Origin of the sequence: Aeromonas sp. QDB25 (genome assembly GCF_027707725.1) — a bacterium.
Taxonomy (GTDB): domain Bacteria; phylum Pseudomonadota; class Gammaproteobacteria; order Enterobacterales; family Aeromonadaceae; genus Aeromonas; species Aeromonas caviae.
In genome coordinates, this window is sequence record NZ_JAPCIZ010000013.1 from 1 (window position 1) to 81,828 (window position 81,828).

The 81,828-nt window shown below is 62.4% G+C and carries 80 protein-coding genes and 6 pseudogenes; 36 read left to right on the top strand and 50 right to left on the bottom strand.

The window, feature by feature from the left end; translation table 11 throughout:
• Positions 1–188: 188 nt before the first annotated feature.
• The 4 genes from hemN to PG883_RS06560 all read right to left on the bottom strand — a co-directional run bounded on the left by hemN (position 189) and on the right by PG883_RS06560 (position 4,042).
• On the bottom strand, positions 189–1,562 hold the full coding sequence (gene hemN / locus PG883_RS06545; RefSeq protein ID WP_104453196.1) for an oxygen-independent coproporphyrinogen III oxidase: 1,374 nt from the start codon (positions 1,560–1,562) through the stop codon (positions 189–191).
• Positions 1,563–1,590: 28 nt separating this feature from the next.
• Complete coding sequence (locus PG883_RS06550) at positions 1,591–2,031, bottom strand: DUF2489 domain-containing protein (protein ID WP_039039514.1); 441 nt, start codon at positions 2,029–2,031, stop codon at positions 1,591–1,593.
• Positions 2,032–2,042: 11 nt separating this feature from the next.
• On the bottom strand, positions 2,043–2,624 hold the full coding sequence (gene yihI, locus PG883_RS06555) for a Der GTPase-activating protein YihI (protein ID WP_039039515.1): 582 nt from the start codon (positions 2,622–2,624) through the stop codon (positions 2,043–2,045).
• A gap of 800 nt (positions 2,625–3,424) precedes the next feature.
• Positions 3,425–4,042: a c-type cytochrome gene (locus PG883_RS06560; RefSeq protein WP_042882257.1), complete on the bottom strand. Its 618-nt coding sequence runs from the start codon at positions 4,040–4,042 to the stop codon at positions 3,425–3,427.
• Positions 4,043–4,185: 143 nt separating this feature from the next.
• On the opposite strand from PG883_RS06560, the gene yihA reads away from it, so the two are divergent.
• On the top strand, positions 4,186–4,839 hold the full coding sequence (gene yihA, locus PG883_RS06565; RefSeq protein WP_042882255.1) for a ribosome biogenesis GTP-binding protein YihA/YsxC: 654 nt from the start codon (positions 4,186–4,188) through the stop codon (positions 4,837–4,839).
• A 980-nt stretch (positions 4,840–5,819) separates the two neighbouring features.
• Here the strand turns inward: yihA and aroE are convergent.
• The 7 genes from aroE to PG883_RS06600 all read right to left on the bottom strand — a co-directional run bounded on the left by aroE (position 5,820) and on the right by PG883_RS06600 (position 11,877).
• Complete coding sequence (gene aroE, locus PG883_RS06570; RefSeq protein WP_041214090.1) at positions 5,820–6,641, bottom strand: shikimate dehydrogenase; 822 nt, start codon at positions 6,639–6,641, stop codon at positions 5,820–5,822.
• Between the two features lie 103 nt (positions 6,642–6,744).
• Positions 6,745–7,653, bottom strand: coding sequence for an oxygen-dependent coproporphyrinogen oxidase (gene hemF / locus PG883_RS06575; protein WP_103244068.1), 909 nt, complete (start codon positions 7,651–7,653; stop codon positions 6,745–6,747).
• A 100-nt stretch (positions 7,654–7,753) separates the two neighbouring features.
• Positions 7,754–8,314 carry a Sua5/YciO/YrdC/YwlC family protein gene (locus PG883_RS06580; protein ID WP_039039520.1) on the bottom strand — a complete coding sequence of 187 codons (561 nt, stop codon included), beginning with the start codon at positions 8,312–8,314 and terminating at the stop codon, positions 7,754–7,756.
• A 278-nt stretch (positions 8,315–8,592) separates the two neighbouring features.
• A complete protein-coding gene (locus PG883_RS06585) occupies positions 8,593–9,150 on the bottom strand; it encodes a DNA topoisomerase family protein (protein ID WP_042015238.1) in 558 nt (185 codons plus the stop codon).
• A 55-nt stretch (positions 9,151–9,205) separates the two neighbouring features.
• A complete protein-coding gene (locus PG883_RS06590; RefSeq protein WP_010672510.1) occupies positions 9,206–9,679 on the bottom strand; it encodes a DUF494 family protein in 474 nt (157 codons plus the stop codon).
• A complete protein-coding gene (dprA, locus tag PG883_RS06595) occupies positions 9,672–10,787 on the bottom strand; it encodes a DNA-processing protein DprA (RefSeq protein WP_270807046.1) in 1,116 nt (371 codons plus the stop codon). Before dprA ends, PG883_RS06590 begins: the two co-directional genes overlap by 8 nt.
• A gap of 1 nt (position 10,788) precedes the next feature.
• Entirely contained in the window at positions 10,789–11,877 is a 1,089-nt protein-coding gene (locus tag PG883_RS06600; protein ID WP_227263118.1) for a LysM peptidoglycan-binding domain-containing protein, read from the bottom strand.
• Between the two features lie 108 nt (positions 11,878–11,985).
• Here PG883_RS06600 and def point away from each other — a divergent pair, with 108 nt between their 5' ends.
• From def to PG883_RS06625, 5 genes are all read left to right on the top strand, one after another.
• Positions 11,986–12,498: a peptide deformylase gene (def, locus tag PG883_RS06605; RefSeq protein WP_010672507.1), complete on the top strand. Its 513-nt coding sequence runs from the start codon at positions 11,986–11,988 to the stop codon at positions 12,496–12,498.
• 12 nt (positions 12,499–12,510) lie between these two features.
• Complete coding sequence (fmt, locus tag PG883_RS06610; RefSeq protein ID WP_042015233.1) at positions 12,511–13,455, top strand: methionyl-tRNA formyltransferase; 945 nt, start codon at positions 12,511–12,513, stop codon at positions 13,453–13,455.
• 60 nt (positions 13,456–13,515) lie between these two features.
• On the top strand, positions 13,516–14,808 hold the full coding sequence (rsmB, locus tag PG883_RS06615; RefSeq protein ID WP_270807047.1) for a 16S rRNA (cytosine(967)-C(5))-methyltransferase RsmB: 1,293 nt from the start codon (positions 13,516–13,518) through the stop codon (positions 14,806–14,808).
• A gap of 74 nt (positions 14,809–14,882) precedes the next feature.
• On the top strand, positions 14,883–16,259 hold the full coding sequence (gene trkA, locus PG883_RS06620) for a Trk system potassium transporter TrkA (protein WP_010672504.1): 1,377 nt from the start codon (positions 14,883–14,885) through the stop codon (positions 16,257–16,259).
• Between the two features lie 93 nt (positions 16,260–16,352).
• Complete coding sequence (locus PG883_RS06625) at positions 16,353–17,795, top strand: TrkH family potassium uptake protein (protein ID WP_103259325.1); 1,443 nt, start codon at positions 16,353–16,355, stop codon at positions 17,793–17,795.
• 82 nt (positions 17,796–17,877) lie between these two features.
• Here the strand turns inward: PG883_RS06625 and rmuC are convergent, their stop codons facing one another.
• Both rmuC and PG883_RS06635 read right to left on the bottom strand, forming a co-directional pair.
• The gene (gene rmuC, locus PG883_RS06630) at positions 17,878–19,209 is read right to left on the bottom strand and encodes a DNA recombination protein RmuC (RefSeq protein ID WP_200163858.1); all 1,332 of its coding nucleotides are present in this window, start codon (positions 19,207–19,209) and stop codon (positions 17,878–17,880) included.
• The gene (locus tag PG883_RS06635; RefSeq protein WP_010672501.1) at positions 19,206–19,421 is read right to left on the bottom strand and encodes a hypothetical protein; all 216 of its coding nucleotides are present in this window, start codon (positions 19,419–19,421) and stop codon (positions 19,206–19,208) included. The genes rmuC and PG883_RS06635 overlap by 4 nt, the downstream gene beginning before the upstream one ends.
• 137 nt (positions 19,422–19,558) lie before the next feature.
• On the opposite strand from PG883_RS06635, the gene PG883_RS06640 reads away from it, so the two are divergent.
• On the top strand, positions 19,559–20,071 hold the full coding sequence (locus PG883_RS06640; protein WP_010672500.1) for a ferredoxin-type protein NapF: 513 nt from the start codon (positions 19,559–19,561) through the stop codon (positions 20,069–20,071).
• A gap of 52 nt (positions 20,072–20,123) precedes the next feature.
• Here the strand turns inward: PG883_RS06640 and PG883_RS06645 are convergent, their stop codons facing one another.
• The 6 genes from PG883_RS06645 to PG883_RS06670 all read right to left on the bottom strand — a co-directional run bounded on the left by PG883_RS06645 (position 20,124) and on the right by PG883_RS06670 (position 26,612).
• Positions 20,124–20,576 carry an Rrf2 family transcriptional regulator gene (locus PG883_RS06645; RefSeq protein ID WP_010672499.1) on the bottom strand — a complete coding sequence of 151 codons (453 nt, stop codon included), beginning with the start codon at positions 20,574–20,576 and terminating at the stop codon, positions 20,124–20,126.
• 275 nt (positions 20,577–20,851) lie between these two features.
• A complete protein-coding gene (locus PG883_RS06650) occupies positions 20,852–21,691 on the bottom strand; it encodes a PfkB family carbohydrate kinase (RefSeq protein ID WP_200163857.1) in 840 nt (279 codons plus the stop codon).
• 60 nt (positions 21,692–21,751) lie between these two features.
• A complete protein-coding gene (locus PG883_RS06655) occupies positions 21,752–22,723 on the bottom strand; it encodes a LysR substrate-binding domain-containing protein (RefSeq protein ID WP_029313477.1) in 972 nt (323 codons plus the stop codon).
• Positions 22,724–22,876: 153 nt separating this feature from the next.
• The gene (locus PG883_RS06660; protein ID WP_042882239.1) at positions 22,877–23,605 is read right to left on the bottom strand and encodes a glutamine amidotransferase-related protein; all 729 of its coding nucleotides are present in this window, start codon (positions 23,603–23,605) and stop codon (positions 22,877–22,879) included.
• An 83-nt stretch (positions 23,606–23,688) separates the two neighbouring features.
• Entirely contained in the window at positions 23,689–25,185 is a 1,497-nt protein-coding gene (locus tag PG883_RS06665; RefSeq protein ID WP_039039524.1) for a CoA-acylating methylmalonate-semialdehyde dehydrogenase, read from the bottom strand.
• 98 nt (positions 25,186–25,283) lie between these two features.
• Positions 25,284–26,612, bottom strand: a complete 1,329-nt coding sequence (locus tag PG883_RS06670) for an aspartate aminotransferase family protein (RefSeq protein ID WP_043153563.1) — start codon at positions 26,610–26,612, stop codon at positions 25,284–25,286.
• Between the two features lie 171 nt (positions 26,613–26,783).
• Here PG883_RS06670 and PG883_RS06675 point away from each other — a divergent pair, with 171 nt between their 5' ends.
• From PG883_RS06675 to PG883_RS06700, 6 genes are all read left to right on the top strand, one after another.
• Positions 26,784–27,326 carry a cupin domain-containing protein gene (locus PG883_RS06675; RefSeq protein WP_010672493.1) on the top strand — a complete coding sequence of 181 codons (543 nt, stop codon included), beginning with the start codon at positions 26,784–26,786 and terminating at the stop codon, positions 27,324–27,326.
• 250 nt (positions 27,327–27,576) lie between these two features.
• Complete coding sequence (locus tag PG883_RS06680) at positions 27,577–29,073, top strand: aldehyde dehydrogenase (RefSeq protein WP_182935651.1); 1,497 nt, start codon at positions 27,577–27,579, stop codon at positions 29,071–29,073.
• 125 nt (positions 29,074–29,198) lie between these two features.
• Entirely contained in the window at positions 29,199–29,372 is a 174-nt protein-coding gene (locus tag PG883_RS06685; RefSeq protein WP_010672491.1) for a hypothetical protein, read from the top strand.
• A 122-nt stretch (positions 29,373–29,494) separates the two neighbouring features.
• Complete coding sequence (gene rarD, locus PG883_RS06690; protein ID WP_041214098.1) at positions 29,495–30,391, top strand: EamA family transporter RarD; 897 nt, start codon at positions 29,495–29,497, stop codon at positions 30,389–30,391.
• A 56-nt stretch (positions 30,392–30,447) separates the two neighbouring features.
• Entirely contained in the window at positions 30,448–31,251 is an 804-nt protein-coding gene (locus tag PG883_RS06695; RefSeq protein WP_010672489.1) for an AraC family transcriptional regulator, read from the top strand.
• A gap of 85 nt (positions 31,252–31,336) precedes the next feature.
• Entirely contained in the window at positions 31,337–31,975 is a 639-nt protein-coding gene (locus tag PG883_RS06700; RefSeq protein ID WP_010672488.1) for a LysE family translocator, read from the top strand.
• A gap of 53 nt (positions 31,976–32,028) precedes the next feature.
• Here PG883_RS06700 and PG883_RS06705 read toward each other — a convergent pair whose 3' ends face one another.
• Positions 32,029–32,694 (bottom strand): chromophore lyase CpcT/CpeT, encoded by a 666-nt coding sequence (locus PG883_RS06705; RefSeq protein ID WP_041212148.1) that lies wholly within the window; start codon positions 32,692–32,694, stop codon positions 32,029–32,031.
• Between the two features lie 143 nt (positions 32,695–32,837).
• Positions 32,838–33,425, bottom strand: coding sequence for a cysteine/O-acetylserine transporter (eamB, locus tag PG883_RS06710; protein WP_200163855.1), 588 nt, complete (start codon positions 33,423–33,425; stop codon positions 32,838–32,840).
• Positions 33,426–33,529: 104 nt separating this feature from the next.
• On the opposite strand from eamB, the gene PG883_RS06715 reads away from it, so the two are divergent.
• The 3 genes from PG883_RS06715 to PG883_RS06725 all read left to right on the top strand — a co-directional run bounded on the left by PG883_RS06715 (position 33,530) and on the right by PG883_RS06725 (position 35,803).
• Positions 33,530–34,477, top strand: a complete 948-nt coding sequence (locus PG883_RS06715) for a LysR family transcriptional regulator (protein ID WP_103255123.1) — start codon at positions 33,530–33,532, stop codon at positions 34,475–34,477.
• Between the two features lie 92 nt (positions 34,478–34,569).
• Complete coding sequence (locus PG883_RS06720) at positions 34,570–35,019, top strand: SRPBCC family protein (RefSeq protein WP_200163854.1); 450 nt, start codon at positions 34,570–34,572, stop codon at positions 35,017–35,019.
• Positions 35,020–35,146: 127 nt separating this feature from the next.
• On the top strand, positions 35,147–35,803 hold the full coding sequence (locus PG883_RS06725; RefSeq protein ID WP_200163853.1) for a DUF3313 domain-containing protein: 657 nt from the start codon (positions 35,147–35,149) through the stop codon (positions 35,801–35,803).
• Positions 35,804–35,863: 60 nt separating this feature from the next.
• On the opposite strand, the gene PG883_RS06730 is transcribed toward PG883_RS06725, so the two are convergent.
• Positions 35,864–36,364: a DUF1993 domain-containing protein gene (locus PG883_RS06730; RefSeq protein ID WP_270807048.1), complete on the bottom strand. Its 501-nt coding sequence runs from the start codon at positions 36,362–36,364 to the stop codon at positions 35,864–35,866.
• Positions 36,365–36,654: 290 nt separating this feature from the next.
• On the opposite strand from PG883_RS06730, the gene ydfZ reads away from it, so the two are divergent.
• Positions 36,655–36,852, top strand: coding sequence for a putative selenium delivery protein YdfZ (gene ydfZ, locus PG883_RS06735; RefSeq protein ID WP_010672483.1), 198 nt, complete (start codon positions 36,655–36,657; stop codon positions 36,850–36,852).
• A gap of 104 nt (positions 36,853–36,956) precedes the next feature.
• Here the strand turns inward: ydfZ and PG883_RS06740 are convergent, their stop codons facing one another.
• Positions 36,957–37,298 carry a ligand-binding protein SH3 gene (locus tag PG883_RS06740; RefSeq protein ID WP_200163852.1) on the bottom strand — a complete coding sequence of 114 codons (342 nt, stop codon included), beginning with the start codon at positions 37,296–37,298 and terminating at the stop codon, positions 36,957–36,959.
• A gap of 237 nt (positions 37,299–37,535) precedes the next feature.
• On the opposite strand from PG883_RS06740, the gene PG883_RS06745 reads away from it, so the two are divergent.
• Both PG883_RS06745 and PG883_RS06750 read left to right on the top strand, forming a co-directional pair.
• Positions 37,536–38,321, top strand: a complete 786-nt coding sequence (locus tag PG883_RS06745; RefSeq protein WP_200163851.1) for a hypothetical protein — start codon at positions 37,536–37,538, stop codon at positions 38,319–38,321.
• Positions 38,322–38,589: 268 nt separating this feature from the next.
• Entirely contained in the window at positions 38,590–39,483 is an 894-nt protein-coding gene (locus tag PG883_RS06750) for a LysR family transcriptional regulator (RefSeq protein ID WP_200163850.1), read from the top strand.
• Between the two features lie 105 nt (positions 39,484–39,588).
• Here the strand turns inward: PG883_RS06750 and PG883_RS06755 are convergent, their stop codons facing one another.
• Positions 39,589–40,101 carry a hypothetical protein gene (locus PG883_RS06755; RefSeq protein ID WP_200163849.1) on the bottom strand — a complete coding sequence of 171 codons (513 nt, stop codon included), beginning with the start codon at positions 40,099–40,101 and terminating at the stop codon, positions 39,589–39,591.
• Positions 40,102–40,274: 173 nt separating this feature from the next.
• Between PG883_RS06755 and PG883_RS06760 the strand changes: the two are divergent.
• Positions 40,275–40,472, top strand: a pseudogene (locus PG883_RS06760) (DUF2846 domain-containing protein); the annotation flags it as partial.
• Between the two features lie 132 nt (positions 40,473–40,604).
• On the top strand, positions 40,605–41,645 hold the full coding sequence (locus PG883_RS06765) for an IS481-like element ISAs19 family transposase (protein WP_270807049.1): 1,041 nt from the start codon (positions 40,605–40,607) through the stop codon (positions 41,643–41,645).
• Positions 41,646–41,690: 45 nt separating this feature from the next.
• Here the strand turns inward: PG883_RS06765 and PG883_RS06770 are convergent.
• The 8 genes and pseudogenes from PG883_RS06770 to PG883_RS06815 form a co-directional block, all read right to left on the bottom strand.
• Positions 41,691–42,191 (bottom strand): annotated as a pseudogene (locus PG883_RS06770) (DUF4910 domain-containing protein); the annotation flags it as partial.
• Between the two features lie 16 nt (positions 42,192–42,207).
• Positions 42,208–43,358: pseudogene (locus PG883_RS06775) on the bottom strand (IS3 family transposase).
• Positions 43,359–43,554: 196 nt separating this feature from the next.
• Positions 43,555–43,956, bottom strand: a complete 402-nt coding sequence (locus PG883_RS06780) for a VOC family protein (protein ID WP_200163860.1) — start codon at positions 43,954–43,956, stop codon at positions 43,555–43,557.
• Positions 43,946–44,710, bottom strand: coding sequence for an AAC(3) family N-acetyltransferase (locus PG883_RS06785; RefSeq protein ID WP_200163861.1), 765 nt, complete (start codon positions 44,708–44,710; stop codon positions 43,946–43,948). The genes PG883_RS06780 and PG883_RS06785 overlap by 11 nt, the downstream gene beginning before the upstream one ends.
• Positions 44,707–44,931 carry an acyl carrier protein gene (locus PG883_RS06790; RefSeq protein ID WP_270807050.1) on the bottom strand — a complete coding sequence of 75 codons (225 nt, stop codon included), beginning with the start codon at positions 44,929–44,931 and terminating at the stop codon, positions 44,707–44,709. Before PG883_RS06790 ends, PG883_RS06785 begins: the two co-directional genes overlap by 4 nt.
• Positions 44,927–46,520: pseudogene (locus PG883_RS23850) on the bottom strand (HAD-IIIC family phosphatase); the annotation flags it as partial. The pseudogene PG883_RS23850 and the gene PG883_RS06790, both read right to left, overlap by 5 nt.
• Before the next feature lie 100 nt (positions 46,521–46,620).
• On the bottom strand, positions 46,621–47,154 hold the full coding sequence (locus tag PG883_RS06810) for an ATP--cob(I)alamin adenosyltransferase (RefSeq protein ID WP_039039671.1): 534 nt from the start codon (positions 47,152–47,154) through the stop codon (positions 46,621–46,623).
• 94 nt (positions 47,155–47,248) lie between these two features.
• Complete coding sequence (locus PG883_RS06815; protein ID WP_200164945.1) at positions 47,249–48,370, bottom strand: DUF5610 domain-containing protein; 1,122 nt, start codon at positions 48,368–48,370, stop codon at positions 47,249–47,251.
• A 169-nt stretch (positions 48,371–48,539) separates the two neighbouring features.
• Between PG883_RS06815 and trmA the strand changes: the two genes are divergently transcribed.
• The 5 genes and pseudogenes from trmA (at position 48,540) to PG883_RS06845 (ending at position 52,549) form a co-directional block, all read left to right on the top strand.
• The gene (gene trmA, locus PG883_RS06820) at positions 48,540–49,673 is read left to right on the top strand and encodes a tRNA (uridine(54)-C5)-methyltransferase TrmA (RefSeq protein ID WP_200163862.1); all 1,134 of its coding nucleotides are present in this window, start codon (positions 48,540–48,542) and stop codon (positions 49,671–49,673) included.
• A 262-nt stretch (positions 49,674–49,935) separates the two neighbouring features.
• Positions 49,936–50,643 (top strand): two-component system response regulator RstA, encoded by a 708-nt coding sequence (gene rstA / locus PG883_RS06825; RefSeq protein WP_200163863.1) that lies wholly within the window; start codon positions 49,936–49,938, stop codon positions 50,641–50,643.
• Between the two features lie 25 nt (positions 50,644–50,668).
• Positions 50,669–50,758, top strand: a pseudogene (locus PG883_RS06830) (two-component system response regulator RstA); the annotation flags it as partial.
• Between the two features lie 228 nt (positions 50,759–50,986).
• Positions 50,987–52,312 carry a two-component system sensor histidine kinase RstB gene (gene rstB / locus PG883_RS06840; protein ID WP_200163864.1) on the top strand — a complete coding sequence of 442 codons (1,326 nt, stop codon included), beginning with the start codon at positions 50,987–50,989 and terminating at the stop codon, positions 52,310–52,312.
• A gap of 54 nt (positions 52,313–52,366) precedes the next feature.
• On the top strand, positions 52,367–52,549 hold the full coding sequence (locus PG883_RS06845; RefSeq protein ID WP_010676075.1) for a hypothetical protein: 183 nt from the start codon (positions 52,367–52,369) through the stop codon (positions 52,547–52,549).
• Positions 52,550–52,621: 72 nt separating this feature from the next.
• Here the strand turns inward: PG883_RS06845 and PG883_RS06850 are convergent, their stop codons facing one another.
• From PG883_RS06850 to rpmE, 3 genes are all read right to left on the bottom strand, one after another.
• Complete coding sequence (locus PG883_RS06850; RefSeq protein ID WP_270807051.1) at positions 52,622–53,878, bottom strand: malic enzyme-like NAD(P)-binding protein; 1,257 nt, start codon at positions 53,876–53,878, stop codon at positions 52,622–52,624.
• Positions 53,879–54,057: 179 nt separating this feature from the next.
• On the bottom strand, positions 54,058–55,491 hold the full coding sequence (locus PG883_RS06855; protein WP_270807052.1) for a DUF2867 domain-containing protein: 1,434 nt from the start codon (positions 55,489–55,491) through the stop codon (positions 54,058–54,060).
• A 116-nt stretch (positions 55,492–55,607) separates the two neighbouring features.
• On the bottom strand, positions 55,608–55,823 hold the full coding sequence (rpmE, locus tag PG883_RS06860) for a 50S ribosomal protein L31 (RefSeq protein ID WP_010676078.1): 216 nt from the start codon (positions 55,821–55,823) through the stop codon (positions 55,608–55,610).
• A gap of 147 nt (positions 55,824–55,970) precedes the next feature.
• Here rpmE and priA point away from each other — a divergent pair, with 147 nt between their 5' ends.
• On the top strand, positions 55,971–58,178 hold the full coding sequence (priA, locus tag PG883_RS06865) for a primosomal protein N' (protein WP_270807053.1): 2,208 nt from the start codon (positions 55,971–55,973) through the stop codon (positions 58,176–58,178).
• On the opposite strand, the gene PG883_RS06870 is transcribed toward priA, so the two are convergent.
• Positions 58,175–58,714, bottom strand: coding sequence for a TetR/AcrR family transcriptional regulator (locus PG883_RS06870; RefSeq protein ID WP_223924357.1), 540 nt, complete (start codon positions 58,712–58,714; stop codon positions 58,175–58,177). The genes priA and PG883_RS06870 overlap by 4 nt on opposite strands.
• 87 nt (positions 58,715–58,801) lie before the next feature.
• Between PG883_RS06870 and PG883_RS06875 the strand changes: the two genes are divergently transcribed.
• Positions 58,802–59,260 carry an HPP family protein gene (locus PG883_RS06875; RefSeq protein WP_010676081.1) on the top strand — a complete coding sequence of 153 codons (459 nt, stop codon included), beginning with the start codon at positions 58,802–58,804 and terminating at the stop codon, positions 59,258–59,260.
• Between the two features lie 52 nt (positions 59,261–59,312).
• On the opposite strand, the gene ompA is transcribed toward PG883_RS06875, so the two are convergent.
• The 6 genes from ompA to ilvG form a co-directional block, all read right to left on the bottom strand.
• A complete protein-coding gene (ompA, locus tag PG883_RS06880; protein ID WP_041211986.1) occupies positions 59,313–60,443 on the bottom strand; it encodes a porin OmpA in 1,131 nt (376 codons plus the stop codon).
• A gap of 246 nt (positions 60,444–60,689) precedes the next feature.
• Positions 60,690–62,222: a threonine ammonia-lyase, biosynthetic gene (ilvA, locus tag PG883_RS06885; RefSeq protein WP_270807054.1), complete on the bottom strand. Its 1,533-nt coding sequence runs from the start codon at positions 62,220–62,222 to the stop codon at positions 60,690–60,692.
• Between the two features lie 64 nt (positions 62,223–62,286).
• Entirely contained in the window at positions 62,287–64,128 is a 1,842-nt protein-coding gene (gene ilvD / locus PG883_RS06890; protein ID WP_043153414.1) for a dihydroxy-acid dehydratase, read from the bottom strand.
• A gap of 145 nt (positions 64,129–64,273) precedes the next feature.
• Positions 64,274–65,218, bottom strand: coding sequence for a branched-chain amino acid transaminase (locus tag PG883_RS06895; RefSeq protein ID WP_039039680.1), 945 nt, complete (start codon positions 65,216–65,218; stop codon positions 64,274–64,276).
• A gap of 12 nt (positions 65,219–65,230) precedes the next feature.
• On the bottom strand, positions 65,231–65,488 hold the full coding sequence (gene ilvM, locus PG883_RS06900) for an acetolactate synthase 2 small subunit (RefSeq protein WP_010676086.1): 258 nt from the start codon (positions 65,486–65,488) through the stop codon (positions 65,231–65,233).
• The gene (gene ilvG / locus PG883_RS06905; RefSeq protein WP_223924358.1) at positions 65,485–67,131 is read right to left on the bottom strand and encodes an acetolactate synthase 2 catalytic subunit; all 1,647 of its coding nucleotides are present in this window, start codon (positions 67,129–67,131) and stop codon (positions 65,485–65,487) included. Before ilvG ends, ilvM begins: the two co-directional genes overlap by 4 nt.
• Positions 67,132–67,515: 384 nt before the next feature.
• Between ilvG and PG883_RS06910 the strand changes: the two genes are divergently transcribed.
• The 3 genes from PG883_RS06910 (at position 67,516) to PG883_RS06920 (ending at position 71,029) form a co-directional block, all read left to right on the top strand.
• Complete coding sequence (locus tag PG883_RS06910; RefSeq protein ID WP_270807055.1) at positions 67,516–69,033, top strand: YifB family Mg chelatase-like AAA ATPase; 1,518 nt, start codon at positions 67,516–67,518, stop codon at positions 69,031–69,033.
• 132 nt (positions 69,034–69,165) lie between these two features.
• The gene (locus PG883_RS06915; protein ID WP_270807056.1) at positions 69,166–70,065 is read left to right on the top strand and encodes an acyltransferase; all 900 of its coding nucleotides are present in this window, start codon (positions 69,166–69,168) and stop codon (positions 70,063–70,065) included.
• 7 nt (positions 70,066–70,072) lie between these two features.
• Positions 70,073–71,029 carry an acyltransferase gene (locus tag PG883_RS06920; RefSeq protein WP_045522722.1) on the top strand — a complete coding sequence of 319 codons (957 nt, stop codon included), beginning with the start codon at positions 70,073–70,075 and terminating at the stop codon, positions 71,027–71,029.
• Here PG883_RS06920 and PG883_RS06925 read toward each other — a convergent pair.
• Genes PG883_RS06925 through PG883_RS06935 form a run of 3 tightly spaced genes read right to left on the bottom strand, consistent with a single transcriptional unit; the run spans position 70,975 to position 72,417 of the window.
• The gene (locus tag PG883_RS06925; protein WP_143236903.1) at positions 70,975–71,448 is read right to left on the bottom strand and encodes a DUF523 domain-containing protein; all 474 of its coding nucleotides are present in this window, start codon (positions 71,446–71,448) and stop codon (positions 70,975–70,977) included. The genes PG883_RS06920 and PG883_RS06925 overlap by 55 nt on opposite strands.
• Positions 71,445–71,750, bottom strand: coding sequence for a hypothetical protein (locus PG883_RS06930; protein ID WP_143236902.1), 306 nt, complete (start codon positions 71,748–71,750; stop codon positions 71,445–71,447). The genes PG883_RS06925 and PG883_RS06930 overlap by 4 nt, the downstream gene beginning before the upstream one ends.
• Positions 71,751–71,766: 16 nt before the next feature.
• Positions 71,767–72,417 (bottom strand): NUDIX hydrolase, encoded by a 651-nt coding sequence (locus tag PG883_RS06935; protein WP_104454977.1) that lies wholly within the window; start codon positions 72,415–72,417, stop codon positions 71,767–71,769.
• Positions 72,418–72,491: 74 nt separating this feature from the next.
• On the opposite strand from PG883_RS06935, the gene PG883_RS06940 reads away from it, so the two are divergent.
• From PG883_RS06940 to phnE, 5 genes are all read left to right on the top strand, one after another.
• Positions 72,492–73,127, top strand: a complete 636-nt coding sequence (locus PG883_RS06940) for a nicotinamidase (RefSeq protein ID WP_043153394.1) — start codon at positions 72,492–72,494, stop codon at positions 73,125–73,127.
• A 1-nt stretch (position 73,128) separates the two neighbouring features.
• Positions 73,129–74,307, top strand: a complete 1,179-nt coding sequence (pncB, locus tag PG883_RS06945) for a nicotinate phosphoribosyltransferase (RefSeq protein ID WP_104452104.1) — start codon at positions 73,129–73,131, stop codon at positions 74,305–74,307.
• A gap of 124 nt (positions 74,308–74,431) precedes the next feature.
• On the top strand, positions 74,432–75,277 hold the full coding sequence (locus PG883_RS06950) for a putative selenate ABC transporter substrate-binding protein (RefSeq protein ID WP_043153390.1): 846 nt from the start codon (positions 74,432–74,434) through the stop codon (positions 75,275–75,277).
• Complete coding sequence (locus tag PG883_RS06955) at positions 75,274–76,035, top strand: phosphonate ABC transporter ATP-binding protein (protein WP_043153387.1); 762 nt, start codon at positions 75,274–75,276, stop codon at positions 76,033–76,035. The genes PG883_RS06950 and PG883_RS06955 overlap by 4 nt, the downstream gene beginning before the upstream one ends.
• Positions 76,023–77,570: a phosphonate ABC transporter, permease protein PhnE gene (gene phnE, locus PG883_RS06960; protein WP_109112443.1), complete on the top strand. Its 1,548-nt coding sequence runs from the start codon at positions 76,023–76,025 to the stop codon at positions 77,568–77,570. The genes PG883_RS06955 and phnE overlap by 13 nt, the downstream gene beginning before the upstream one ends.
• Before the next feature lie 80 nt (positions 77,571–77,650).
• On the opposite strand, the gene PG883_RS06965 is transcribed toward phnE, so the two are convergent.
• The 5 genes and pseudogenes from PG883_RS06965 to PG883_RS06985 form a co-directional block, all read right to left on the bottom strand.
• Positions 77,651–78,259, bottom strand: coding sequence for a thiol:disulfide interchange protein DsbA/DsbL (locus PG883_RS06965; RefSeq protein WP_043153379.1), 609 nt, complete (start codon positions 78,257–78,259; stop codon positions 77,651–77,653).
• A gap of 209 nt (positions 78,260–78,468) precedes the next feature.
• Positions 78,469–79,458 carry a serine/threonine protein kinase gene (locus PG883_RS06970; protein ID WP_039039688.1) on the bottom strand — a complete coding sequence of 330 codons (990 nt, stop codon included), beginning with the start codon at positions 79,456–79,458 and terminating at the stop codon, positions 78,469–78,471.
• 73 nt (positions 79,459–79,531) lie between these two features.
• Positions 79,532–80,980: a cytochrome c oxidase accessory protein CcoG gene (ccoG, locus tag PG883_RS06975; protein ID WP_010676097.1), complete on the bottom strand. Its 1,449-nt coding sequence runs from the start codon at positions 80,978–80,980 to the stop codon at positions 79,532–79,534.
• A 197-nt stretch (positions 80,981–81,177) separates the two neighbouring features.
• Positions 81,178–81,441: a YihD family protein gene (locus tag PG883_RS06980; RefSeq protein WP_010676098.1), complete on the bottom strand. Its 264-nt coding sequence runs from the start codon at positions 81,439–81,441 to the stop codon at positions 81,178–81,180.
• 30 nt (positions 81,442–81,471) lie between these two features.
• A pseudogene (locus PG883_RS06985) lies at positions 81,472–81,732 on the bottom strand (diguanylate cyclase domain-containing protein); the annotation flags it as partial.
• Positions 81,733–81,828 lie beyond the last annotated feature (96 nt).

The following is an 81,828-nucleotide window of genomic DNA, read 5'->3' on the forward strand; positions in this document are numbered from 1 at the left end:
CCAAACAGGGCGGCCGTCTTTTTGGCACCGTCATGACCACTGAGATAGTGAAGAACGACCTGACGTTTGAAGTCGGTCGAGTATTTTTGCTTTCCCATAGAAACGAAGAACACCTACTCGTTGGGTGTCCAACTTTCGGGGTTCACTTCAAAAGGCGGTTTTTTTATTGTCCCACGACATTGCCCGGCCTAGATCACCCGGGAGAACTGCTGCTGGCGCGCCTTGCTGCGCAGGTAGACATCGAAGCACATGCAGATGTTGCGGATCAACAGCTGACCGGTGGAGACCACCTCCAGCCCCTCTTCGGTCATGCGCACCAGACCGTCGTCGATGAAGGTCTGCAACAGCTTGAGATCCTCGGCAAAATACTCCTTGAACACCAGGCCGTGGGCCTGCTCCACAGCGGCGAAGTTCAGGGAAAAATCGCAGATGAGGCGCTTGATCACCTCACGACGGATCAGATCGTCCCGATTGAGGGAGCACCCCTTCCACTGGGCATGGCCCAGTGACTCGACCTGGGCGTAGTAGGTTTTGAGATCCTTCTGGTTCTGGGAATAGGCATCCCCCATCATGCTGATGGAAGAGACCCCCAGCCCCAGCAGATCGCAATCCCCCTGGGTGGTATAGCCCTGGAAGTTGCGATGCAGCTTGCCCTCGCGCTGGGCGACGGCCAGCTCGTCATCGGGCTTGGCAAAGTGGTCCATGCCGATGAACTGATAACCCTGGCCGGTCAGGAAGGCAATGGTGTCCTGCAGCATGGCCAGCTTCTCCTGCGGCGCCGGCATGTCCGCTTCTTTCAGCTTGTGCTGGGCGGCAAAACGGCTCGGCAGGTGGGCATAGTTGAAGATGGAGAGGCGGGCCGGGTCGGTCTTGAGCACCTCTTCCAGGGTGTGATGGAAGCTCTCCCGGTTCTGGTGCGGCAGACCGTAGATGAGATCCAGATTGGTGGAGCGGAACCCCAGCTCGCGGGCACGGACCAGCATGGCGCGGATGAAGTCGTTGTCCTGCTCCCGATTGACCGCGACCTGGACCGTCTTGTTGAAGTCCTGAACGCCGAGGCTGATGCGGTTGAAACCGAGCTCCCGCAGCACATCCAGCATGGACAATTCGATCTCGCGGGGATCCACCTCGATGCTGATCTCCCCCTCCTCGGCGAAGTGGAAGTGCTCCCGCAACATGGCCATCAGGCGACGAGTCTGGGGGTCGCTCAGATAGGTGGGTGTACCGCCACCCCAGTGCAGCTGGGTGACCAGTCTCTCCTTGAACAGGGGGGCCTGGGCCTTGATCTCCTGTTCGAGGTAGTCGAGGTATTGATCTGCCTTGTGCTGGTGCCGGGTAATGACCTTGTTGCAGCCGCAGTAGTAGCAGAGCTTGTGACAGAAGGGGATGTGCACGTAGAGCGACAGATTGCGTGCAGGATACTGGCCCGCTGCCTGGACAAAGTCCGGATAGCCGAACCCCTCGTTGAACTCCAGCGCAGTGGGATAGGAGGTATAACGCGGACCACTGTAGTTGTATTTTTCGATCAGGGCCTGATCCCACACAATCTGTTCTGCTTGCACGCTTGCTTCCTCTGTCTTTGTCATGGGCTCACCGGCTTAACTGAAAATCCTTCAGTCTGGCGACATCCTCAAGGATCTGCGCCTCCAGCTCGGCCTCGTAGCCGCTGCGTTCGAGATCCATCTTCATCACTTCATTGCGCTTGAGTGCCCGCCTCGCCTCATGGGTCGGCATCTCCTTCACCTTCTCATAGAGGCCGTAGAGCCCCGGGAACTCGGTGGCAAAGGCGCGGCCCCCCTTTATTTGCAAGGCATCCAGCAGATTGGTCAGCCGGATGGCGCCTTCTGAGTAGTCGCACTGACCATCTCGTACCGCGTGGGCGATCACCCTGACACTCTCCAGAATCCGCTCGTTGCGGGCCGCAATGGCGTGCTGCTGCATCTCTTGCTGGCGTTTGAGACGAGCCATCAGGGTGCCGGCATAGACGGCAAGCCCCAGCAAAATCAGGCCACCCAACAGGGCGGCCAGCATCCATCCACTCATCACTTTTTCTTCGGCTCGGGTTTGGCTTCAGGCTGGTAGTCCGCCTGAGAGAAACGCTCCCACAGCTCCTCTTCGGAGGCAGGCTGACTCGGCTCATCAAAATCGGCATCATCAAAATCCATGTCGCCATCTTCGTCATCGTCGTTGTCGATGATGCCGAGCTCGTCCATCAGCTCCTGATAACGGTCAACCCGCTGATCGACCCATGCCTGCTCTGCGGCCTCCAGGGTTTCACCGGCATCCAGACGATCCAGCAAGGCATTGAGGCGATCATCATTCTCGATGGACGCCAGCTCCTGCTCGGGGGTCATCACCACCCGCTTCTCTTTCGCAGGCTTGGTCGCCACCGGCTTGCTGCCCTTCTCGTCGGCAATCAGCGCGATGGGCTTGCGAGAGCCGATGCGTGGATCCTTGGCCTGCTTGGAGCCGCTCTTTTTGCCCGCCTGCTCGACCTGTTGGCGGGAGCCCGCCTTCAGGCCCTTGCGCTTGGCGGCGCGCTTGCGCTCACGACCTTCCTGAGCACTGGCATCTGATTCTTTGCGCTTGCCGGTAGGCTTGCGGTTGGGTTGTTTGGCCGACATGAATGACTCCGACAAATAACTGAATGGAAACCCCCGGAGCGTGTCGTCCGGGGAGGATGCTGAAGCGGGGAACAGTAAATATGGAACAAGAGTGGGATCCCGCACCAATTCGACCACTCTGGGTCGCTAAACACCGCAGGATCGGCATCCTCTGGGCATGTTGCTGGTATTTTGACACAGAATGTCTTGGCGGGTTAATGACCCAATAGAAAAAAGGCAGCCGAAGCTGCCTTTTTCCATCATGCGAGTTCCATTCCCTGGAAGCCAATCGCCTTATCCCTGGGCGAACCACGGCGCATCATTTCGTTGGATCATCCTGATCCTTATTGACCAGTCCTGAGTGTGCGTGTGTTTGTTTGTCTAACCCAAACCGGCGACATCCTGCCTCCCATCGGGGTGGTTGCCTCCCGCAGCCCCGCTCATCCCTGGCGGTCACCATCCTGGCTTTTTGCATCTATTGCTCATCGCATGCTCCGAGCCGACATCCTGTCAAACCGAAGACGGGTCTTGCACCCTCTCTCCGGCCAATCCTGATTGCCTACTGTAACTTCTTCGCCGGATGACTCAATCAACCAAAGCACATTTCGAACTGGTACAAAGTGATTTTTTATTTCTTAATTCATTGAAAAATAAAATATAAAAAAATATACGTGAGCAATCTTTCAGACACGACCAGCCCCGTATATAGAAGATCTCTTACAGCAACGCAGGCTGTTTACGGGCGATTGCTACAACCTCAAAAAAGAACAGGGAACACAATGGTTCCCTGTTCTTTTCAACAAGATAACTAACAGGCTATATCAGTGAAGCCCCGCCACATACTTGGAGAGCGCCTCGATGTCCTGATCCGTCAGCTTCTTGGCCACATCCCGCATCATGCCATTGGGATCGTTGTCGCGGGTCGCCGAACGAAAAGCGGTGAGCTGGGCCTTGATATAGGCGGGATGCTGTCCTGACAGGCTGGGGTACTTCGCTTGCTCGACGCCGGAACCCCGTGGGCCATGACAGGCGGTACAGGCGGCCAGGCCTCGCTCCATGTCTCCCCCCATATAAAGCGCCTTGCCTGCGGCAACTACATCATCGGGCACGGCAACCGGCGTCACCTTCTGGCTGGAGAAATAGGCGGCAAGATCGTCCATATCCTGCTCGGACAACGGCAACGCCATGGGTCCCATGACGGGCGCAACCCGACCAGTTTGGCCAGAAGCTGCAGCCTTCAGTTCAACTAATTGTTTTTTGATATATGATGCGTGCTGACCAGCAATCTTGGGATACATGTCGACTGGGCTGTTGCCGTCCGGTCCATGACAGGCCGCACAGACGGCAGCCTTGGTTTGTCCCGCAGCGGCATCGCCCTTGGCTTGTGCCATCCCAGTTACGCCAACCATCAGAGCAAGTGTAATGACTAGGTTCTTCATGGCGTTCCAACTTTCTCGTTATTAGGCTTCCAGATCCCATGCCGCTGAAGGCATGTTAAAATAAACGCGTTCAAGCGACGCCATTTTACACTATTTCACAAAAAAGTAACTCTATAACCCTCTATCTCTATGGGGAATTTACGTTGGAAACACAAACTCTGAATTTCAATAAGGTGCATTTTGTGACCAGCGCACCCGACATCCGCCACCTGCCAAATGATGGGGGTGTCGAGATTGCGTTTGCCGGTCGTTCCAACGCTGGCAAATCGTCTGCATTGAATACCTTGACCAAGCACAAGAACCTGGCACGTACCAGTAAGACCCCTGGCCGTACTCAGCTGATCAACCTGTTTGAGCTGGAACCGGGCAAACGCCTGGTCGACTTGCCCGGCTATGGATATGCCCAGGTTCCGCTGGAAATGAAGCTCAAGTGGCAAAAGTCACTGGCTGAATACCTGCAACGACGGGAGTCCCTGAAAGGGCTGGTGATCCTGATGGACATCCGCCATCCGCTCAAGGAAACCGACATGAACATGCTGGAATGGAGTTCACACCGTGAACTGCCGGTGATGCTGTTGCTGACCAAGGCGGACAAGTTAAGCCCGGGGCCCCGCAACAACCAGGTGATCAAGGTTCGTCAGGCGGTGGCAGAACTGGGCCCGCAGATCCAGGTTGAAGCATTCTCTTCTCTGACCAATATCGGCGTCGAGAAGCTGGCCCAGACCCTGAGCGGCTGGTACCTGTCCGAAGCAGACAACGCCCAGGTAGACGACGAAGATAATCAGAACGAGGAGTAAACGACTCCTCTCCCTGGCTGCAATTGGCGGAGTTGGACCTCCGCTGATTGAAAGGCTTTCATGATCCCCCCATCTCCGAGCCCTCCCTCCCCGCCTTCGCCACCTCTGAAGAAAAACCTCAAAAAATATATTTAAATCATACTGATAGCATGTTTAGACGCGAAAAGAATTAACTAATCATCAGCCTGATACCGTTTTCATGGATATCGAGTAAAAAATCAGAATTGAAGGCTGTAACAAACGAAACTGAAATTTAATTACACGGTGAGGCAATATAGGGATAAAAATGAGGCCGGTCTTGCCATTGCAAACCGGCCTGAAGAAATGAGTTCAAAAATTTGGGAAAAAGCGAGTTCTCGAGAACAAAGACGATTGGTTTTCCTCAAGAAACGCCTTCATTCTAACAAGGAACGGCAACAATTAAAGCATTTACTCTAAACGTTACTCATAAAAAAACGCCCCGACGATGACTCATCGGGGCTGCTATTCAGCCACATTCAATTACGTGAAATAAAAGGTCTGAAAGATAGAACATCTTACCTCTGTACCCTACGCCGACAACTGTACAGCAAAGCAGCAGAAAGTGAAAGTAATTTATGTAATTTAGTTTCAAGGGTAGGAAAAAGAAAAAATATTCATAATTTTCATGCAGATAAAAAAATCCCCAGTACGAATACCGGGGAGTTATAAAGGTGACTAGCTAGCACTTCCTCAACTATCCAGTTAGTCAGCAGTCCGTTACAGAAGTTCCGCTGCTTTGAGAAAAAACTCAAAAAAATTCTGCGAGTGATGGCAAAGTAAAAGTAACTTATTGTTACGCAATGGTTTTATAAAAATGGCACCTGTTCTGCCACACACCCACCGCAGAACGACCGTTTCACATCACACGTGCCGTGCCGCATCACGAGGGAGCCCTTATCCAGCGATGCAAAATCTCTACATCAGATCTGCCGACCGCCCAATAGAGCGCACTAGCTGGTTCACACGACGCCCAGATTGCGCTGCAACTCTCTCAATACCTGCTTGGTACCGGGCCGGATCCCTCGCCATACGGTAAAAGCCTCCGCAGCCTGTTCGACCAACATGCCCAATCCATCCATGGTATGGCGCGCGCCATGTTGCTTGGCCCAGCCGATGAAGGCTGTGTCCGTTGCGCCATACATCATGTCGTAGATCGCGATGTCCGGGTGGATGAGGGTTGGAGCCAAAGGTGGCAACTCACCTTGCAGACTGGCTGAGGTGGAATTGATGATGAGATCGAACGGCCCCACCAGCTGTTCATAGGATTGAGCCGTGATGCTGCCCAGATCCCTGAATTCCACAGCCAACTGTTCCGCCTTGGCATGGGTACGGTTGACCACAACGATCTCGCCCGGTGCTTCCGCCAGCAGGGGGGCCAGGGCGCCACGAGCTGCGCCACCAGCTCCCAGAAGCAGGATCCTGCTACCGGCAAGGTTCACTCCGTGAGCCTTGAGATCGGCGACCAGCCCGGCGCCGTCGGTATTGTCACCCAGCAGCACGCCATCATCAGTCAGTTTGATGGTGTTGACCGCTCCCGCCCGCTTGGCCCTGGGGCTCAGCCGCTCCACCAGCACGAAGGCTTGCTCCTTGAAAGGTACGGTCACGTTGCACCCCTTCCCTCCTTCGGCGAAGAAGTGGTTCAGAGCGCTGGCAAACTCATCGACGGCCGGTTCTGCCAGACCATACTCCAGCTCTTGCTGGGTCTGCCTGGCAAACAGGGTATGAATGAAGGGAGATTTGCTGTGGCGCACGGGGTGGCCAAAAACCAGATAACGATCCATCAAGGCGTTCCTTTTGAGAGCAATATCCCGATTTAACGGGTTTTCTCATGAAGGAACAAGCCGAATATCGGCCAATAAGAAGGGGCCATCATGGCCCCTCTGGTCACAACCACTCGCGCGGTTTGAGGTAGTCGCTATAGAGCAATGCCTCCGGGCTGCCAGCCTCCGGCTGCCAGTCGTACTCCCAGCGCGCCAGCGGCGGCATCGACATCAGGATGGATTCAGTGCGCCCCCCCGTCTGCAGTCCGAACAGGGTCCCGCGGTCGTAGACCAGATTGAACTCCACGTAGCGGCCACGGCGATAAAGCTGGAACGCCCGTTCCCGCTCCCCATAAGCAAGCTCCTTGCGTCGCTCGACAATCGGCAAGTAGGCCGCCAGGTAACCCTCACCCACTGCACGCATGAAGGCAAAGCAGTCGGCAAAGGGCCAGCGGTTCAGGTCATCGAAGAAAAGCCCACCCACCCCGCGCGTCTCGCCCCGATGCTTGAGGAAGAAGTAACGATCGCACCAGGATTTGAACTCGGGATAAATGTCGGTGCCGAACGGCTGACAGAGCTCATGGGAGACCTGATGCCAATGCCTCACGTCCTCTTCGAACGGATAGAAGGGCGTCAGGTCGAAGCCGCCACCAAACCACCAGATCGGCTCCTCCCCCTCTTTCTCGGCGATGAAGAACCGCACATTCGCATGGCTGGTCGGTACATAGGGATTATGCGGGTGGATCACCAGCGACACCCCCATGGCCTCAAACCTGCGGCCAGCCAGTTCGGGACGATGTGCGGTCGCGGATGCCGGCATGGCATCGCCATAGACATGGGAGAAGTTGACCCCACCTTGCTCGATCACCGCCCCCTGACGCAGCACCCGTGTTCTACCGCCACCACCACCTTCGCGACTCCAGGCATCTTCCACAAAGCGCCCGCATCCATCGGCCTGCTCCAGGCCACGGCAGATATCATCCTGCAATTGCAGCAGGAAGGCTTTTACCTGGGCCACATCCGGTTTGCTCATTTTATCTCCTGTCAGACAGGCATCATGCATGCACTGCCTGCACTTCTCGTATTGTCATGACCTCATCGCACAACCTGCATGAAACAGGGCCGTGCCCAACTCAGGATGGGCGAATGATGGCCCCGGTGCGGGCGTCCTTGATTTCGGACGGGTTGGCTTGCCCCCCGACTTCGCCGGGCAGAATGTAAGCCAGCTGGCTTGCCAGCAGATCGCCAATATCAGCCACCCGGCGAGCGGGCTCCTCACCGGTGAGATTGGCACTGGTGGACACCAGCGGTTTGCCAAATGCCCGGCAAAGCCCTTGCACCTGGGGATGGCCTGTGACCCGCACCGCCAGGGTCTCGAACTGACCGGTCAACCAGGACGGCGTCGTCGCGCGAGCGGGCATGATCCAGGTGAAGGGACCAGGCCAGCTCGCCTGCACGCGAGCAAGCTGCTCATCGCTGAGCTGGCTCAGGTCGATGTAGTCCTGCAATTGCGCCAGATCTGCCGCGATCAGGATCAATCCCTTCTCCACCGGCCGCTGCTTGATGGCCAGCAGCCGCTGCACGGCGGCTTCGGAATCAGGATCACACCCCAGACCAAACACGGCTTCGGTGGCATAGGCGATAACCCCTTCTCCTTGAAGGGCGGCAACCGCTTGTTCAAATTCATTTGGCATAGGCACATGCGACAGCCACGCTGCCGCCTCTCATCACTGGATTGTATGTTGAACCGACATGACGGCATCGGGGCCATCACTGCTGCGATATGGGCTATATCCCTGCTCCTCTTCAGTCATACATTTCGGCTCAGACGCTTGAGTGCATCAGTGAACCGAGCAACCGCAGGGAGCTTGAGATGGCGATCAGGTCAGGATCAGGGCAAGTTGGGCGATGTGCATCGGCTCACAACCTCACGCTGACCAGCAATCCGCCTGCCTGATCATGGGCGGCGAGATTATACCCGCTCAATCTGGTGGGAGCATTTCTTTTGCGGGCAGACCCAGCGCAGGTTTCCCCGCACCTTCTTCTCGATCATGATGCCCCAGCCACACTCGGGACAGGGCATGGGAACCGGCTTGTCATTCACCACATACTTGCAGTGAGGATAGGCGTCACACGAGTAGAACTGTTTGCCATACCGGGACGTGCGGCTCACCAGATGACCTTTACCACACTCCGGGCAGAGGATTTGGGTATCGTCACTCTCCTGAAGGGACTCGATATGCTGACAGGCCGGGTACTGGGTACATCCCACAAACAGACCGTAACGACCCTTCTTGATGGCAAGTGGATGGCCACAATCCGGACAGGACGACCCCTCGAGCACTTTCTCTATGTCGCGGCCAGAGGGGGTGAGGGAGCGAATGTAATCGCAAGCGGGATAGGCTGAACAACCAAGGAAGGGACCGTGCTTGCCCTGGCGGATCACCAGTTCAGCACCACACTGCGGGCACGGCTCGCGCTCGAAGGCATGTTCGTGGGCAGAGAAGAGGTGGTGATCGATCTTTGACATGGGCCGCGCCTTGAAATCCAGATGGCCTGAATTCTACCAGCGCGGCACCGGGCTGTCAGTGGATGACGCCGTCCGACTCGTCAAACACCAGCTCTTCCATCTGCTGGTAGGCGTTTTCGCTGCCTGGTACATTGAACAGCACCATCATGACGACCCACTTCAGATCGTCCAGCTCGATGTCCGGCTTGTCCAGCTCGAGCAACCGTTCGATGCAGATTTCACGGGTTTCGGCATTCAGCACTTGCGCCTGCTCCAGGAACAGTAGGAAACCGCGACATTCAGTACTGAGGCGAACAAGCTCCTGCGGCGCATAGATCCGCATAGAGCCCTGCTGGCTTGCGGTGACATAGACTTCCCGCTCGCTGTCGTGCAGGTTGGCCAGTCGCTCCAGCCAGTTGAGCGCTTTCTCGATCTCGTCCTTGTCGAAACCGGCCCGGCTCAGTTCGTCGGTGAGTTCATCCTGCTCGACCATCACATCTGCATCGCTGTGGATGTAGGTCTCGAAAAGGTACATCAATACATCAAACATGATTCGCCCTCCTCGCTCTGACGTATCCACCGGCTACCGCCATCACTGCACCAACCAGCTCCAGCTCTACCAACCTGCCCAGTACGATATCGACAGGAAGCCGGGCCCGTTCGGCAACGGTATCCACGCTCGTGGTCTCATAATCTACGTTATCCAACAAATCGGCATAAGGCAATTCGCTATTATGCTGCGCCTCGGAAGAACCGTTGGCGGGTCCAGGGGGCAAGACCAGCCTTGGAAACTCTTCCAGGATATCGGCGGCATTCAAGACCAGCTTGGCACCCTGTTGAAGCAGACGGTTGCACCCTGCTGCCTGTGCATTTTGCGGAGCGCCGGGAACGGCAAAGACCTCGCGGCCCTGCTCCAGCGCATAACGGGCCGTGATGAGCGAACCACTCTGTTCTGCCGCTTCCACCACCAGTGTCCCCAGCGACAGGCCACTGATGATACGGTTGCGGCGAGGGAAGTGTTCAGCCAGGGGGCCTTGCTGGGGCGCCAACTCGGAAACAAGCAGACCTTCCTGCTCGAGGATCTGCATCGCCAACCCCTGATGACGCTTGGGGTAGAGACAATCCAGACCGGACCCGAGCACCGCCAGGGTGATTCCGCCCGATGCCAGCGCCTGCTGATGGCAAACGCCATCGATGCCCAACGCGAGGCCGGAGGTGATCGCCAGACCACAGCCCACCAACTCGGCACACAAACGTGTCGCATTGTCTTTGCCGGCATAGGTGGGGTGGCGGGTACCCACCATCGCCAACTGTGGAAGGGAGAGGGATGAGACGTTCCCGCGGCAGTAGAGCAAGAGCGGGGCGCCGGGGATCTCTTTGAGCAGGGCAGGATATGCGGGGTCATCGGGACAGAGGAGGTGATTGCCGGGCTCGGCGGCCCAGCTCAATCCCTGCTCCACGACAGGAAGAGGCCATCTCATCTGCTGAATCTGGGCACTCTGCAGACCAAGAGCTCGCAGGGCGCCATCGTCTGAGTCAAACAGGGTTGTGATGTCACCACCCACATGCGCCAACAGGCGAGCGGCGGTGACCGGGCCTATGCCTGTAACGGCATCCAGCGTCAGCCATAGCGACAACCGCCCCAGTGGCAAGGACACGTCAGAAATTACTGACCTGATAACCAGAGCCGACCAGATCCTGGCTCTGCAGGATAAGACCGTAACTCAATTTGTCGTAGACCTTGAACAGCATGACTCTGGCAACGGCCTCGGCAGGCAGCGATGACTTGCCGGCAGAATAGAACGCCTTGTCATAGACGGATGAATATTCCCGGTATGACACCTTGCCATTCTTGTCCACCATCTCGGCTCCCGGGCGCAGGATCTCGAGCACATCGCCCGGGGCCACCTGATCACGCTCCCCCTTGTTGATGAGTACCACATCAAATTTGCCCCCACCATGTACCTTGCTCGGCAGCTCGATCACATAGCCGGGGGAAATGGAGGGTGCCGCCTTTGGCATGAACACGGCAGAGATGCTCTCCTGCGACGGCAGCGGCATCACCTTGTCGCCCTGATACACCTCACGCCGGTTATGGGTCAGCGTCACTTTGGTGGTGTCGTGGGCAAGGTACTCCTCTGCCCGCACCGTGCCGACAAAAATTGCCTCCTGACCGAGCGACTCGCCGGTATGCTTGTCCTTGTATGCCACCCCCGGGCGATAGAGGCCATAACTCTGGCCCGGGTTCAGGGCTCCTTTCACATAGAGAATGTCGCCCTCCAGCATCCCGACATGCTTGTCATTGTTGCCGAGCACATAGGGCAGGTCCTTGCTCTGCTGATTGTTGGCCAGAATGTGGTCGGTCTGCAGGAAGGGCGCTATCTCACTCAGAGGCAGGGTCGGTATGGGATTGGCCTTGTTTTCATAGCGGTTCTTGGGCGAGAGACGGATGACCTGCTTGCCCCCCTGACTGGCTTTGCCGAGCCGAGGCTCACCATTGACCCAGCTCAGGTGCAGCACGTCACCGGGATAGATCCAGTGGGGATTGGCGATCTGCGGATTGATGTTCCAGAGGCGTGGCCAGAGCCAGGGTTCGGCCAGATACTGGCCCGAGATGTCCCAGAGGGTGTCCCCTTTTTGCACCACATAAGTCTCGGGGTAACCGGATTTGAGCGTCAACTGCTGTGCCATGGCGCCACCGGCCAGGGCTGTCGCCAGGCAGGCGACGACGATTTGCTTCAGATACATAACACTCCCTGTTACTTCTGCACGCAAAGTGTTGCTGTTTTTTGTCGGCGTAAATGACTAGAATTACGTCAATATTGACTGCGTTTATATGAAACTAAAGAAAAAATTATGGCCATTCTAGATGTATTGCGTTTCCCCGATGAGCGTCTGCGCACAGTCGCGGCCCCTGTCGAAGCCTTTACACCCGAGTTACAACACATTGTAGATGATATGTTCGAAACCATGTACGCGGAGGAAGGCATCGGCCTGGCTGCGACCCAGGTCGACATTCATCAGCGCATCATCGTCATCGATGTCTCCGAGAACCGCGAAGAACAGCTGGTGTTGATCAACCCGGAGATCTTGGAGCAGTCCGGCAGCACCGGCATCGAAGAGGGCTGCCTCTCCGTGCCCGGCAACCGTGCTCTGGTTCCGCGCGCCGAGTGGGTCAAGGTCAGGGCGCAAGATCGCCACGGCAACACCTTCGAGCTGGAAGCGGACGATCTGCTCGCCATCTGCATACAACATGAGATGGATCATCTGGTCGGCAAGCTGTTTGTGGATTACTTGTCCCCGCTCAAGCGCCAGCGCATTCGTCAGAAGCTGGAAAAGATGGCCCGTGAAGATCGCAAAGTCCTCTGAGGATCCGCTCCATTGAACAAGCTGAAACTGATTTTTGCCGGTACCCCCGACTTCGCCGCCCGTCATCTGGCGGCGTTGTTGTCTTCCGGCCACGAGGTCGTCGCCGTTTATACCCAGCCGGACAAGCCCGCCGGTCGCGGCCAGAAGCTCACTGCCAGCCCGGTCAAGGAGCTGGCGCTGGCCCACGATCTGCCGGTCTACCAGCCTGCCTCCCTGCGCAATGAAGCGGCGCAGGCCGAACTGGCCGCTCTGGGTGCCGATCTGATGGTCGTCGTGGCTTATGGCCTCATCCTCCCCAAGGCGGTGCTTGATACGCCGCGTCTGGGCTGCATCAACGTGCACGGCTCCCTGCTGCCACGCTGGCGTGGTGCCGCCCCGATTCAACGCTCCATCTGGGCGGGGGATGCCGAAACCGGCGTCACCATCATGCAGATGGACGTGGGGCTGGATACCGGCGCCATGATCCGCAAGGTAACCTGCCCCATCGCCAGTGATGAGACCTCTGCCAGCCTCTATGACAAGCTGGCCGGTCTGGGCCCGCAGGCACTGGTCGATACCCTGGACGCCATGGCTGCCGGCGACACCGCTGCCGAGCCCCAGGACGATGCGCTGGCCAACTACGCCGAGAAGCTCTCCAAGGAAGAGGCCCGCATCGACTGGTCGATGGACGCCGTTGCCATCGAGCGCTGCATCCGAGCCTTCAACCCCTGGCCCATCAGCTGGTTCGACGTCGCCGGACAGACCGTCAAGGTGTGGCAGGCCGAGGTCGTCGCACAGGATCACGGCCAAGCAGCCGGTACCCTGCTCAAGGCCGACAAGCAGGGGATCGAGGTTGCCACCGGTCAGGGGGTGCTGCGCCTGCTGACCCTGCAACCTCCCGGCAAGAAGGCCATGTCCGTTTCGGATCTGCTCAACTCTCGCCGCGATTGGTTTGAACCTGGCACGCAACTGATTTGATCTGGATTGAATTGACACAAGCGGGGCCCTGGCCCCGACTTGTGCATCTAAGGTAACGCTATGAAAACACGCGCACAGGCTGCTCTCGTCATTCAACAGGTGCTGGATCAGGGTCAATCTCTCTCCGCCGTTCTGCCTGCTGCCCAGGAGAAGGTCGCCCCTCGCGATCGCGCCCTCCTGCAAGAACTCTGCTACGGCACCCTGCGCTGGCTGCCCCGCCTCGATGCGGCGGTCAGCGAGATGATGGACAAGCCGCTCAAGAACAAGAGCCGCATCTTCCACTACCTCATTCTGGTCGGCCTTTACCAGCTCATCTATACCCGCATTCCGGCTCACGCCGCCGTGGCCGAGACCGTCAACGCCGTCAAGCTGCTCAAGGGTTCTTCCCTGCGCGGCCTCATCAACGGCGTACTGCGCAACTTCCAGCGCAGCGCCGAAGTGATCCTGCTGCGCATCGACCGCGTCCCCAGCGTCCGCCTCGGCCACCCCGAATGGCTCACCAAGCGCCTGCGTCAGGCCTATCCCGATGACTGGGAGTTCATCATGGAGGCCAACAACCAGCGCCCGCCCATGTGGATCCGCAACAACAGCCAGCGCCAGAGCCGCGAGGCCATGCTGGCCCGCATGAGCGAGGCGGGCATCCCGGCCATGGCCGGTGTGGAAGGGGAAGATTGCATCCTGCTGGAGCACCCCTGCGACGTGACCAAGCTGCCCGGCTTCGAGCAGGGTGACTGCTCGGTGCAGGACGGTGCCGCCCAGCAGGCCGCCGCCCTGCTCGATCCCCAGCCGGGCGAGTGGGTGCTGGACGCCTGCGCCGCCCCCGGCGGCAAAACCGCCCACCTGCTGGAACGCCAGCCGGCCCTTGCCGGCGTGGTTGCCGTCGACGCCGATGACAACCGCCTCAAGCGGGTGCAGGAGAACCTGGATCGCATCGGCCTTCAGGCCCAAGTGATCCACGGTGATGCCAGCACGCCGGAGCTGTGGTGGCCACAGGGGCAGTTCGACCGCATCCTGCTGGATGCCCCCTGCTCCGCCACCGGCGTTATCCGTCGTCACCCCGACATCAAGTGGTTGCGCCGGGATCAGGACATCCGCGAGCTGGCCGAGCTGCAACGCCGCATTCTCGATGCCCTCTGGGGCAAGCTGAAGCAGGGCGGCACCCTACTCTACGCCACCTGCTCCGTGTTGCCGGAAGAGAACCGGGAGCAGATCCGCGCCTTCCTGGCCGATACCCCGGATGCCCGCCTGGTGCCGTTGCATGCAGAAGACACCCCGGCCTGTCCGGGTCGCCAGTTCCTGCCCGGCGAGGCGGAGATGGACGGCTTCTACTATGCCAAGCTCATCAAGCTGTAGGCCAAACCGGCGGATGGCAGGCCCGGTGACGGGCCGCCTCATTACGAAGCAACAACCTTGAGTAAGATGGCCTTATGAAAATCATCATTCTGGGCGCAGGTCAGGTGGGTGGCACCCTGGCCGAGAATCTCGCCGGCGAGAACAACGACATCACCATCGTCGACACCGATAGCGAGCGCCTGCGCGAACTGCAGGACAAATTCGACCTGCGGGTGGTGAACGGCCACGGCGCCCATCCCAGGGTGCTGCGCGAAGCCGGCGCCCAGGATGCCGACATGCTGGTCGCCGTCACCAACAGTGACGAGACCAACATGGTCGCCTGCCAGGTCGCCTACTCCCTGTTCAACACCCCGAACAAGGTGGCGCGCATTCGGTCTCCCGCCTATCTGGTGGAGCGGGATCGCCTGTTCCTGCCCGAATCCGTCCCCGTGGATCACCTGATCGCCCCCGAGCAGTTGGTGACTGACTACGTGCGTCGCCTGATCGAGTATCCGGGGGCGTTGCAGGTGGTGGATTTTGCCGACGGCAAGGTGGGCCTGGTGGCGGTCAAGGCCTATTACGGCGGCCCCCTGGTGGGCAATGCGCTCTCCACTCTGCGAGAACACATGCCCAACATCGAAACCCGGGTCGCCGCCATCTTCCGCCAGGGGCGCTCCATCCGCCCCCAGGGCACCACCATCATCGAAGCCGATGACGAGGTGTTCTTCGTGGCCGCGGCGGGCCATATCCGCGCCGTGATGTCGGAGCTGCAACGCCTCGAGAGCCCCTACCGGCGCATCATGATCGTCGGCGGCGGCAATATCGGCGCCGGCCTCGCCCGCCAGCTAGAGAAGCGCTACAGCGTCAAGCTCATCGAGCGCAACCAGAAGCGGGCGGAGCAGCTCTCCGAGCATCTGGAACACACCATCGTCTTCTGCGGCGATGCGGCGGATCAGGAGCTGCTGGCGGAGGAGCACATCGACCAGATCGACGTCTTCATCGCGGTGACCAACGAGGATGAGGCCAACATCATGTCGGCCCTGCTCGCCAAGAAGATGGGGGCCAAGAAGACCATGGTGCTGATCCAGCGCGGCGCCTACGTGGACCTGGTACAGGGCGGCTCCATCGACATCGCCATTTCCCCCCAGCAGGCCACCATCTCTGCCCTGCTGACCCATGTGCGCCGCGCCGACATCGCCAACGTCTACAGCCTGCGCCGCGGGGCGGCCGAAGCCATCGAGGCGATCGCCCACGGGGACGAGAACACCTCCAAGGTGGTGGGCAAGACGGTGGGCGAGCTGAAGCTGCCCCCGGGCACCACCATAGGCGCAGTGGTGCGCGGTGATGAGGTGCTGATCGCCCACGATCGCACCCAGATACAGCAGGATGACCACGTGGTGATGTTCCTGGTGGACAAGAAGTACATCCCGGAAGTGGAGCGTCTGTTCCAGCCCAGTCCCTTCTTCCTGTAAGCCGGCCATGTCTCTGGCAACGGTATCCGGACCCGGCCCCTTTTCTCAGGAAAGGTCCGGGTCTTTTTTCAATCAACGACCAGGTTATCTTGCATGATCAAGCTGCATCCCATCGTCTTCACGCTCGGGCTGGTGCTCTCCAAGCTGGCGCTCTTCATGTGGCTGCCCACCCTGCTGGCCCTGCTGACCGGTTCAGAAGGTTTCGTCGAATTTCTCAAGTCGGTCTTGATCACCCATGGTGCCGCCCTGCTCTGCCTCCATTACGGTCGCAAGGCAGAGTTTCACCTCGGCGTGCGGGAGATGTTCCTGCTCACCACCTCGGTCTGGGTGGTCGCCTGCGTCTTCGGGGCCCTGCCCTTCGTCTTCATCACCCATATCGACTTTGCCGACGCCTACTTCGAGACCATGTCGGGGGTCACCACCACGGGATCCACCGTGCTGTCGGGGCTGGACGGCATGGCCCACAGCATCCTGCTGTGGCGATCCATCCTGCAGTGGCTGGGCGGGGTCGGCTTCATCGTGATGGCGGTGGCGGTGCTGCCCTACCTCAACGTCGGTGGCATGAAGCTGTTCCAGACCGAGAGCTCCGATTGGTCCGACAAGAGCGCCCCCCGCGCCAAAACGGTGGCCAACAACATAGTGCTGGTCTATCTGGTACTCTCCATGCTCTGCTTCCTCGCCTACTGGGTGAGTGGCATGAACCTGTTCGAAGCGGTCAACCACGCCATGACGACCCTCAGCACCGGCGGCTACTCCACCTCCGATCAATCCATGTCCCACTTCTCCCACGCGGCGCACTGGATAGGCACCCTCTTCATGTTCCTCGGTGGCCTGCCCTTCCTGCTCTATGTGCAGGCTCTCTCCCGCCGTGACAACAGCCTGTTCAAGGATGCCCAGGTGCAGGGCTTCTTCTGGCTGATCGTCTGGGTGACCCTGGTCGTCACCTTCTATCTCTGGGTGAGAGACATCTACGGCTTCATGGATGCCTTGCGCATCAGCAGCTTCAATATCGTCTCCGTGCTTACCACCACGGGTTTCGGACTCGGCGACTTCGGCACCTGGGGCCCGCTCACCACCATTATCTTCATCATCCTGCTGGCACTCGGCGCCTGCTCCGGCTCCACCTCGGGCGGGCTCAAGATCTTTCGGGTCCAGGTGGCCTTCGCCCTGTTCAAGAAACAGATGCGCCAGCTGATGCACCCCTCCGCCGTGTTTCCCCAGAAGTACAACGGCCGTCCGGTCAACGACGCCATCATCCGCTCCCTGATCTCCTTCGTGCTGGTCTACTTCGCCATCATCCTGCTCATCGCCGCCCTGCTCGCCGCCATCGGGCTGGACCCCCTGACCGCCATCTCGGGCTCCATCACCGCCGTGGCCAACGTGGGCCCGGGCATGGGGCCTGTCATCGGTCCCAGCACCAACTTCGCCAGCCTGCCGGATACGGCCAAGTGGATACTGTCGTTCGGCATGCTGCTGGGACGCCTCGAGATCCTGACGGTGGCGGTGCTCTTCTTCCCCTCCTTCTGGAAGCAGTAAGCAGCCGTCCAGGCTGTTGCATGAAACGAAAAGGGCAGCCAATGGCTGCCCTTTTCGTTGTCCCGGCGAATGACGACTCCCCTCAGTCCGCCGACTCCTCCCGCTCCAACGCCCTGTCCACCAGCGCGTCCGGCAAGGGCTTGGTCACCTCGACCCCCAGCTCGCGAAAGCGCTCGGCCTGGGCGATCAGGTTGCCACGACCGTTGACCAGCCGGCCCATCGCCTTGTCGTAGCTCTCCTGCGCCTTGTGCAGGCTGCCACCCAGCTGCTGCATCTCCTCCACGAACAGCCGCAGCTTCTCGTAGAGGCGGCCGGCCCGCTCCGCTATCTGGCGCGAGTTCTGGTTCTGCCGCTCGTAGCGCCACAGGTTCTCTATGGTGCGCAGCGCCACCATCAGGTTGGTGGGGCTCACCAGCAGGATGTTGTGTTCCAGCCCGTAGCGCACCAGGGAAGGGTCCGCTTCCAGGGCAGCGAGGAAGGCAGGCTCCACCGCCACGAACATCAGCACATAGTCCAGGGTGCGCACCCCGGGCAACTGCTGGTAATCCTTGCGGCCCAGCTCGCGGATATGGTTGCGCACCGAGGCGACGTGCTCCTTGAGCGCCACCGCCTTCTCCAGATCATCAGCGGCGTTGTACCAGCGCTCATAGGCTGTCAGCGACACCTTGGCGTCGATGATGATGTCTTTGTCCTGGGGCAAGTGGACGATGACGTCGGGCTGGTAGCGCTTGCCCTTGTCCACCTCGATGTTGACCTGGGTGTGGTACTCGTGGCCTTCGCGCAGGCCGCACTCGGAGAGGATCCGCGCCAGCACCACCTCCCCCCAGTTGCCCTGCTGCTTGCTGTCGCCCTTGAGGGCCCGGGTCAGTGCCGCCGCCTCTTCGGTCATGCGGGCGTTGAGCTCGGCAAGGCGCTCCAGCTCGAACTTGAGGTTGTGGCGCTGGGCCGTCTCCTGGGCGTGGGTCTCTCCCACCTGGCGGCGAAAGCCCTCGAGCTGCTCCTTGAGTGGAGTCAGCAGGAGATCCATGCTGTTCTGATTCAGTTCGCGGAAGTTGCCGGCATTTTGTTCAAAGATACGATTGGCGAGGTTCTCGAACTGCTGACTGAGGCGCTGCTCAGCCTCTTGTTGCAGTTGCAGCTTCTCGGCGCTGGCGATGCGTTCGCTGCGCAGGGTCGCCTCGGCTTCCTTGAGACGGGCGGTGAGCTTGAGCAGCAGGGTCTGCTGCTGATCCAGCTTCTGCTGAGCCAGCATCTTCTCGTCCTGCAGCGCGTCCCAGCGATCCTGCAACCCCTGATAACGCTCCTCCAGCAGCAGCGCCTCTTCACGGCCGCTGCGTCGCCCCCACCACCAGCCGAACAGCAGCGCCAGCCCGCCAGCCAGCATGGCAGGCCACCAGGTCAGCAGAGGGGTCATCGGCGCCCCCGCTGGCGCAGGAAGAGTTCGAGATAGCGGTTGAGCAGCAACCAGATCAGCACATAGAGCAGATAGGCCGCCAGCACCACCCACTTGTGGCTGTTGACCCCGGTATCCAGTTCACTGAACTCGATACCCTTGAGATGGCAGTAGGCCCACATCAGCAGGGGGAAGACATAGAGCAGAGAAGCACGCCACAGAAATAGCCACATGAGTTCATTCAATCCCGCAAAAAGACCCGCCTAGCTTACACAAGGGCAACCCGGCTTGCGATCCTGCCCGCCGCTATTCTCTGGCTTGCCGGCCTAAAACTGGATAAAATTAACCCCTAATAGGTATAGGGGTGGGCATGACGCATTTTTTCTGTCGCTGGCTGGCACACGCATGGGGGAGCCCCCGCAGACCCGAGGTGGTCTGCCATGAGGCACGCCCGCCCTGGGCCATCGACGAGTCCCAGTTCCTCACCCTCTGCACCCGTTGTGGCGACTGCTTCAAGGCGTGTCCCAACGGCCTCATCAAGCCCGCCGATCGCCCCGAATATGACGGCAGCCCCATCGCCGGTACCCCAGTGCTGGATCTCGCCTGTGGCCAGTGCAGCTATTGCGGCAGCTGCGCCAGAGCCTGCCCCACGGGCGCACTGGATCTCTGCCTCGGCCGCCAGGTGCAGACCCGGGTCAGGATAGAGGCGAGCTGCCAGGCCCGTCAGGGCTACTACTGTCTGCTGTGCGAAGATGCCTGCCCCCAGCAGGCGATCAAGGTCGGCAGCGAGGGAGTAACCGTCAACATGGCCGCCTGCGATGGCTGCGGCGCCTGCGGCCTTGCCTGTCTGCACGGAGCCATCACCCTTGTGCCCCAGCTCTGACCGCCAGCAATGACAGAGGGGCCCGCAGGCCCCTCTGTCATTCACCGTGGCATCATGCCATGGTCAGGATATTATCCTGCTCTATGCCGAGAAGGTGGCACAGACGAGTGGGATCCCGCACCGCATCCGCCAAAGTGTACTCCCCCAGTACCTCGAGGAAGGCGTGCATGGCGCGGCGTAGAATGCCCTGGATGCGGCAGCCCCCGGAGAGACGGCAGTTTTCGCGCTTGCAGTCCACCGGGCAGAGCACGTGCTCCATGTCCATCACCACATCGCGCAGGTTGATGGAGACGGCGGCACGGCCGAGGCGGATGCCCCCATGCTTGCCACGCACCGTCTCGATGTAACCCTTGATGCCGAGCTGATGCACTATCTTGACCACGTGATTGCGGGAGATGGCGAAGGTGTCGGCCACTTCCGTGATGGTCGACAGGCGATCACCGGGCTGGATGGCCAGGAAGGTCAGGGTACGCAGGGCGTAGTCGGTAAATCGTGTCAGTTGCATGGTCGCACTTGCCTCTTACTACAAGCCAGAAATCAGGACGACAGCCGGTGGCCAAAGAGGGGGTCTGCACATGCGTGTGCACGGGATGGGCTTCTTCGACCGAGTCGTGAAGTCACAAGGGTAAGAGCAGCCCGGGCGGGTGTCGACGAAGATGTACATAAATCGACACTTTCTTTGATTGATCGCAAACTTGCCGCCTCAGCGAGGGGTTTTGGCGGTTTCCGTCGACAAAACCCCACCTCCTCTGCCATCGCCGGAGCCGTTGTCCGGCGAGTTCAGTGGGGCTGTTTCAGCCAGTTGCGCAGCGCCTGGGAGGGGATGGAGCTCTCGGAGGCCACCGCGAAGGCGCCCCAGTCCACGGCGCACTGCAACGCATCGGCCATGGCCATGCCCCGCGCAAGACCGTGGATGAGGCCGCCCGCGAAGGCATCCCCCGCCCCCGTGGTATCCACCACGGAGACCGGTCGCGCCGCCACCCTGACCTGCTCCTCCCCGTGAATGGCCACGGCGCCCACCTTGCCCTCGGTCAGCACCAGCCATTCAAGCTGCTCCCCCGCGAGCTGGCGGGCATGCTGCCAGGGGTCGCTCACCTCGCCGAGATCGGAGCGGGAGGCCACCAGCACGTGGCAGGGGCGGCGGGCCTGCCCCCCCTTGGGATACTGGGCCACCACGAAACTCTTGGCGAGCATCTGGCGCATGTAGCCCACGATGGCGGTGCCCGGATAGTTCACATAGAGGCAGTCCACCCCTTCGGTCGGCAGATCCCCCGGCAGATCCGGACGACGTGGGCGCCTGAGAATGGTGCGCTCACCGGTGGCGTCCACCAGCACCAGCAGCTCGCCGGTCTCGCCGCCAAAGCGTTCCACATGGCTGCAATCCAGGCCGTATGAGGCCGCCTGCTCCAGCAGCCAGTCACCGGTGTCGTCCAGCCCGACCCGGGAGGCGATGATCACCTCGTGCCCCGCCCACACCAGTCCGATGCCGGTATTGGCGGCGCCGCCGCCGAGCCTGCGCCCCTGATCCACGTATTGCAGCCGCGCCCCCGCCACCAGGGGTTCGGCCAGGGAGAGCACATGATCACAGTTGAGATTGGCGAGCAGCAGGATGCGGGACATGGAAACCTCGGCGGGAGGAGGCCGGCCCCCCGGGGTGCCGGCACAGAAACGGAAGCGGGATCAGTAGACGGGCAGCTCCACCCCTGACAACAGCTCGTCGATGCGCGCCTGGGTCGGCTGCTGCATCACGTTCTGGATCATCTCCTTGGTGAGATGGGGGGAGAAGGAGCTGATGAAGTCATACATGTAGTTCTGCAAGAGGATGCTCTTGCTGAAGCAGATCTGGGCCGGGCAGGGCTCGAACAGGTGCTCCAGATTGATGGCCACGAGGCCGGGGGCATCGCTATCGTTGGCCACCAGGGAGGAGATGATGCCGATGCCAAAGCCCAGCTCCACGTAGCGCTTGATGACGCCGGCATCCATCACCGTCATGTAGTAGTTGGGAGTGAGGCCAGCCGCCTGGAACACCTTGTCCTGCACCTGACGCCCGGTGGCGCCGCTCTCGTAGCTCAGGATGGGATACTGGCAGAGCTGCTCCAGGGTCGGCTTCTTCACCTTGGCCAGGGGGTGCTCCTGGGGCACCACCAGGGAGAGGGTCCAGAGGTAGGCGGGCAGCGCGATCAGCTCCTTGTCGAAGCCTATCTCGTGGGCCACGATGGAAAAATCCGAGTATCCCTTGCTGATCTGCTCCTTGGTGGCGGACATCACAGGATGCAGGTGGAATGAGATCTTGGGGTACTTTTTGGTGAAGTAGGTGACGCTTTTCGGCAGCAGGTAGCGGGCGATGGTGTGGGTGGTGTGGATGTTGAGGGTGCCCACGGTCGGATCCAGGTATTCCCGGGAGATGGCCTTGATCTTGCTCTCGATATTGAGCATGGCCTCGGCACACTTGATGATCTCCTCCCCCACCGGGGTGATCCGGTGCAGGTGCTTGCCGCGGCGCTCGAAGATGCGCACCCCCAGCTCGCTCTCCAGCAAGCCGATCTGCTTGCTCACCCCAGGCTGGCTGGTATAGAGCGCATCGGAGGCAACGGAGACGTTGAGATTGTGGTCCCGCACCGCGATCAGATACTTCAACTGCTGTAGTTTCAAGGTTGCCCCCTCACAGACTGACGCGGCGCTCGTCGATGGACTAGGCCGCCAAAAATGGCGGCCAGTGTATCATCCGGACTGGGCATATCGCCGCTTGATCCTTCATTTTGCTACAAAATCTAGCATCAGCGCGGTGGATATGACAAACGGGGTTCAGCGCACGTCGGCCCCGATCGGCAGGATGCCGAGGAACTGCAGCAGCCACTGCATCATGGTGGCGGAATCCACCTCCCCTTCCAGGGAAGAGAGACTGCTCTGGTAATGCGCATCGGGCAGCCTGTCCCGTCGCCGCTCGATCAGGGCCCGGTTGTACGCCACCGAGAATTCAGGGTGCCCCTGGATGGCGACGATGTGATCCCCCTGCAGGAACATGAAGTTGGGGCAGAAGTCGTTGCCCGCGAGCAGGGTCGCCCCCGGCGGAAGCTGCTCCACCTGATCCTGGTGGCTTGCCAGGATGCGGATGGTGTCCAGACCCGGCGCCATCCAGGGTTTTGTCGTCTGCATGGCATGGACCGACACCCCCAGCCCCCACCCCTTGGTGGACTTCATTACCTCCCCTCCCAGCGCCTGGGCGATCACCTGATGGCCGAAGCAGACCCCGGCCAGCTTGACGTTGGCATCGTGGGCCCGGCGGATCCAGTCGCGCAGCGCCAGGATCCAGGGGATGTCGCTGTAGGCATCGTGGCGCGAGCCGGTGATGAGCCAGGCATCGCATTCGGTCAGATCCGGGGGCAGATCGCCGTCGAGGGCGGACCAGACCCGAAATTCCAGCTCGGGGGCCAACGCCCGGAAACCCTTGATAAACATCTCGGAGTAAACGGGACCAAAATCCCCCACCAAATCGGGGTCCAGCCGGTCACAATCGAGAATACCCAGTCGCATCTGTTACTCCTTGACAGAAGCGCCCCCGCAGACCGGCGGCCTGCGGGGGCAAGAGATTAAAGCCATGGCAGCAAGCCGGTGGCTCACTTCATGGTCGGCATGGAGAACTCGGCGCCGGCGCGCAGGCTCTGGGGCCAGCGGGCGGTCACCGTCTTCATCCGGGTGTAGAAGCGCACCCCATCCGGCCCGTGCATGTTGAGCGGCCCGAAGATGGACCGTTTCCAGCCACCGAAGCTGTGAAACGCCATGGGCACCGGAATGGGAACGTTCACCCCTACCATACCGACCTGAACCCGCGTGGTGAAGTCCCTTGCGGTATCTCCGTCACCGGTGAAGATGGCGGTGCCGTTGCCGTACTCGTGTTCGTTGATGAGGCGCAGGGCCGTCTCGTAGTCCGGGGCCCGCACGATGGCGAGCACGGGGCCGAAGATCTCCTCCCGGTAGATGCGCATCTCGGGGCCGACCCGATCGAACAGGCTGCCCCCGATGAAGTAGCCCTCGCCATGGCTCAGGCCCCGGCCATCCACCACCAGCTCGGCCCCCTCGGCCACTCCCTGATCCACGTAGCCGCGCACCTTGGCCAGGTGTTCCCGGCTGATGAGGGGCCCCATCTCGTTCTCCGGACTCTGACCGAGGCCGGGGCCGACCCGCAGGGCCGCCACCAGGGGCGAGAGCTTCGCCACCAGGGCATCGGCGGTCTCGTCACCCACCACCACGGCCACCGAGATCGCCATGCAACGCTCGCCCGCCGCGCCATAGGCGGCCCCCATCAGGGCGGAAACTGCCTGATCCAGATTGGCATCCGGCATGACCACCATGTGGTTCTTGGCGCCGCCCAGGGCCTGCACCCGCTTGCCGTGGGCCGAAGCGGTGGCATAGATGTACTGGGCGATGGGGGTGGAGCCGACAAACGACACGGCACCGACCCTCGGGTCGGTCAGCAGCACGTCCACCACCTCCTTGTCGCCGTTGACCACGTTGAGCACCCCGTCCGGCAGGCCCGCCTGCTTGAGCAGTTCGGCCATGCGCAGAGAGAGGGACGGATCCTTCTCCGAGGGCTTGAGGATAAAGGTGTTGCCGCAGGCCAGGGCCACCGGGAACATCCAGAGCGGCACCATGGCAGGGAAGTTGAACGGGGTGATGCCGGCGCAGACCCCCACCGGCTGCATCATGGAGTGACTGTCCACCCCGCGGCCCACGTTGAGGGAGTGCTCCCCCTTGAGCAGGTGGGGAATGCCGCAGGCAAACTCCACCACCTCCAGCCCCCGAGTCAGCTCCCCCTGGGCGTCGGAGAAGACCTTGCCGTGCTCGCGGCTGATGAGCTGGGCCAGCTCGTCCCTGTGCTGCTCCATCAGCTCCTTGAAGCGAAACAGCACCCGGGCCCGCACCAGCGGCGGGGTCTGGGACCACTCCCCAAAGGCGCGCTCGGCGCAGGCAATCGCCTCGGCACACTCGTCGGCCGTGCTGAGAACGACGGAGCCCTGCTGCTGGCCGGTGGCCGGATTGAAGATGGCACCGAAACGCTCGCTGCGACTCTCGGTCGTCTCGCCGTCGATGAAGTTGTCGATCCTGTAACTCATAAATCCTCCGTGATGGGTCATCCGTCCTCCCCTCGCCGCGCCGGGGCAGCACAGGGGGATGACGCCCGGGACGAGCGCCATCCTGTGTGATGTGGGGGTCAGTCCTGGGCCTGCAGGGCGTCCTGCAGCAGGGTGAAGAGATCGTCGATCTGGCTGCGCTCGATGATGAGGGGAGGCGACAGGGCGATGATGTCGCCGGTCACCCGGATAAGCGCCCCCTTCTCGAAACAGCGCACGAACACCTCGTAGGCCCGCTTGCCCGGTGCATCCGGCATGGATTCGAGTTCGATGCCCGCCACCAGGCCGTAGTTGCGCACGTCCTTCACGTGCTTGCAGCCCTTGAGGGAATGGGCCGCCTCCTCCCAGTAGCCCGCCAGCTCGGCAGCCCGGGTCAGCAGATTTTCGCTCCGGTAGATCTCGAGGGTCGCCAGACCCGCCGCCGCGGCCACCGGGTGGCCGGAGTAGGTGTAGCCGTGAAACAGCTCGATGGCCCCCTTGCCCGCCGCCATCATGTCGTCATAGATATGGTTTTGCACCAGCACGGCCCCCATGGGGATGGCGCCGTTGGTGAGCCCCTTGGCGCAGGTGATCATGTCGGGGATGACGTCGAACTCCTGGGCGGCGAAGGGGGAGCCGAGGCGGCCGAAACCGGTGATCACCTCGTCAAAAATCAGCAGGATGCCGTGTTTGGTACAGATCTCCCGCAGCCGCTTGAGATAGCCCTTGGGGGGCATGATGACCCCGGTGCTGCCGGCGATGGGCTCGACGATGACCGCCGCGATGTTGCTGGCGTCGTGCAGGAAGACAATCTTCTCCAGTTCATCGGCCAGGGTGAGGTCTTCTGCTGGCAATCCCTTGGTGAACGCATTTTTCCCTATGTTGAGGGTGTGGGGCAGATGATCCACCCCGGTCAGCAGGGAGCCGAACCACTTGCGGTTGCCGGGAATGCCCCCCACCGAGATGCCGCCAAAACCCACCCCGTGGTAGCCGCGCTCGCGGCCGATGAGCCGGGTACGGGTCCCCTGACCGCGGGCCCGCTGCCAGGCCAGCGCAATCTTGAGCGCGGTGTCCACGGACTCCGATCCGGAGTTGGTATAGAAGACGTGACCGAATCCCTTGGGGGCGATCTCCACCAGCTGGTTGGCCAGCTCGAACGGCAGGGGGTGGCCCATCTGGAAGGTGGGGGCAAAATCGAGGTGGGAGATCTGCTGGGAGACCGCCTCGGCGATCTCGCGCCGACCATGGCCTGCGTTGCAACACCAGAGTCCGGCAGTGCCATCCAGTATCTTGCGGCCATCCTCTGAGTGATAATACATCCCCTCTGCCGACTTCAGGATGCGCGGCGCCGCCTTGAACTGCTGGTTGGCGGTGAACGGCATCCAGAATGCGGACATGTCGGGGGTATTGATGTCGCTGACAGGTTTCATGGTCACCTCATCCTTAAGGCGTTTAGTAACACCCGGCTCATGCCTATTAAATTAAACACCTGAATCCATAAAAAAGGGCTTTTATCGCCCGGCTTGGTGTCACCCCTCAGGGGTGGTATAAGATATTTAACACAATTTTAATAATAGTAAACAGTCAAGGAGTGTCTATCGATGGATATCGGTCACCGCCTCAAGGCGGTTCGCACCAAGGCGGCCCTCTCCCAGCGCGAGCTGGCAAAACGCTCCGGTGTGACCAACGGCTTTATCTCCCAGATCGAGAAAAATCAGGTGAGCCCCTCGGTGGCCTCCCTGCGCAAGGTGCTGGAAGGCATCCCCATGTCATTGGCCAGCTTCTTCACCGACGAGACGGAGATGGATTCCGAGGTGATCTTCCGTGCGGACGACATGCCGGATCTCGGCACCCACCCCATCAGCTACCGTCTGGTGGGTCACAGCCGCGCCAACCGCGCCATCGGCATGATGCAGGAGATACTGCCCCCGGGCGCCGACACCGGTGACGACATGCTGAGTCACGAAGGGGAAGAGTGCGGCATCGTCATCCGAGGTCAGGTGGAAGTCACCGTGGGCGAGCAGGTTCACCTGCTGGCACCGGGGGATGGCTACTACTTCGACAGCCGCACTCCCCACCGTTTTCGCAACGTGGGGGATCAGGAGTGCGTGCTGATCTCGGCCAACACGCCCGCCAGCTTCTGACGGGCCTTCTCCCGTAACAGCCCGCCGGGATCCCCCCTGCCCAGCCCAGGGGTCAGGCCAGCGACACGGGCTCCCGCCCCGCCGCGCGACCCCAGACACCACAGGCCAGGGCGCCCGGTTTGCCCCGCCGTTGGCCCGGGTTGTTCGGGGTCAGTGTTTAATGAATTGTTACAAGATGGATTTACAAGCGGTGGGATGTTTAGCATATTGATACGCGGAGACTGACTTTCTGCCGGTTCAAGGAGTGAACATGAGTGACCTGACCCTGGCCCAGTGGCAACACAAGGCCGCCCATCTGACCCTGCCCTCGCAAGCCTTTATCGACGGCACCTACCGGGATGCCGTCAACGGCGCCACCTTCGATTGCATCAACCCGGCCAACGGCCAACTGTTGACCAGGGTCGCCTCCTGCGACGCCGCCGATGCCGAGCTGGCGGTCAAGGCGGCCCGTGCTGCCTTCGACGACAAGCGCTGGTGCGGCCTCTCTCCCAAGCAGCGCAAGCTCATCATGCAGCGCTTCGCCGAGCTGATGCGCCTGAACCTGGTGGAGCTGGCACTGCTGGAGTCGCTGGATATGGGCAAGCCCATCGGCGACGCCATGGGGTATGACGCCCCCGCCGCCGCGAACTGCATCGCCTGGAACGCCGAGGCGATAGACAAGATCTACGATCAGGTCGCCCCGGTGGAAGAGTCCGCCCTGGCCCTGGTGACCCGCGAGCCCCTCGGTGTCGTGGCCGCCATCGTGCCCTGGAACTTCCCCCTGGTGATGGCCTGCTGGAAGCTGGGCCCGGCGCTCGCCACCGGCAACTCGGTGATCCTCAAACCCTCCGAGAAATCCCCCCTCACCGCCCTGCGCATCGCGGGTCTGGCGAAGGAGGCGGGCATCCCCGACGGCGTGTTCAACGTGCTGCCGGGCTTTGGTCACACCGTGGGCGAGGCGCTGGCCATGCACATGGACGTCGACTGCATCACCTTCACCGGCTCCACCAAGATCGGCAAGCACCTGGTGCAGTGCTCCGGCAAGTCCAACCTCAAGCGCGCCTTCATGGAGTGCGGCGGCAAGAGCCCCAACATTGTGCTGGCGGATGCACCGGATCTGGATGCCGCCGCCAGAAGCGCCGTCGGCGCCATCTTCTACAACCAGGGGGAAGTGTGCACCGCCGCCTCCCGCCTGCTGGTGCAAAACAGCATCAAGCCCCAGTTCATGGAGCGGCTGCTGGCCCACGCCCGCGAATGGATCTCGGCCAACCCGCTCGACCCCACCACCCGCATCGGCGCCATGGTGGACCACATCCAGATGGAGCAGGTCCTCAACTACATCGCCATCGGCCAGCAGGAGGGCGCCAAGCTGCTGCTGGGAGGCAAGCGCACCCAGCCCGAGGAGGGCGGCTACTACATCGAACCCACCATCTTTGACAACGTGACCCCGACGATGCGCATCTTCCGCGAGGAGATCTTCGGCCCCGTGCTGGCGGTGACCGGCTTCGACACCCTGGAAGAGGCCATCGCCCTTGGCAACGACACCGACTACGGCCTGGCGGCCGCTATCTGGACGGCGGATCTCAACCAGGCGGTGAAGGGGTCACGCGCCCTGCGCGCCGGCACCGTCTTCGTCAACAACTGGGATGGCGGCGACATGACCATGCCGTTTGGCGGCTTCAAGCAGTCCGGCAACGGGCGCGACAAGTCCCTGCACGCCCTGGAGAAGTACACCGAGCTGAAAAGCACCTGGATCCAGCTCGAATAACGTCATAAATGACGCTTATCAACAAAACAGGGGGGAGAAATCCCCCTTTCTCATTTTTACTCTTTTATCCCCTCGCTCAATCGATATAATCGTCAAATAGCAAGCCATTAAATTTAAAGATAAAAATGCTGTTTTTTCTGGGAAGTGTACTGTTTCTGGTGGTGGGACTGCCGCTGTTGTTCTTCGTGCTGGGTCAGGGGGAAGCCTATGTCACCTGGGGCCCCTGGATCTCCGCCATCGCCCTCATGCTGTGGCTGCTGATGGACGTGGAGAAGATCCGCCGCGGGGGCGGTCGCTGAAGTCGCTCCTGCTGTTAAAATCCCGTCAGACCCATTTATTGTCTTCTTTCCCTGCAAAAGGATCGCTACACTGACTTTTTGCGATGTTTCCCGACATCCGCACTCCAGTGAAGGTTATCCGCATGCAACAACAGATCCAGCGCCAGGGCGTCCTCTATGCCCTCGGCGCCTACACCCTTTGGGGCCTGGCACCCATCTACTTCAAGTCCCTCTCCGCCGTGCCGGCCGCCGAGATCCTGACCCACCGCATGATCTGGTCCTGTGCCCTGCTGATGGTGCTGGTGCTGCTCGGACGCCAGTGGCACAAGGTGCAGACGGTGCTGCGCCAGCCCAAGGTGCTGCTCACCCTGGCCTTCACCTCCGTCACCGTCGGCGGCAACTGGCTGCTGTTCATCTGGGCCATCAACAACGGCCACATGCTGGATGCGAGCCTGGGCTACTACATCAACCCCCTGTTCAACGTGCTGCTCGGCATGGTGTTTCTGAGCGAGAAGCTGCGCCGCCTGCAGTGGTGGGCGGTGGGGCTCGCCTTTGTCGGTGTCGCCGTACAGCTCATCGCCTTCGGCTCCCTGCCCTGGATAGCCCTGGTGCTGGCCTCGAGCTTCGCCATCTACGGCCTCATTCGCAAGAAGCTGGCCCTGGACGCCCTCACCGGCCTGCTCATCGAGACCCTGATCATGCTGCCGCCTGCCGCCTTCTATCTGTGGGGCATCGCCGACAGCCCCACCAGCCACCTCACCCAGAATGACTGGCACCTGAACCTGCTGCTCATCGCCGCGGGCGCCGTCACCACGGCCCCCCTCCTCTGCTTCACCGCAGCGGCCACCCGGCTCAAGCTCTCCACCCTGGGCTTCTTCCAGTACATAGGCCCCAGCCTGATGTTCATCCTGGCGGTGACCCTGTATGGCGAGGCGCTGGCGCTGGACAAGATGATCACCTTCGGCTGCATCTGGAGCGCCCTGGTGCTGTTCAGCCTGGATGGCCTGCGCAGCGGCAAGCGGCGCCAGGAGGCCGGCTGAGGCGCCGGCGCAATAATCTACAAGCCACAGGGCCGCTTTCGGGGTATCAATAGGGGATGAACGCACCCCAATCCCGCATCCACTACTGGCAATCCCGGCTGCTGCCGGGGGTTGAACTCTCCCACTCCCACCACAGGGAGTTCAGCTATGGCCGCCACGTGCATCTGGACTACCACATCGGTCTGGTGCAGCGGGGCGGCCAGAAGTTCATCCACAAGGGGAACAGCCACAACCTGGTGCGCGGCGAACTCTCCACCGTCAACCCGGACGAGATGCACGACGGCCTCAGCCTGCTGCCGGAAGGGTACGAGGTGCGGGTCTTCTCCATCGCCCCCGAGCAGCTGGCCCGCTGGCTGCCGGAACACCCCGAGCCCTTTTTCCACCAGGGATTGCAGAGCCGCCCCGACCTCTATCAGGGCTTTGCCCGCCTGCACATGCACCTGGACGGCCCCGCCCCCGACGGCCTGCTGGCGGAGAGCCAGTTGCTGGCCCTGCTGGGCGAACTGTTCCGGCTCGCCCCCGAGCGCCACGCCCTGGCGGATCCCCAGCTCAGGTTCCTGCGCGACCATCTGCTGGCCCGGCTGGACGAGCGCCACACCCTGGAGGATCTGGCCGCCCTGTTCGGGCTGGATCGCTTCGCCTTCCTCCGTCAGTTCAAGAAGAAGACCGGCATGACCCCCTATGCCTGGCTCAAGCGGCTGCGCCTCGAACAGGGCAAGCGCCTGCTCGGCAGCGGTCTGCCGGTGAGCGAAGTGGCACTGGCGGTGGGCTTCTTCGATCAGAGCCACTTCCACCACGGTTTTCGTCAGGCCTTCGGGCTCACCCCGGCGGAGTATCGCCAGCAGATGCTGCCCGCCTGAATCACCGCCGCTGCAATCTTTTACAATCTCCCGTCCCCCGTCCTGCCCCATGCTGTCACCTCCATACCGCTGTCAGAGGTCTTTTATGTTCACCAGCCTGTTTCTGACCCTGGGTCTCGTCCACCTCGTCGCCCTGGCGAGCCCGGGCCCGGATTTCGCACTCATCCTGCGCACCAGCCTGCACAGGCCCACCGCCCTCGGAGCGGCCCTTGGCATCGCCCTCGCCATCCTGCTCCACGCCACCCTGAGCCTGACCGGCATCAGCCTGCTGATCGCAAGCCAGCCCTGGCTCTTTCTCGCCGTGAAACTGGTGGGTGCCCTCTATCTGGGCTGGCTGGGCTGGGGGGCGCTGAAAGCGGCCTGGCAGGGAAGCGGGGATCTGGCGCTGCGCGCCGGAGGCGAGCGGCCGGGCTGGCGCAAGGGGGTGAAGAGCGGGCTGGCCACCAATCTGCTCAACCCCAAGGCGATGCTGTTCTTCATGGGACTGCTGGCCGCCATGGTGACGCCCCAGGTGGATGGCCTGACCCGGGGATTGCTGATCCTGGAGCTGTTCCTGCTCTCCCTCGTCTGGTTCAGCGCCCTGGCCTGGAGCCTCTCCACTCCCCGCGCCCAGCACCTGCTCGGCCGCATCCAGCGCCCGCTCAACCTGATGACGGGCCTGCTGTTTGGCGCGGTCAGCCTCTCCATCCTGGTGGATCTGCAGGGGCACTGGCCAGCGGCCTGACCGGCACATCCTTGTTGGCGGCAAGCAGGGAGGGGCCTTGACGGACGGCGCGACTACTCCCCGCGCCGCATCCCCTTGCGCAGGTAGACGTAACCCTCCCCCGGGCTGCCCCAGCGCTGATGGGCGCCGTTGTCATAGGCCCTGTCCAGCAACCGGACGCTGTCCGGGCCGATCCAGAGGTACTGCACCAGGGTGGTGGCACCGCCAAAATCGGTGGCGCAATGCCCGACCCGAGTCTGTCCTTTGTACTCCCCGCCCGGCTGGCGGGTCAGCCAGATCTCGCACCCTTCGCGCAGGGAGAGTTGCTGCGGGGTGAGGGAGTCGAGCAGCTCGGGCCGACGCCAGGCGCCGGCAAAATCCGTGGCCCTCGGCATGGTCAGTTCGGCCATCAGGATGCGGCCATCGGGCAGGGAGGAGAAGCGGTAGATGCGCTGGCGAAACGGTCGCTGCGCCCGTTCGGTCAGAAACTGCTCCGCATAGACCCAGCGGAAGGGGCCCTCCCCGGGCCAGATCTCCACCAGCCGCAGCTCGGCGCTGGTGAAGCGGGCATCGAAAGTGGCCTGCTCCTGGCTGGAAAACTCCCCCGAGAACCAGGAGAGCAGGGGCTCCAGCCTCCCCTGCGTGGCATGGGGGCCGGGGGCCGTCACGAAGGGGACGGGCGCCGCCCAGATCAGGCTGGCGTAAAACAGCCCCAGCAGGGCCGCCATCAGCTGTGTCATCGAATCCTTCCGAGTCGCTTGCATGGCGGCGATTATATGAGCGAACGGTGACAATAACCTCTATCTTGATCAACTCCTTGAAGAGAAAACGAAAAATCCTCTCTGCAGGCGAAAGGTGGCGACGCCCCCCGGCCTGCGTTCCGTCAGATCAGCATCCGAAGCGCACAGTAAACCAACAAGCCCGCCAGCGTCAGGTTCAGAATGCGGCCGTGGCGCTGGAACAGGGGCTGCAGCAGATGACCCGCCAGGGCCCAGCAGAGGTTCCCCAGCGTGCCGATCAGCGCCAGCAGCAGGCTGACGCCCAGCACCCAGACGAATTCTGTGGTGTGGGGCAACACGAAGGTGGAGAGCGCCGTGATGCCGTATAGGATGATCTTCACGTTCACGAACTGCAGCCAGAAGCTGGTCCAGAAGCCGGGCAAGGCTCCATCTGTGCTCGACAGGTTGTAGCCGCTGGCCGCAATGCGCCAGGCCAGCCAGAGCACATAAGCCGCCCCGGCCCAGCTGAGCCAGCCAACCAGCGCGGGGGAGAGGCTGATGAGGGTGAAGGTGAACAGGGCACACAGCAGCATGATCAGCAGGAAGCCCGCACTCATGCCCGCCAGCACCCGGCTACTGCGGCGCAGACCATGCTGATTGGCGGCGCTCAGAGCCAGTATGTTGTTCGGTCCCGGCGTCATGGCCGTGATCAGGGTGTAAGTCAAAAATGCGCTGACAAGGGTCGTGGTCATGGTGTTTCTCCAAATGGGAGTGATACCTTAACGCGGCCATTGGCATCAAAAAATCGAATGTTTTAGCATTCTAAATTCAACCATTTCGATGAATTGGAGTCCCCATGGATCTGCGACGTCTCATTACCCTCAAGACGGTGATCGAGGAGGGCTCCTTCGTGAAGGCATCCCGCAAGCTCTGCTGCACCCAGTCGACGGTAACCTTCCATATCCAGCAGTTGGAGCAGGAACTTTCGCTACAACTGTTCGAAAAAATAGGGCGTCGCATGTGCCTGACCAAGGCCGGACAGAACATCATGCCGCATGTGCACGAGATGATCCGGGTGATGTCGGGTCTGCGCCAGGCGGCGCAGCAGGACGCCGAGCCGAGCGGCGAGCTCAGGGTCGCCATCGGCGAAACTCTGCTGGCCTACAAGATGCCGGCGGTGCTCGAGCGCTTCAAGCGGCTGGCTCCCGGGGTCCGACTGTCGCTCCGGTCCCTGAACTGCTACGTCATTCGCGATGCGCTGCTGGCGGACGAGGCCGATCTCGGTATCTTCTATCGGGTCGGCAACGATGCCGCCCTGCTGATGGAGAGCTTTGGCGAGCAACCCCTGGTGCTGGTAGCTTCCCCCGCCCTCAGCGGTGATATCGACTTCACCCGCCCGGATCAGCACCTGCCGGTCAGCTTCATCATCAACGAACCCCAGTGCATCTTCCGTCAGATTTTCGAGAGCACATTACGCCAGCGAGCCATCACTCTGGACGGCACCATAGAGCTGTGGAGCATAGAGAGCATCAAGCGCTGCGTGGCCAGCAACCTCGGCGTCTCCTTCCTGCCCCGCTTCGCCGTCGAGCGGGAGCTGAGTTCGGGGGAGCTGCAGGAGCTGCCCTTCTCCCCCACGCCCCTCGTCATCACGGCCCTGTGCGCCCACCACGCCAGCAAGTTTGTCAGCCCCGCCATGCGGGTGTTTATGGAGTGCGTGCAGACGTGCCTGACAAAGGAGGAGCCGCCAGCGGCAAATGCGGCCGCTCATGGCGACCAGGACGCGCGCCGCCTGATGACAACCTAGCCCTTCAATGGGAGCGCCACGACTCCTGACCCTCGGTTGTCCTTCCCCCGAGCGACTATCCTTGCTCGGATACAACCGAGAAGGAACCCAAGATGAGCACAGGAACAGTCACCCTGCATCGCGTACTCAAGGCCCCGCCACAGCGGGTATACCAGGCCTTTATCGAGCCGGACGCCCTGGCCAAATGGCTGCCCCCCCATGGCTTCACCTGCAAGGTGGCGGCGCTGGATGCCAAGGTCGGCGGCCAGTTCAGGATGTCGTTCACCCACTTCGCCAGCGGCCACACCCACGCCTTCGGCGGCGAGTATCTCGCGCTGGAGCCGGGCAAGCGCATCCGCTACACCGACCGCTTCGACGACCCCAACCTGCCGGGGGAGATGCAGGTCACCATCACCCTCACCCAGGTGCTGTGCGGCACCGATCTCGCCATCGAACAGGCGGGTATTCCGGCGGTCATCCCGGTGGAGATGTGCTACCTCGGCTGGCAGGAGTCCCTGATGCAGCTCGCCACCCTGGTGGAGCCCGAGATCCCCGCCGAGTGACCCGACACGGGGGCTCCCCCGGTGGCCCCCACATAGATACCCCTTGTGAGAGAGGGGCCTGATCAGGTATCTCTGTGGGCAGGGCGGGCTGCGTTCTTGCAGCGACCATCCACCGCCAGGAGCCCCCATGAAACGAGTCTTGATGATGACCATGGCCGCCGCCCTGCTGGGCGGGTGCGCCGTGAAGAACCAGGTCACCCACAGCCTGCAGGCGATCCCGCTCACCGCCTTCCAGCAAAGCGAGAGCAACCCCAACCAGCGCATCTACAAGGAGCCCGGCGTGGATCTGCGCCAGTACCATCAGGTGCTGCTCGACCCCTTGCAGTTCATCCGCCAGGAGAACGGCCAGTGGTATCTGCTGACCGCCAACGAGCAGAACGAGATCGGCCGCTACTACCACGCCACCTTCCAGCGCGAACTGATGAGCCAGGGCGTCAAGATGGCTACCGAACCCGGTCCCGGCGTGATGCGGGTGCAGGCGGCCATCACCAACTTCGACCTGACCCGGCCCGACCCCAAGCTGCGGGATCTGCTGCCCGCCAAGATCGCCATCAACGTCACCCGCGAGGTAATAGGCAAGGAGCCCTATCTGCTCAAGGTGGGCAGCATGGCCCAGTTGCTCGACGCCCAGAGCGGCAAGCTGCTGGTGCGGGTGATGGACGCTCGCGAGAGCCCGGACACCACCCACAAGGATTCCCCCATCACCGCCGAGGAGATGGAGAAGATGATCGATCAGTGGGCCGCAAGTCGCGCCAAGCAACTGGCCGACAACCTGGGGCGCTGAGCCGGGCCGAAAACGACAAAGCCTGCCAGGGGGCAGGCTTTGTCGTCGCTGAAGCACGGCTTATTGCAGGTTCAGACCGCCCAGGTAATCCCGCTTGCCCAGATCCACCCCGGCCTGGCGCAGCAGGGCATAGGTCATGGTGAGGTGGAAGTAGAAGTTCGGGATGCCGTACTCGTGAACGCAGCTGTGGCCGTCCATCCCCTTGCCACCGGCCCAGTAGGGATAGTAGTGACCGCTCGCATACTGGCTGAAATCGGCGTCCAGCTTGCCTTGCAGATAGGCGATGGTCTTGGCCACGTGGGTGCGCAGATCCGCCATGGTCTTGGGATCATCCCCCAGCACCGGCGGCTCGCTCAGGCTGGCGGTGGCCACCACGGCGCGGGCGCTGTCACAGCAGATCAGCACCTGCTTGCTCAGGGGCAGCATATCGACGATGAGGCGCTCATTGAAGAAGTTGTCCACGTTGAATTTCTTTGCCTCGGCGTGGGCCTCGGCCTTGGCCAGACACTGGTCCAGGTTGGTCAGCATCTTGATGAACTGGGCGGCGATTTCACGATTCATAATGCACTCTCGGTTGGTTGAAGGCAGTAAAACGAGCGGCTCCACTATAGCGCATCCCCCTTGCAGTTCGAGCCCGAGGGGATGAAAAGCGAGGGCGTCCTCCCTGCCCTGCGACAGGCGGTGGCGATCACCGGCGGGCTGCGAGGCCAGCGCGCCATACCCCGTCGCCGCACCGAGTCCCTCTTTCCCCTTTTTTTGATCTGTGACAGGCATCTCGTTTTTCGAGGGGCGTAGTCTGGAGCCCGTTGCCCCGGCACGGGCCGGGGCACCCATCCCACAAGGAGAATGCCATGAAGATCTACGATCGAAACCGCAATGTGCTGACCCTGGGCCAACGGGTGATGATTGCCGCCACCGGCGCGGTCGACACCCTCAAGGAGGCGCACACCGACAACCTGACCCCCTATGAGGCGGAACATGAGAAGTGCGTGCTGCTGACGAACAGCCAGGAACGCTACGCCCCCATCGAGTTGATTAGACTAGGCTGATCCCGTTTTCCGTCACCCTACTCTTTACAATTCACCCGGCCGCACGCCCCGTCGCTGGCCGGGTTTCTCTCTCCGCTCTACTCCTTCTCCGAGCCGCTGCCACCTTATGAGGGCGAGGCGATGCAGCTGGCCGGGATCCAGCCTGATTGCCCCGCTTCGTTGTGAACCCAGAGCCAGCTTGCCAGCTCCCGATCCACCCGTACCCGCTCCCCTACCGCCACGTCCAGCTCCCGGGCGGTATAGTCCTGGCGCGCCTGCGCCTCCCCGGCGCCGATCGGGGTCAGCAGGGACAGGGGCGCCCACCCCTCGTTGCCGTCTGCGGTAAAGGTGCGCACCCAGCCCGGAAACTCGTCGTCCTCGTGGCCGATGCGCACCCGCTCTCCGGCCCGAAAAGCGATGGGATTGGGGTAGCAGGTGTGGTGCGCCGTGGTGATCAACGCCAGCATTGTCTCTTCCTCCGACAGGTTCTGTTTGGTGACGCCCCGAGTCATACCACAAGCCGGGCCCCGTTGCGTCAACCGGGCTCACACCCTCTGGCAGAGGGCACGCTCCCCCGGGGCGGGCCGACGACCCTGATCCCCGCGATTCATTACTGTCAGTGAATTTTCATATCATCCGAGTGTCATTTCAGTGAACACATCGCCGCCCTAGACTGCTTCTCGAACCTTAACGAGGAGTCTTGTATGAAACTCACCCCTATCCCGTTGCTGGCCGGCACCCTCGCCTCGGCCTTCTCTTTCAACACCTTCGCCGGTGACATCGTCTCGGTGCAGTTCAGCGATGGCCGCCCGGCCGTGACCGGGGTCGAGGCGGTCAACAACGCACTCAACCCCATCGGCGTCAACGTGGTCACCGTCGACATCCCCGAGGCAGCCAGGCCGCTGCTTGAAGCCTCCCACCGCCGCGCGTTGACCAAAGCGGAGCACGGCGCCCTGATTGCGGCCTTTAACCTGAGTCAAGGGGAGCTGCTGGAGCAGGCCAGGCTCGCAGGGCGTGCGCCCGCGGTGCAAGGGGGCGGCGTCACCACCGAGGAGACCGGCGTCGGCCCCTACCCCAAGGTCTATGACCTGATGGCGCTGGACGAGCGCACCCGCAGCGCCGTGCTCGGCAAATATGGCCGCATGCACGTCAACTCCGCCGAGGACGGCACCGACATCGACGAGGTGATGACGGTGGTCAGCGGCGGGCCGTTCCGCTGGGGCTTTACCCTCAAAGACGGCAGCATCGCCCGCTTCCAGATAGACAAGGTGGGCCTTGAGGACAAGGCCGTGCGGATCAGCTATCACGGGCTCGGCATGCACGCCGGGTTGATGGACGCAAAACAGGGGCTGCTGGTGGCCTTCGCCCACGGCCCCAGAGCGTTCACCATGCGCTACCAGGCGGACGTGCCCCACGCCCAGTTGCTTGGCACCAACCCCTGGGCCGATGTCGGCATCACCCTGCCCCCCACCCCCGGCAAGGTGCAGTAAGCCGGTGCGTGTCATCTGGCGGCGAGGCCCGGGCCCTGCCGCCTGCTTTTATGCCTGCCATCACGGGCCGGGGTGCCCTGGGCCCATCGCCTCTCTTTCGTCTGCGTCTCTGCCACGCCCGGAGGGCCATGATCCGGGCCGGTCTGCCACGGGCAACTCTCTGTCTGGCGGGGGATGGGGGGTGGACACCCCGGGGAACCGCACTATTGTGATAAAAGTGCGCAATGATGGCGCCATCATTTACCAGTAGTGAATTAACGGGGGCAGGATGAACAAGATCACGGCGCTGAACGTCTTTCGCCGGGTGGTGGAAATGGGCACCTTCAGGGCGGCGGCGGACGACCTGCGCCTCTCCCAGGCGGCGGTCAGCAAGAACATCAACGAGCTGGAGGCCTATCTCGGCATTGCGCTGATCAACCGCACCACCCGGCGGCTGAGCGTCACCGAATCGGGCATGGCCTATTACGGCCAGATATGCGCCGTGCTGGACAGCCTGGAGGCCGCCGACCAGTCCATCATGGCCGCCTCCTTCACCCCCAGGGGCAGGCTGAGGATCGGCATGCCCATGTCCTACGGGCTGATCCGCCTCAACCCCCTTGTCTGCGAATTCCAGCGCCGCTATCCGGAGATCGGCATCGAGGTGATCCTGAGCGACGCCTACATGGATCTGGTGGATCAGGGGCTGGACGTGGTGATCCGGGGGGCTGGCACCCTGGAGGACTCCACCCTGCGCGCCAAACCCCTGTGCGAGGTGCAGCGGGTGCTCTGCGCCGCCCCCGATTACCTGAAGGAGGCGGGCCAACCCGCCCACCCGGCGGATCTCAAGGGCCACAACTGCCTGCGCTACAGCCTCTCCTCCTCCCCCAACAAGTGGTTCTTCACCCGGGACGCGGAAAGTGTGGCGGTGGAGCTGCCCCCCGCCAGCTTCTGTGCCAACAACGGCATCGCCCTGAAACAGGCGGCGGTGCAGGGGCTCGGGGTAATCCTGGTACCGGATGAATTCGTGTCGAACGACCTGTCGGACGGCACCCTGGTCAGATTGCTCCCCGACTGGCAACCCGACCCCCACGCCCTGTTCGCCGTCTACCCCTTCCACAAGGAGCAGTCGCGCAACGTACGGCTCTTTATCGAATTTCTCGTCAAGGCGTTTCAGTTGCGGTGAGCCTGACGGGCGAGCCTGGAGTTTGTACCTGCTGGAACCCGCCTGCATGTAGGTTCGATTAGCGAAGCGTCATCGGACTTTCGCGGAATCAATCGCTCCCTCTGGCTACCGTCCGTCGTCCAGGATGACGCCCCCTGCCTGTGTTGCCGATGTATCAGCAAATAGCCGCCTGCCAAGCTGGCGGATCAGCAGCAGCGGCGCCAGCAGGGTGAGCAGCAGCCAGTGGGAGTGAGGCAGAACAAAGGTTCGGATTATCTCGTGAGGCAGCCAGGTCGATGCGGTTGCCGTCATAAAGGCGAGGTCATAGGTCTGCCACAACCAGAGCCCGGCAAAGAGCGGCAGCAACAGCGGGCGGGGCGTCAGCAAAAACAGGGGCCAGAAGGCGCAGGTGAGTACGGCGCTGAATTCCAGCATGGTCGGGATCAGCTCAGCCAAGGTATGCCTTGGGGAGAAGCCGCCCCATTGAAGGAAAGTATCCTCGGCCAGTGCAGGCCACCAGGATGCGTATTGGAACAGGGTAAACGAGATCATAAACAGCAAGCTGGTCAGCAGTGCCAACGCCGCTTTTCGCAACAACCACAACCCCAGCCGTCGCAGTGTCGGCATCCACTTAGACATCAATGACTCCCATCTGGTGACGGGGCAGTATGCCTTGGCTGGTTTCAGCGTCAAAGCGGTACGCCATGCCCGTTAATTGTTGAAATATTGAATCCCGTCACATCACCATCAACCTGAGCGGTTGCGTACCCGCAAGGCCCCATGCGAACCTTTATTTTCCTTTCTTCCAACCAAAACAGAGGGCGCCGGGCAGCCGCATCTCTTACATGTTGGAGAACGATACCACCCTGACCCTCAGCGCCGAGGCGGGTAAAAACTACTACGTCTGGCAGGAGGTCAAGATGGGCCTGCTGATGGCCCGCTCCAAGCTGAGTCAGGTCAGTGAAGAGGAAGGCAAGCAAGGGGTGATGGAGAGCAAGTTGGTTAAGTGATCGACAGAAAAGCAAGACGCAGTTTGTATGGAGATGGTATTCACCTGACAGTTGCCCACAAAAGGGAGTGGTCATACGGCTTCAAACCGGATAACAAAACGGTACCCCTACCGTGTTATCCGGAGTCACCGTATGACCACCAACGAGAAAGTAGCACGTCGTAAACTCAGCCTGCTAGAGCTCGCCAAAGAGCTCAATAACGTCAGCAAAGCCTGTAAGCTCATCGGCTACAGCCGCCAGCAGTTCTACGAGATCCGCCGTAACTACCAGACCTATGGGGCTGAGGGCTTGCTCGACAAACTCCCCGGCTGTAAAGGGGCGCATCCCAACCGGGTCGCTCCCGAGATTGAACAGGCCATCCTCGCTTACTCTCTCACCAGACCAACCCATGGCCCGCTGCGGGTCGCGCAAGAACTGGTTCTGCAAGGCATCAACGTCAGTGCGGGCGGTGTGCGTGGCGTGTGGCAACGTCACGATTTGCTCTCCAAACATGACCGCTTGTTGCGCCTCGAGAAAACCCATAGGGAGCAGACGATTGAGCTCAATGACGAGCAAATTCGCCTGCTCGAGCGCTTCAGCCCCGAGTTCCGCGAACGCCAGATAGAGGTCCACTACACCGGGGAACTGGTGGCGGTCGACACCTTCTTCGTCTGTGCACTCAAGGGGGTAGGCAAGGTGTATCTGCAAACCGTGCTCGATTGCTACAGCCGCCACGCCTGGGGACGGCTCTACACCAGTAAGCTGCCGGTGACGTCGGTCCATGTACTCAACGAAACGGTGCTGCCGTTCTTCGAAGCCCATGAGGCACGGGTCTATACCATCTTGTCGGACAACGGGCGCGAGTTCTGTGGGCGCCCTGACCATCATCCCTACGAGCTGTTCCTGCAACTGGAGGGGATTGAACACCGGACCACCAAGGTACGCAGGCCGCAGAGCAACGGCTTTATCGAGCGGCTGCATCGTACCCTGCTGGATGAACACTTCCGTATCAAGGGGAGGGCAACCTGGTATGAGTCGGTAGAGCAGATGCAGACAGACCTGGATAGCTACCTGGAGCACTACAACACCCAGCGGCCACATCAGGGCAGGATGATGGAGGGTCAAACCCCCTACAGCATGTTCAAGAAGGGTCTGAAATTGATACCGAAGGAAGTGCGCACTAAAGTAGCGTAAACAAGACACCGGTTTGAGGCCGGTGTCAGGTGATAACTAGATCTGTACAAATGAGTAACACCTTTCATCCCCCATACATGTCAGATTAAAACCAGCCAACGTATGAGACTTGAGGTGCTCCAGATGGCGAGAGAGATAAACGATAGCCCCGATTGTCTCAGGAACAAGCATCAATCGATAGCTGTAGCGTCGCTTAGGCAAGGAGGCCAGCCAGGCCATCAAAAACACTCCGACACCTGGGCCGGACAACTCGTTGTTGGCCATGGAGGGGTGGCAAACATAGCTGGATAACAAGATTTCCTGCTCACTCTCCCCCGGTAGCACCCACTCGGCATAAGTCAGTGAGCCCGGTTGCAAGCTGGTATCGATCACAACCTCATAATTTCCTTCGGGTAACGCTTCCCGCACATTGTGGGGTAAACAAAAGCCCCAACGGCGCTGATAATAAGACGTGACATAGGGGATGGCTTCCGGTAACTCAGGCAAGGAGTGCAAGTGAGGTTGTAATTCTGCTAAAGGGAGAGTACAGCGTACCGGTTCTGAGTGAAGCGCCCCTGGTTTTCTAGACACTTTGTTGCTGAAAAATAAACTGCCTTTCAAACTCTACCGGCGACAGCCCATCATTGGAACCATGACGCCTGATTGGGTTTTAAAACATCTCGATATAATCAAACACATCGCTGCGGGCTTCGTCTCTTGTCGCGTAAATCCTGCGCTTGATCCGCTCCCGTTTGAGCAACTGAAAGAAGCTCTCGGCGACCGCGTTGTCGTGACAGTTACCCCGTCGGCTCATGCTGCAACTCAGGTTGTGGGCCTTCAGAAAGTCTTGCCATTCACCACCGGTAAACTGGCTGCCCTGATCCGAATGCACCAGTACCGGCTGCTTGGGTTTGCGCCGCCAGACGGCCATCAATAACGCATCAACCGCCAAGTCTGCCGTCATGCGTGACTTCATCGCCCAGCCGACGATCTGGCGAGAGAACAGGTCGAGCACCACCGCCAGGTACAGCCACCCTTCTTGAGTGCGAATGTAGGTAATGTCAGTCACCCAGGTGATGTTGGGGGCTGGCACCTTAAACTGACGTGCCAGCGTGTTTGGGGCAGCTTGCGTGCTCTTGCCTCCATAATGCCCCTTGCGGCGTTGATAGCCCGTTTGCGAACGCAGTCCCTCCCGCTTCATTAATTTGGCCACACGGTGCTTGCCGCAGGCTTCCCCTGCGTCACGAAGGTCGCGATGGATCTTGCGATAACCGTAGACAGCACCACTTTCCAGCCAGGATTGCTTGACCAATCCGGTCAGTCGTTCGTCCTCCTGCTGTCGTGGCGATGTGGGCTGTTTCAACCACGCGTAGAAGCCACTTCGGTGAACCCCCAGGGTCTGGCACAGGGTAACGACACTGTACCGGTCGAGTCGGGAGGTTATGAACGCGCACCTTTCCTTGACTCGCTGGCAAAGTACGCGGCGGCCTCCTTTAGAATATTGCGCTCCTCGGTGACCTGGCGCAGTTCAGTTTTCAGGCGGCGGATCTCGGCTTGCAAGGCAGACTCTTCTATCTGCTGGTCAGCAGGCTTACCGTACTGCTTGAGCCATGCATACAGGCTGTGGCTGGATACCCCGATGGCACGTGCAACGTCAGCCACCGGCCGCCCGCGCTCGGTGATTTGTTTAACGGCTTCGATTTTGAATGTTTCTGGATAACGCTGACGGGTCATAACACCTCCAATAGTTACCTCATTTTAAGGCTGTGAGGTGTCTAGGGAACTGGGGGCGATTCAGTTTTTCTTACACCATCACCTGTCAAGCTGCGATTGAGCGGAAACAGCAAGGAAAGCAAACGATGCAGCTGTTCGCCAAGCTGATCCTGGTCAGCCCAGTCTGTAGGCAAATAACAACTGTCATGATTCGGCATCATTCAACCCCCTCAATTAGCTCAACAATATGTCCCAAAGGACTGAGAAAAAACTGGACATGAGAACCCCCAAAAGCGATCGCTGGCAGGCTGGGCCCAAGGGGCAGGTGACGCTGTTCGCGCAGCCGTTCGGCGCTCTCCTGCAGGTTGCTCACCCGATAGGCAAGGTGGTTGATGACGTTGCGCCGGGTCTTGAGCACCTGGGCGACCGGGCTCTCCTCGCCGGCCGGGGCAACCAGCTCGTAGCAGAGGCCATGGTCGTCATGCACGAACTGCACCCAGACCCGTTGCAGCGGATCTTCCACCGCCGCCGAGAAGCGGCTCAGCCCCAGCACGTCGCGGCAATAGGCCACACCGCTCGCCAGGTCCGGCACCACCAGTCCGATGTGATCAAACTGCATGGGGTTCTCCTCCCGCCCGGATCAGGGCGTATGGGGCCGTTGCCAGCAACTCGCTGGCAGCCAGGATGAAGTCACGGCAGGACACCGCCCAGACCGGCACCCGCTGGCACAGCGTCTGGCGCCAGGTACCCCGCTCCTGCAGCAGGGCCACCAGCCGGGAGAGGTCGATTTCGCTGGCCAGCGACAGGTCGCGCACGTAGTAATCTGCCTGCCACTCCCGCACGCAGCCGTCTACACACACCCGGCCAGCAAACATCTTGTGATAGCGGTAGGAGACGGCCAGCCGCTGCTCCACGTAGTGGGTGAAGGTGATGCGGTCGGGGTGGCAACCCAGCCCCAGCAGCCAGCCGTCCTGCTCCGCCAGCCAGCCGAACGGGCTCTCCTGACCGAAGCAGTCGTGACACTCCCGCGCCACCAGCGCAGGCCCCTGCGGGCCGCTGATCGCCATGCTGAAGACGGGATCGAGCGTGCGCACCACCCCTTCTCGCTGGCGGAACAGCTCCGTCATCAAGCCCACCTTGCTCGGGGTCTGCACAGGGTCGAAGCACTCGTCCGCCATCGGGCTGTAACTGAAGGTAGGCACCAGCAGGTGCCCGCCCAGCCACTGCTCGAGGCATGTCCAGAAGGCCGCGATGCCTGCGGCGTTGCCCATGCCGGCAAACTGGGCCACCACCATGGCATCCGAGTGCACCATCAGGGCGCCACCTCTGGGGATCCCCAGCTCGGTCAGCGTCTGCTCGAGCGCCTGTTTCACACGGCAACCCCTTTACTCTGCAAGGCTTGCTGGATGTCGGCCAGACTCTTCAACTCGGCCAGCTCGTGCGGCTCGAACCGCACGGCATAGTGCTGTTCGACCAGCAGCAGCAGGTTGAAGTGACCCAGAGAGTCCCACTCGGGAAAGCTGCCGAGGGCAGATTGTGCGTTGATGCTGGCCTGGGGGAACTGCTGGTGTGCCAGCGCGATAAGGCCATTCATTGGCATAGAACTCCAAAAACGGGAGAGAAAGAGAGCAGAGATTCAGACTGAGGAAAACCTCGTCCGCCAGCGGCAGCAACCCCGCTGGAGTGGTTATCGGCCGGGTTGGCAGGCTCGCCAGAAAATCCCGTGCCGGCTGGTTGCGGGTGGTGGCAACCAGGCTGATGACCAGCTCGGTCACGCCCTGTGCCCGCAGATGGTTTGCCAGTTGCGCCAGCAGCCAGTATTCAAAACCGCGCCCCAGCACCCGGCAGCTGATGGCCAGGGTATCCAGCAGCGCCCTGCCCTCATCGAGCGAGCGCACCACCAGCAGGGCCGTCATGCCGTGATCGGCGAACCTGTCTCGCAGGCTGGCCAGCCAGACGTCGCCTCCCTCGGCGGCCAGCCGGGCCAGCTCCGCCGCCTGATAGCGGCGGCCGGAGAGGTTGAACTGATTGGTCTTCTGGCTGAGCTGTTCGGCTCGCAACTGGTTGCCCGGGGAGAACGGCTGCCAGTCAGCCTGCAGCGCCAATTGTCGCAGGAAGGCGTGCTCGTCGCCCAGTTGCCGGCGCACCGCCTCGGCCTCGGCCTGGGCCTGATAGGAGTGCTGCCGCAGGCCGTCATCACGGCTCTGGTGGCGACTGCACAGGGCTGGCAGCGTCAGCAGGGCATCCGGCCAGCTCCAGAGATCGGCCGGCGGGGTCATCACCATCACCTCGGGGCAGTTGGCCCGCACCTCGGCCCGCTCCAGCTCGCTGTCATCCCAGAAGACCAGGCTGTCCAGCCCGACATGGAGGCGGGCGGCCAGCCGCCGCAGCCCCTGGGATTTGGGCTCCCAGCCGATTTCGGCGGCGGCGATCTGCGCCCGTGTCAGCACCATGCCCGGATGCTCGTCAAACAGCCACCACACATCGTCAGGCAGATTCTTGGAGCAGAGCGCCAGCACTATACCCTGCCCGTGCCAGTGGCTGGCTGCCTGCTGGAAAGCCTGGTAGAGCCGGCCCATCCCGTCCTGCCCCAGCAGGACGCCGCCGACACCGTCTTAGCCGACCACGCCGCCCCACAGGGTATTGTCGCAGTCGAGCACCAGCACCTTGTGGGCGGGTTGCTGCAACCGCTGCAGCAAGGGGAGAATCCACTGCGCCAGGCTGGCCAGACCGGCCATGGAGAAGGGGCAGGACATCAGATAGAGGTTGCGCCGATCGAAGCAGTGCTGGCGGCCATGCTGTTGCAGCCAGAGTGGCAGGGGCCGTGCCATAGACACAGAGCGGCGCATGGCTGCAGGCCCCCACCAGCAGATGATCCTGCGGGCGGCGCTGCAGATGCTGCAACAGAGGCTGGCAGAGCGCGTCGACGAAGGCGGCAACCGCCAGCAGCTGCTCATCCTGCGCCAGACGGCCCCACTCCTGCAGGGTTCGAGCGGGCACCAGATCTTCCCACAGCCAGATGATGATGTGGGTCCCGGCCGCGGCATCGGCGCTCTGGTGCATCAGGGTCTGCAACCACTGGCCATGGGGGGCCACCTGCACTTCGCCGTATTCAGCCAGGGGGCGCCAGGCGAGGTTGCCCGGCATCAAGAACGAACTGCCACTGAGATGAATCGATGTCATGGCTTCTCCCACTCCGCTGTCGGCACCATCCAAGTTTTAATAACTTTGCTTGATCGTCTTTGATCTTCTAGAAAAATAAAAGCCTTTTCAGTCATTTATATCAGTAGTTGATGCTGACATAGGGGACTTCGGTCACATCCCACGCCTGCTTGAGGTAGACGGTGAGCACGAAGAAGAAGTTGGCCAGCAGGTTGGCGAAGCGATAGAGGATGGGATCGAAGCGCACGCCGCTCTCTTCCAGGCGTACCAGCAGACGCACCACCTTCTTGCTGCCACAGCGGCACAGGTGCAGGGTGGGAATGGGCTGGGGCCCCTGGGGCAGCACGAAGCCGGTCACCCGGCCGCGACTCGCCTCGTTGTAGTGATCGTACCGTCCCTTCAGCCAGTCCAGATCCTCCTCGAAGATGCCGAGCCGTCCCCGCACCGAGCCGTTGAGGTTGTAGATGAGCCGCTGCAGGGTCGCCAGATCCGCCATCACGGGCTGGGTATCCTCATCCGGCATCAGATGAGAGAGCACGGCCCCCACCTGGCAGCAGAGCTCGTCGGTGGCGATCTCGTAGTCGCACTGGAACTGGGTTTCGAAGATGAAGGGGTAGCAGAGCTCGCGCTTGTCTCTTGGCTTCTTGGGGTTCATGGCATCGCCGGGCTGGGGAAAAGGGCAGTGTGCCAGCCCGGGGACGGGCTGGCAAACACCCTGCCCCCGCCAGCATCACGGGGGCGTCGCCAGACTAGCCGGTCGCCATCTGCTGGCCAAGCAGCCGCATGGCCTCCAGCATCCGCTGGTTGAAGCCCATGAAGCCTGCCCCCTGGGTCGCCCCGTCCTGACCCCGCGCCGCCAGCACGGTGGGCGTCAGCGCCTCCTGCTGGGAAGGGGGCAACAGGGCGTCGGCCTGCTGCTGCAACCGGCTGAGCCTCGGCAGGTAGTCCGCCAGGGGCTTGAGGCTCTCCTGCAGGGAACTGGCCCCCTGGTAGGTCTGACTCAACTTGGCCGATTGCTTGAGCTTGAGGGAGTAGGACACCAGCTGGCTGTCATCCAGTTGCAGCCCGTTCAGCCCGTCCGCCAGGGTCTTGCCGTCGCCCCCCTTGAAGAACTGCCCGGCCAGCTCGTCCAGCCCCTTGACCAGGGTGCCGATGGCATCCATCTCGGCACTGTCGAGATCCCCCTCCAGGGAGAAGTCGAAGCTCTGGCTCGACTTGAGGCTGAACTGGCTGCCGCCCCCGTCGCTCTGGGACTTGAACTGCCAGCTGTCGCTGAAGCGCAGCATCACCTTGTCCCCGTCCCGTGTCTCGATCTCGAGGAGGGCCTGCTGGCGGCTGGCCATCCTGGCATCCCCCAGATCCGTGGTCGACACCTTGCCGAAGAACTCCTTCTCGAACTCGTCGAGCCCCTTCTGGATCAGCTTGTAGCTCTGATCCATGCCGGTCTTGATGTCCTCGTTGTCCGCCCAGTCACCGAGCAGCTTCCTGGCGTCACCGAAGCCCTTGTCCACCCCCTTGCGGGCCTGCTCCATCATCTTGGTCAGGTCGTCGTCGGACTTGCCGTCGGCACGGGCCGCGCCAATCCGCCCGGTGACGAACTGCAACACGTTGTCCGCCACCGACTGGAAATCGAACAGGGTCTCCGGGGTGATCTCCTGCGGCTCCTGCACCTTGGGTGCCTTGTAGCCCTGGCCGTTGATCTCCAGCGCAAATTGCAGCGCCTGCTGGATCAGCACCTGGGCCCATTTCGGGGGCTTGTTCAGGGAGACCTCATCCCCCTTGTCCGCCGCTTTCGACTCCGTCTGTTGAGGCGATTTGGGAGAAATGCCCACTCCCTTGGGTTGGGCTGCGCCCATGCCATCAATTTGCATCATTACTCTCCCGCCTATAGTGGTGGATCGGTTATCGGCCCGACTGGCCACTTCTTGACCACAAAAAACTTGGACAATCCGCAACGGCCTTTTAAAATCCTCACCCTTTGGTTGGCTGCGGCCTTCCCCCGGTCTTTCCCCGGCTCAGCCCGGTGCATGCGAGGTATCCATGACTCAATCCCAGCCCTCTTCCGCCGACGCCCAGGGCAGACGGACTCCTGCCGACTACCAGACCCAGCTCGACGAGAAGCGCGATCGCCTCACCCAGCTGTTCGCCCCCTTCAATCCGCCCGCGCTGGAGTTGCACGCCTCCCCCGCCGAGCACTACCGGATGCGCGCCGAGTTCCGCATCTGGCACGAGGGGGATGACCTCTTCCACTGCATGTATGCACCGGCCACCAAGGAGATCATCCGGGTCGACAGCTTCCCCACCGCCAGCCTGCTCATCAACCGGCTGATGCCGGTGCTGCTGGCCGGGCTGCGCCCGCACCCCGTGCTGCGCAAGAAGCTGTTCCAGATCGACTACCTCTCCACCCAGTCCGGCCAGATCTGCGTCAGCCTGCTCTACCACCGCAAGCTGGAAGCCGAGTGGCAGCAGGCCGCCGAGGCGCTGCAGGCCGACCTGCGGGCCAAGGGGTTCGAGCTGCAACTGATTGGCCGCGCCCACAAGCAGAAGATCTGCCTGGGGGATGACTTCGTCATCGAACGCCTGACCGTGCAGGGGCGCGAGCTGGTCTACAAGCAGGTGGAAAACAGCTTCACCCAGCCCAACGCCGCCATCAACGAACAGATGCTGGGCTGGGCCCTGGACGTGACCAAGGGGAGCGAGGGGGACCTGCTGGAGCTCTACTGCGGTAACGGCAACTTCTCCATCGCCCTAGCGCAGAACTTTCGCAAGGTGCTGGCCACCGAGATCGCCAAGCCGAGCGTGGACTCCGCCCAGTTCAACATCGCCGCCAACGGTGTCGACAACCTGATCATCCTGCGCATGTCGGCGGAGGAGTTCACCATGGCGATGCGCGGCGAGCGGGAGTTCAACCGCCTCAAGGGGGTCGATCTCGGCGCCTACCAGTGCAACACCATCTTCGTCGACCCACCCCGGGCCGGTCTGGACGACGCCACCGTCAAGCTGGTGCAGGATTACGACAATATCCTCTACATCTCCTGCAACCCCGAGACCCTGCAGGCCAACATGGCCGTGCTCGGTGAAACCCACGAGATCGCCCGCTTCGCCCTGTTCGACCAGTTCCCCTGGACCCACCACATGGAAGCCGGGGTGTACCTGAAGCGCAAGGGCGGCTGATCCGGGCGGTTCCCCGGCTGCTCCATGGCAGCCGGAGCCGCTTTGGCCACTAAAGGGCGCGGATCCTGCCTCATCGCGCTGCCCCGACCCGCCACGGGACAAGTGGGGCGGCCCGATGCCAACCGGTTCATTCTGCCCCCCATCCCCCCGGGAGAAGGGGCAAAAACCCCCGCATTGATTAGTTATCCCGGTGCAGAGCGCGGACGCAGCCGTTATGCTGGCGACACGCCCACTCACGCCATGACCGGGGAACCACGCCACCATGCCACGCGTTCTGTTTGTTGAAGACGATCCCGAGATAGGCCAGCTCATCAGCAGCTGGCTCGGTCGCCACGACATCGAGGTGCTGCTGGAGACCCGGGGTGACCGGGCACTCGACAGGGCCCTGGCCGAGCAGCCGGATCTGGTGCTGCTCGACATCATGCTGCCGGGGCAGGATGGCCTCTCCCTGTGCCGGGATCTGCGCCCGCGCTTTGCCGGCCCCATCGTCATGCTCACCTCGCTCGACAGCGACATGAACCAGATCCTGAGCCTGGAGCTGGGGGCCAACGACTACATCCTCAAGACCACGCCCCCCCCGGTGCTGCTGGCCCGGCTGCGGGTCCAGTTTCGCCAGCAGGGGCAGAGCCAGCAGGCCGTGGTCCCCGCCGTTCCGCCCCAGCGCCTGCAGTTCGGCCGCCTCCAGATAGACGGCCCGGGTCGGGACGTGCGCCTCGATGGGGAGAGCATTCCCCTCTCCACCGCCGATTTCGACCTCCTGTGGGAGCTGGCCTGCCACGCCGGCCAGATCCTGGGGCGGGAGGCGCTGTTTCGCAGCCTGCGGGGGCGCGACTACGACGGCCAGGATCGCAGCATGGACGTGGCCATCTCCCGTCTGCGCCGCCGGCTCGGGGATGACAGCAACAACCCGACCCGCATCAAGACGGTGCGCCAAAAGGGTTATCTACTCGTACCCCAGGCCTGGGAATGAGCTGGTGTCTCACACGCCTGCACACCAGAAGCCAGGGAATGACAGCAACAACTCGATCTGGATCAAGACGGTGCGCCAGAAGGGTTATCTACTCGTACCCCAGGCTTGGGAATGAGCTGGTGTCTCACACGCCTGCACACCAGAAGCCAGGGAATGACAGCAACAACTCGATCTGGATCAAGACGGTGCGCCAGAAAGGTTACCTGCTGGTGCCCCAGGCCTGGGAATAAGCCCCGCCGAATGACCTTGATGCACTCAGCCTTCTCCCCTTGCGGGAGAAGGGTTGGGGATGAGGGGCAACAAGGCAATGTCCAGACACAATCCAGGCAAGAGGAGAGCCCCGATGCGACGCCTGTTTATCCAGTTCTATCTGTTGCTGATAGGCTGCTTCGCCCTCGCCATTCTGCTCATCGGGCTGGTCTATCAGGTCAGTGCAGAGCGGGCGGGGGACCGTTATCTGGAGCGGATGATGCAAGGCTCCCTCGGCCTGCTCACTGGCGAGCTGGCCCGGCTGCCGCCGGAACACTGGGCCACCCGCACCGGCGAGCAGAGCCGCCAGCTCAATCTGCCGCTGCAGATCGGCGTCCTCGCCAACCAGCCCCTGGCCAGCGAGGATCAGGCCTTCCTCGAGGCGGGCAACATCGTCATCGTCGAGGAGGATGACACCTTCCTGCAGCGCATCCCGAACACCGACAAGGTGCTGATCGTCGGCCCCGTCCCCTACCTCTCCTACCTGCACGAGCTGCACTGGGTGGACGTGGGGCTGCTGCTGCTCATCGGCCTTTCCCTCGGCCTGCCCATCCTGCTCTGGCTGCGCCCCCACTGGCGCGGCCTGCAACAGCTCGAACAGACCGCCCGCCGGGTCGGCGACGGGGATCTCTCCTGTCGCACCGGTTTGCCGCCCGGCAGCAGCCTGGGCCGGGTCGGCCGCACCTTCGACCAGATGGCGGAGCAGTTGCAGGCCATGCTGGCCAGTCGCAAGCAGTTGACCGACGCCATCGCCCACGAGCTGCGCTCCCCCCTGGTGCGGCTGCGCTATCGCCTCGCCATGCTGGCCGAGCCTCCCTCACCCGAGGAGCAGCAGGGACTGGAGCGGGACCTCGGCGCCCTCGATGCCCTCATCGAGGAGATGCTGACCTATGCCAGGCTCGATCGCCCCGAACTGCCGCTGCAATGCAGCGATCTGGAGCTCGGCAGCTGGGCCGGCAGCCGCCTGGCCGACTGGCAGGCCCTGCGACCGGACAAGCGGCTCGACTTCGTGCGCCCGGCCATGCCCCTGCCCTGGCGCGGCGACACCCGATTGCTGGACCGGGCGCTGGAAAACCTCATCGGCAACGCCCTGCGCCATGCCACCAGCCAGGCAAGCCTCTGCATAGCGCGACAGGGGGACGACTATCTGCTGGAGGTCGCCGACGATGGCCCCGGCATCGATCCCGCGCTGGCCCCGCAAATCTTCGAGCCCTTCGTGCGCCTGGATCAGAGCCGGGACAGACGCACCGGCGGCGCCGGGCTGGGGTTGGCCATCGTGCGCAGCATCGCCCACCACCACGGCGGCGAGGTGCAACTGCTGCCAAGCAGCAGCGGTGCCCGTTTCTGCCTGATCCTGCCCGTACATTTGGATACAAACCGTCACCAGTCGCTCACTGAACCGCAGGTCGAACAGCCCTAGGATGAAGTCATGGAGAAACGCTCCATGTCATCAAACCGAACGAGGAACTGGAATATGAACAAGCTGATCCCCCTGACTCTGGCCGCTGTCTTCGCCCTGACCTCCGGCTTCACCATGGCCGCCACCCCGACCAAGGCCGCCGCTCCCCACGCCACCCAGACCAAGGTCGTGAAAAAGCATCACAAGGCTGCCCACGCCAAGGCGCCGGCCGTCAAGGTTGCTCCCAAGACCAAGTAAGCCGCCCGCTCCCGCCATGAAAAAGGGGCCCCCGACAGGGGCCCCTTCTGTTTTTTGCGTACTTGCCGTGACTCAACCCAGCATGTAATCCCCTGGCAGTTCGATGCGGGCCACCCCGGAGGCAACCGCCGCCAGCGCCACGGCACGGGCAACCCGCGGCAGCAGGCGGGCATCCATGGGCTTGGGAATGACGTAATCCTTGCCGAAGGCGAGTTCACTCACGCCAGCAGCGGTCAGCACCTCGGCGGGCACCGGCTCCTTGGCCAGAGCACGGATCGCCTCCACTGCCGCAATCTTCATGGCATCGTTGATGCGGCTGGCACGGGCGTCGAGGGCACCGCGGAAGATGAAGGGGAAGCAGAGCACGTTGTTGATCTGGTTCGGGTAGTCCGAGCGGCCGGTTCCCATGATGAGATCCCCGCGCACACCGTGAGCCAGGGCAGGCTTGATCTCGGGGTCCGGGTTGGAGCAGGCGAAGATCACCGGGTTGGGGGCCATCAGGGCCACCGCCTCGGCGGGTAGTACGTCCGGGCCGGAGACGCCGACGAAGACGTCAGCCCCGTCGATGACATCCGTCAGGGTACGCAGGGGGGTGTCGTTGGCGAAACGCTGCTTGTACTGGTTGAGATCGGTGCGGCCGCTGTGGATCACACCCTGGCGGTCCAGCATGAAGATGTTGTGCGGCGCAGCCCCGCACTTGATCAGCAGATCCATGCAGGCGGTGGCGGCGGCACCGGCGCCCATGCAGACGATGCGGCTGGTGCCAATCTCCTTGCCCTGCACTTCCAGCGCGTTGAGCAGGCCGGCGGCGGTGACGATGGCGGTACCGTGCTGGTCATCGTGGAACACCGGGATGTCGCAGCGGGCGATCAGCGCCTCTTCAATCTCGAAGCACTCGGGGGCCTTGATGTCTTCCAGGTTGATGCCGCCGAAGGTGTCGGCGATGGCGGCCACCGTATCGATGAACTGGGCGCTGGTCTCGTGCTTCACCTCGATGTCGATGGCGTCGATGTCGGCAAAGCGCTTGAACAGCAGGGCCTTGCCCTCCATCACCGGCTTGGAGGCCAGCGGGCCCAAATTGCCCAGCCCCAGGATGGCGGTGCCGTTGGAGATGACGGCCACCAGGTTGCCCTTGCCGGTGTAACGGTAGGCATCGGCCGGATTGGCGGCGATCTCGCGTACCGGTTCGGCAACGCCCGGGCTGTAGGCCAGCGCCAGATCGCCAGCGGTCTCGGCGGGCTTGGTGAGGGCGATGGCGATTTTGCCCGGAACGGGTTGGGCGTGGTAGTCGAGTGCCTGTTGGCGGAGATCGTGCTGCTGATCGGACATGGGGGACCCCGATACGGAAATGAATGAGTGATGCGTTGGCTCGCCAGCGGGCGAGGGCTGAGGATCATAAAGAAATCCCCCGCCCTTTCACAGCATAAAATATCGCTGGATAGCAATGACACGCTAATCAGTAGCATGTCATGCCACCCAAAACTACCCAATTAGTTATAGATTCGATTTCAATCCATGACTGGAATGCCGGCTTTTGCCTCTGCCTGCCGGGCGATGGCCTCCGTCATCCCCTGGAAGATGAAGAGGTGGAACGGCAGCATGGCAAGCCAGTAGGCCAGCCCCCAGGCCCCCTGCGGATGCCAGTGGGCCGTCACCCGCAGCCGAGTCAGGCCGGACTCCAAGGGCTGGATGTTGAACTCCAGCCGACCGACGCCGGGGGCCTTCATGTTGAACAGCAGATCCAGCCTGCGTCCTTCATCCCCCCCGAGGATCTGCCAGGAGTCCAGCATGTCCCCCTTCACGAAGCGATCCGGGTTGGTACGTCCCCGGGTCCGGGCCGGGCCGCCGATCAGATGATCCATCCATTCGCGCACCACCCACAGCTCGTTCATGTAGAAGTAGCGCTGCTCACCCCCCAGTTGCTGCAACACCTGCCACACCACCTCGGGGGCGGCGAGGCAATCCGCCTCCCCGCTGGCGGTGCGGTCGTAGAAGCCATATTCGGGATGACGCCAGCGCAGACCAAGGGGCGTCTCCTCCCCGTGCTGCTCGGCACCGAGCCTCTGCTCCAGCGCCAGGCTCTCCGCCAGCGCCTCATCGAAGCTGAGCAGATGCTGGGGCAGCAGGGCGCGCAAGGGGCCGTCATCCGCCGGGATGTCGTGCTTGAGCCCCCCCACCAGCGCCTTGGCGATGGGTTGGGGAACCGAGGTGGCGAACTGCAGCCACCAGGCGGAGAGCCGGGGGCTCAAAAAGGGGATCGGAATGATGGGGCAGCGTTTGCCGATATGGGCGGCGAATTTCTGGAGCTGCTGCTGGTAGCTGAGCAGCTCGGGGCCGGCCGCATTGAAGATCTGGCCATCCACCCCGTCGGCCTCCACCAGCCCGCCCAGATAGTGCAAGAGGTTGGAGAGGGCGATGGGGGGCGTGCGGGAGCGCACCCACTTGGGCGTCACCATCATGGGCAGGTTGTACACCAGATCCCGCATCACCTCGAACGCCGCCGAGCCGGGGCCTATGATGATGCCGGCACGCAGCTCTACCGTGGGCACCCCTGCGCTGCGAAACAGCTCCCCACAGTAGCGCCGGGAGTTGAGGTGGCGACTGTTGCAGGGCTCGGGCTGGATGGCGCCGAGATAGATGATGCGGCGCACCCCGGCGGCACGGGCGGCAGCGGCGAAGTTCTTCACTCCCTGCTGCTCCAGCCGGTGAAAACCGGCCCCCGCCCCCATGGCGTGTACCAGATAGAAGACGGTGTCGACCCCCGCCAGCGCAGGGGGCAGGGTGGCCGGCTTGAGGCTGTCGGCGAGGCGAAACGCCACCCCCTCCGGCAGACGGCAGGGACGACGGGCCCCGGCGATGACCCTGTACCCCAGACCCTGCAGATGAGGCACCAGGTAGGATCCTATGTACCCGGCAGCTCCCATCACCAGACATGTGCGCATCGGCTCTTCTCCCTTGGTTGAGCCAACACCATAGGGCAAAGCGGGGAATTACAGAATGGCGGCCAATAAAAAAGGCACCCGATGGGCGCCTTTTTCAGAATTCTTCAGAAGCAAGATTACTTCTTGGAGGTCAAACCACCGAAACGCTTGTTGAACTTGTCTACGCGGCCGCCGCTAGAAACTTCTTTCTGCTTGCCGGTGTAGAACGGGTGGCACTCGGAGCACACGTCCAGGTTCAGATCTTTACCGATGGTAGAGAAGGTGTTGATGACGTTACCGCAAGAGCACTTGGCGGTGATGGCTACGTAGTCAGGATGGATACCAGCTTTCATGGACAACCTCAATTATCAGGCCGTGTCGCCATCCGATCTCTTGTCGGACACCACACGATTGTTGAACACAGTTTCAAAGGCTGCGAATAATATAGGAAACGCCTGAGATCAGGCAAGTGGCTTCGCAGAAAAAATAGGCAACCCCTGGTGAATTCTTCCCAAACGCTGGATCTGGTTCGTGTGGCTGTGCCGGTGCCGTTACGCCGTCATTTCGACTATCTCTCTCCCCTGCCCTTGCCTGCCCCCGGTTGCCGGGTCGAGATCCCGTTCGGCCCGCAGACCCTGGTCGGTCTGGTGGTGGATCACCCGACCGAGAGCCAGGTCCCCCGCAACAAATTAAAGCCCTTGAAGAGGGTGCTCGACAGCGCCCCCGTGCTGGGGCCCGACATTCTGGCGCTGATGGCCTGGAGCGCCGGTTACTACCAGCACCCGCTGGGAGAGGTACTGCCCCACGCCCTGCCGGTGCTGGTGCGCAAGGGGGAGCCCGCCGCCTATCGGGAGCTGGAGTTCTGGTTTGCCACCGATGCGGGCATGGCCATCGACCTCAACGAGCTCAAGCGGGCGGCCAAGCAGCAGCAGGCCCTCGCCTTGCTGCGCAAGGGGCCGCAGACCCCCTCCGCCCTCAAACAGGAGGAGATCCAGAGCGCAGCCCTCACCGCGCTGGAGAAGAAGGGACTGCTGGAGAAGCGCTCGCTGGAGCCGAGCCATGATGGCGACTGGGCCACCCGCTTCGAGCCGGGTGAGGGGCTGCGCCTCAACGGTGAGCAGGCGCTGGCGGTGGCCGCCGTCACCAGCCAGAGCAACAAGTTCAGTGCTTTCCTGCTGGACGGCATCACGGGCTCCGGCAAGACCGAGGTTTACCTCAGCATCCTCGAGCCCCTGCTCAAGGCGGGCAAGCAGGCGCTGGTGATGGTGCCGGAAATCGGCCTCACCCCCCAGACCATCAACCGCTTCCGGCGCCGCTTCAACGTGCCCGTGGTGGCGATGAACTCCGCCATGAACGACAGGGAGCGGCTCGATGCCTGGCTGGCCTGCCGCGACGGCGGTGCCGCCATTCTGATCGGCACCCGATCCGCGGTGTTCACGCCGTTCAAGGACCTCGGCATCATCATCATCGACGAGGAGCACGACGGCTCCTTCAAGCAGCAGGACGGCTTTCGCTACCACGCGCGAGATCTGGCGGTGATGCGGGCCCATCGCGCCGGCATTCCCATCCTGCTTGGATCTGCCACCCCGTCGCTGGAGACGCTGCACAACGCCCGTAGCGGCAAGTATCACCACCTCACTCTCACTCGCCGCGCCGGCAACGCCCAGACCGCTCGCCAGGTGATCCTCGACATCAAGAACGTGCGGCTGCAGGCCGGGCTCTCCCCCCAGCTGGAGCAGCTGATGGCCGAGCACCTGGCGGCGGGCAACCAGGTGATGCTGTTTCTCAACCGCCGGGGCTATGCGCCGGCACTCATCTGCCACCAGTGCGGCTGGAGTGCCGCCTGCGAGCGCTGTGACGCCTGGTACACCTGGCACCAGGCCGGTCGGCGGCTGCACTGCCACCACTGCGACAGCGTGCGCCCGCTGCCCCACCACTGTCCCGAGTGTGGCAGCAACGAGCTCATCGGCTCCGGGGTCGGCACCGAACAGCTGGAGCAGCTGCTCGGCACCGTGTTCCCCCAATATCCGGTGGTGCGCATCGACCGGGACAACACCCGGCGCAAAGGGGAGCTCGAAACCCACCTCGGCGACATCAAAGCGGGCAAGTACAAGATCCTGATCGGCACCCAGATGCTGGCCAAGGGCCACCACTTCCCGGATGTGACTCTGGTAGGGCTGCTGGATGTGGATGGTGCGCTATTCAGTGCCGATTTTCGCGCCGCCGAGAAGCTGGCCCAGCTCTACACCCAGGTGGCGGGCCGGGCTGGTCGCGCCAGCAAACCGGGGCTGGTGGTGCTGCAGAGCCACCATCCCGAACACGCCCTGCTGCAGGATCTGACCCAGAACGGCTATGGCCACTTCGCCGACACGGCGCTGAAAGAGCGCCGCCTGCTGGGGCTGCCACCGTTCAGCCATCAGGGACTGTTCCGGGCCGAGGCCAACGGCCGCGACGAGGTACAGCTGTTCCTCAGTCGCCTCGCCGATACCCTGCGCAGCGCCCGCTATCCCCAGGTGCAGGTGCTGGGGCCCATCAGCGGCTTCATGGAGCGCAAGGCGGGCAAGTTTCGCATGCAGCTACTGGTGCAGGGGCCCAGCCGGGCACCGCTGGCCCAGTTGCTCGACTGGGCAGTGAAGGAGCTGGAGGGGTGGCCCGAGACCAAGCGGGTGCGCTGGAGTCTGGATATCGACCCCACGGAACTGAACTAGCGCGGCTCTGCCAGCACGGCCTCCGCCAACACCCTGGCCTGTTCCAGAGCCAGGGGCTGCTGATAGCTGTGGGCCATCACCACGGCCCCTTCCAGCAGCAGGCATAATCCGGTGGCCTGCACCTCGGTGCATTCGAGGGCCTCCCTGACCCAGTTCAGCAACGCCCGCTTGTGGGCCACCACCAGCTTGCGCACCGTGTGGCGAGGATCGGAGAACTCGGCGCTCGCGTTGATGAAGTTGCAGCCGTAGAAGTCACTGCGACCAAACCAGTCCGCAAAGCCATCGAGCAGCGCCAGCAACCTGGCCTCCCGCCCCGACACCCCATCCATCCTGGCATCAAGCAGGGCAAAGAACTCCGCATCCCGTGCCATCAGCACCGCTTCGATCAAGGCATCCTTGGTGGGGAAGTGGCGATAGAGGGTGCGTTTGGTACTGCCTGCCTCGGCCCAGATGCGATCGATGCCGGTGGCGTGAAAGCCGTGACGATTGAACAGCCGATAGGCTGTCGTCATCAGCTGTTGCCGTTTTTCGCTCATGGTGACTTTCCTCTTGAAGTACACCGATCTGTCTACCTAATGTCGCAGGCTGGATCAAGTGATCCGGCACAGACAAGGAGACAGGAGATGGAAACAAGACGATGGCGAAGTGCCTGGCTGGCAGGGCTCGGTGCCTGCCTGGCCATAATGTTGCTCGGCTGGCTGGACATGAGCTGGCAGTCGACCCTGTTGATGGCACCGTTCGGGGCAAGCTGTGTGCTGCTCTTCTCACTGCCGGACAGTCCGCTGGCCCGTCCGCAGAACGTGCTGGGAGGCCATCTGCTATCGGCCACCGTGGGGTTGGTGGTGCAATTGCTACCGCTACCGATGGAGCTCAAGCTGGCGCTGGGTGTGGGCCTGTCCATTGCACTCATGCAGGGACTGGGGCTGATCCACCCACCCGCCGGAGCCAATCCACTGTTGATCCTGCTCACCACCCAGTCCTGGCCTTTCCTCTGGCAAACAGTGCTGCCCGGCGCCTTGCTGCTGATCATGGTGAGTCATTGCGCCAGGCGGCTGCAAACGTCACGACTCACACCCACATAAACAACGAGGGGGCCAAGGCCCCCTCGTTGTTTAATAGCAAGGCAAAGATGGCTTATTCGGCGACCTGGGAGACCCCGGTCAGGCGCACCTCGACCCGGCGATCCGGGGCCAGACAGGCGATCATCTGCGCCTTGGCGCCATCCGGGCAGCTGCCCCCGGTCACGGGCGAAGACTCTCCCCGCCCTTCGGCACGCACCTTGTCGGCAAACAATCCCTTGGCGATGAGATAATCCGCCACCGTGCGGGCACGCTGTTCGGAGAGGGACTGGTTGTAGGCCTCCGAGCCGATGCGGTCGGTATGACCGATCACCGTCGCCACCCCGTCTTTCGGATTGGCCGCCAGGATCTGGGCAAACAGGTTGTCGAGGGCCTGGCTGGCGGCTGGCTTCAGGGTCGCCTTGTTGAACTCGAACAGCACATCGGAATCCAGGCTGAACTGCTTCTCCACCAGCACGGGGGCCGGGGCGGGCGCAGGTTCGGGCGCAGGCGTTGGTGCCACCGGCTCGTCGCCGATCTGGCCGAAGCGATAGAGCATGCCGACCGACAGCAGGCCGTTGTCCATCTCGATGCCTGACTCGTCGAGGGAAGTCTTGCCAAGGGGGGTGGTGTACTGGTATTCGAGGCGGGCGGCCCAATCCTTGTCGATGGCGTATTCGACCCCCAGCGCCCCGACAAAGGCGGCACCATGATATTTGTTGCCCTCATGGGATTCGGAGAGGCTGCTGGTGCCATCGCTGGCCCTGACGTTGAGTGAGCTCTCGGTCCAGGCATAGGCCCCCCCGAGACGACCGTAGATATCCAGTGCCGAGGTTGCAGGCAGGATAATCTTCATGGTGGCCTGCACCATCTGGGCCTTGGCCTCGCCATCGAGTGCGAAATCAACCCCATTGCCCGAGTAGTGCTTGTCCACCTGATACTTGCCGAGCCAGTCATAGCCGAGCTCAATCGCCACGTTTCTGTTCACCTGATAACCGGCAAACAGCCCCAGACCGAGATCATCGCTGTTCTCGTTCACCTTGGTCGCATCGAACAGCTCTTCGACCTGAGCGTTGTAATCCACCCCGTAATAATTTGACCAGCCGGCCTTGCCGCCGACATACCAGGTGTTGTCCTGGGCGGCAGCCTGCACCGTCCCTGTTGCCATCAAAGCGCCGATCAGGACGGCGAGCATAGATCTGTTCATGGATGAGCCCCTGCAATGAATTGTTATGACGCTGCTGCGTCTCTCTTCCCTGACGGGGCCCTGAACCCAAGCCCCGCATTCAGATTATCCCATCTGCAACCAGCCTCAAACGACCAGGGACTCAGGAGTGTGATATTACCGACATTATCAGCCACCGTGCCCCCAATCATGGGGGCCGGCGCGTTGCCCATAAAAAAACGAAGAGCCGGGCTCTTCGTTTTTCATCTGGCAAGGGGATGGCCCCGCTCACTGACTGCCCTGGCTCGCCAGGAACAGCCGGTAGGCGGGGTCGTCGCTCACCTCTTTCCAGCCGTAGCCAATCTCGTGCAGGTAGTCGTGGAAAGCCGCCACGTCCTCGTCCGGCAGCTCGAAGGCGCAGAGCACCCGTCCGTAGTCGGCGCCGTGGTTGCGGTAGTGGAACAGGCTGATGTTCCAGCGACAGCCCAGGGTCTCCAGAAAGCGCATCAGGGCACCCGGCTGCTCCGGGAACTTGAAGCTGTAAAGACGCTCACCGAGGGGCCGGACCGGGCGACCGCCAATCATGTAGCGCACGTGGTTCTTGGCCAGCTCGCTCTCGGTCATGTTGACCACCGGATAGCCGTTGCCGCCGAGCTGATCGATGATCTGGCCCAGCTCCTCGTCACCGCCGGTGAGGCGCACCGAAACGAACAGCGACGCCTGCTCTGCGTCCGCATAGCGATAGTTGAACTCGGTCACCATGCGGGGCCCCAGCTGACGGCAGAAGTCGAGGAAGGCCCCCTTGCGCTCGGGGATGGTCACCGCCAGCATGCCCTCGCGCTTCTCGCCGATCTCGCAGCGCTCGGAGACGTAGCGCAGGCTGTGGAAGTTGACGTTGGCGCCGGACAAAATGGCCGCCATCCGACCACCCTTGACCTGCTCGCGCTCGCTGTACGCTTTCAGGCCCGCCAGGGACAAGGCCCCCGACGGCTCGGCGATGGCGCGGCAGTCATCGAAGATGTCTTTCAGTGCGGCGCAGATCTGGTCGTTGGAGACGGTCACCACCTCGTCCAGATACTGGTTGCACAGGCGGAAGGTCTCCTCGCCGATGCGCTTGACCGCCACCCCGTCCGCAAACAGGGAGACCCGCTCCAGATTGACCGGCTCGCCGGCCGCCAGCGCAGCCTTGAGACAGGCGGACCCCTCCGCCTCCACCCCGATCACCTTCACATCCGGCAGCAGCTGCTTGATGTAGACCGCCACCCCGGCGGCCAGGCCGCCGCCGCCCACCGGCACGAAGACGTGGGTGAGGTGGGTATCCTGCTCCAGCAGCTCCTTGCCGATGGTGCCCTGGCCGGCGATCACCTCGACGTCGTCGAACGGCGGGATCAGGGTGTAGCCCTCCAACTCGGCGAGGCGGCGGCTCTCGCCGTAAGCCTCATCGAAGCTGTTGCCAAACAGCATGACGTTGCCGCCCTGACGGCGCACCGCGTCGATCTTGATGTCCGGCGTGGTCTTGGGCATCACGATGATCGCCTTGATGCCGAGCTTGGCGGCCGACAGGGCGACCCCCTGGGCGTGGTTGCCGGCGGAGGCGGCGATGACGCCGCGCTCCTTCTGCTCCTGGGTCAGGGTGGCAATCTTGTGGTAGGCGCCGCGCAGCTTGAAGGAGTGAACCGGTTGCAGATCCTCCCGCTTCAGACTGACGTGATTGCCAAGCCGCTCGGAGAGTTTCTTCAGGGTTTGCAAAGGGGTGACCCGCGCCGCCTCGTAGACGGGGGAGAGCAGTACCTTGCGTAGATAATCCGCCGCAGAGACCATGGTTTATACCCCCGTCTCGTTGCGAAGGGCGCGCAATGCGCCCATATCATGACAGCTCATCCTCTCACTCCCCCAGCAGGGTGCGATCGCGCACCGCGCCCTTGTCGGCGCTGGTGGCGAACATGGCGTAGGCGCGCAGGGCAAAGGAGACCTCGCGCTGACGATCGACCGGCTTCCAGCCACGGGCAGAGACGGCGGCGCGACGGGCAGCCAGCACGCTGTCGGCCACCTCCAGCACCATGCTGCGGGCCGGGATGTCGATGTTGATGATGTCGCCATCCTCCACCAGACCGATAGTGCCACCAGAGGCCGCCTCCGGGGAGACGTGGCCGATGGAGAGACCCGAGGTACCGCCGGAGAAGCGACCGTCGGTGATGAGGGCACACGCCTTGCCCAATCCCATGGACTTGAGATAGGTGGTGGGATAGAGCATCTCCTGCATGCCGGGGCCCCCTTTCGGGCCCTCGTAGCGGATCACCACCACTTCACCGGCTTTCACCGTGCCGTCCAGAATGCCGCTCACCGCGCTCTCCTGGCTCTCGAATACCCGGGCCGGGCCGCGGAAGGTGAGGTTCTCCTCATCCACCCCGGCGGTCTTGACGATGGCCCCGTTGAGGGCGAGGTTGCCAGCGAGGACCGCCAGGCCACCTTCCTGGCTGTAGGCGTGATCGAAGGAGCGGATGCATCCCTCGGCGCGGTCCAGATCCAGCTCGGGCCAGCGGCAATCCTGACTGAACGCCTTGGTGGTACGGATACCGGCAGGGCCTGCACGGTAGAAGTCGTGAACCCCCTTGTCATTGCTGCGGCTGACGTCATATTCGGCCAGCAGCTCCACCAGGGAGGTGCCCAGCACGTTGCGGGTATCCCCGTGCACCAGGCCCGCTTTTTCCAGCTGACCCAGGATGGCGACCACGCCGCCGGCGCGGTGCACGTCTTCCATGTGGTACTTCTGGGTGGAAGGCGCCACCTTGCAGAGCTGGGGCACCTTGCGGGACATGCGGTCGATGTCGGCCATGGTGAAGTCGACACCCGCCTCCTGGGCTGCCGCCAGCAGGTGCAGCACGGTGTTGGTGGAGCCGCCCATGGCGATGTCGAGCGCCATGGCGTTCTCGAACGCCGCCTTGGTGGCGATGTTGCGCGGCAGTGCCGAGGCATCGTCCTGCTCATACCAGCGCTTGGCCAGAGTGACGATGCGCTGGCCCGCCAGCTTGAACAGCTGCTCGCGATCGGCGTGGGTTGCCAACAGGGAGCCGTTGCCCGGCTGGGAGAGACCCAGTGCCTCGGTCAGGCAGTTCATGGAATTGGCGGTGAACATGCCGGAGCAGGAGCCGCAGGTGGGGCAGGCGCTGCGCTCGATCTGATCGCTCTGTGCATCGGAGACCTTGGGGTCAGCGCCCTGGATCATGGCGTCCACCAGATCCAGCTTGATGATCTGGTCGGAGAGCTTGGTCTTGCCCGCTTCCATGGGGCCGCCGGAGACAAAAATGACCGGGATGTTGATGCGCAGGGCAGCCATCAGCATCCCCGGGGTGATCTTGTCGCAGTTGGAGATGCAGACCATGGCGTCGGCGCAGTGGGCGTTGACCATGTACTCCACCGAGTCGGCGATGAGTTCGCGGGACGGCAGGGAATAGAGCATGCCACCGTGGCCCATGGCGATGCCGTCATCCACGGCGATGGTGTTGAACTCCTTCGCGACCCCGCCAGCCGCCTCGATTTCGCGGGCGACCAGCTGGCCCAGATCCTTGAGGTGGACGTGGCCCGGCACGAACTGGGTGAAAGAGTTGACCACGGCGATGATGGGCTTGCCGAAATCCTGATCGGTCATGCCGGTGGCACGCCAGAGGGCGCGGGCCCCGGCCATGTTACGTCCGTGGGTGGTGGTGGCGGATCTCAACTTCGGCATTGTCTCTACTCCCTGAATGCCCCTGGGGCGCATTGTCTTTCAATATGAATGTGTGATTCGCGGATCGGGAATCGATCCTGGTGAAGGCACCTCGGGAGCCTTCACCGGAAGCGACTCGGGGAGGCGTGACGCCTCCCCGCTATCATCAGTCGTTGACCGGCGTCAGCCAGCCCCACTTGTCTTCGGTCTTGCCGTTGAACAGGCCGAAGAAGGCGTTCTGCAACTGCTCGGTCACCGGGCCACGGCAACCGGCGCCCACCTTCATCCGATCCACCGAGCGCACCGGGGTCACCTCGGCGGCGGTGCCGGTCATGAAGATTTCGTCTGCGACGTACAGCGCTTCACGGGGCAGCGCCTGCTCGCGTACCTCGTAACCCAAGTCGCGCGCCAGCGTCATGATGGTGTCGCGGGTGATGCCGGGCAGGATGGCGGCGGTGGCGGGCGGGGTGAACAGCACGCCGTTCTTCACCAGAAACAGGTTCTCCCCCGCCCCTTCGCTCAGATAGCCGTTCACATCCAGCGCCAGCCCCTCGGCGAAGCCGTTGCGCTTGGCCTCGCGGCTGATGAGCTGGGAAGAGAGATAGTTGCCCCCCGCCTTGGCACCGGTCGGGATGGTGTTGGGAGCGAGCCGGTTCCAGGAGGTGACGCACACATCCACTCCGTTTTTCAACCCCTCTTCACCGAGGTAGGCGCCCCAGGGCAGGGCCGCGACCATGAGGTCGGCCTTGGCATCCAGCGGCGGATGCAGCCCCAGCCCCACGTTGCCGACAAAGGCCAGCGGGCGCAGGTAGCCGCTCTTCAGGCCGTTCTCGCGCACCACGGTGCGGCAGGCTTCATTCACTTCGGACTCGCTGTAGGGGACGTCCATCCAGTAGATCTTGGCGGAGTCGAACAGGCGGCGGGTGTGCTCCTGCAGGCGGAAGATGCAGGTCCCCTTGGGAGTGTCATAGGCCCGCACCCCCTCGAACACCGAGGATCCGTAGTGCAGGGCATGGCTCATGACATGCACCTGGGCATCCTGCCAGGGGACCAGCTTGCCGTTGAACCAGATGTATTGGGGGTGGGCGGCGGATTGGGAAGGCTGTGACATTGGCTTGGCTCCTTAAGCTCTGATCCGGGGTTGCTGTTCCAGTGCATCGACCCGGGAGACATCCACCAGCTTCACCAGCTGGCTCCACAACTGCTGGATGGGACGTACCGATTCGACAGTAACCGTGATCCGCAGCTGTTGGCAATCCTGCTCCATGTTGAGGGCGCAGAGATTGAAACCGCGGTGACGGACCACCCGCAGCACCCGTTCCATCACTTCGGGTCTGGGTTGGGCATGGATTTCCAGGGTGCTGGTATTGAGCTGGTTCATGGGCGTTGCTCCATCATCTTGTGGTTGGCGACTCCTGGCGGAACCAGGGGCCAGACATTTTCTTCCTCTGAAATAGCCACATGCAGCAGATAGGCACTCTCGCTCGCCAGCAGGCGATCCAGTGCCGGACCTATCTCTTCCTTGCATGTGATGGTCTCACCTGGGATGCCGAAGGCGGCGGCCAGAGCGACGAAATCGGGGTTGTCGGACAGATTGGTCTCGCTGTAGCGACCGTCGAAGAACAGCTCCTGCCATTGGCGCACCATGCCGAGGCGCTGGTTGTCCAGCAGCACCATCTTCACCTTGAGCCGGGCACGGCGGATGGTGCCGAGCTCCTGCACGTTCATCATGAAGGAGCCGTCCCCGCTCACCAGCACCACCTCGTCATCGGGGCGCGACATCTTGGCGCCGATGGCGGCGGGCAGGCCAAAGCCCATGGTGCCTAGGCCGGCACTGGACAGGTGGTTGCGCGGGCTGGTGAAACGCATGTGCTGGGCCACCCACATCTGGTGCTGACCCACGTCGCAGGCCACCACGCTGGTGTCAAGCAGCTGGCTTGAAAGCTCTTTGAGCAGGGCCGGGGCGTAGATGGCCTGACCCGGATGGTCGTAGCGGAAGGCGTATTCCCGAGCCATGGTGGCGCAGTGCTCGCGCCAGGGGTCGAGGGTCAGCGTCATCGCCAGGGCGGGCAGCACACGCTTGAGATCCGTGGTGATGCCCACATCGGCGGCGCGACGCTTGCCGAACTCGGCGGCGTCCACATCCAGGTGGATCACCTTCGCCTCGGGGGCAAACTCTTCCAGCTTGCCGGTCACCCGATCATCGAAACGGGCGCCCACCACCACCAGCAGATCGCACTGCTGTACCGCCAGGTTGGCGGCCTTGGTACCGTGCATGCCGAGCATGCCCAGATAAACGGGGCTGTCGGGGTCGAGGGCACCTATCCCCTTGAGGGTGGTGACCGCCGGCATCCCCGTGGTGGCGGCAAAGTCGCGCAGCTGCTGCTCGGCATTGGCCATGCCCACCCCGCCGCCGACGTAGAGTACCGGACGCTCAGCACCGGCCAGCAGGGTACGGGCGACCGTCAGTTCGGCCGAATTCAGGGGGTCGGGTTCCTCCACTGCAAACAGCGGGCTTTGAGAGGGAACGGCGGCCAGTTGCACATCCTTGGGCAGGTCGATGAGCACGGGGCCCGGACGCCCTTCGGTGGCGATGGCGAAGGCTTCGGCAATGACCCGTCCCAGATCCGCCGGGTCCGTCACCATGAAGGAGTGCTTGGTGCAGGAAAGGGACATGCCGAGCACGTCCACTTCCTGAAAGGCATCGGTACCGACGGCGGCGCAGGGCACCTGGCCGCTGATGGCCACCAGCGGTACCGAATCGAGCAGTGCCTCCGCGAGGCCGGTGACCAGGTTGGTGGCGCCGGGGCCAGAGGTGGCGATGCAGACCCCCACCTGACCGGAAGCGCGGGCATAACCCACCGCAGCCATGGCGGCACCCTGCTCGTGGCGGCAGAGCTGATGGGCCAGGCCACCGTCATACAGGGCGTCGTAGACCGGCATGATGGCTCCGCCCGGGTAACCAAACACCTGAGTCACACCCTGTTTCTTGAGAGCCTGTACCAAAAACTGCGCGCCGTTCATGTGGAAAATCCTGTCCTTTGGTCGAAAAAAAACCCCCGGGCCGTGAGGCTCGGGGGTCGCTTGTTTCGTTCTGTCCGGTGGTGGGTCTATCCCTTGTTCCGTGCAGCCAAACGAGCCCCGAGCGGTGAGATAATAATCACCACTAGGACCACAATAATGCTGACGAAACGGGAGGCCATGTTCATAGTTACAACCGGAAATCCTGTGAAATGAGAGCGGAGCTTGCCGCGAATGGCTATTAGAACTAGCACGGTGATTTTTATTGGGCAAGCATTTTTTACCTGACAAGACTCTGATTTTGACTGCTCTGAAACCTGACGACTGGAACAAAAAACTAATAAAAAACGGTTAACCAGCATATACATCAAACCAAGGACGGTATTTATGTCATTAGCTGTTGTTTATAGCCGTGCCAGCCTGGGGATAGCGGCGCCGCAAGTCACGGTGGAGGTGCACCTCTCCAACGGCCTGCCCGCCTTCAACATGGTGGGGTTGCCGGAAACCTCGGTGAAAGAGTCGCGGGATCGGGTGCGCAGCACCCTGCTCAACGGCAATTTCGAATTTCCAGCCAAGCACATCACGGTCAACCTGGCCCCTGCGGATCTGCCCAAAGAGGGGGGCCGCTTCGACCTGGCCATCGCTATCGGCATTCTCGCCGCATCCAAGCAGATACCCGCAAAATACCTGCTCGATCACGAATTTTTAGGGGAATTGGCCCTGACGGGCGAGATCCGCCCCGTACTTGGGGTGCTCCCCTCGGTGCTCGCCTGCCGCGACGCAGGGCGCACCCTGCTGGTCCCACGGGAGAACGGTCCGGAGGCTTCCCTCATACAGGATGCCGAGGTGCGCACCGCCCACCAGCTGCTGGCGGTCACCGCCTGGCTGGCGGACCAGTACGAACTGCCGCTGCCGGAACCCCAGAGCGCGGAGACCCTGCCCGACGTGCCGGATCTGCAGGATGTGATCGGTCAGTCCCAGGCGAAGCGGGCGCTGGAGATCGCCGCAGCTGGCAGCCACAACCTGCTGTTCATCGGCCCCCCCGGCACCGGCAAGAGCATGTTGGCCAGCCGTCTGCCCGGCATTCTGCCACCGCTGAGCGAACAGGAGGCGCAGCAGACCGCCGCCATCCACTCCATCGGCGGCCTCACCCCCCGCGCCGGCCACTGGCACCACAGGCCGTATCGCACGCCCCATCACAGCGCCTCGGCAGTGGCGCTGGTGGGCGGGGGTACCCATCCCAGGCCTGGCGAAATTTCCCTCGCCCACAACGGGGTCCTATTTCTGGATGAACTGCCGGAGTTCGATCGCAAGGTGCTCGACTCCCTTCGCGAGCCGCTGGAAACCGGGCACATTACCATCAGTCGTGCCGCCCGCCAGGTGGATTTTCCCGCCCGCTTCCAGCTGGTGGGTGCCATGAATCCCAGCCCCTGCGGCCATTATGGCGACGGCCAGACCCGCTCCAGCCCGGATCAGATCCTGCGCTATCTGGGCAAGCTCTCCGGCCCCTTTCTCGATCGGTTCGATCTGACGGTAGAGGTCCCGCTCTTGCCCAGGGGGAGCCTGACCGGCAAGGCGGAGCGGGGGGAATCGAGCCAGCAGATACGCGAACGGGTGCTGGGGGCGCGAGAGCGCATGCTGAGTCGCAGCGGAAAACTCAATAACCTGCTGGATAGTCGTGAAATCGAAGATGTTTGCAGATTATCGCCACAGGATGCCGAGTTTCTGGAAGGTGCCATCCAGAAGCTGGGGCTCAGCATCCGGGCCTGGCACCGCATCCTGCGGGTATCGCGCACCATCGCCGATCTGGCGGGGCACGCCACCATCGAGAGAGCGCATCTGATCGAAGCCCTGGGCTATCGTGCCATGGACAGGCTGTTGTCACGGCTGCGCGGGGGCCAGTGAGCGGGGGAACGACAGCGGCCACCACCCGACTCGGAAAGGGCGCCACCATGGTCTAGTCGTGGGCCGGCTGATATTATGGCAACAGATCTGACCACTTGGTTGCCATCCACCGATACGAAGACGGATTCCACCATGCCCAACAAGCTGATAGAGCGACTGCGCGGCAGCCTCTCGACCCTGCTCTATTTCATCAACACCCTGTTCTGGTTTGTCCCCGTCCTGCTGCTTGGCCTCATCAAGCTGCTGCTGCCCTTCAAGGGGGGGCGACGTCTCTGCAACACCCTCCTGGACGGCTGCGCCACCCACTGGATAGGTTTTAACAATCTGATCCAGAAAACCATCATCAACACCCCTTTCGATGTGGTCGGAGTGGACAAAGGGCGCCGGAATGAGTGGTATATGGTGATTGCCAACCACCAATCCTGGGTCGACATACTGGTATTGCAGCGGATTTTTAATCAAAAAATCCCCTTCCTGAAGTTTTTCCTCAAGAAAGAACTGATTTGGGTACCTTTTCTCGGTCTGGCCTGGTGGGCGCTGGATTTCCCATTCATGCGGCGTTATTCCCGAAAATTTCTGGAAAAGCACCCACATCTGAGGGGAAAAGACATAGAAACCACGCGCAAGGCGTGTGTCCGTTTCCGCCATATGCCGGTGAGTGTGATGAACTTCGTGGAAGGGACCCGCTTCACCGTCGGCAAGCACGACAGGCAAGGGGCACCCTATCGTCATCTGCTGCACCCGAGAGCAGGGGGCATCGCCTTCACCCTGGCGGCCATGGGGGATCAACTGCACAAGCTGGTGGATGTGACCATCGCCTATCCCGGCGGCGTCCCCAGCTACTGGGACTTCATGTGTGGTCGGGTCAAGGAGATCAAGGTTCGGGTCCGCTTTCTGCCGATCGAACGCAATCTGGTGGGGGATTACTTCAATGACCCCGAGTTCCAACAAGAGTTTCAACAGTGGTTGAACGGGATCTGGCACGAGAAGGACCAGACCCTGGATAAGCTGCTGGCGGACAAGACGCAGTAAGACACTCATGCCAAACCTGCTCCCGGGCCCCCTGGTGCTGTTCATCAGCGCCGGCCTGACCATACTGTTTACCGCCCTGTGTGCCAGCCTGATCCTGCTGGTTTCTCTGGCCAAACTGCTGCTGCCCGTGCCGGCCTTTGGTCGCGCCTGCAGCCGGCTCAACAATCGCTTCATGGGCCTGTGGCTCGGTTGCAACGCCCTGGTGATCCGCCTCACTACCCGCATCGACTGGCAGATTGAGGACAATACCCGGCTGCGCAAGGATGGCTGGTATCTCATTATCAGCAACCACATGAGCTGGACCGATATCGTGGTGCTCGGCCACCTGTTTCGCAATCGGCTGCCGGTGCCCAAGTTCTTCATGAAGCACGAGCTCATTTACATCCCGCTGCTGGGGCTCGCCTGCTGGGGGCTGGACATGCCCTTTATGCGCCGCTATTCGAGAGAGTTTCTGTTAAGAAATCCGCATCTGCGGGGCAAGGATATCGAGACCACCCGCAACGCCTGCGAGAAGTTTCGCCACATACCCACCACCGTCATCAACTTCGTGGAGGGGACCCGCTTCACCGATCAGAAGCGCGAGGCCGCCCGCTCCCGCTATCGCCATCTCATGCCCCCCAAGGCGGCAGGACTCGCCTTCACCCTGGCAGCCATGGGCGATCAGTTCGACAGCCTGATCAACGTCACCATCAGCTACCCGGACAACCCCGACACCCCCTTCAAGGATTTCCTGATGGGGAAGATGAAGCGCATCCGGGTGCGGATCGAGGAGCTGCCGGTGGACGAGCAACTGGTGGGGGACTACTTCAACGACAAGCAGTTCAAACGCGGTTTCCAGGAGTGGCTGAACGCACGCTGGAAGGAAAAAGACGACGTGCTGGCGCAGTGGCAGGCGGCCGATGCGGCGGCTCAGACCGATCCGCAGGCAGCCAAGGCGAGCGCCGAGGCCAGCTCGGGCAGCTGATCCTCGCTGAACACCGCGATGCCATGGCGGCGCAGCAGGGCGGTGGTCTTGCCCTCGCCCGCCACCGAGACCCCTTCGAAGCGGCCGTTGTAGATACGGCCGCTGCCGCAGGAGGGGCTCCCCTCTTTCAGCAGGGCGAAGCGAATGCCCTGCTGCTGGCAGAGCGCCAGCGCCAGGGCGGCGCCGCGATCGAACTCGGTCGTCACATCCAGCCCGCTTTCGGTGACTACAGACTCACCCTGCCGCTCGGCGGGTGGTCGCGGGGTCGGCAGCCCCCCCGCCACCTCGGGACAGAAGGCCAGCACCCGCCCCTCGGCGCCCAACTCGGCCAGCCAGTCGCTGATGATGCCCTTGCTGCGGCCGTCGTAGCGCACCGGCTGGCCCAGTAGACAGGAGCTGACTAAGATTTTTTCCTTCACACCTGTGCCTTATGAATTTTATTAAAGCCAACCCACCCGGTACTTTTTGCTGTTTCAACAATGAAATCCATATCTATTAGATCGCCATCGGGCAGTAGCTCTTCACTAATTTCTATAGAGCCATAAAAGCACTGTTCATGGTCTGCCCATCCGACAGCAGCAAGAGTGTAAACTTGCATTCCTTCATGCAAACGAAGCCCTGAAAATGGTGCGAAAGGCAAGTTAAGCTCTTTGGAACCACTGCAAAAACAGGTCTTATCTACATCCCGCACAATTAATGAAAGCTTCACTTTGTAATTCATAGCAATAGCGCTCTCTTCATGCCTCAGCCCCGTTCATCACCTGATCGAACATCACGCAGCAGGGGCTCTCCAGCCGGTAGAGAATGGCGGGCCGCTGCTTGCCGGTACGCTTGCGGCCGGTGTCCGTCAGGATGTCGGCCCGGTGGATCCGCTTGCGAAACGCCGCCGTGTTCATGGGGGTCTGCAGGATGATCTCGAAGGCGCGCTGCACCTCGGAGAGGGTGAACTCCGACCCCAGCAGGTGCAGCGGCAAGGTGCTGTAACGGCTCTTGATGCGCAGCCGCTCCAGCCCCATGGCGATGAGCTGGGGATGGTCGAAGGCGAGTTGCAGGTTGGGCAGGTCATCCAGAGGGTGCCAGCAGCCGCGCACGGCGCCGGCCTCGGGCTCCGCCAGGCACAGGTAGACGAGGGTGGTGGACCAACCCCGGGGATCCCGCTCCAGGTTGCCGAGGGTGCAGACCTGCTCGCTGTAGCACTGCGCCAGCCCCCACTGCGCCAGCAGGCGGTGGCGGGCGGCATCCAGATCCCGATCCCGGGTCTCGTCGATGCGCAGGGCCGGCAGCTGCCAGCAGTGGGCAAAGGGGGGGCGATCCCGGGTTTCGAGGAGCAGTTCGAGCCGCTCCTCGCGCAACCGCAGCACCACCATATCCAGACTCATTCTCGGCATCCTGGTCGACCTGCTCGCCTTCTAATAATGTTTGGTAGATAATATCACAAGAATATTATGTGCAGGAGTCACCCATGGGAACCATCGCCAGCCTGGATATTGATGCGCAGAAGGGGTTTACTCCGCTCTGTCCGAACGAGCTGCCCGTCGCAGGCGGGGATGATATTGTGGCGGCGCTCAACGCCCAGGCCGCCCTCGCCACCCTGCGAGTCGGCAGCAAGGACGCCCACCCCGCGAACGCTGCCTGGGTCGTGAGCGAGCCGGCCGCCATGCTGCAACCGCTGGATCTGCCCAACGCCGACCTCACCTGGCCGGCCCATTGCGTGCCGGGCACCCCTGGCTTCGAGCTGCTCGACGGCCTGCCCGCCCCCATCGACTACGACTTCTTCGTCTGGAAGGGGGTCGAGCCGGATCTGCACCCCTATGGCGCCTGCTACCACGACCTCGCCGAGCGTCGCAGCACCGGGCTCATCGAGTTCCTGCAGGCCCGCGGCGTCGCGACCGTGCTGGTCGGCGGCCTCGCCACCGACTACTGCGTCAAGACCAGCGTGCTGCAACTGCTCCGCGCCGGCTTCCGGGTCATCGTCCACCTCGATGCCTGCCGCGGCATCGCCCCCGAGACGATCGCCCAGGCCCGTGCCCAGATGATCGAGGCCGGCGCCGAGCTGGCCCAGACCCTGGCCGATGTACAACGCCTGCTGGACGCCTGATATGCCCCCGATCCTCAACAGCCTGCTCGACACCGATGCCTACAAGCTGCACATGCAGCAGGCTGTGTTCCATCGCTACCCGGATGCCGAGGTGGTGGCCGAATTCCACAGCCGCAACGAAGAGGATCTGCTGCCCATGATGGGCGAGATCGAGGAGCAGCTGCGCCTCGCCGGCTCCCTGCGGCTGACCCGACCCGAGCTCGATTTTCTGGCCGAGCGCCCCTTCTTCACCCCGGATTATCTGGATCACCTGCGCCGCAAGCCGCTGGATGCCTCCCTGCTCAAGGTGTTCGAGCAGGATGGCCGCATCAATGTGCGGGTCGAAGGGCCCTGGCAGGACGTCATCCTGTGGGAGATCCCGGTGCTCGCCATCATCAGCGAGATGCGCAACCGCTTCCGCTACCCCCAGTTCGGCGTCAGCCAGGCACTGGAGCGGCTCGACCAGAAGATCGACAAGCTGGAACGGGAGCTGAGCCGGGAGGAGATGACCGAGTTCAACCTCATCGACTTCGGCACCCGCCGCCGCTTCTCCCATGCGGTGCAGGATGCCGTGGTGGGCCGCCTCCAGGATCGGCTGCCGGCGTTTCGCGGCACCAGCAACTACCAGCTGGCCCAGAAATACCGGCTGCCGGCGGTGGGCACCCAGGCCCACGAGTGGTTCCAGGCTCACCAGCAACTCGGCTTCCCGCTGGAACTCAGCCAGCGCGCGGCCCTCACCAGCTGGCTGGACGAGTTCACCAACCACCTCGGCATCGCCCTGACCGACTGCATCACCATGGATGCCTTCCTGCGCGACTTCGACTTCGAGCTGGCGAGCCGATATCAGGGGTTGCGCCACGACTCCGGTGACCCCGTGGTCTGGGGCGAGAAGGCCATCAGCCACTACCAGCGCCTCGGTATCGATCCCGCCACCAAGACGCTGGTCTTCTCCGACGGCCTCGACCTCGACAAGGCAGTCCGGCTGTTCCGCCACTTCAGTGGTCGCATCAACACCAGCTTCGGCATCGGCACCAAGCTCACCTGCGATCTGCCAGGCGTCACCCCGATGAACATCGTCTTCAAGCTGATGGAGTGCAACGGCGGCCCGGTCGCCAAGATCTCCGACAGCCCGGGCAAGACCCTGTGCCGGGACGCGGACTTCATCCGCAACCTCAAGCAGGCCTTCCACGTCGGGGTATAAGACGCCTTTTTGAGTGTCCCATCTTGCGCACTGCGCCGATGGCCCCCTACCATGACTCACCTGAAAGGTCCGGCCCCCGTCGGACCTTTCGCTTGTTCGAACGCCAGACCACAAGGAACCACTCATGACCTCCAGATGGATATTCGCCCTCACCACCCTGCTCGCCAGCCTGAGCGCCGTCGCCGCCGAACCGCTGCGGGTCTCCGCCATCCCGGACGAAGCCCCCACCGAGCTGCAGCGCAAGTTTGCCCCCCTGGGTGACTACCTGGCCGAGAAAACAGGCCGCGAGGTGGTGTTCGTGCCGGTCAACGACTACGCCGCCGTGGTCGAGGCGCTGGCCGCCGGCAAGCTGGACATGGCCTGGCTCGGGGGCTTCACCTATGTGCAGGCACACCGCCGTGCCGACAAGGTGGTACCCCTGGTGCAGCGTCAGGAAGATGCCCAGTTCACCTCCAAGTTCATCGCCAATGCCGACAGCGGCATCAAGACCCTGGCCGACACCAAGGGCAAGGACTTCGCGTTCGGCTCCCCCTCCTCCACCTCCGGTCACCTGATGCCACGCCACTTCCTGGCCGAGCAGGGCATCAACCCGGAACGTGACTTCGCCCACGTCGCCTTCTCCGGCGCCCACGACGCCACCGTCGCCTGGGTCGCCTCCGGCAAGGTGCCGGCCGGTGCGCTCAACGCCTCCGTGTGGGAGAAACTGGTGGAAGAGGGCAAGGTCGACACCACCAAGGTCAAGGTGATCTGGACCACCCCGACCTACTTTGACTACAACTGGACAGTACGCGGTGATATGGATCCGGCCCTGCAAGAGAAGATCAAGCAAGCCTTCCTCAGCCTGGATCCGGCGGTGCCCGCCCAGGCCGAGATCCTCAAGCTGCAACGCGCTACCCGCTTCATCGAGACCAAGCCCGAGAATTACCTGGGCATCGAAGCCGCCGCCACCCAGGCCGGCCTGCTGAAGTGATCGCCGTCGCGCTGGACGGGGAAGGATTGCGGCTCGGCCAGAGCCGCATCCTGCAGCCGTTCAACCTGCAGATAACGGCAGGCGAGTGCGTGGCCATCATAGGGCCGAGCGGCGCGGGCAAGACCAGCCTGCTGCGGCTGCTCGGCACCGAGCTGCGCGGCGAAGGCAGGCTCACCCTCTGGGACCAGGATCCCTGGACCCTCTCCACCCGGGACCGCCAGCGGCTGCGCAGCCGGATCGGCATGGTCTGGCAGCAACCGCCGCTGCCCGCCTCCCAGCAGGTGGTGACCGCCGTGCTGGCCGGCCGGCTCGGTCAGTGGTCCCTCGGCCGTTCCTTACTCTCCCTGCTGCGCCCCTGCGACCCCGAAGGCGCGCTAGCCGAGCTGGCGCGCCTCGGCCTCGCCGACAAGTGGCAACAGCGCTGCGGCGAGCTCTCCGGTGGCCAGTTGCAGCGGGTCGGCATCGCACGGGTGCTCTATCAGCAGCCGGATCTGATCCTGGCGGACGAGCCCGTCTCCGCCCTCGATCCCGTGCTCGCCCAAGGCAGCCTGGATGCCCTGCTGGCACAGGCCCGCGCCCGGGGCAGCACACTCATCGCCAACCTGCATGCGGTCGAGCTGGCGCTCGGCCGTTTCCCCCGCATCATCGGCCTGCGGGAGGGGCGAGTGCTGTTCGACTGTCCGGCGGCGGCCGTCACCCCGGCCATGCTGGCCGAGCTCTACGCCGGTGATGACGAGGCGGCGGCGTGTTCAATTTGACTAGCCGCTGGCGCCATCCCCTGCCCTGGTTGCTGCTGCTCATCGGCTACAGCCTGTGGCAACAGGCCGACGGCTGGCTCGGCCTGTTCGACGGCCAGAGCTGGCGGCAGATGGGCAACTTCCTCGCCACCAGCTGGCCGCCCCGCATGGATCGGGACTTCCTCGTCCTGACCCTGACCGCGACCCTGGAGAGTCTGGCGGTGGCGACATTGGGACTGGCGGGCGCCCTGCTGCTCGGCGTGCCGTTCGCCCTGCTCGGCTCCCGCGCCCTGTCGCTGGCCGAACTGGGGCCGGTGCCCAGCCCGCTGCGCGGCGCCTTGCGGGCCCTCTCGCGCCTCGTCGCCATCGTGCTGCGCAGCCTGCCCGAGCTCATCTGGGCGCTGCTGTTCGTGCGTCTGTCGGGGCTCGGGCCGCTCGCCGCCATCCTGGCCATCGCCGTCAGCTACGGCGGCATGCTGGCCAAGGTCTACAACGAGATCATGGAGAGCGGTGCCCTGCAACCGGCCCGCGCCCTGCTGCTGGGCGGTAGCGGCCGGCTGCAGGCGCTCTGGTACGGCGTGCTGCCTGCGGTGCGTCAGGAACTGCTCTCCTACACCGTCTACCGCTGGGAGTGCGCCCTGCGCGCCTCCGTCATCATGGGCTTCGTCGGCGCCGGCGGGCTCGGTCAGCAGCTCGAACTCTCCCTGCGCATGTTTGCCGGTGGCGAGGTGGTGACCCTGCTGCTGGCCTTCATCCTGCTGGTGACGCTCGCGGATGGCCTCAGCGCCTGGCTGCGCCACAGCCGCTCCCCCGGCCTGCTGTTGCTGATCTGCCTGGGGCTGGCCGCTGTCCTCGCGCTGTATCAGCTCGACTGGCGCATGCTGAGCTTCTCACTGGGGGGCCTGGGCACCTTCCTGGGAGAGTTTTTGCGACCGGACTGGTCATGGCCCTTCCTCAAGACAGTGGCTATGGGCCTGCTCGATACGGTGCAGATGGCGCTGCTAAGCACCCTCTTCAGCGCCCTGCTGGCCCTGCCGCTGGCCTGCCTCGCGCGCCACTGCTGGCCGCTGCGGCTGCTGTTCAACCTGCTGCGCTCCGTGCCCGAACTCATCTTCGCCAGCCTGCTGGTGATCGCGGTCGGACTGGGGCCGGTGGCGGGCATACTGGCGCTGACCCTGCACACCACCGGGGTGCTGGCGCGGTTGTTCGTGGAGACCCTGGAGAACGCGGATCCCGCCCCTCGCCTCGCCTTGCAGCTGAGCGGGGCCGGCCCTACGGCCTGCTTCTGGTACGGGGTGTTCCCCCTGGTGGCGCGCCAGTGGCTGGCCTACAGCCTCTATCGCGGCGAGATGAACCTGAGGGCCGCCACCATACTCGGCGTGGTTGGCGCCGGCGGCCTGGGACAGCAGCTCTATGTCTCGCTCAGCCTGTTCCGCTACGACCAGACCGCCACCCTGCTGCTGGCCATACTGCTGCTGGTCTGGCTGGCGGAGGCCCTCAGCCGCCGCACCCGTTTGCCTCGCCCGGCCCCCAGCCAGCGGGATTGCCAGATCTGAGGCCCGCCTTGCATGGCCCTGATAAACAAAAAGCCCGCCGGTTTGCACCGGCGGGCTTTTTTTCACGAGGTCAGTCTGGATCAGTCTTTCTTCGCCAGCAGGAATTGCACCAGCTGGTTGAACTGTTCCTGGGAGGTGATGGATTCGATTTTCACCATGTACTTGCCGTTCACCAGGAAGGCCGGCACGCCGCGCACGTTGTAGCTCTCGGTGTTGCGGTCGAACTGGGAGACCATGCCGGAGACGGCGAAGCTGTCGACAGCACCGTCGAACTCCTCAGCCGGCACGCCATTGTCCACGAAAACCTGCTTCACGTCGGCGCGGCTCTGGGGGATCTGGCGCTGGGTGTGGATCTTGTCGAAGATGGCCGGGGTCAGCTTGCCTTCCACGTTCAGCAGATTGGCGACGGCGTAGGCACGCTGCATCTCGGGGCCCATTTCACGGCCCAGGAAGGCCACCGGGTTCTTCTTCATCGGCACGCCTTCCGGCAGGCTCTTCTTCAGATCCTCGGCAATCGGCTCGAACTTGGCGCAGTGCGGGCAGAAATAGGAGAAGAACTCCATCACTTCCGGCTGGGCGCTGCCGGTCTGGCTGACCACGTCATAGTTGACACCTTCCTTGAATTGCGGGGCGGCGTGAACCATGGGGATCATCAGCATGGCAGCGAGGAAAAATAGTACTTTTTTCATGACGTTTCCTGTTAAGGGATCACTGTGAGGCACGCCCGGCGAACCGAAGCAGTCCAAGCCTATTGCCTCACCCTCGTGCCGTCAATGGCAAAGGCAGACAGGCGGGACCGCCATCCCGCCTCCCACGGGCACCTTGCCGCTGTGGCAATGGTACGGGCGACACCACCAACGAACGCCCCGTGGCGTGGCGATCTGCCGGGTTCGCGCCCCTACCACTGCGGCATCAGGCTGAGCGGCGGGGCCTTCAATGCCTCGAGCTGATCATGCAGGGTCGCAATCTGCTGGCGCCAGTAGTGTTCGGTGTTGAACCAGGAGAAGTGGCGGGGGAAGGCGGGATCTTCCCAGCGTCTTGCCAGCCAGGCCATGTAGTGGACGATGCGCATGGCGCGCAGCGGCTCGATGAGCGCCAGCTCCCGCGGGTCGAACTCCATGAACTCCTCATACCCCGCCAGCAGGGTATCGAGCTGGATCTGCTGCTCATGACGCTCCCCGTTCAGCATCATCCAGAGATCCTGGATGGCAGGGCCGGTGCGGCAATCGTCGAGGTCGACAAACAGGGGGCCGTCACGCCACAGGATGTTGCCCGGGTGGCAGTCCCCATGCAGGGAGATGCGCGCCACATCCAGGGTCATGGCGTCGCATACGTGCCGGATCAGCTCGTCCAGCACCCCGAAGAAGGACTTGGCCAGCCCGCTCGGCAACCACTCGCCTGCCGCCAGCAACTGACGCGGCTCGTGCAGCATGCTCTCCACATCCAGCGGAACCCGGTGATGAAAGGCATGGCTGGCACCGACGCTGTGGATGCGACCGAGGTAACGCCCCACCCACTCCAGCTGGTCCAGGTTGTCCACCTCGAACTGACGCCCCCCGACGCTCTGCCAGATGGCAAACGGGTAGCCCTGATGCTCCAGCAGGGTCTCGCCGGCAAAGGCAATGGGAGCGGCGACCGGGATCTCAGCTTCACAGAGGCGCGCAGCAAACGCGTGCTCTTCCAGGATCTGGGCCCGGCTCCAGCGACCGGGGCGGTAGAACTTCACCACGTAGCGACGGCGATCCTCATCCTGGAACTGATAGACGCGGTTCTCGTAACTGTTGAGCTCGATAAGGCCGGAGTCGATGCGCAAGCCGCTGAGATCGATGGCATCCATGATGAGATCGGGATTGAGGTCGGAATAGTTGAAACGCATGTCATCCACCATAGAAAAGGGGCGCTGTTGCGCCCCATTCTATCACCACTGTCTGCCGTTGCCGTGCAGGCGGTGCGCCTTGCCGTCACAACCTGCTGATAAACTTGCTCGGTTGGCGCAAGGTCCCCTTGCTGTCATCCGGCGCCGCGCCTTCCCGCTTGAGCACGAACTGTACGTCCAGAGTGGGGCGCTTCAGGTTGAAGGGATCCACCGCCAGGCTCACCGGCAGGGTATAGATCTCGCCCGCCTTCAGGGTCACCTCGCGGGGTCCGAACCACTGGTACTCCGGCAGCCCTTCCACGTCCAGCCGGTAGGTCTGGGAGTTCAGGGTCTTGTTGAGGATCTTCAGGGTATAGGTGTTCTCGATGAGCCCCTCGCTGTTTTCCCGGAACAGCTGGTTGCGATCCCGCAGGATGTCGAGCCCCATGGGCATGATGGACATGGCGTTATAGACGAAGACCCCCAGCATGACGACCATCACCAGGCCATAGCCAATCAGCTTGGGCCGCGCCACCTGGGTTTCACTGTGGGCCAGCTTGTGCTCGGTGGTGTAACTGATGAGCCCTTTCGGATACCCCATCCGCTCCATGGTCTGGTCGCAGGCGTCGACACAGGCGCCGCAGTTGATGCACTCGTACTGCAGACCGTCACGGATGTCGATACCGGTCGGGCAAACCTGCACGCAGAGGTCGCAGTCGATGCAGTCCCCCAGCCCCAGAGCCTTGGGATCGGCCTTGCGACCACGGGCGCCGCGGGTCTCGCCACGCTGGCTGTCATAGCCGACGATGTAGGTGTCCTTGTCGAACATGGCGGACTGGAAGCGGGCATAGGGGCACATGTGGATACACATGATGGCGCGCATCCAGCCGGCGTTGCCATAGGTGCAGGCGGCAAAGAACAGCACCCAGAAGATGACCCAGCCTCCCGCCTGCAGGGTGAAGAAATCGGGTACCAGGTGGAAGACATCCTGGAAGTAGGCGACGAAGGTCAGCCCCGTGCCCAGCGACAGCAGGATCCAGGCCAGGTGCTTGGCGCCCTTACGGGCCAGCTTCTCGCCGCTCCAGGGCGCCGCATCCAGCTTGCGACGCTTGTTGGCGGCCCCTTCCAGCTTCTCCTCGAACCAGATGAACAGGAAGGTCCACACCGTCTGGGGACAGAGGTAGCCGCACCAGACCCGGCCCAGGAAGGTGGTCACAAAGAAGAGGGCGAAGGCCGCGATCATGAAGACCCAGGCCAGCAGGGTGAGATCCTGCGGCCAGATGGTGGCACCGAAGATATGGAACTGCTGGTGCTCCAGATCGAACAGCACCGCCTGACGGCCGTCATAACGCAGCCAGGGCAGGAGGACAAAGAGCGCGACGAAGAACCAGCCCATGGCCTTGCGCACCCGCTGCCAGTAGCCGGTCTGGGAGCGGACATAGATGCGGTTGCCGGGGTTGAACCTGTCATCTCCCGCCTTGAAGGTGTTGGGATTGAAGGTCCCGGTGACGTCACCGGTCACATCCTTGATGTCGATCTTGTCCTTGTCGGCCATTGCAACACATCGCTCCACTCATATTGTTATGAAAGCGATTATATCTTAAACAACCTGCTAATTGTGTGGGTTAAATGTATCTATAGTTCGAGTCCCGTCGCAATTTCAGGCAACAAAAAAGGCCCATAGCCAGTTGACTATGCGCCTTTTCACAGATTCTCTTGAAACCTTTCTCTGATGGCGATGTGACGCCCGGATTACTTGATGCCGCGGGCCTTGAGCAGGGCTTCCTTGAAGTCGGGCACGTGATCCTTGGCCAGCCCCGGGATCATCGCCTGCTTGTCGGATTCCCGCATCTTGAGGTGGTAGATCAGCATGTCGTCGGTCAGTGCGGACAGCGGACCGTCAAATCCCGCTTCCTCGGCCAGTTTGGCAACAAACTGCACCAGGCTGAGATCCTGCTCCTTGATCCAGGCAGGCTGCAGCAGTTCCAGCAGCTCTTCGATACGATGACATTGCATAGACGACCTCTTTAATCTGTCTTGTGAAACTCAGGCAACCTTACCCATCAAGGCTACTTCGATACGATCCCGGCCATTATGCTTGGCCTGATAGAGCGCCGCATCCGCTTTCTGGATAAGCTCGGCAATGGAGTGATGCTGATCCGGCACCAGGGTCGCCACCCCGAAGCTGCAACTGACCCGCCCCGAGACCCGGGATTTGTGGTGGGGAATGCCGAGGGCTCGCAACGAGGTACGCACCTGCTCGGCGATCTGCATGGCCCCCTGCAAGGTGGTCGCGAATTCAACTCCGAAGTGCAACACCCGCCAAATCAAGCAACCTGTCGTAGTTCATCAAACACGATCTGCGGTTGCCTGAAATCCAAACATTTGCGCGGTCTAAGGTTG

Excerpts from the sequence above, each read along its gene's own strand:
- PG883_RS06550 (WP_039039514.1), bottom strand. The coding sequence starts at position 2,031 with ATGCTGGCCGCCCTGTTGGGTGGCCTGATTTTGCTGGGGCTTGCCGTC.
- yihI (WP_039039515.1), bottom strand. The coding sequence starts at position 2,624 with ATGTCGGCCAAACAACCCAACCGCAAGCCTACCGGCAAGCGCAAAGAA.
- PG883_RS06560 (WP_042882257.1), bottom strand. The coding sequence starts at position 4,042 with ATGAAGAACCTAGTCATTACACTTGCTCTGATGGTTGGCGTAACTGGG.
- aroE (WP_041214090.1), bottom strand. The coding sequence starts at position 6,641 with ATGGATCGTTATCTGGTTTTTGGCCACCCCGTGCGCCACAGCAAATCT.
- hemF (WP_103244068.1), bottom strand. The coding sequence starts at position 7,653 with ATGAGCAAACCGGATGTGGCCCAGGTAAAAGCCTTCCTGCTGCAATTG.
- PG883_RS06580 (WP_039039520.1), bottom strand. The coding sequence starts at position 8,314 with ATGCCAAATGAATTTGAACAAGCGGTTGCCGCCCTTCAAGGAGAAGGG.
- PG883_RS06585 (WP_042015238.1), bottom strand. The coding sequence starts at position 9,150 with ATGTCAAAGATCGATCACCACCTCTTCTCTGCCCACGAACATGCCTTC.
- PG883_RS06590 (WP_010672510.1), bottom strand. The coding sequence starts at position 9,679 with ATGTTTGATGTATTGATGTACCTTTTCGAGACCTACATCCACAGCGAT.
- PG883_RS06600 (WP_227263118.1), bottom strand. The coding sequence starts at position 11,877 with ATGTATCTGAAGCAAATCGTCGTCGCCTGCCTGGCGACAGCCCTGGCC.
- def (WP_010672507.1), top strand. The coding sequence starts at position 11,986 with ATGGCCATTCTAGATGTATTGCGTTTCCCCGATGAGCGTCTGCGCACA.
- rsmB (WP_270807047.1), top strand. The coding sequence starts at position 13,516 with ATGAAAACACGCGCACAGGCTGCTCTCGTCATTCAACAGGTGCTGGAT.
- trkA (WP_010672504.1), top strand. The coding sequence starts at position 14,883 with ATGAAAATCATCATTCTGGGCGCAGGTCAGGTGGGTGGCACCCTGGCC.
- PG883_RS06625 (WP_103259325.1), top strand. The coding sequence starts at position 16,353 with ATGATCAAGCTGCATCCCATCGTCTTCACGCTCGGGCTGGTGCTCTCC.
- rmuC (WP_200163858.1), bottom strand. The coding sequence starts at position 19,209 with ATGACCCCTCTGCTGACCTGGTGGCCTGCCATGCTGGCTGGCGGGCTG.
- PG883_RS06635 (WP_010672501.1), bottom strand. The coding sequence starts at position 19,421 with ATGTGGCTATTTCTGTGGCGTGCTTCTCTGCTCTATGTCTTCCCCCTG.
- PG883_RS06640 (WP_010672500.1), top strand. The coding sequence starts at position 19,559 with ATGACGCATTTTTTCTGTCGCTGGCTGGCACACGCATGGGGGAGCCCC.
- PG883_RS06645 (WP_010672499.1), bottom strand. The coding sequence starts at position 20,576 with ATGCAACTGACACGATTTACCGACTACGCCCTGCGTACCCTGACCTTC.
- PG883_RS06650 (WP_200163857.1), bottom strand. The coding sequence starts at position 21,691 with ATGTCCCGCATCCTGCTGCTCGCCAATCTCAACTGTGATCATGTGCTC.
- PG883_RS06660 (WP_042882239.1), bottom strand. The coding sequence starts at position 23,605 with ATGCGACTGGGTATTCTCGATTGTGACCGGCTGGACCCCGATTTGGTG.
- PG883_RS06665 (WP_039039524.1), bottom strand. The coding sequence starts at position 25,185 with ATGAGTTACAGGATCGACAACTTCATCGACGGCGAGACGACCGAGAGT.
- PG883_RS06670 (WP_043153563.1), bottom strand. The coding sequence starts at position 26,612 with ATGAAACCTGTCAGCGACATCAATACCCCCGACATGTCCGCATTCTGG.
- PG883_RS06675 (WP_010672493.1), top strand. The coding sequence starts at position 26,784 with ATGGATATCGGTCACCGCCTCAAGGCGGTTCGCACCAAGGCGGCCCTC.
- PG883_RS06680 (WP_182935651.1), top strand. The coding sequence starts at position 27,577 with ATGAGTGACCTGACCCTGGCCCAGTGGCAACACAAGGCCGCCCATCTG.
- PG883_RS06685 (WP_010672491.1), top strand. The coding sequence starts at position 29,199 with ATGCTGTTTTTTCTGGGAAGTGTACTGTTTCTGGTGGTGGGACTGCCG.
- rarD (WP_041214098.1), top strand. The coding sequence starts at position 29,495 with ATGCAACAACAGATCCAGCGCCAGGGCGTCCTCTATGCCCTCGGCGCC.
- PG883_RS06695 (WP_010672489.1), top strand. The coding sequence starts at position 30,448 with ATGAACGCACCCCAATCCCGCATCCACTACTGGCAATCCCGGCTGCTG.
- PG883_RS06700 (WP_010672488.1), top strand. The coding sequence starts at position 31,337 with ATGTTCACCAGCCTGTTTCTGACCCTGGGTCTCGTCCACCTCGTCGCC.
- PG883_RS06705 (WP_041212148.1), bottom strand. The coding sequence starts at position 32,694 with ATGACACAGCTGATGGCGGCCCTGCTGGGGCTGTTTTACGCCAGCCTG.
- eamB (WP_200163855.1), bottom strand. The coding sequence starts at position 33,425 with ATGACCACGACCCTTGTCAGCGCATTTTTGACTTACACCCTGATCACG.
- PG883_RS06715 (WP_103255123.1), top strand. The coding sequence starts at position 33,530 with ATGGATCTGCGACGTCTCATTACCCTCAAGACGGTGATCGAGGAGGGC.
- PG883_RS06720 (WP_200163854.1), top strand. The coding sequence starts at position 34,570 with ATGAGCACAGGAACAGTCACCCTGCATCGCGTACTCAAGGCCCCGCCA.
- PG883_RS06725 (WP_200163853.1), top strand. The coding sequence starts at position 35,147 with ATGAAACGAGTCTTGATGATGACCATGGCCGCCGCCCTGCTGGGCGGG.
- PG883_RS06730 (WP_270807048.1), bottom strand. The coding sequence starts at position 36,364 with ATGAATCGTGAAATCGCCGCCCAGTTCATCAAGATGCTGACCAACCTG.
- ydfZ (WP_010672483.1), top strand. The coding sequence starts at position 36,655 with ATGAAGATCTACGATCGAAACCGCAATGTGCTGACCCTGGGCCAACGG.
- PG883_RS06740 (WP_200163852.1), bottom strand. The coding sequence starts at position 37,298 with ATGCTGGCGTTGATCACCACGGCGCACCACACCTGCTACCCCAATCCC.
- PG883_RS06745 (WP_200163851.1), top strand. The coding sequence starts at position 37,536 with ATGAAACTCACCCCTATCCCGTTGCTGGCCGGCACCCTCGCCTCGGCC.
- PG883_RS06750 (WP_200163850.1), top strand. The coding sequence starts at position 38,590 with ATGAACAAGATCACGGCGCTGAACGTCTTTCGCCGGGTGGTGGAAATG.
- PG883_RS06755 (WP_200163849.1), bottom strand. The coding sequence starts at position 40,101 with ATGTCTAAGTGGATGCCGACACTGCGACGGCTGGGGTTGTGGTTGTTG.
- PG883_RS06765 (WP_270807049.1), top strand. The coding sequence starts at position 40,605 with ATGACCACCAACGAGAAAGTAGCACGTCGTAAACTCAGCCTGCTAGAG.
- PG883_RS06780 (WP_200163860.1), bottom strand. The coding sequence starts at position 43,956 with ATGCAGTTTGATCACATCGGACTGGTGGTGCCGGACCTGGCGAGCGGT.
- PG883_RS06790 (WP_270807050.1), bottom strand. The coding sequence starts at position 44,931 with ATGAATGGCCTTATCGCGCTGGCACACCAGCAGTTCCCCCAGGCCAGC.
- PG883_RS06810 (WP_039039671.1), bottom strand. The coding sequence starts at position 47,154 with ATGAACCCCAAGAAGCCAAGAGACAAGCGCGAGCTCTGCTACCCCTTC.
- PG883_RS06815 (WP_200164945.1), bottom strand. The coding sequence starts at position 48,370 with ATGCAAATTGATGGCATGGGCGCAGCCCAACCCAAGGGAGTGGGCATT.
- trmA (WP_200163862.1), top strand. The coding sequence starts at position 48,540 with ATGACTCAATCCCAGCCCTCTTCCGCCGACGCCCAGGGCAGACGGACT.
- rstA (WP_200163863.1), top strand. The coding sequence starts at position 49,936 with ATGCCACGCGTTCTGTTTGTTGAAGACGATCCCGAGATAGGCCAGCTC.
- rstB (WP_200163864.1), top strand. The coding sequence starts at position 50,987 with ATGCGACGCCTGTTTATCCAGTTCTATCTGTTGCTGATAGGCTGCTTC.
- PG883_RS06845 (WP_010676075.1), top strand. The coding sequence starts at position 52,367 with ATGAACAAGCTGATCCCCCTGACTCTGGCCGCTGTCTTCGCCCTGACC.
- PG883_RS06850 (WP_270807051.1), bottom strand. The coding sequence starts at position 53,878 with ATGTCCGATCAGCAGCACGATCTCCGCCAACAGGCACTCGACTACCAC.
- PG883_RS06855 (WP_270807052.1), bottom strand. The coding sequence starts at position 55,491 with ATGCGCACATGTCTGGTGATGGGAGCTGCCGGGTACATAGGATCCTAC.
- rpmE (WP_010676078.1), bottom strand. The coding sequence starts at position 55,823 with ATGAAAGCTGGTATCCATCCTGACTACGTAGCCATCACCGCCAAGTGC.
- PG883_RS06870 (WP_223924357.1), bottom strand. The coding sequence starts at position 58,714 with ATGAGCGAAAAACGGCAACAGCTGATGACGACAGCCTATCGGCTGTTC.
- PG883_RS06875 (WP_010676081.1), top strand. The coding sequence starts at position 58,802 with ATGGAAACAAGACGATGGCGAAGTGCCTGGCTGGCAGGGCTCGGTGCC.
- ompA (WP_041211986.1), bottom strand. The coding sequence starts at position 60,443 with ATGAACAGATCTATGCTCGCCGTCCTGATCGGCGCTTTGATGGCAACA.
- ilvA (WP_270807054.1), bottom strand. The coding sequence starts at position 62,222 with ATGGTCTCTGCGGCGGATTATCTACGCAAGGTACTGCTCTCCCCCGTC.
- ilvD (WP_043153414.1), bottom strand. The coding sequence starts at position 64,128 with ATGCCGAAGTTGAGATCCGCCACCACCACCCACGGACGTAACATGGCC.
- PG883_RS06895 (WP_039039680.1), bottom strand. The coding sequence starts at position 65,218 with ATGTCACAGCCTTCCCAATCCGCCGCCCACCCCCAATACATCTGGTTC.
- ilvM (WP_010676086.1), bottom strand. The coding sequence starts at position 65,488 with ATGAACCAGCTCAATACCAGCACCCTGGAAATCCATGCCCAACCCAGA.
- ilvG (WP_223924358.1), bottom strand. The coding sequence starts at position 67,131 with ATGAACGGCGCGCAGTTTTTGGTACAGGCTCTCAAGAAACAGGGTGTG.
- PG883_RS06910 (WP_270807055.1), top strand. The coding sequence starts at position 67,516 with ATGTCATTAGCTGTTGTTTATAGCCGTGCCAGCCTGGGGATAGCGGCG.
- PG883_RS06915 (WP_270807056.1), top strand. The coding sequence starts at position 69,166 with ATGCCCAACAAGCTGATAGAGCGACTGCGCGGCAGCCTCTCGACCCTG.
- PG883_RS06920 (WP_045522722.1), top strand. The coding sequence starts at position 70,073 with ATGCCAAACCTGCTCCCGGGCCCCCTGGTGCTGTTCATCAGCGCCGGC.
- PG883_RS06930 (WP_143236902.1), bottom strand. The coding sequence starts at position 71,750 with ATGAATTACAAAGTGAAGCTTTCATTAATTGTGCGGGATGTAGATAAG.
- PG883_RS06935 (WP_104454977.1), bottom strand. The coding sequence starts at position 72,417 with ATGCCGAGAATGAGTCTGGATATGGTGGTGCTGCGGTTGCGCGAGGAG.
- PG883_RS06940 (WP_043153394.1), top strand. The coding sequence starts at position 72,492 with ATGGGAACCATCGCCAGCCTGGATATTGATGCGCAGAAGGGGTTTACT.
- pncB (WP_104452104.1), top strand. The coding sequence starts at position 73,129 with ATGCCCCCGATCCTCAACAGCCTGCTCGACACCGATGCCTACAAGCTG.
- PG883_RS06950 (WP_043153390.1), top strand. The coding sequence starts at position 74,432 with ATGACCTCCAGATGGATATTCGCCCTCACCACCCTGCTCGCCAGCCTG.
- PG883_RS06965 (WP_043153379.1), bottom strand. The coding sequence starts at position 78,259 with ATGAAAAAAGTACTATTTTTCCTCGCTGCCATGCTGATGATCCCCATG.
- PG883_RS06970 (WP_039039688.1), bottom strand. The coding sequence starts at position 79,458 with ATGGTGGATGACATGCGTTTCAACTATTCCGACCTCAATCCCGATCTC.
- ccoG (WP_010676097.1), bottom strand. The coding sequence starts at position 80,980 with ATGGCCGACAAGGACAAGATCGACATCAAGGATGTGACCGGTGACGTC.
- PG883_RS06980 (WP_010676098.1), bottom strand. The coding sequence starts at position 81,441 with ATGCAATGTCATCGTATCGAAGAGCTGCTGGAACTGCTGCAGCCTGCC.